At 45.6% G+C, this 115,343-nt stretch carries 93 protein-coding genes, 3 tRNA genes, 4 pseudogenes and 2 riboswitches (2 of these 102 cut by a window edge); of the genes and pseudogenes, 64 read left to right on the top strand and 36 right to left on the bottom strand.

Annotated elements, in window-relative coordinates:
- Both carB and RJD38_RS03550 read left to right on the top strand, forming a co-directional pair.
- Positions 1–2,184, top strand: partial view of a carbamoyl-phosphate synthase large subunit gene (carB, locus tag RJD38_RS03555; protein ID WP_005594087.1) — the 3' portion only. It extends 1,047 nt beyond the left edge of the window; only the last 2,184 of its 3,231 coding nucleotides appear in the window; the start codon falls outside the window, past its left edge; its stop codon occupies positions 2,182–2,184.
- Positions 2,185–2,378: 194 nt separating this feature from the next.
- Positions 2,379–3,158 (top strand): TSUP family transporter, encoded by a 780-nt coding sequence (locus RJD38_RS03550; RefSeq protein WP_005594088.1) that lies wholly within the window; start codon positions 2,379–2,381, stop codon positions 3,156–3,158.
- Here the strand turns inward: RJD38_RS03550 and RJD38_RS03545 are convergent.
- From RJD38_RS03545 to grcA, 3 genes are all read right to left on the bottom strand, one after another.
- Positions 3,088–3,954: a LysR family transcriptional regulator gene (locus tag RJD38_RS03545; RefSeq protein ID WP_065545053.1), complete on the bottom strand. Its 867-nt coding sequence runs from the start codon at positions 3,952–3,954 to the stop codon at positions 3,088–3,090. The genes RJD38_RS03550 and RJD38_RS03545 overlap by 71 nt on opposite strands.
- A 128-nt stretch (positions 3,955–4,082) precedes the next feature.
- Positions 4,083–5,540, bottom strand: a complete 1,458-nt coding sequence (gene gbpA, locus RJD38_RS03540; RefSeq protein WP_065545054.1) for an N-acetylglucosamine-binding protein GbpA — start codon at positions 5,538–5,540, stop codon at positions 4,083–4,085.
- An 88-nt stretch (positions 5,541–5,628) separates the two neighbouring features.
- A riboswitch (cyclic di-GMP riboswitch) is annotated at positions 5,629–5,716 on the bottom strand.
- Positions 5,717–6,012: 296 nt separating this feature from the next.
- Positions 6,013–6,390 carry an autonomous glycyl radical cofactor GrcA gene (gene grcA, locus RJD38_RS03535; protein ID WP_005594091.1) on the bottom strand — a complete coding sequence of 126 codons (378 nt, stop codon included), beginning with the start codon at positions 6,388–6,390 and terminating at the stop codon, positions 6,013–6,015.
- Between the two features lie 336 nt (positions 6,391–6,726).
- Between grcA and nfo the strand changes: the two genes are divergently transcribed.
- The 3 genes from nfo to RJD38_RS03520 all read left to right on the top strand — a co-directional run bounded on the left by nfo (position 6,727) and on the right by RJD38_RS03520 (position 9,094).
- Complete coding sequence (nfo, locus tag RJD38_RS03530; protein ID WP_065545055.1) at positions 6,727–7,593, top strand: deoxyribonuclease IV; 867 nt, start codon at positions 6,727–6,729, stop codon at positions 7,591–7,593.
- 87 nt (positions 7,594–7,680) lie between these two features.
- Entirely contained in the window at positions 7,681–8,364 is a 684-nt protein-coding gene (ung, locus tag RJD38_RS03525; protein ID WP_065545056.1) for a uracil-DNA glycosylase, read from the top strand.
- A gap of 178 nt (positions 8,365–8,542) precedes the next feature.
- Positions 8,543–9,094, top strand: a complete 552-nt coding sequence (locus tag RJD38_RS03520) for a hemerythrin domain-containing protein (protein ID WP_009387948.1) — start codon at positions 8,543–8,545, stop codon at positions 9,092–9,094.
- Between the two features lie 54 nt (positions 9,095–9,148).
- Here the strand turns inward: RJD38_RS03520 and RJD38_RS03515 are convergent, their stop codons facing one another.
- Positions 9,149–9,331, bottom strand: a complete 183-nt coding sequence (locus tag RJD38_RS03515) for a DUF3545 family protein (RefSeq protein ID WP_005594097.1) — start codon at positions 9,329–9,331, stop codon at positions 9,149–9,151.
- Positions 9,332–10,022: 691 nt separating this feature from the next.
- Here RJD38_RS03515 and RJD38_RS03510 point away from each other — a divergent pair.
- The 9 genes from RJD38_RS03510 (at position 10,023) to deoD (ending at position 19,703) form a co-directional block, all read left to right on the top strand.
- The gene (locus RJD38_RS03510; protein WP_005594100.1) at positions 10,023–11,456 is read left to right on the top strand and encodes an alanine/glycine:cation symporter family protein; all 1,434 of its coding nucleotides are present in this window, start codon (positions 10,023–10,025) and stop codon (positions 11,454–11,456) included.
- Positions 11,457–11,563: 107 nt separating this feature from the next.
- Positions 11,564–12,337: a peroxide stress protein YaaA gene (gene yaaA, locus RJD38_RS03505; protein WP_065545057.1), complete on the top strand. Its 774-nt coding sequence runs from the start codon at positions 11,564–11,566 to the stop codon at positions 12,335–12,337.
- 12 nt (positions 12,338–12,349) lie between these two features.
- The gene (locus tag RJD38_RS03500; protein ID WP_005594104.1) at positions 12,350–12,502 is read left to right on the top strand and encodes a DUF5363 family protein; all 153 of its coding nucleotides are present in this window, start codon (positions 12,350–12,352) and stop codon (positions 12,500–12,502) included.
- A complete protein-coding gene (locus tag RJD38_RS03495; protein WP_065545058.1) occupies positions 12,502–13,275 on the top strand; it encodes a TatD family hydrolase in 774 nt (257 codons plus the stop codon). The genes RJD38_RS03500 and RJD38_RS03495 overlap by 1 nt, the downstream gene beginning before the upstream one ends.
- Positions 13,276–13,479: 204 nt before the next feature.
- On the top strand, positions 13,480–14,784 hold the full coding sequence (locus RJD38_RS03490; protein WP_005594108.1) for a NupC/NupG family nucleoside CNT transporter: 1,305 nt from the start codon (positions 13,480–13,482) through the stop codon (positions 14,782–14,784).
- A gap of 525 nt (positions 14,785–15,309) precedes the next feature.
- Entirely contained in the window at positions 15,310–16,086 is a 777-nt protein-coding gene (gene deoC / locus RJD38_RS03485; RefSeq protein WP_005594109.1) for a deoxyribose-phosphate aldolase, read from the top strand.
- 227 nt (positions 16,087–16,313) lie between these two features.
- The gene (deoA, locus tag RJD38_RS03480) at positions 16,314–17,642 is read left to right on the top strand and encodes a thymidine phosphorylase (RefSeq protein WP_005594110.1); all 1,329 of its coding nucleotides are present in this window, start codon (positions 16,314–16,316) and stop codon (positions 17,640–17,642) included.
- A gap of 57 nt (positions 17,643–17,699) precedes the next feature.
- Entirely contained in the window at positions 17,700–18,920 is a 1,221-nt protein-coding gene (gene deoB / locus RJD38_RS03475; RefSeq protein WP_065545059.1) for a phosphopentomutase, read from the top strand.
- A 63-nt stretch (positions 18,921–18,983) separates the two neighbouring features.
- The gene (gene deoD / locus RJD38_RS03470) at positions 18,984–19,703 is read left to right on the top strand and encodes a purine-nucleoside phosphorylase (RefSeq protein WP_005594112.1); all 720 of its coding nucleotides are present in this window, start codon (positions 18,984–18,986) and stop codon (positions 19,701–19,703) included.
- A 198-nt stretch (positions 19,704–19,901) separates the two neighbouring features.
- Here the strand turns inward: deoD and RJD38_RS03465 are convergent, their stop codons facing one another.
- Entirely contained in the window at positions 19,902–20,504 is a 603-nt protein-coding gene (locus tag RJD38_RS03465) for a YtjB family periplasmic protein (protein ID WP_065545060.1), read from the bottom strand.
- 151 nt (positions 20,505–20,655) lie between these two features.
- On the opposite strand from RJD38_RS03465, the gene serB reads away from it, so the two are divergent.
- Positions 20,656–21,636, top strand: a complete 981-nt coding sequence (gene serB / locus RJD38_RS03460) for a phosphoserine phosphatase (RefSeq protein ID WP_065545061.1) — start codon at positions 20,656–20,658, stop codon at positions 21,634–21,636.
- Between the two features lie 78 nt (positions 21,637–21,714).
- On the opposite strand, the gene RJD38_RS03455 is transcribed toward serB, so the two are convergent.
- Positions 21,715–24,057 (bottom strand): PilZ domain-containing protein, encoded by a 2,343-nt coding sequence (locus RJD38_RS03455; protein WP_065545062.1) that lies wholly within the window; start codon positions 24,055–24,057, stop codon positions 21,715–21,717.
- 133 nt (positions 24,058–24,190) lie between these two features.
- Between RJD38_RS03455 and radA the strand changes: the two genes are divergently transcribed.
- Together radA and fusA are read left to right on the top strand one after the other, a co-directional pair.
- Entirely contained in the window at positions 24,191–25,570 is a 1,380-nt protein-coding gene (gene radA, locus RJD38_RS03450) for a DNA repair protein RadA (RefSeq protein ID WP_005594116.1), read from the top strand.
- A gap of 560 nt (positions 25,571–26,130) precedes the next feature.
- Positions 26,131–28,218, top strand: a complete 2,088-nt coding sequence (fusA, locus tag RJD38_RS03445; RefSeq protein WP_005594117.1) for an elongation factor G — start codon at positions 26,131–26,133, stop codon at positions 28,216–28,218.
- 135 nt (positions 28,219–28,353) lie between these two features.
- On the opposite strand, the gene RJD38_RS03440 is transcribed toward fusA, so the two are convergent.
- From RJD38_RS03440 to RJD38_RS03430, 3 genes are all read right to left on the bottom strand, one after another.
- Positions 28,354–29,247 carry a LysR substrate-binding domain-containing protein gene (locus RJD38_RS03440; RefSeq protein WP_065545063.1) on the bottom strand — a complete coding sequence of 298 codons (894 nt, stop codon included), beginning with the start codon at positions 29,245–29,247 and terminating at the stop codon, positions 28,354–28,356.
- A gap of 270 nt (positions 29,248–29,517) precedes the next feature.
- Positions 29,518–31,203 carry an AMP-binding protein gene (locus tag RJD38_RS03435; RefSeq protein WP_065545064.1) on the bottom strand — a complete coding sequence of 562 codons (1,686 nt, stop codon included), beginning with the start codon at positions 31,201–31,203 and terminating at the stop codon, positions 29,518–29,520.
- Positions 31,204–31,384: 181 nt separating this feature from the next.
- Positions 31,385–32,098: a helix-turn-helix domain-containing protein gene (locus tag RJD38_RS03430; RefSeq protein WP_005594121.1), complete on the bottom strand. Its 714-nt coding sequence runs from the start codon at positions 32,096–32,098 to the stop codon at positions 31,385–31,387.
- 322 nt (positions 32,099–32,420) lie between these two features.
- Between RJD38_RS03430 and RJD38_RS03425 the strand changes: the two genes are divergently transcribed.
- The 17 genes and pseudogenes from RJD38_RS03425 (at position 32,421) to RJD38_RS03345 (ending at position 47,575) form a co-directional block, all read left to right on the top strand.
- The gene (locus RJD38_RS03425; protein ID WP_005594122.1) at positions 32,421–32,600 is read left to right on the top strand and encodes a hypothetical protein; all 180 of its coding nucleotides are present in this window, start codon (positions 32,421–32,423) and stop codon (positions 32,598–32,600) included.
- 16 nt (positions 32,601–32,616) lie between these two features.
- Positions 32,617–33,108: an A24 family peptidase gene (locus RJD38_RS03420; protein WP_065545065.1), complete on the top strand. Its 492-nt coding sequence runs from the start codon at positions 32,617–32,619 to the stop codon at positions 33,106–33,108.
- 25 nt (positions 33,109–33,133) lie between these two features.
- Entirely contained in the window at positions 33,134–34,444 is a 1,311-nt protein-coding gene (locus tag RJD38_RS03415) for an AAA family ATPase (protein WP_065545066.1), read from the top strand.
- A 17-nt stretch (positions 34,445–34,461) separates the two neighbouring features.
- Positions 34,462–35,217: a Flp pilus assembly protein CpaB gene (gene cpaB / locus RJD38_RS03410; RefSeq protein WP_005594125.1), complete on the top strand. Its 756-nt coding sequence runs from the start codon at positions 34,462–34,464 to the stop codon at positions 35,215–35,217.
- Positions 35,218–35,224: 7 nt separating this feature from the next.
- Positions 35,225–36,691: a type II and III secretion system protein family protein gene (locus tag RJD38_RS03405; RefSeq protein ID WP_040757854.1), complete on the top strand. Its 1,467-nt coding sequence runs from the start codon at positions 35,225–35,227 to the stop codon at positions 36,689–36,691.
- A 10-nt stretch (positions 36,692–36,701) separates the two neighbouring features.
- Positions 36,702–36,929, top strand: a complete 228-nt coding sequence (locus RJD38_RS03400) for a hypothetical protein (RefSeq protein ID WP_005594127.1) — start codon at positions 36,702–36,704, stop codon at positions 36,927–36,929.
- Between the two features lie 21 nt (positions 36,930–36,950).
- Positions 36,951–38,231 carry a TadE/TadG family type IV pilus assembly protein gene (locus tag RJD38_RS03395; RefSeq protein ID WP_065545067.1) on the top strand — a complete coding sequence of 427 codons (1,281 nt, stop codon included), beginning with the start codon at positions 36,951–36,953 and terminating at the stop codon, positions 38,229–38,231.
- Positions 38,232–38,340: 109 nt separating this feature from the next.
- Positions 38,341–38,724, top strand: a complete 384-nt coding sequence (locus RJD38_RS03390; RefSeq protein ID WP_231893164.1) for a TadE/TadG family type IV pilus assembly protein — start codon at positions 38,341–38,343, stop codon at positions 38,722–38,724.
- Entirely contained in the window at positions 38,721–39,251 is a 531-nt protein-coding gene (locus RJD38_RS03385; RefSeq protein ID WP_065545068.1) for a TadE/TadG family type IV pilus assembly protein, read from the top strand. The genes RJD38_RS03390 and RJD38_RS03385 overlap by 4 nt, the downstream gene beginning before the upstream one ends.
- 19 nt (positions 39,252–39,270) lie before the next feature.
- Positions 39,271–40,482, top strand: coding sequence for an AAA family ATPase (locus tag RJD38_RS03380; protein ID WP_065545955.1), 1,212 nt, complete (start codon positions 39,271–39,273; stop codon positions 40,480–40,482).
- A 12-nt stretch (positions 40,483–40,494) separates the two neighbouring features.
- Positions 40,495–41,406, top strand: a pseudogene (locus tag RJD38_RS03375) (CpaF family protein); the annotation flags it as partial.
- A 107-nt stretch (positions 41,407–41,513) separates the two neighbouring features.
- Complete coding sequence (locus RJD38_RS03370) at positions 41,514–42,722, top strand: IS4 family transposase (RefSeq protein ID WP_032073033.1); 1,209 nt, start codon at positions 41,514–41,516, stop codon at positions 42,720–42,722.
- 129 nt (positions 42,723–42,851) lie between these two features.
- Positions 42,852–44,060, top strand: coding sequence for an IS4 family transposase (locus RJD38_RS03365; RefSeq protein WP_032073033.1), 1,209 nt, complete (start codon positions 42,852–42,854; stop codon positions 44,058–44,060).
- A 13-nt stretch (positions 44,061–44,073) separates the two neighbouring features.
- A pseudogene (locus RJD38_RS03360) lies at positions 44,074–44,598 on the top strand (ATPase, T2SS/T4P/T4SS family); the annotation flags it as partial.
- Between the two features lie 12 nt (positions 44,599–44,610).
- Complete coding sequence (locus RJD38_RS03355) at positions 44,611–45,579, top strand: type II secretion system F family protein (protein WP_005594133.1); 969 nt, start codon at positions 44,611–44,613, stop codon at positions 45,577–45,579.
- 2 nt (positions 45,580–45,581) lie between these two features.
- Positions 45,582–46,529, top strand: coding sequence for a type II secretion system F family protein (locus RJD38_RS03350; RefSeq protein WP_005594134.1), 948 nt, complete (start codon positions 45,582–45,584; stop codon positions 46,527–46,529).
- A 32-nt stretch (positions 46,530–46,561) separates the two neighbouring features.
- Positions 46,562–47,575, top strand: coding sequence for a tetratricopeptide repeat protein (locus RJD38_RS03345; RefSeq protein WP_065545070.1), 1,014 nt, complete (start codon positions 46,562–46,564; stop codon positions 47,573–47,575).
- Between the two features lie 90 nt (positions 47,576–47,665).
- On the opposite strand, the gene chrA is transcribed toward RJD38_RS03345, so the two are convergent.
- A complete protein-coding gene (gene chrA, locus RJD38_RS03340) occupies positions 47,666–48,811 on the bottom strand; it encodes a chromate efflux transporter (RefSeq protein ID WP_065545071.1) in 1,146 nt (381 codons plus the stop codon).
- 104 nt (positions 48,812–48,915) lie between these two features.
- Here chrA and RJD38_RS03335 point away from each other — a divergent pair, with 104 nt between their 5' ends.
- Positions 48,916–49,854: a LysR family transcriptional regulator gene (locus RJD38_RS03335; protein ID WP_065545072.1), complete on the top strand. Its 939-nt coding sequence runs from the start codon at positions 48,916–48,918 to the stop codon at positions 49,852–49,854.
- A 67-nt stretch (positions 49,855–49,921) separates the two neighbouring features.
- On the opposite strand, the gene RJD38_RS03330 is transcribed toward RJD38_RS03335, so the two are convergent.
- The 3 genes from RJD38_RS03330 to RJD38_RS03320 form a co-directional block, all read right to left on the bottom strand.
- Positions 49,922–50,590, bottom strand: a complete 669-nt coding sequence (locus RJD38_RS03330; RefSeq protein ID WP_065545073.1) for a hypothetical protein — start codon at positions 50,588–50,590, stop codon at positions 49,922–49,924.
- A gap of 221 nt (positions 50,591–50,811) precedes the next feature.
- Positions 50,812–52,155: an MATE family efflux transporter gene (locus RJD38_RS03325; RefSeq protein ID WP_005594142.1), complete on the bottom strand. Its 1,344-nt coding sequence runs from the start codon at positions 52,153–52,155 to the stop codon at positions 50,812–50,814.
- A 102-nt stretch (positions 52,156–52,257) separates the two neighbouring features.
- Positions 52,258–52,842 carry a gamma-glutamylcyclotransferase family protein gene (locus tag RJD38_RS03320; protein WP_065545074.1) on the bottom strand — a complete coding sequence of 195 codons (585 nt, stop codon included), beginning with the start codon at positions 52,840–52,842 and terminating at the stop codon, positions 52,258–52,260.
- A gap of 281 nt (positions 52,843–53,123) precedes the next feature.
- Here RJD38_RS03320 and RJD38_RS03315 point away from each other — a divergent pair.
- From RJD38_RS03315 to RJD38_RS03305, 3 genes and pseudogenes are all read left to right on the top strand, one after another.
- Positions 53,124–53,669 (top strand): annotated as a pseudogene (locus tag RJD38_RS03315) (NnrS family protein); the annotation flags it as partial.
- A 108-nt stretch (positions 53,670–53,777) separates the two neighbouring features.
- A complete protein-coding gene (locus tag RJD38_RS03310; protein WP_032073033.1) occupies positions 53,778–54,986 on the top strand; it encodes an IS4 family transposase in 1,209 nt (402 codons plus the stop codon).
- A 9-nt stretch (positions 54,987–54,995) separates the two neighbouring features.
- Positions 54,996–55,646 (top strand): annotated as a pseudogene (locus RJD38_RS03305) (NnrS family protein); the annotation flags it as partial.
- Between the two features lie 64 nt (positions 55,647–55,710).
- Here RJD38_RS03305 and mltC read toward each other — a convergent pair.
- The 5 genes from mltC to RJD38_RS03280 form a co-directional block, all read right to left on the bottom strand.
- Positions 55,711–56,832: a membrane-bound lytic murein transglycosylase MltC gene (gene mltC, locus RJD38_RS03300; protein ID WP_005594147.1), complete on the bottom strand. Its 1,122-nt coding sequence runs from the start codon at positions 56,830–56,832 to the stop codon at positions 55,711–55,713.
- Positions 56,833–56,979: 147 nt separating this feature from the next.
- Complete coding sequence (dapD, locus tag RJD38_RS03295; RefSeq protein ID WP_005594148.1) at positions 56,980–58,011, bottom strand: 2,3,4,5-tetrahydropyridine-2,6-dicarboxylate N-succinyltransferase; 1,032 nt, start codon at positions 58,009–58,011, stop codon at positions 56,980–56,982.
- 397 nt (positions 58,012–58,408) lie between these two features.
- Complete coding sequence (locus RJD38_RS03290) at positions 58,409–59,401, bottom strand: GGGtGRT protein (protein WP_065545076.1); 993 nt, start codon at positions 59,399–59,401, stop codon at positions 58,409–58,411.
- A 39-nt stretch (positions 59,402–59,440) separates the two neighbouring features.
- A complete protein-coding gene (locus RJD38_RS03285) occupies positions 59,441–60,133 on the bottom strand; it encodes an iron-sulfur cluster assembly scaffold protein (RefSeq protein ID WP_005594152.1) in 693 nt (230 codons plus the stop codon).
- Between the two features lie 197 nt (positions 60,134–60,330).
- Positions 60,331–60,404, bottom strand: a riboswitch (Fluoride riboswitch).
- A 265-nt stretch (positions 60,405–60,669) separates the two neighbouring features.
- Positions 60,670–61,278, bottom strand: coding sequence for a peroxiredoxin C (locus RJD38_RS03280; RefSeq protein WP_005594153.1), 609 nt, complete (start codon positions 61,276–61,278; stop codon positions 60,670–60,672).
- A gap of 199 nt (positions 61,279–61,477) precedes the next feature.
- Between RJD38_RS03280 and RJD38_RS03275 the strand changes: the two genes are divergently transcribed.
- The 3 genes from RJD38_RS03275 (at position 61,478) to aceA (ending at position 66,088) form a co-directional block, all read left to right on the top strand.
- Complete coding sequence (locus RJD38_RS03275; RefSeq protein WP_005594154.1) at positions 61,478–62,383, top strand: hydrogen peroxide-inducible genes activator; 906 nt, start codon at positions 61,478–61,480, stop codon at positions 62,381–62,383.
- A 596-nt stretch (positions 62,384–62,979) separates the two neighbouring features.
- Positions 62,980–64,617: a malate synthase A gene (gene aceB / locus RJD38_RS03270; RefSeq protein ID WP_065545077.1), complete on the top strand. Its 1,638-nt coding sequence runs from the start codon at positions 62,980–62,982 to the stop codon at positions 64,615–64,617.
- 160 nt (positions 64,618–64,777) lie between these two features.
- Positions 64,778–66,088 (top strand): isocitrate lyase, encoded by a 1,311-nt coding sequence (gene aceA, locus RJD38_RS03265; protein WP_005594157.1) that lies wholly within the window; start codon positions 64,778–64,780, stop codon positions 66,086–66,088.
- Between the two features lie 231 nt (positions 66,089–66,319).
- Here aceA and RJD38_RS03260 read toward each other — a convergent pair whose 3' ends face one another.
- On the bottom strand, positions 66,320–66,763 hold the full coding sequence (locus RJD38_RS03260; RefSeq protein ID WP_005594158.1) for a CBS domain-containing protein: 444 nt from the start codon (positions 66,761–66,763) through the stop codon (positions 66,320–66,322).
- 266 nt (positions 66,764–67,029) lie between these two features.
- Complete coding sequence (locus tag RJD38_RS03255) at positions 67,030–68,970, bottom strand: methyl-accepting chemotaxis protein (RefSeq protein ID WP_065545079.1); 1,941 nt, start codon at positions 68,968–68,970, stop codon at positions 67,030–67,032.
- A 275-nt stretch (positions 68,971–69,245) separates the two neighbouring features.
- Between RJD38_RS03255 and queA the strand changes: the two genes are divergently transcribed.
- The 8 genes from queA to RJD38_RS03215 all read left to right on the top strand — a co-directional run bounded on the left by queA (position 69,246) and on the right by RJD38_RS03215 (position 77,015).
- On the top strand, positions 69,246–70,298 hold the full coding sequence (gene queA / locus RJD38_RS03250; protein WP_065545080.1) for a tRNA preQ1(34) S-adenosylmethionine ribosyltransferase-isomerase QueA: 1,053 nt from the start codon (positions 69,246–69,248) through the stop codon (positions 70,296–70,298).
- 272 nt (positions 70,299–70,570) lie between these two features.
- Entirely contained in the window at positions 70,571–71,704 is a 1,134-nt protein-coding gene (gene tgt / locus RJD38_RS03245) for a tRNA guanosine(34) transglycosylase Tgt (RefSeq protein WP_065545081.1), read from the top strand.
- 202 nt (positions 71,705–71,906) lie between these two features.
- Positions 71,907–72,236, top strand: coding sequence for a preprotein translocase subunit YajC (gene yajC / locus RJD38_RS03240; RefSeq protein WP_005594162.1), 330 nt, complete (start codon positions 71,907–71,909; stop codon positions 72,234–72,236).
- A gap of 20 nt (positions 72,237–72,256) precedes the next feature.
- A complete protein-coding gene (secD, locus tag RJD38_RS03235; protein ID WP_005594163.1) occupies positions 72,257–74,113 on the top strand; it encodes a protein translocase subunit SecD in 1,857 nt (618 codons plus the stop codon).
- 14 nt (positions 74,114–74,127) lie between these two features.
- Positions 74,128–75,075, top strand: coding sequence for a protein translocase subunit SecF (gene secF, locus RJD38_RS03230; protein ID WP_005594164.1), 948 nt, complete (start codon positions 74,128–74,130; stop codon positions 75,073–75,075).
- A 146-nt stretch (positions 75,076–75,221) separates the two neighbouring features.
- Entirely contained in the window at positions 75,222–75,554 is a 333-nt protein-coding gene (locus RJD38_RS03225) for a DUF1904 domain-containing protein (RefSeq protein WP_005594165.1), read from the top strand.
- 39 nt (positions 75,555–75,593) lie between these two features.
- A complete protein-coding gene (gene mepA / locus RJD38_RS03220; RefSeq protein ID WP_005594166.1) occupies positions 75,594–76,469 on the top strand; it encodes a penicillin-insensitive murein endopeptidase in 876 nt (291 codons plus the stop codon).
- A 237-nt stretch (positions 76,470–76,706) separates the two neighbouring features.
- Positions 76,707–77,015 carry a hypothetical protein gene (locus tag RJD38_RS03215; protein WP_005594168.1) on the top strand — a complete coding sequence of 103 codons (309 nt, stop codon included), beginning with the start codon at positions 76,707–76,709 and terminating at the stop codon, positions 77,013–77,015.
- A 90-nt stretch (positions 77,016–77,105) separates the two neighbouring features.
- Here RJD38_RS03215 and RJD38_RS03210 read toward each other — a convergent pair whose 3' ends face one another.
- The 3 genes from RJD38_RS03210 to rdgC all read right to left on the bottom strand — a co-directional run bounded on the left by RJD38_RS03210 (position 77,106) and on the right by rdgC (position 79,850).
- Complete coding sequence (locus tag RJD38_RS03210) at positions 77,106–77,360, bottom strand: YfhL family 4Fe-4S dicluster ferredoxin (protein WP_009387900.1); 255 nt, start codon at positions 77,358–77,360, stop codon at positions 77,106–77,108.
- 20 nt (positions 77,361–77,380) lie between these two features.
- Positions 77,381–78,781 carry a tRNA 5-hydroxyuridine modification protein YegQ gene (yegQ, locus tag RJD38_RS03205; protein ID WP_005594172.1) on the bottom strand — a complete coding sequence of 467 codons (1,401 nt, stop codon included), beginning with the start codon at positions 78,779–78,781 and terminating at the stop codon, positions 77,381–77,383.
- 154 nt (positions 78,782–78,935) lie between these two features.
- On the bottom strand, positions 78,936–79,850 hold the full coding sequence (rdgC, locus tag RJD38_RS03200; RefSeq protein WP_005594174.1) for a recombination-associated protein RdgC: 915 nt from the start codon (positions 79,848–79,850) through the stop codon (positions 78,936–78,938).
- 257 nt (positions 79,851–80,107) lie between these two features.
- Here rdgC and phoB point away from each other — a divergent pair, with 257 nt between their 5' ends.
- The 3 genes from phoB to RJD38_RS03185 are packed head-to-tail and all read left to right on the top strand — an operon-like array spanning position 80,108 to position 83,096.
- Positions 80,108–80,797, top strand: coding sequence for a phosphate regulon transcriptional regulator PhoB (gene phoB, locus RJD38_RS03195; RefSeq protein ID WP_005594175.1), 690 nt, complete (start codon positions 80,108–80,110; stop codon positions 80,795–80,797).
- Between the two features lie 5 nt (positions 80,798–80,802).
- Complete coding sequence (gene phoR / locus RJD38_RS03190) at positions 80,803–82,098, top strand: phosphate regulon sensor histidine kinase PhoR (RefSeq protein WP_005594176.1); 1,296 nt, start codon at positions 80,803–80,805, stop codon at positions 82,096–82,098.
- Between the two features lie 50 nt (positions 82,099–82,148).
- The gene (locus tag RJD38_RS03185; protein ID WP_223296366.1) at positions 82,149–83,096 is read left to right on the top strand and encodes a PstS family phosphate ABC transporter substrate-binding protein; all 948 of its coding nucleotides are present in this window, start codon (positions 82,149–82,151) and stop codon (positions 83,094–83,096) included.
- Positions 83,097–83,177: 81 nt separating this feature from the next.
- Here the strand turns inward: RJD38_RS03185 and ppx are convergent, their stop codons facing one another.
- A complete protein-coding gene (gene ppx, locus RJD38_RS03180) occupies positions 83,178–84,683 on the bottom strand; it encodes an exopolyphosphatase (RefSeq protein WP_065545082.1) in 1,506 nt (501 codons plus the stop codon).
- Positions 84,684–84,995: 312 nt separating this feature from the next.
- On the opposite strand from ppx, the gene RJD38_RS03175 reads away from it, so the two are divergent.
- From RJD38_RS03175 to phoU, 4 genes are all read left to right on the top strand, one after another.
- On the top strand, positions 84,996–87,182 hold the full coding sequence (locus tag RJD38_RS03175; protein WP_065545083.1) for an ABC transporter permease subunit: 2,187 nt from the start codon (positions 84,996–84,998) through the stop codon (positions 87,180–87,182).
- Between the two features lie 26 nt (positions 87,183–87,208).
- Positions 87,209–88,867: a phosphate ABC transporter permease PstA gene (gene pstA / locus RJD38_RS03170; RefSeq protein ID WP_065545084.1), complete on the top strand. Its 1,659-nt coding sequence runs from the start codon at positions 87,209–87,211 to the stop codon at positions 88,865–88,867.
- 2 nt (positions 88,868–88,869) lie between these two features.
- Entirely contained in the window at positions 88,870–89,688 is an 819-nt protein-coding gene (gene pstB, locus RJD38_RS03165; protein ID WP_005594181.1) for a phosphate ABC transporter ATP-binding protein PstB, read from the top strand.
- A gap of 101 nt (positions 89,689–89,789) precedes the next feature.
- Complete coding sequence (gene phoU, locus RJD38_RS03160) at positions 89,790–90,488, top strand: phosphate signaling complex protein PhoU (RefSeq protein ID WP_005594183.1); 699 nt, start codon at positions 89,790–89,792, stop codon at positions 90,486–90,488.
- Here phoU and RJD38_RS03155 read toward each other — a convergent pair.
- From RJD38_RS03155 to RJD38_RS03120, 8 genes are all read right to left on the bottom strand, one after another.
- The gene (locus RJD38_RS03155; RefSeq protein WP_065545085.1) at positions 90,485–90,991 is read right to left on the bottom strand and encodes a hypothetical protein; all 507 of its coding nucleotides are present in this window, start codon (positions 90,989–90,991) and stop codon (positions 90,485–90,487) included. The two genes, phoU and RJD38_RS03155, sit on opposite strands and share 4 nt — an antisense overlap.
- 9 nt (positions 90,992–91,000) lie before the next feature.
- A complete protein-coding gene (locus tag RJD38_RS03150) occupies positions 91,001–91,675 on the bottom strand; it encodes a hypothetical protein (RefSeq protein WP_065545086.1) in 675 nt (224 codons plus the stop codon).
- A gap of 48 nt (positions 91,676–91,723) precedes the next feature.
- Positions 91,724–92,317, bottom strand: coding sequence for a hypothetical protein (locus tag RJD38_RS03145; RefSeq protein WP_065545087.1), 594 nt, complete (start codon positions 92,315–92,317; stop codon positions 91,724–91,726).
- Between the two features lie 214 nt (positions 92,318–92,531).
- Positions 92,532–93,461, bottom strand: a complete 930-nt coding sequence (locus tag RJD38_RS03140; protein ID WP_065545088.1) for a LysR family transcriptional regulator — start codon at positions 93,459–93,461, stop codon at positions 92,532–92,534.
- A gap of 58 nt (positions 93,462–93,519) precedes the next feature.
- Positions 93,520–94,266 carry a copper homeostasis protein CutC gene (locus tag RJD38_RS03135; protein ID WP_065545089.1) on the bottom strand — a complete coding sequence of 249 codons (747 nt, stop codon included), beginning with the start codon at positions 94,264–94,266 and terminating at the stop codon, positions 93,520–93,522.
- Positions 94,267–94,472: 206 nt separating this feature from the next.
- A tRNA-Tyr gene (locus RJD38_RS03130) sits at positions 94,473–94,557 on the bottom strand.
- A 96-nt stretch (positions 94,558–94,653) separates the two neighbouring features.
- Positions 94,654–94,738: transfer RNA gene (locus RJD38_RS03125), tRNA-Tyr, on the bottom strand.
- A 104-nt stretch (positions 94,739–94,842) separates the two neighbouring features.
- Positions 94,843–94,927, bottom strand: a tRNA-Tyr gene (locus RJD38_RS03120).
- A 272-nt stretch (positions 94,928–95,199) separates the two neighbouring features.
- Here RJD38_RS03120 and RJD38_RS03115 point away from each other — a divergent pair.
- Positions 95,200–96,276: an efflux RND transporter periplasmic adaptor subunit gene (locus RJD38_RS03115; protein ID WP_065545090.1), complete on the top strand. Its 1,077-nt coding sequence runs from the start codon at positions 95,200–95,202 to the stop codon at positions 96,274–96,276.
- Positions 96,276–99,413: a vibriobactin export RND transporter permease subunit VexH gene (gene vexH / locus RJD38_RS03110; RefSeq protein WP_005594190.1), complete on the top strand. Its 3,138-nt coding sequence runs from the start codon at positions 96,276–96,278 to the stop codon at positions 99,411–99,413. Before RJD38_RS03115 ends, vexH begins: the two co-directional genes overlap by 1 nt.
- A gap of 93 nt (positions 99,414–99,506) precedes the next feature.
- Here vexH and RJD38_RS03105 read toward each other — a convergent pair whose 3' ends face one another.
- Positions 99,507–99,815, bottom strand: a complete 309-nt coding sequence (locus RJD38_RS03105; RefSeq protein ID WP_005594192.1) for a YebG family protein — start codon at positions 99,813–99,815, stop codon at positions 99,507–99,509.
- Between the two features lie 170 nt (positions 99,816–99,985).
- Positions 99,986–100,885: a LysR substrate-binding domain-containing protein gene (locus RJD38_RS03100; protein ID WP_065545091.1), complete on the bottom strand. Its 900-nt coding sequence runs from the start codon at positions 100,883–100,885 to the stop codon at positions 99,986–99,988.
- A gap of 156 nt (positions 100,886–101,041) precedes the next feature.
- Here RJD38_RS03100 and RJD38_RS03095 point away from each other — a divergent pair, with 156 nt between their 5' ends.
- The 4 genes from RJD38_RS03095 (at position 101,042) to recD (ending at position 111,809) form a co-directional block, all read left to right on the top strand.
- Positions 101,042–102,016, top strand: coding sequence for a TDT family transporter (locus tag RJD38_RS03095; RefSeq protein WP_065545092.1), 975 nt, complete (start codon positions 101,042–101,044; stop codon positions 102,014–102,016).
- 186 nt (positions 102,017–102,202) lie between these two features.
- On the top strand, positions 102,203–105,724 hold the full coding sequence (gene recC, locus RJD38_RS03090) for an exodeoxyribonuclease V subunit gamma (RefSeq protein ID WP_065545093.1): 3,522 nt from the start codon (positions 102,203–102,205) through the stop codon (positions 105,722–105,724).
- A 353-nt stretch (positions 105,725–106,077) separates the two neighbouring features.
- Positions 106,078–109,698: an exodeoxyribonuclease V subunit beta gene (gene recB / locus RJD38_RS03085; protein ID WP_065431120.1), complete on the top strand. Its 3,621-nt coding sequence runs from the start codon at positions 106,078–106,080 to the stop codon at positions 109,696–109,698.
- Entirely contained in the window at positions 109,695–111,809 is a 2,115-nt protein-coding gene (recD, locus tag RJD38_RS03080) for an exodeoxyribonuclease V subunit alpha (RefSeq protein WP_005594200.1), read from the top strand. The genes recB and recD overlap by 4 nt, the downstream gene beginning before the upstream one ends.
- Before the next feature lie 45 nt (positions 111,810–111,854).
- Here recD and RJD38_RS03075 read toward each other — a convergent pair whose 3' ends face one another.
- The gene (locus tag RJD38_RS03075; protein WP_005594202.1) at positions 111,855–112,043 is read right to left on the bottom strand and encodes a hypothetical protein; all 189 of its coding nucleotides are present in this window, start codon (positions 112,041–112,043) and stop codon (positions 111,855–111,857) included.
- Between the two features lie 245 nt (positions 112,044–112,288).
- The gene (gene argA / locus RJD38_RS03070) at positions 112,289–113,626 is read right to left on the bottom strand and encodes an amino-acid N-acetyltransferase (RefSeq protein WP_065430785.1); all 1,338 of its coding nucleotides are present in this window, start codon (positions 113,624–113,626) and stop codon (positions 112,289–112,291) included.
- A 160-nt stretch (positions 113,627–113,786) separates the two neighbouring features.
- Here argA and RJD38_RS03065 point away from each other — a divergent pair, with 160 nt between their 5' ends.
- On the top strand, positions 113,787–114,209 hold the full coding sequence (locus RJD38_RS03065) for a DUF2850 domain-containing protein (protein WP_009386279.1): 423 nt from the start codon (positions 113,787–113,789) through the stop codon (positions 114,207–114,209).
- An 89-nt stretch (positions 114,210–114,298) separates the two neighbouring features.
- Positions 114,299–115,343, top strand: the 5' portion of a protein-coding gene (gene mltA / locus RJD38_RS03060; RefSeq protein WP_005594206.1) for a murein transglycosylase A. Its footprint extends 56 nt past the window's final position; 1,045 of the gene's 1,101 nt are visible here — the first part of the coding sequence; its start codon is at positions 114,299–114,301; its stop codon lies beyond the right edge, outside the window.

The following is a 115,343-nucleotide window of genomic DNA, read 5'->3' as shown; positions in this document are numbered from 1 at the left end:
CCAACTATCGACTACGTTGTGACTAAGATTCCTCGTTTTAACTTCGAGAAATTTGCCGGCGCGAACGACCGTCTGACGACGCAAATGAAGTCAGTGGGCGAAGTGATGGCGATTGGTCGTAACCAACAAGAGTCACTACAAAAAGCATTGCGTGGCCTAGAAGTGGGCGCAAGTGGTTTTGACGAAATGGTTGACCTTGAGTCACCAGACGCACTATCAAAAATTCGCCATGAGCTAAAAGAAGCTGGCGCAGAGCGTATTTGGTACATCGCCGATGCATTCCGTGCAGGCTTATCTGTTGATGGCGTGTTCAACCTAACGCAAATTGACCGTTGGTTCCTCGTTCAAATTGAAGATCTAGTCAAAATGGAAGAGTCAGTTAAAGCCGGTGGCTTTGCTGGTTTGACCGAAGATGTACTGCGTAAGCTGAAACGCAAAGGCTTTGCGGATGCGCGTCTATCGAAACTGCTGGGGGTTGCGGAAAGTGAAATCCGTCGCCTGCGTGACCAATTCGATATCCACCCGGTTTATAAGCGTGTTGATACTTGTGCGGCAGAATTTTCTTCAGATACTGCATACATGTACTCATCTTACGATGACGAGTGTGAAGCAAATCCAACCGATAAAGACAAAATCATGATTTTGGGTGGCGGTCCAAACCGTATCGGCCAAGGTATTGAATTTGACTACTGTTGTGTGCACGCATCACTGGCGCTACGTGAAGACGGTTACGAAACCATTATGGTCAACTGTAACCCTGAGACGGTATCAACCGACTACGACACGTCAGACCGTTTGTACTTTGAACCAGTAACACTGGAAGATGTATTAGCGATTGCCCGCGTTGAAAAGCCAAAAGGCGTTATCGTTCAGTACGGTGGCCAAACGCCACTGAAACTGGCACGTGCGCTAGAGGCGGCAGGTGTGCCAATCATTGGTACTAGCCCTGATGCGATTGACCGAGCAGAAGACCGTGAGCGTTTCCAAGTCGCGGTTGACCGTTTAGGCCTGCTACAACCACAAAACGCAACGGTAACGACCATGGAGCAAGCGATTGAAAAATCGCGTGAAATCGGCTTCCCATTGGTGGTTCGTCCTTCGTATGTACTGGGTGGTCGTGCGATGGAAATCGTTTACGACGAGCAAGACCTACGTCGTTACTTCAACGAAGCGGTGAGCGTATCTAACGAATCACCAGTATTACTTGATAGTTTCCTTGATGACGCTGTTGAAGTTGACGTTGATGCGATTTGTGACGGTGAGCGCGTAGTGATTGGCGGTATCATGGAGCATATCGAGCAAGCGGGTGTTCACTCTGGTGACTCTGCATGTTCGCTACCTGCATACACGTTAAGCCAAGAAATCCAAGATGTGATGCGTGAGCAAGTTGAAAAGCTGGCGTTTGAGTTGGGTGTTCGTGGCCTAATGAATACACAGTTTGCGGTAAAAGATAATCAAGTTTACCTAATCGAAGTAAACCCACGTGCGGCACGTACCGTACCGTTTGTTTCGAAAGCAACTGGTGCGCCACTAGCGAAAATCGCTGCACGTGTCATGGCGGGTCAATCTTTAGAAGCTCAAGGCTTTACTAAAGAGATCATCCCACCTTACTACTCAGTAAAAGAAGTGGTATTGCCATTTAACAAGTTCCCTGGTGTTGACCCACTGTTAGGCCCAGAAATGCGCTCGACAGGTGAGGTGATGGGTGTTGGCGCTACGTTTGCAGAAGCGTACGCAAAAGCAGAACTTGGCTGTGGCAGCGTTTACCCTGAAGGTGGCCGTGCGCTACTGTCAGTACGTGAAGGCGATAAGCAACGCGTAGTGGATTTGGCCTCTAAGCTGGTTAAGCTTGGTTACCAACTGGATGCAACGCACGGTACTGCGGTTATCCTTGGCGAAGCGGGCATTAACCCTCGCTTGGTAAACAAGGTTCACGAAGGTCGTCCTCATATTCTTGACCGTATCAAGAACAATGAATACACCTACATTGTGAACACGGCTGCTGGTCGTCAAGCGATTGAGGACTCTAAAGTTCTTCGTCGTGGCGCTCTGGCTGAGAAGGTGAACTACACCACAACGCTAAACGCTGCGTTTGCGACCTGTATGGCGCATACTGCTGATGCGAAGAGTACAGTGACGTCAGTACAAGAGTTGCACGCGAAAGTGAAAGCCTCTCAAGCATAAACCCAGTTATTGGTCATATTAAGCCCGCTCATTCGAGCGGGTTTTTTTATGCCTTGGTAATCGGCATTGACGGCTTTTCTACCGACATTGGAATTGATGAATAATGGGAATGAGTGATAATCGAATCTTTCGTTAACTGAATTGATTGAGTAGTGATAACTTAACCCTATTGGATTTACTACCGTGACGAACAAATGGAACTTTCATTCGAAATACTCACACTGCTGTTTTTGGTGGCAAGCTTGGCTGGCTTTATTGATGCGATGGCTGGTGGTGGTGGTTTATTAACACTTCCTGCATTGCTTGCGGCGGGTGTTCCGCCAACTCAAGCGCTGGCGACCAATAAACTGCAAAGCTCATTTGGCAGCTTTTCTGCTACTTGGTATTTTGTCCGTAATGGCATTGTCAGCATTAAAGAGATGCGACTGGCGATTGCGTGTACCTTTATTGGTTCAGCAGTTGGTGCAGAATCGGTGCAGCATATTGATGCTGGGGTGTTGACCAGTTTGATCCCACTATTGCTGGTGGCCATTTCTCTCTACTTCTTATTAATGCCAAAAACTCGCGAGCAGCAAGGTAAAGCAAAAATTTCTGAGGCTATGTTTGCTTTTTGTGTTGGTGGCGGTGTTGGTTTTTATGATGGTTTTTTTGGTCCAGGAACCGGTTCAATTTTTACTGTTTGTTTTGTCGCGTTAGGGCATTTTTCGCTGGTGGATGCGACGGCGCGTACTAAGGTGTTGAACTTTACCTCGAATATTGCGGCGTTATTGTTCTTTATTCTCGCGGGCTTACCAGTATGGGAGCTTGGCTTAGTGATGGCGGTGGGTGGTTTTCTCGGCGCTCAACTTGGCGCGCGAGTGGTGGTGACTAAAGGTCAAAAATGGATAAGACCTTTAGTGATCATTATGTCGATGTTGATGGCAGGAAAGTTACTTTGGCAACAGCATCACCAATGGTTGCTATCAATGTTTTAATGCGGCTATTACGATAGGACGCCGGACGCACACAGATGTGAATGGGGCGTGAAAGCGGTTGCAGTGAGGAAAAATAGTGGCACTGTTTTTCCTCAATATTGAGTGTTTTTATCACCGATAACGGCACGAGTGCCGGGGCAATACCTGCCAGTGCTAGCCTTGCGGCCGCCACGTAAGAGTCCATCTGCATGATGGGCAACATATTGAGTTGGCTTAGAATTGCTTGTTGGTATGAGTTGGCAGGGTTGGAGAGATCATTGGTGATGATTATCTCTGGCAGCGTACTGATTGGGCGATTAAAGACAATGTAGAAGGGTTCATCAAAGAGATGGAAAACCATTAGTTGGTGGTGCGTGGGGAGGTTACCAGCACAAATCCCAAGATGTGCTTTTCCGGATTGAACATGCTCAATAATTCTTGGCGTATGATTGGTCGTGATGCTTAGGTAAGGATCATGAGTAAAATACTCGCCTAATATTTCCGCTAAGTAACCGGCAACCAGTGTTTCAGAACAGTCCAGCTTTAGAGGGCTGTTCTCAATGATGTTTTGCTGTTCATAAATAAGCCCACGTAACTCATTAAAAGTGGGACCGATACTCTCAATAAGATTGAGCGCTTCACGTGTTAGCTGCACGTTTCTGCCGTCGGGAACAATCAGCTTCTTGCCCAGTTTCTTTTCTAAGTTAGCAATGCGTTTACTCACTGCCGATTGGCTAATATAGAGCAAGCTACCCGTGCGACTCATGGTTTTAGCTTTGCTTAACGTCAGAAGTGTTTCAATACCTTCAAGCAACATAGAGTGACTTATGAAAAATCGGAATGAATACCTCACTGTAGCGCAACGCCATTGGCAACGCACATAAAAACGGCACTTAATAAAGTGCCGTTACTGTTTCTTCTCTAAAAATTGTGATCGCTAGGAACTTAGTTCACTTTATCCCATGCCATTGTCCAGTGAGAACCGGTTGCTGGTTGGTATTGGGTTGCGTTTTCAGTCCACTGTGAGCAGTAGCCTGAGTATGGGAAAGGTTTACATTGATAAACTTGACCATCGCTCGCTAACACTTTTGTGCCAGCAGTGTAGTTATCAAGGCCGTTAGGGAAGACAAAATCATAGTCACCCGCTGGTGGTGTTACCTCAGCTACAAGATGGAAATCTAACGTTTCTTGATTGATCAAGTTGCCAGCCTGATCTTTGATTCGGCTGATCAGCATATGGTGGCCCGCTTGAGATTTAGCCAGCGTGAGATCGACCGCTTTAGATTGCCCATCTACCAGTTCGCCACTCCAACTCGCCAGCGCTTCACGGCCATGATTATAAACCGTTAACTCCGCGTGCAGATCACCGCTAGCATTTAGCGTCAATGCCAGTTCAGTCGGTTGTTCTGTGACAGTATATTCAGATTGTAAGCCTGCAATGTTAAGTGCGTAATCGGGAACAACCGTGTCAATCTCATAGCCAATTTCTACACGAGTGAGTTGGCTATCGTTTTGTAAATAGATCGGATTGGTACCGTAAACAGGGGTGAAAGTGCCTTGTTGTAGTTGGCCTGCTTTGATCGCTGTTTGCTCTTGGTTTACCTTGCTTGCTAGAGCATAAGACCAGTTTTTAGCTTGAGTTAGGGCAGGGCTATCGATCGCTAATTCAGTACGATAAGCTTGGTTTTCACCAGCGTGATCAAATACGCGGGTAAAGACGCGATCGCCGATATTAAGATCGATAGTTGGTGAAATCTGGCCAGCTTGATTCCATTCTGGAAGCACAGGGCCTTGACCATCAAATTGCACATCAATCACATTGTAGAATGCTGCTGCCGTATCGCCCACATCCCAAACTGCAAGAATGACATGGTAGCCTTGACGTTCAGGCACGTTACACGCATGGCTAACTTGCTTTGGCGGTTGAACCATATTGCCTTCGATGACACAGAACGGATTCAGATCAAACGACGCTCGTGATAGTTGCGCATTTGGATTCCAATCCGCTTTAGTGATGTAGTATTTCCAATCTCGAGTGACGTGGTTGGCAGTAAAGGTCCACTCAAAGTTTTGCTGTCCAGCCGTGATTGGGCGCTTAACCCAACGATCCGCAGTTTGTTCATCTAATGCTGTGGCCAGTGCTGATTGTGCACTGGCAATTTTGCCATCAGCGGGGCCAGCTTCAGGGAAGCCTTCAGGGCCTTCCACACTTTGTGGTTCATATTGAATGGCACCACAGTTGCTGTTTTTCTCATTAGTATCAGAGGTTGGGAATTTACATAGCGCAACACGGCTTGCTGCGATGCCATCATTGAACGCAGAGATGTAGCCATGTGCGGCGACTTGCCCACTTAGAGCGGTAAGAGCGAGTGCCAATAAGGTTTTATTTGGACGTGATTTCATCACATGTTCCTTTTTAGGTTGACAAAAAATTGCCACACCTCGGCATGTGAAAAGGGCGATAAACCCTCAACACTTGATTGAGCGATCAAGTGGCGGCTCCGCTATCGTGGATAAATTTTATCGTTAGACCGGAAGCTTTGCGTCCCATTTTTTCAAATGGTTTGCCGACAGTGTGTTTGTACCAATCAAAACAAGTCTTTGCTTGTTCTACTTGTTATGAGCTGGAGAAATTTAGCTTAGAAAGTGAAAAGAGCGCGACAGAATCCAACACGAGATGGAATCAACATCTCCTTTGGTATTGCCTCTTTTTGTTTTTCTTTCTTTTGCGCTACCGGGATAGATTCTTTAGGCTTCTATTTGCGGTGTTTTTTGAAATGTTTCGTCTGTTTTAGATGGCGAAGAAAAGAAAAGCAGGCCAAGGCCTGCTTTTCAAATGTGTGTCTAAATTTACCTTCGTCAGAGACGAGCTAAATTATAGAGATTCAGTGAACGTACGTGCGATAACGTCGCGTTGCTGCTCAGTCGTTAGAGAGTTGAAACGTACAGCGTAGCCCGATACACGGATGGTTAGCTGTGGGTAGTTCTCTGGGTGAGCAACCGCGTCTTCAAGAGTTTCGCGACGTAGAACGTTAACGTTTAGGTGTTGACCACCTTCAATGCGTGGTGCAGTTTCGATTGCCACTTCACGGCTTTCGTATTCGCCTAGATCGTTAATAGCAATAACTTGGTCAGCTTGGTAGCCAGCAGATGCCGCAACACAACGTGCTTCGTTCTTTTCGCTGTCTAGTAGCCAGATAGAGTTTAGTAGATCGTCGTTAGCTGCTTTAGTAATCTGAATACCTTGAATCATTACTGTCTCCTAATCCACATTTTCTGTGGTGTTATTGGTGTTAATTTTCAATATTTTTGTTGAGCTAAGTATTATATAGCTAATATCCATTATAATAATATTGATTTAGGTCAAAAAACAACTAAAAACCTTATTTTTTTGAAGGTGATTTTATTGCGTTAAATCAATAAAAGTCTTTAAAAACTGCAAATTACAATTTATTTTATAATATAAAAAATAGTTACAACGGTCATTTTGTCGTAATTTTACTACAAAATGACCGTTTTTAAGTCAACTATGCGGACTAACTACTTGTTAGGTGGTGGTCAAACTGAAAGAGTAAAGTGATTAAATAACATGAACAAAAATTTCGGAACTAAGTATATCGGTGCGCATGTTTCTGCCGCTGGTGGGGTTGATCAAGCGCCGATGCGAGCACGTGAAATTGGCGCCAATGCTTTTGCGCTTTTCACTAAAAATCAGCGTCAATGGGTCGCAAAACCGCTTGAAGCCAAAACCATTAGCGCTTTTAAAGCTAACTGTAAAATGCTGGGCTTTAGCGCCGAGCACATTTTGCCTCATGACTCTTACTTGATTAACTTAGGTGCGCCAGAAGAAGAGAAATTAGAAAAATCGCGCGCCGCTTTTATTGATGAAATGGAACGGTGTCATCAATTGGGGTTAACGCTGCTCAATTTTCATCCCGGCAGTCACCTTAACAAGATCTCTGAAGCTGAGTGTTTGGCGAAAATCGCTCATTCAATAAACTTAGCGCACCAAGCTGTACCAGATGTAATAGCCGTAATCGAAAATACTGCAGGGCAAGGCTCAAACCTTGGTTGGCGTTTTGAACATCTCGCGGCGATCATCGATCAAGTAGAAGATAAATCTCGTGTTGGCGTATGCCTTGATACCTGCCATACCTTTGCAGCAGGTTATGATCTCTCTAGCCATGAAGCGTGTGAAGTAACGTTTGCCGAGTTTGATCAAGTAGTGGGCATGCATTACTTGCGTGCAATGCACATTAATGATTCCAAATCGACATTGGGTAGCAAGGTTGATAGACACCATGCGCTGGGTAAAGGAGCCATTGGTTGGGACTGTTTTGAGTACATAGCGAAAGACAGCCGGTTTGATGCGATCCCTCTTATTCTTGAAACCATAGAACCAGAACTGTGGCCAGCGGAAATCAAGCAGTTGCGTGAGTGGCATCGCCAAGCGTAATTTCATGCCCATCGCCGATCATCTTGTTGATTCGTTTTTGCGTGGTTTTTTGCGACAATAGCGGTATCTATATAGAGGACAATCATAATGGCTAAGTTATTGACTTGGGATGATGTGATCGGCGACGAGCAGCAGCAACCTTATTTTCAGCAAACACTGAGTTATGTCGCTGAGCAGCGCGCAGAGGGTAAGGTGGTTTTTCCTCCTGAAGCCGATGTTTTTAACGCCTTTGATGCTACGCCATTTGCCGACGTAAAAGTGGTTGTTTTGGGTCAAGATCCTTACCACGGACCCGATCAAGCACATGGCTTATGCTTCTCGGTTCTACCTGGAGTAAAAACACCCCCTTCTTTAGTCAATATGTACAAAGAGCTCGCGCAAGATGTGGAGGGGTTTACAATTCCTCAGCATGGCTATTTGCAATCTTGGGCTGAACAAGGGGTGCTATTACTCAATACTGTGCTAACAGTGGAGCAGGGCAAAGCGCACTCTCATGCAAAAACAACCGGATGGGAAACCTATACCGATAAAGTGATTGCAGCACTTGACCAATATGGTAGTGGCATTGTGTTTCTACTGTGGGGAGCGCATGCGCAGAAAAAAGGACGCTTTATTGATCGCTCAAAGCACCATGTACTAGAAGCTCCCCACCCATCACCGCTGTCGGCTCACCGTGGTTTCTTTGGTTGCCATCACTTTTCTTTGGCTAACCAGCACTTAACCGCACAAGGCTTGAAGCCGATTGATTGGAGACTGCCTGAGCGGGTTTAACTGAGTTAGCTCAACGACTCAACGAATATTGCGAGAGAAGCCTGATGGGCTTCTCTTTATTTTTCAATTACTCGTATTGATTTTAGTTACTAATCTGGTCTTTTTTTGAACAGTCTCTAAACCTTTATTGGCGTTTTCTTATACACTTACAAAGATTGTGTGTTTAAGGAGAAACGCTATGATGATTGAACAAATCAGGCGTGAACATGGCTATATGGTGCGTCTACTCGCTATCCTTGCCAATAAAGTGGAATTGCTAAAGCAAGAACAGCCAGTCAATTACAGTTTGATTAAAGAGGTGGTCGATTACTTGTCTGAATATTCAGAGAAATATCATCATCCGAAAGAGGATATTCTTTATCACTATTACCGTGAACATTACGGTGCGCATGATGATATGGACAACTTAGAATTTGAGCACAAGTTGTTGGAATGTAAAACGCATGCGTTTATGAATATTGTCGAGATGATCTTGCAAGATGCTGTGGTACCGCATCATCTGTTTATTGAGCAATTAGAAGCGTTCATGAATGCGCAGAAGTCACACTTGGAGCTGGAAGAGAAAAATATTTTGCCGATGATTTGTGACCGATTTAGTGTCGAAGATTGGCAACACGTGGAAACGCTCTATAGTGGTTCAGATGACGATCCTGTCTTTGGGGACACGATTGCTGAGCAATATGCGCAACTGGCGAAACGCGTGCGCGCGACAGACAAAGAGTGTATTTAACGTTTATCATACGAGCGGTAAAATAAAGAGGCGCCTTGGCGCCTCCTTTATTGACTAAAATTCTAAATTTTCCAACTTATCTAATCCGATATCCATATCAAGCAGCTCTTTTTCTAAGCGACGACGATCTTGAATTGCCTCTATTTCTCGCCATTTACGTTTAACAGGTTTTGATTTTGCTGAGCGACCTCGTGAAAAGTCCATCTCCATCATCTCATCAAAGTTCAAGCCATCCATATGCCACCTCTGTTGTACGTTGTTATTGGTTAGATTAAATACCATTGAGATTGAAGGGTATCTATGATTGATTTCTCATTTGTTGCGATCCAATGAAATTTTTATGGCTTTTTGTGCTCGATGTACCTTTTTAGAAGAGCGTGCTGTATAAAAAACGTTCAGTTGTCAGTGTGAAAACGATTAATTTTAGCTATTTTTGATGTTAACTGGCTGTTTTAAGTTGGCGCTAAAATGCTAATCAACCTTGCTCTTGCCCCCTCATCCGATAGGTAACATACAAAATGGGGGGTAAATCACACAAATTTGCTGGTAAAACCAGTAGAGACAAGGTGTTAGCCTACTTTTATCGGATGGCGTTTTTATTGCTATTGATAGATTTGGCTTGTTGTTAATAGTTGATGTTGTTGTGCTGATTTTGTGGTTGATTTGTTCTTTTTTGTGTTAACTATTAGTGAGTTTATAGTGAAAAATAACATTGTAATGCGTGTGTTTGCATATTGATTTTTGCTATTCTTCACTGCATTATCCGCCCGTCAAAAATTACGTCGGTACGTGAAACGGAAGCATGAAGCGAGTTTTACAGATCTCAGCTGCCAAAAATAAAACATACACTACCAAGAATTGACACTTGGTGACGCAGCTAGATGGATGGCAAGGATGCAAAATCGACGAAACTCACTATGAGGATGTTATGACAGACTTAATTAATTTAATGAATGACCTGCTTTGGGGGTCGATTCTTGTTTATCTTTTGGTCGGCGTGGGCGTCTACTTTACTATCCGTCTAGGATTCATTCAGTTCCGCCATTTTGGCCATATGTTCTCAGTGTTGAAGAACAGTCGTAAAGCAGACAAAGCTGGTATTTCTTCTTTCCAAGCTCTTTGTACCAGTCTCGCAGCACGTGTCGGTACCGGTAACATGGCCGGTGTTGCTGTTGCACTAACCGCTGGTGGCCCTGGCGCTATCTTCTGGATGTGGTTGATTGCCATGCTGGGTATGGCAACTTCATTTGCCGAAAGTACACTCGCACAGCTTTACAAAACCAAAGATGATGATGGCAACTACCGTGGTGGCCCTGCTTACTACATGGAAAAAGGGTTGGGCATGCGCTGGATGGGCATCCTGTTCTCTATTTTCCTGATTATCGCTTTTGGTCTGGTTTTCAACGCGGTTCAAGCGAACTCGATTGCCAACGCAATGCACAATGCATTTGGTTGGGATGATCAGTACGTGGGTGTTGTCGTGGTTGCGCTATCGGCGATTGTAATTTTTGGTGGTATCAAGCGTATTGCACGCGTGGCAGAGTTGGTTGTGCCAATCATGGCAACAGCTTATTTAGCGCTTGCACTGTTTGTGATGATCGCCAATATCGAAAAATTGCCAGCAATCCTAACCTTGATTGTGAAGAGTGCTTTTGGCCTGCAAGAAGCCGCTGCTGGTGGTGTGGGTTATGCGATTGCTCAAGCGATGATTAACGGTGTGAAACGCGGCCTATTCTCAAACGAAGCGGGTATGGGTTCTGCGCCAAACGCGGCTGCTTCTGCAACACCATATCCACCACACCCTGCTTCGCAAGGTTATGTGCAAATGTTGGGTGTTTTTGTCGATACGATTGTGATCTGTTCGGCGACAGTATCGATCATCTTGATGTCAGGTGAGTTTGTACCAGGTGGTCAAGTGACGGGTATCGAACTGACTCAAGCTGCGTTGAGCTCTCAAGTGGGCAATTGGGGTAGCATTTTTGTTGCGGTGGCGATTTTCTTCTTCGCTTTCACCTCTATCATTGCGAACTACTCGTATGCTGAAACGAACTTAATCTTCTTAGAGCATAATCATAAAGCGGGTCTTGGCCTGTTCCGTATTATTGTTCTTGGTATGGTGATGTTTGGCGCGCTAGCTTCACTGCCAGTGGTATGGGCATTAGCTGATGTCTCCATGGGTCTAATGGCGATTGTGAACTTGGTCGCGATCATCTTACTTTCTGGTACGGTGATTAAGCTGGCGAAAGACTACAACCGTCAGTTAAAAGAAGGCAAATTGCCGACGTTTGATGCCAATGAGTACCCAGAGCTGAAATCTCAGCTTGAAGAAGGCATCTGGTATACCGACGAGAAGAAAAAATAGTCGTTGCCAATAGATAGAAACGATTAAATCGATACATAAAGCCATGCAGACATTGCATGGCTTTTTTTGTACTCTAATCATCTGATGATAAATGGAAGAGTAAAGTCATGCTGATAGTTGTATCCCCTGCGAAGACCTTGGATTATGAGTCGCCATTGGCGACAGAAAAGTTCACTCAACCGGAGTTGGTTGAGTATTCTAAGCAGCTGATTGACGTGTGTCGCCAGTTGACGCCTGCTGATGTGGCGAGTTTGATGAAGGTCAGCGACAAAATTGCTGATTTGAATGTTGGTCGCTTCCAAGAGTGGAGTGAGACGTTTACGCCGCAGAACGCCCGTCAGGCGATCTTAGCCTTTAAAGGTGACGTCTATACCGGTTTAGACGCTGAAACGCTGTCAGAGGACGATTTCGACTATGCACAGCAGCATCTGCGCATGTTGTCGGGCTTATATGGCCTGCTCAAGCCGCTCGACCTTATGCAACCCTACCGTCTTGAGATGGGCACTAAGTTAGCCAATACAAACGGAAGTAACTTGTATCAGTTCTGGGGCAACGTGATCACCGATAAGTTGAACCAAGCGATCAGCGAACAAGGCGACAATGTGCTGATCAATCTAGCATCGAATGAGTACTTTAAAGCGGTGAAACCAAAAGCACTCGATGCGCAGGTGATTACGCCGATCTTCAAAGATTGCAAAAAAGGTCAGTACAAGGTGATCAGTTTCTATGCGAAAAAAGCACGTGGCATGATGGCGCGCTATATTATTGAGAATCGCATCTCAAGCGTCGCTGATTTGACCCAGTTTGATGTGGCGGGCTATTACTTTGTCGAAGAAGAGTCGACCCCGACAGATCTCGTGTTTAAACGCGAAGAGCAGTAAAAGGAACGGCTTATGTGGGCTTGGTTTACACGTTGGTTAAAAAAATACGATCAATGGTGTCAGTCGATGGGGCTAACCCCAGAGCAAAAACGCAGTTGCGTTGCTTATCGTGCAGAACCAACTTTGCAAGAGCAACCCAAACCCTCTTCTAAGGCGCAGCAGTGATGCGCCTTTTTGATACCCACTGTCATTTGGATTTTGCGCCATTTGCAGCGAATATTGAACAACAGCTACAAAGTGCTCAGCAAGTTGGAGTTGAGCGTGTGCTACTGCCTGCTACTGGGCCTGAAAACTGGTCACGCTTAGCCTCACTAAGTGAGCAGTTTCCGGCACTCTATTATGCGTTGGGTTTCCATCCTTATTTTCTTACTCAGCAGTCTCTCAATGATGTGGTGCTTTTAGACGTTCAAATGACTGAGCGCGTCTCGCGCTGTGTTGCGATTGGTGAGTGTGGTTTAGATGCGATGGTTGATGTCCCTATGGCACAGCAGGAAGCCATTTTTATTGCTCAAATTGAGTTGGCCAAACAGCATCGTTTGCCACTTATTCTCCATGGGCGAAAAACGCACAATCGGCTGATTCAATTGCTTAAACAAGCGCGCTTTGAATATGGTGGCATACTGCATGGGTTTTCGGGCAGTTATCAGCAAGCAATGCAATTTATCGATTTAGGTTTCTATCTCGGCATTGGTGGCGTGATCACTTACCCGCGTGCAAATAAAACTCGTCAAGCCGTCGCGCAATTACCTCTTTCTGCTTTAGTGTTGGAGACGGATGCCCCAGATATGCCGTTAATGGGTTATCAAGGTGAGCCCAATCATCCCAAACGTTTGCCTCTGGTTTTACAGCATTTGGCACAATTGCAGAATAAAGATAGGCAAACGGTTGCTGATAACGTTTGGCGTAATAGCAATTTGGCCCTAAATATTTGTGAATAAATTCTAAAATGTTTGTACGCTTTGTGAATTTGAAGAGTGATTTTATTGATCGTGATCACATTTGTGATTGAACAATGCGTGAATCGTATCAGAAAGTGTGAAGGGCACATTACTTTATCATAGGTGGGATGAGTATAATTGCCCCGCTTTTTGAGCTCCATTTTGTAACACGCCAACAAATAACTTATAAGGAAGTCATAAACTATGAGCCTGTTTATGAGCCTAGTCGGTATGGTAGTGCTTCTTGCTATTGCATTTGCATTTTCATCTAACCGCAAAGCTATCAATTTTAGAACTGTGGGTGGCGCTTTCGCTATCCAATTTATCCTTGGTGCATTCGTTTTATACGTACCATGGGGCCGTGATCTATTAAACGGTTTTTCACAAGGGGTTTCTAACGTTATCAACTATGGTAACGCAGGTACCGACTTCCTATTCGGCGGTCTTGTTTCTGGCAAGATGTTCGAACTATTCGGTGGCGGCGGTTTCATCTTCGCATTCCGCGTACTTCCAACGCTAATTTTCTTCTCTGCACTGATTTCGGTTCTTTACTACATCGGCGTTATGCAGTGGGTTATCCGCATTCTTGGTGGCGCACTACAAAAAGCGCTTGGCACTTCTCGTGCGGAATCAATGTCTGCAGCAGCTAACATTTTCGTAGGTCAAACTGAAGCACCACTAGTGGTTCGTCCGTTTGTACCTAAGATGACACAATCTGAGCTATTTGCAGTAATGTGTGGTGGTCTTGCATCTGTTGCTGGTGGTGTACTAGCAGGTTACGCGCAAATGGGTGTGCCACTAGAGTACCTAGTAGCAGCATCATTCATGGCAGCACCTGGTGGTCTACTGTTCGCTAAGATTCTGTACCCAGAAGTTGATAAGCCTCAAGAAGACATCCAAGAAGCAATGGATGGCGGCGACGACAAACCTGCAAACGTGATTGACGCAGCAGCAGGCGGCGCAGCAGCAGGTCTACAACTAGCGCTAAACGTTGGTGCAATGCTAATCGCATTCGTAGGTCTAATCGCGCTAATCAACGGTATGCTTGGTGGCATCGGTGGTTGGTTCGGTATGCCTGAACTGACCCTAGAACTGATTCTAGGTTACGCGTTCTCTCCACTAGCATTCCTAATCGGTGTGCCAATGGACGAAGCAATCTTTGCTGGTTCATTCATCGGTCAAAAACTGGTTGTGAACGAATTCGTTGCTTACCTAAACTTCACTCCATACATTCCTCACCTTGTTGATGGTGTATTGGTTGCTGATGCGGTAGTTCCTGCGACTGGCGAAATCATGTCGCCGAAGACAATGGCTATCATCTCATTTGCACTTTGTGGTTTCGCGAACCTTTCATCTATCGCGATTCTACTAGGTGGCCTAGGTTCTCTAGCACCAAGCCGTCGCAGCGACATCGCACGTATGGGTGTTAAAGCGGTACTTGCGGGTACGCTATCTAACCTAATGGCAGCAACAATTGCAGGTTTCTGTCTAACACTATCAAGCATGTAATAAGCGCTCGATAATATAGACGTCACTTGACACTATGCCCTGTAGCAAGAGATTGCTGCGGGGTATTTTTTTGCTTGAATGTTCGTGGCCATGTTTTGCTGTGCTTTTCACTTCGGATATGCACGAAAGTTCGAGCTAACTTTTTTGAGATACAAACCGTTTGCGTTCTTTTTGTTACTACAGTTTTGCGGTGAATGTCGATAATGTAGAGCCATCAATGCAATTTGGGTTGGAATGGATTCGACTCAGCAATGAATTTTAACTGGTTAGCAAATCAATGCTCTCCAGAGGCATATAGCGCAAGCGTTTTTGCGCACTATATGATATTAAAGACACCGCAATCATAGATTGTTGTGCCATAGGCCAAACTGGTACTGTGCGGTGACAAGGATAGCAATTGGGGCAGATTCGCTATTTGCCACGAGTCTTCAAGGAACCAAGTCCGTTCATCAATAACTGCGTTCTCAACCTATACTATTTAAGGCCAGAAGCAGTCACATTTTTGAATACTTATCGGAGATAGAAATGAGCGATTTAAAAGCAGCAGCGTTACGTGCACTTCAACTAATGGATCTAACGACGCTAAATGATGACGACACAGATGCAAAAGTAATTTCACTTTGTCATGACGCAAAAACAGCCGTTGGCAATACTGCTGCGATCTGTATCTACCCTCGCTTTATTCCTATTGCTAAGAAGACACTTCGCGAACAAGGTACACCAAATGTACGTATCGCAACGGTAACTAACTTCCCTCACGGTAACGACGATATCGAGATTGCTGTTGCGGAAACCAAAGCAGCCGTTGCCTACGGTGCGGATGAAGTTGACGTTGTATTCCCATACCGTGCTCTTATTGCGGGTAATGCGGAAGTGGGCGCTGAGCTAGTTAAGCAATGTAAAGCAGCGTGTGGCGATATCCTTCTTAAAGTGATCATCGAAACGGGTGAGCTAAAAGAAGAAGCGCTAATCAAGCAAGCTTCGCAAATCTGTATCGAAGCGGGCGCTGACTTCATTAAAACCTCAACAGGTAAAGTGCCAGTAAACGCGACGCCGGAATACGCGCGTATGATGCTAGAAGTGATTCGTGATATGGGCGTTGCTGAGACCGTTGGTTTCAAACCTGCGGGCGGCGTACGTACTGCTGAAGATGCAGCGGCATACTTAGCAATGGCTGATGAAATCCTAGGTGATAACTGGGTTGATGCTCGCCACTACCGTTTTGGTGCGTCAAGCCTGCTAACAAGCCTACTAAATACATTAGAAGTGACAGACGAAACTGCAGATCCTGCTGCGTACTAATCTCTTCGTCATATTTGAAGCTGCAGCGTTGTTTGCTGCATAAATTCGCCCTAATCACATAGTTATCTATGCTCATAGAGCGAATTTACTGGCTGCCTAGCTGCCGCTCCAACTATTTAGAAGATGGTGTAAAAATTCTGTCTGTTTGATGAAGTGGTGCTGGCCATCACTTCAATCTCTACCTCTATTCCCTACAACCATAACTCGCACGAGTATGGGAGGATCTAATGTACTTACCTCAAGAGATCATTCGTAAAAAACGTGACGGCGAAGTGCTGACCAGCGACGAGATCAACTTCTTTATTCAAGGCGTAGCAAACAATACTGTTTCTGAAGGTCAGATTGCTGCGTTTGCTATGACGATTTTCTTCAATGAAATGACGATGCCAGAGCGTATTGCCCTAACGTGCGCAATGCGTGATTCAGGCATGGTCATCGATTGGAGCCACATGAACTTCGGTGGTCCGATTGTTGACAAACATTCAACCGGTGGCGTGGGTGACGTAACGTCCTTAATGCTTGGCCCTATGGTGGCAGCATGTGGTGGTTTCGTTCCGATGATCTCTGGTCGTGGTTTAGGCCACACAGGTGGTACGCTCGATAAACTTGAAGCGATCCCTGGCTACAACATTACTCCAAGCAATGAGGTCTTTGGTCAAGTGACTAAAGACGCCGGTGTGGCGATCATCGGTCAGACGGGCGATCTTGCGCCAGCGGATAAGCGTGTATACGCAACGCGTGATATTACCGCAACTGTGGATAACATCTCACTGATCACCGCGTCAATTCTGTCTAAGAAACTGGCTGCGGGTCTTGAGTCACTGGTGATGGATGTCAAAGTAGGTTCAGGTGCCTTTATGCCAACTTACGAAGCATCAGAAGAGCTGGCAAAATCAATCGTGGCCGTTGCCAATGGCGCAGGTACCAAAACCACCGCCATCCTGACTGATATGAACCAAGTACTGGCATCGTCAGCAGGTAACGCTGTTGAAGTGCGCGAAGCTGTGCGCTTTTTAACTGGCGAATACCGTAACCCTCGCTTACTAGAAGTGACGCTAGCGTCTTGTGCGGAAATGTTGGTGTTGGCTAAGCTGGCGAAAGACAGCGAAGAAGCGAACGCTAAACTGATGGAAGTGTTGGATAACGGTAAAGCAGCAGAGTGTTTTGGCAAGATGGTCGCAGGCCTTGGCGGCCCGGCAGACTTTATTGCGAACTACGATAACTATTTAGAAAAAGCGCAGATCATCAAGCCAGTGTTTGCTGAGCAAAATGGTGTGGTTTCTGCGATGGATACCCGTGCGATTGGTATGGCAGTGGTTTCTATGGGTGGTGGTCGCCGTGTGGCGACGGATGAAATTGACTACGCAGTTGGTTTTGACCAGTTCATTCGCTTAGGTGAAGTGGCTGACGAGAATAAACCATTGGCACTGATTCATGCCCGCTCTGAAGAGCAGTGGCAAGAAGCGGCCAAAGCACTGCGTAACGCAATTCAAATTGGCGGTGAGTACACCCCAACGCCAAACGTATATTGTCAAATTCGCGCTGAAGACGTTTAAACTTAATTAAGGCCTACTTAATAATAACGAATTCCAAGTGGGCCTGAGGAACGAGCAATGAAAAGAGCATTTATTTTAGTCCTAGACTCATTTGGTATTGGTGAAACAGCAGATGCTGCACAATTTGGTGATGTTGGTGCTGACACCATGGGCCACATTGCAGAGCAGTGTGCGAAAGGTTTAGCCGATAACGATCAGCGCAGCGGCGCACTGAAACTGCCAAATTTATCTAAGCTTGGTTTGGCGATGGCGCACAAAGAATCAACCGGTCACTTTGCTGCTGGCCTTGAGAGTGATGTTGAGATCATTGGTGCTTACGGTCATGCGGCGGAGCTCTCTTCTGGTAAAGATACTCCGTCAGGTCACTGGGAAATTGCCGGTGTACCGGTATTATTCGACTGGGGCTACTTTACCGATAAGAGCAATAGCTTCCCTAAAGAGCTGACTGATCGCATTCTTGCGCGTGCGGGCCTAGAAGACTATTTAGGCAACTGCCATGCGTCAGGCACACAAGTGCTTGATGATTTGGGCGAAGAGCACATGAAAACGGGTTTGCCAATTTTCTACACTTCGGCTGATTCTGTATTCCAGATAGCGTGTCATGAAGAGACCTTCGGCCTTGAGCGTCTATTGGATCTTTGCCAAATCGCTCGTGAAGAGTTGGCAGACTACAACATTGGCCGTGTTATCGCTCGTCCATTCATTGGCCCAGGTAAAGGTCAGTTTGAACGTACTGGTAACCGTCGCGATTTATCGGTTGAGCCGCCAGCAACCACCGTCTTGCAAAAGCTGGTTGAAGAGAAGCAAGGTCATGTGGTTTCAATCGGTAAGATTGCTGATATCTATGCGAACTGCGGTATTACTAAGAAAGTAAAAGCGACCGGCATCCCAGCGCTATTTGATGCAACGCTAGAGCAGATTAAGCAAGCGGGTGACAACACGATTGTCTTCACTAACTTTGTTGATTTTGACTCTGCTTACGGTCACCGTCGTGACGTCGCGGGTTACGCAGCAGCGCTAGAATATTTCGATGGTCGCATCAATGAAGTTCTAGAATTGATGCAAGAAGATGACATCCTGATCCTAACCGCCGATCACGGTTGTGATCCGACATGGCAAGGAACCGATCATACACGTGAGCATATCCCAGTGATTGTTTACGGTCAGAAGGTGCCTGCTGGCTCGTTAGGCCTGCGTGATACGTTTGCGGATATCGGCCAGACGCTAGCAGGTTATTTTGCTACATCTCCGATGGATTATGGCAAAGGCTTCTTGTAAATTACTTAATGGCGTTACGGATAGTCGTAGCGCCTTACTTATATTTTGAAAAGGAATACACAAATGGCAACTCCACATATTAATGCTGAAATGGGTGCTTTTGCAGACGTAGTTCTAATGCCGGGCGACCCGCTACGCGCTAAATACATTGCAGAAACGTTCCTAGAAGACGTAGTTCAAGTATGTGATGTTCGTAATATGTTCGGTTACACCGGTACTTACAAAGGTCGTAAGATCTCGGTTATGGGCCACGGCATGGGTATTCCTTCATGCTCAATCTATGTTACAGAGCTAATTAAAGACTTTGGTGTGAAGAAAGTGATCCGTGTTGGTAGCTGTGGCGCGGTTAACGAAGACATTAAAGTACGTGATGTGGTTATCGGTATGGGTGCTTGTACTGACTCAAAAGTAAACCGTATTCGTTTTAAAGATCACGACTTTGCTGCGATTGCAGATTACAAAATGGTTCGTGCAGCTGAAGATGCAGCAAAAGCTCGTGGTATCGACGTAAAAGTCGGTAACCTATTCTCTGCTGAACTGTTCTACACGCCAGATCCAGAAATGTTCGACGTAATGGACAAATACGGCATCGTGGGTGTTGAAATGGAAGCGGCGGGTATCTACGGTGTTGCAGCTGAATACGGCGCGAAAGCACTGACTATCTGTACTGTTTCAGATCATATTAAAACAGGTGAACAAACCTCTTCTGAAGAGCGTCAAAACACCTTTAACGACATGATGTTGATTGCCCTAGATTCAGTTCTACTTGGCGACGCAGACTAATAACGTCGATTAGAGTGCTCACTTTGAGAGTTGGAGATGTTGCGCTTTAGATATCAAGATAACCTTTATGCGTTGTCTTGAAGCAAAATAAAAGGGTTGAAGTATGACTACTTCAACCCTTTAAAATATCTCGCTTCTCGCTTCTCGCTTCTCGCTTCTCGCTTCTCGCTTCTCGCTTCTCGCTTCTCGCTTCTCGCTCTACATCTCTCTCAGCAACAAGTTTTCACCCTTGTTCTTTGGCTTACGGCGAATAATGAAGGCCAATAAGAAACCAGCCACAAAACTCACCCCGACCATCGAGTACATGTAGCGATCACTCTTGCGGTAATAGTGATCGGAAAAGGCGGTCAACTTACCGGTTTCAAAGGTCATGCGAATAAAACCGACGATGCTATTGTCATGCATGATGGGTTCAACCAACTGCTGACGGCCGATTCGCGCCGTTTCCAATGGGGTATCTAAGCCCAGGATTTCACGTACTGATTTGGCTTTATCGCTAGAAGCAAGGCGAATACCTTCCGCATTATAGATTGTGGCATCAAACACCAATTTGTCTTGCGACAATTGATTGGTGAGGCGTAACAAGCGCTCTTGGTCACCTTCAGAGATCATGGTGCCAGCCGACAGAGAGGCTTGAGAAATGAGTACTTTCGTAAATGTTTCGAGCTGGTTTGCTTGGATCTGTTCGTTACCTTTGGTGATTTTCACGCTATTAACCGCAATCATCGCACCGCCAGCAATCAAAAACAGAATGACCAGCACTCTTATCGCCATACGAAATGAAAACAAAGAAGAGTCCATTAGTTACCTTCCATTACCTTAGAGTCGTATAGCAGTGAGCTGTGACTCGCGGGCTAAAACATAAAATATCGTATACACTGCGCATATTGAGACTTGCGTTACCAAATTGCAATAGGGTAACGTGGAAGCAATTTTAACAGGAATTTTTGACATGGATATGTTTAATACCTTATCAATACGTCGTCATACGACGCTACTTAATCGCTTACCTGAAACCCAGCAGTCTACTAATTTCGATCGCAAAAAGGCCGGTTGGATTGTGTTTGCTCACTATCTCAATGGGCAACAGTTCGATGACATCGATTTTTTCACTGGTGAATATAACCCGATCGTCGATGTTTGGAAGGTCGGGCAATATGAAGTTGCTTTGATGGCCGGTGAGCTGACCGCTGAATTGGAAGAGATTTTACAGGCTCTAGAGCTAGACTATGCACAACTGCGCGATATTCCCGATCTGACTAAGCCGGGTTTGATTGTGATGGACATGGACTCGACGGCGATTCAAATTGAGTGCATTGATGAGATTGCGAAGTTGGCTGGTGTCGGCGAGGAAGTCTCGGCGATCACTGAGCGTGCGATGCAAGGTGAACTCGATTTTGAACAAAGCTTACGTCAACGTGTTGCTAAGCTCGAAGGCGCTGACGAAGGTATTTTGAGCCAAGTGCGTCAGTCATTGCCGTTAATGCCCGATTTAGGTGAGCTGGTGAGTACGCTACACAGGTTTGGTTGGAAGAGTGCGATCGCTTCTGGTGGCTTCACCTATTTCTCTGATCACTTACAGCAGATGCTTGGCCTTGATCATGCCCAATCAAATGTATTGGAAATTGTGGATGGTAAGCTGACGGGGAAAGTGTTGGGGGAGGTGGTCTCTGCGCAGACCAAAGCGGATATTTTGCTGCAACTGGCAGAGCAATATCAGATAGAAGTGCATAATACGATTGCTGTCGGTGATGGCGCGAATGATCTCACTATGATGGGTGTTGCCGGTTTAGGTATTGCTTATCATGCTAAACCGAAGGTTGAACAACAAGCGCAGAGTGCGGTGCGCTACAGTGGTTTAGGTGGTGTGCTGTGTATTTTATCTGCGCAGCTGATTCAGCAACAGAAAATCAGTTTTAAGCCACTACCTTAAGTGACTTGATACGAATCGAGTAAAAAAGCGAGCCGAAGCTCGCTTTTTTTGTTTCTACACGACGCATTGTGAGAGGTGCTATTGTGTTAGCTCAAGGCGAATCAACACTTCTTCAGTAATATCGATATATTCGCTGTAACCGACAATCGAACAGATCTCTTTCTCGAGCGTACGCGCTTGGTGCATGCTGATGTTGCTTAGATCTTCCAGATCTTTGCGCAGTAAAGCGGTAATTGGGTCAAACACAGGCGTTGCGCAGATCCTCAAAGCATAAAAATCACCCATTAATTGGGTCTTTTTAATGAATTCGATACGTTCATGTGTCGATTCAAAGTCACTTGAGAGCATGGTTTCGAGCGATTGAATACGTGAGCCAAATTTGATTGCCGATATATACAACTCTTGATATTGCGGGGTTGCCCCCTCGATGCGTTTCATCGGCGCCGCTAATAATGTGGTGGTACGCCCCTTATAGACTGCTTCTAAAGAGTATTTATCATTGTGTCCTAACTTGGCAAATAGCGTTAAGTGAGGCAGCAGCGGATAGTTCACGCCAATCACTTTCGGCTTTAGGCTATTGCCTTTTTTTTCCACGAATAGCGGCGTACTGATCATCTTGTCGAGCAAAACATTATGCAGGCTTTCTAGTAACTCTTGGCTTGGCAAGTTCTCTTGTTTGGCGACTAACTTTTCGTGATTGTGTTCAATCAGGCGGCCAAAGAAGGTCATGGTACGGCGGTTTTTACTGTTGTTATCCATCACCAGTTGCACCCGTTTTCCACCCGGACTAATGCGAATAACGGTATAAGGCACTTTGCTTAATTGCAAAGAACGGTCATAGAGCTGCAACTCACTGAAGTTGATGTCGCATTGATCGCCCGCTTTGAGCTCTATCGGGGTGTTCAAAGCAACGTATAGACCACGACGAGAAATATCTAAGGTCACGCCGGAAGCTTGCTGCCCTCTGGCTGACAAAAATAGCGGTGAGCGGAACTGATAACGAGGTTCTCTGCGACGGCTTTGTGCATCAAAGTAGAGACTGATTGGGGTATCGACACAATTACGTTTGTGACAGAAACGGTTCAGCTCGCTGGTGGCTAAACGCGGCTTTTCCGTCAGCAAATAATCTTTGCCAGAATGATGATCCGCGATCTCTTGTAAAATACCAAAGTGAGTCAGTTCTCGGGTTAGATCTAAAGAGTCAGGTGGTAAATTCACCAGATGTTCGCGCTCGTGTTCCGAAAGTTCAAATACCGAAAGGCGAAACACTTTCCAGCTCTCTTTTTTTGCGCCCACATGCCAAAACAGTTGGCGCTGTTCACGCGTAGCCTCAGGCATCATCATTGAGAAGAAACGTTCTTTATCGCCTTGTTGATGCTTGAAGGAGTAGAGCACATTATTGCTGCCACGTACGCCGGGTTTGGTGAGCAGCCCCATCCGTTCTTGGCTAAATAGGTTGGAGAGCGTTAATTGGTTGCGCTCATCATTCCAATATTGCCAAATAGCTTGGTTGTTTTCGGTCATCAAGACCATTTTCAACTCATTGCCACTAAAGAACACCGGCAGGTTGCATGTGTGTTTGAGATAGTTGTGTTCATAGCCACGTGAGCGGGCTCGGATCACTTTATCTTGATTATCGTGACGCGCTTTGAGTGAATGGGTGTGGAGAAATTGGGTGATGATTTCATCCACCACTGGGGTTTCATCGAGTTTGATTACGCGTAAAAATCGAACGGCGTCATTTTCATGTGATTCATCAATGCCAACAATGCGATACTGGATCGCCTCTTCGATATTAACAATCTTGTTGCTACGAGCCACTTCGGTATAAACAACCGAGATCACTTCCCCCAATTTATAATCAAAAGCAGAAGGGGCTTTAAGTCGACCACCAGAAGGGGAAATGTCCACTGTAACGCCATGAACCAGTTGATCATTGGCGAGGTGGATTTCAATCTGGGTTGAGATCTTGAGTCGGTTTTCTTTTCGTTTCAGATCGTAGCCCATCACGATGGGTTCGGCGTGGAAGCTGATGGCTGTGTTAGTGAGATCAGAGCCTTGCGGCTTACCTTTCTGGTTCATCACTTTAAAACTGTTACGTGTGTTACTGAGTGAGTCAAAGACTCCTTCGGTATAACCACTGAATTTACGTACGTTTTTGTGATAGATATTAAAAGCCACATCATCGAGCCAATGAGTGATGCCATCTAACTCGTATTCTCGACATTCTCCTTTCACTCTGCCGCGCAAATCGATAGAACGATAGCAGGGGGTAGTCAGGCGTTTGAGTTCCATCTTGACCAGAATTTTTAACGACGGCGGTTCGCCATCTGTCAATTGTGACAGAAGGTATTCAAAGTCCTCCGTTTTATATACGGGAATCAGTCGTTCTGAGATAGAGAGTATTGCCTGCTTCTGCATGTTTTTTTAAGCCCGTCCTTGTCTAAACTGATATCGGCCTTGATTATTAGATCTTTAGTGATATGTTACGGCGAATCAAGTCTATAAGCTGGCTATTTAGGCTGCCAACATCACAAAAACACATTGAGGTCACATGGCAAAAGCAAAACGAGCATACGTTTGTAATGATTGCGGGGCAGATTTTCCTCGTTGGCAAGGTCAATGCAGTGCCTGTGGCGCTTGGAATACCATCAGCGAAGTGCGCCTTGCTGCATCTCCTGCGGTTGCACGTAATGAACGATTGACCGGTTATGCTGGCTCTGGCGATGAAAGCCAAGTGCAAACCTTGGCGGAAATTAATCTGCAAGAGGTGCCTCGCTTTAGCAGTGGCTTTAAAGAGCTCGACCGAGTGCTTGGTGGCGGTATCGTACCTGGTGCGGCGATTTTGATCGGTGGTAATCCAGGTGCGGGTAAATCAACATTACTACTGCAAACCATGTGTCTTTTGTCCGCACAAATGCCCACCTTGTATGTCACGGGTGAAGAATCATTGCAGCAAGTGGCCATGCGCGCTTCACGTTTAGGCTTGCCAAAAGAGCATCTAAAAATGCTCTCAGAAACCAATGTCGATCGTATTTGCCAAGTGGCTGAGAAAGAGCAGCCAAGAATTATGGTGATCGATTCGATCCAAGTCATGCACGTTGCTGATGTGCAATCATCACCGGGTACGGTTGCGCAGGTGCGTGAGTCAGCCACGGCGCTGACGCGTTATGCTAAGCAAAATAATGTCGCCGTGTTTATGGTTGGACATGTCACCAAAGATGGCACATTGGCAGGCCCGAAAGTCCTTGAGCATATTATTGACTGCTCAGTATTACTGGATGGTGGCACCGATACCCGTTTTCGTACCTTACGCAGCCATAAAAACCGTTTCGGTGCGGTGAATGAGTTAGGCGTATTTGCTATGACAGGGCAAGGCTTACGTGAAGTCAGTAATCCGTCGGCGATTTTCCTTTCTCGCGGTGAAGAGGAAACCTCTGGCAGTTCCGTGATGGTGGTTTGGGAAGGGACGCGTCCACTCTTGGTTGAAATTCAAGCCTTGGTCGATTATTCACAACTGGGCAATCCACGCCGTGTGGCAGTGGGCTTAGAGCAAAACCGTTTATCGTTGCTGCTGGCTGTATTACACAAGCATGGTGGACTGCAGATGGCGGACCAAGATGTATTCGTTAACGTCGTTGGTGGTGTGAAGGTGACCGAAACCAGTGCTGACCTTGCTTTGGTTATGGCATTGTTGTCGAGCTTTAGAGATCGTCCACTACCAAAAGATGTGGTGGTGTTTGGTGAAGTCGGCTTAGCGGGAGAAATTCGTCCTGTGCCAAGTGGCCAAGAACGTCTCAATGAAGCATTTAAACACGGTTTTAAACGCGCGATAGTTCCCGCGGCCAATATGCCTAAAGGCGGTATTGAAGGCATGCAGATCCACGGAGTTAAAAAACTTTCGGAGGCAATTCAGGCGTTCGACGAGCTTTGAATTTCTATCGGGTCGATTGAGTTGCAGTATTGAATTTATCTTGGTGCTGCATTGAGGGGAATTGCGCGAGTGCAAATCTAATTTGATGACGCTGCGGCGTCTATAATTGATACTATTCCGTTGATGCAAGAACCATTTGGTTGAAATGCAACCGCTTTTCATCTTGCTAGCACTGAACAAAATCGGTAGGCTTAGCGCAAATTGAACGCTTAAAGATACCCCTGACTCAGATATAACGACTTTCGTGTACCGCATGGCAGAAAACATGCAGTGTTTTCGGTGTTATGTTGCTCTTCTTTTTTCCATCACACAGTCTTAATGCTGCTGGTTCTTTGCTCTGAAAGCAGCGCATTGATGTGGCAATTTTTGAGGTAAGAATGGAAACAGAAAGAGACGAAAAGAGGGGACTTTAGGACGAATTGTGAAAAGTTGGCTATCCTTTCTCTGAGTGGAAAATGGGCCAAATATTTTTTTCAATCCAACTGCATGCAAAGGTATCAGTCTTGACAGAATATGATATACTCTGCGCGCACTTTATACCTTATTAACAGAGTAAGACAATGACTGATTTATCAAAATACAGAAACATTGGTATTTTTGCTCACGTAGACGCAGGTAAAACTACTTCTACAGAGCGTATCCTTAAGCTAACTGGTAAAATCCACAAGATCGGTGATACACACGACGGTTCAACTACTACTGACTTCATGGAGCAGGAAGCTGAACGTGGTATTACAATCCAGTCTGCAGCTACTACTTGTTTCTGGAACGATCACCGCCTAAACATCATCGATACTCCTGGACACGTTGACTTCACAATCGAAGTTTACCGTTCTCTTAAAGTACTTGATGGTGGTATCGGTGTATTCTGTGGTTCTGGCGGTGTTGAGCCTCAGTCAGAAACTAACTGGCGTTACGCTGACGAATCTCACGTATCACGTATCATTTTCGTTAACAAACTAGACCGTATGGGCGCTGACTTCTACAAAGTTTGTGACCAAGTACAAAACGTACTAGGTGCTACGCCACTAATCATGACTCTACCTATCGGTATCGAAGACGATTTCGTAGGTGTTGTTGACGTACTAAGCCAAAAAGCTTACGTATGGGATGAGTCTGGTCAGCCAGAAAACTACGAAGTTCAAGATATCCCTGCTGATATGGTTGAGCAAGCGGCTGAATACCGTGAAATGCTAATCGAAACTGCAGTAGAGCAAGACGACGAGCTAATGATGGCTTACATGGAAGGTGAAGAGCCTTCAGTTGAAGACATCAAACGTTGTATCCGTAAAGGTACTCGTGATCTAGCGTTCTTCCCTACTTACTGTGGTTCAGCGTACAAGAACAAAGGCATGCAGCTTATTCTTGACGCAGTAGTTGATTACCTACCTTCTCCAACAGAAGTAGATCCTCAACCTCTAACTGACCCAGATACTGGTGAAGCGACTGGCGAATTCGCAGTTGTATCAGTAGATGAGCCACTAAAAGCGCTAGCGTTCAAAATCATGGACGACCGCTTTGGTGCACTTACGTTCATCCGTATCTACGCTGGTAAACTGAAGAAGGGTGACACTATCCTTAACTCAGCAACTGGTAAAACTGAGCGTATCGGCCGTATGGTTGAGATGCACGCGAACGACCGTAACGAGATCGATTCAGCACAAGCTGGTGACATCATCGCAGTTGTTGGTATGAAGAACGTGAAGACTGGTCACACTCTATGTGATCCTAAACACGAAGTAACTCTTGAGCCAATGATCTTCCCAGAACCAGTAATCTCTATCGCTGTTAAGCCTAAAGATAAAAACGGTTCTGAGAAAATGGGTATCGCGATTGGTAAAATGGTTTCTGAAGATCCATCTTTCCAAGTTGAAACTGACGAAGATTCAGGCGAAACCATCCTTAAAGGTATGGGCGAACTTCACCTAGACATCAAAGTGGACATCCTTAAGCGTACTTACGGCGTTGAGCTAGAAGTAGGCGCTCCACAAGTAGCTTACCGTGAAACTATCACTCAAGCAGTTGAAGATAGCTACACGCATAAGAAACAGTCTGGTGGTTCAGGTCAGTTCGGTAAGATCGACTACCGTATCAAACCAGGTGAGCCAAACTCAGGCTTCACGTTCCGCTCTGTAGTAGTTGGTGGTAACGTACCTAAAGAATTCTGGCCTGCAGTAGAGAAAGGCTTCGCTAGCATGATGGACAACGGTGTTCTAGCTGGCTTCCCAACTCTAGACGTAGAAGTTGAACTATTCGACGGTGGCTTCCACGCAGTTGACTCTTCAGCTATCGCTTACGAAATCGCTGCTAAAGGCGCATTCCGTCAGTCTATGCCTAAAGCTGGCGCGCAACTTCTTGAGCCAATCATGAAAGTTGACGTGTTCACTCCAGACGACCACGTTGGTGACGTAATCGGTGACCTTAACCGTCGCCGCGGTATGATCAAAGATCAAATGGCTGGTACTACTGGCGTACGTATCAAGGGTGATGTTCCACTTTCAGAAATGTTTGGTTACATCGGTACTCTACGTACTATGACTTCTGGCCGTGGTCAGTTCTCTATGGAATTCTCTCACTACTCACCATGTCCAAACAACGTGGCAGAGCAAGTGATTGCAGAAGTTAAAGAGCGTAACGCTAAGAAGTAATTCTTAAGTTAACTCTATAATTTCAAAGCCCCTTGAGCGTAAGCTCAAGGGGCTTTTTCTTTATTCGCTAGTCTAGTTTTTGTCGACAGATGCCGGCGCATTTACCTGCCTTAGCTCAGGTATTTTGAGGCATATCTATTGGCTGATCTCCTCATGTAGCCAAGAGGTGAAGGCTTTTATTCGCTCCCTACGTGGTGATTCTTGCGCGGTAAATAGGTTGAACTGGATGCCGGGTGTTAAGCCGGTATTAAAAGGTTTAACCAGTAAACCTCGCTCAACAAAGTCACTGGCTAAACAATCGCTGGCTAGGCAAGCCCCATGTCCGGCAACAACGGCGCTCATTGCCATATCGAAGGTGTCTACCTCCATCCAATGCACGGCATTGTCATTCATCTTTAAGCCATTACATTCGAACCATTGATGCCACTGAAAAGAGGGTGAGTCAAAGTGGATCAACCAGCAATCGAGCAGTTGTTTAGGATCATCAAAGGTGGTCGATTCCGCCAGTGATGGCGAACAAAAAGGATAAATCGGCTCTTCAAATAGTAACTCTTTCTCTAGTGATTCTTCACCAATGAGGCTTTCGCCTTGCCAAATGGCGACATCGACTTCGCCATGTAGCACATCCATCGCTTCACACGTAGTAATGATGCGAATGGAAATGTCAGGATGCTCGAGGGTGAACTTCCATAAGCGAGGTAACAACCAGCGTGAAGCAAACGAAGGGGGAGCACTGACTTTAAGTAAGCCATCTAACGGTTCATTCTGGATCTTATTGAGACCACAAATTACTTGTTCAAAGCCAAGAGCAACATGCTCTAGTAGCGTTTGACCTTTGGAGGTCAGTGCCATACCACGCCCTTTACGCTGAAAGAGCTTACAGTCTAGATCATCTTCTAAACGTCGGATGGTTTGACTAACAGCCGCTTGGCTGACAAACAATTCATCGGCGGCTTTGCTGTAGCTTTGTAATCGAGCAGCCGCTTCAAAGTAACGTAAGCTGGAAAGAGTTCTAAGTCGCTTGTCCATAAGCCTCTACTATATTGGTTTCTTTAAGAAGAAAAAAAGAAGTGTTCAAAAGCATCGCATTGAACAAATGATCTTCATCATACAAACCTAGCGAGGAGAGGCAAGCGGTGATGGTCGATAGGATGGAGCGGAGTGCGGAATATGACGATTGGGTTTCAGTTTTGCCTAATCGCTCGGCCCCGAGCCCAAGAAACAGAGAGGAAAAATCTGCTGGCGAAGAACCGCTGAAGAGTTCAAACCAAAAGGAGCGCCACGCGCTCCTTTCTATGATTATTTCTCCCACACCACCAATTGGTCTTTCGGCCAGTTGGCACCGACATCATGGTACTTTTTCTCTAGAATATGTCGTTTAATTTTAAGCGTTGGTGTTAGCACGCCATTTTCGATGCTCCAAGGTTCTTTGATCATCAGCACACCTTTGATCTTCTCGTGGGAGGCCAATGTGGTGTTCATGCGCTCAATCACTTTTTGCGTACTACGCTCATAACGCTGCGGATCAAAGTTGGGGAAGTCATGCGGCACGACCAACAATATAGGTCCTGGCAGACCAAGGCCAATCAAACACATCATCTCAACACGAGTGTATTCAAAGAGTTTTTTCTCGATCGGCACGGGTGCCACAAATTTCCCTTTGGCTGTTTTGAAGGTGTCCTTTTTACGGCCTTGAATGGTGAGGTAACCCTCACTATCGATTGAGCCGATATCGCCAGTGTGCAACCAGCCGTCACTATCAAAGGATTCTTGAGTGGCGATATCATTTTTGTAGTAACCCGAAAATAGGCCCTTACCGCGTACCATGATCTCTTCATCGTCGGCGATTTTTAACTCGATCCCCGGCCCTGCATTCCCCACGCTGCCAATTTTATCGGCGCGAAATGGGAAGTTAAGCGTGCTGTAAGCGAAGGATTCGGTCATCCCCCATGCTTCAGTAATATTCAGACCGACACGGTGATACCAATCAAGCAGTGCAGGAGAGACAGGGGCAGAGCCACATCCTAAAACTCGGGCTTGATCTAATCCCAAGCCATCGGCTAATTTTTTCTTAATCAGCGTATTCACAAATGGGATTTTCAGCAGAATATTGAGTTTCTTTTGCGGCAGTTTGTCTTGGATTCGTTGTTGGAATAACGTCCATAGCCGCGGCACGGAAATGAACAAAGTTGGCCGCTGCATTTTTACATCATCGATAAAGGTATCCAGTGATTCAGGAAATGCGGTTTCGATACCGCCCATAATTGAAGATCCAAAAATGTAGACTCGCTCAGTGATGTGCGCCAAAGGTAAATAAGAAAACAGTCGATCGCCACGTTCAATTTGAATGTGATTAATCAACTGCTGAACAGACCAAGCAAACGCGCCGTAGGTCAGCATTGCCCCTTTAGGCAATCCAGAAGTTCCTGAAGTATAGACAATCGACATCAGTTTATCGTCGTGATGCTGAGGCCTTGCTTCACTTGGCTTTGACTGTTCAATTAATGCGGTGAATTGATGCTGGCAGCGTGGCGCGGTGTCATAGGCAAGACTAATGGTGATTAGTTCAGGCATAGCATCAATCACTTGCTGAGTTGCGGCAGGATCATCAAGCTTACCGCCAATCAACACTTTGCTCTCACTGTGAGTGAGACAGTATTCGATGGTATCTGCGCCGGCGGTTGGAAAAATAGGCACACTGACAAAATCGCCTAACATCATGGCTAAATCACAAATAAACCACTCGGCACAATTTTTCGAAACGAGTGCTACTCGATCGCCGGGGCGAATCCCTAGCTCGTTGAGTGCACTGACTAACCTCAGAGCTTTATCGGCAACATCAGCGTAACTGTATTCGACAAATTGGCGATTAATAATCTGCTTGAGATAAATTTCATCTGGGCGTTCTTGAGCCCATTTAAGAATCATGTCACTGGCAGGGGGAAGCGTGCAATTTGTATTGCTCAATTGGTCTGGCTGAATCATTGTCTAACTCCATGTTATTGGCAAAGATTCCCTTCGTTCTATGGTGGGTATGGCTTAGCACTTGGGAGAGCAAGAACGGCGCTAAGCGTTACTTTCCTGATGAAGGATTATTATTGTTAATTATTTGTTAATATTAGCATGTTAATCAAAATGTCGATAACGAATCGTTCAAAAGTGTGAATCAGTAACTCTGTCGATAGGCCGCAGGCGTGGTTCCGGTTTTCTTTTTGAATATCCGAGAAAAATAAGAGACATCGTGGTAGCCACATTGATAGGCGATATAGGCGATCTTAGTATTGTCATTGTGAGTCAGCATCCGCTTCGCGAGGCTAATCCTTTGATGAGTGACGTAGTCTCTAAAGCACATGCCCACTTTTTTACGAAAGACTTTAGAGAAATAAGTGACTGAGTAGTGACAAAGGTTAGCTGCGTTCTCTTCTTTAATTTCTGTTTTGATGTTTTCAGAAACGTACAGCAGGGCGGGCGCGAGTTCTAAGTCGATATTCCCTTGATATTTTCGCAGGCTAGGGTGCTGAGCTAGGTCGAGAAAGTATTTTATTTCAACTTGGTCCAGCCATTCCTTAGCGGTTCGTGGACTAAGTTGATAGCAATCTGCAATGGCACTATTAACAAAGTTGCTGTCCATGTCATTGGCATGAATAACAATCAAATGCTTGTCTAAATTCTGGCACATCATTAAGGCGCTATTAAGGCATTGAACATACTGCGGGCGGAAAAAGAAAAAGCAGTATCGAACCTCTTTATCACTCAAAATCGCAGTGTCTTGCTGGCAATCGATGATGCGAAAGCGCTTTTCGAGCATGGTTGCGAAATAGGGCGGGCAGTGATTCAGTGGTGCTCCCAGCCAGCAAACCGTCGCTAAATTATCCATCATTCCTTTGCTCCAATTGTTCCTAATTAAAACCTCCTAGTTCAACGATGACGTTGTGAATCTTTTGTTTTATTAGAATTGTTAGGTGACTGGTTGAGTAGTGAAATTGCGACCCATGTTTAGTTATCTTAGTAAACTTGATGGAAATTGTGACTTTATTTCGCTCTGTAGGAAATTTAGAGGTAGACAAAAATGTGCAATGAGTTGGCAAAAAAGTCCTAACAATAGAATTTCTTGGTGACCTACTGTTAAGTGACAGCGACGCCGTTGACGACGTAAAAACGCTGTTTATTTAATTAAAGTCGAGCTTAGTGAGGACAAGGATATGAAATCTATTCGCAATGAAATTAAACAGTTTATGCAAGACGAAGAAGGCCTAACACTTTTGGAATACATTTTAGGTGCAGCGCTTATTGTTGCGGCGTTACTCGCAATTGACTTCTGGGGCACGCTTGCAGGCAAATTTGAAGATGTCGGTACCGAGATAGACACAATTGGTGATTAATTGTTAAGGCGAAACTATGCACATTACTGACCTTTTGTTTTGGGTGTTGTTGTTTGCAATCGGTGTTTCAGATGCTCAGAAGCACCGTATTCCAAACAAGCTAGTCTTGGCACTATTGCTCGTTACTACGCTTCATATTTTAGTTTACGAGCAAGCGGCATGGTTAGATCACCTGGTAGCAGGAATTATTTCATTCAGTGTGTGCTTAGGCCTTTATGTGCTTCGGATCATGGCCGGAGGCGATGTTAAGTTGTTATTTGTCATCGGGTTATGGTTAGGCGTTGATCAACTCGCAGGTGGTTTGATTGCCATTATTCTTGCCGGCGGGGTTGTTGGTGGGTTTTATCTACTGCAATACCTTGCACGATCGTCGTTTAGCATTATGTATAACACCCGTGGTTACTATTTAGAAAAGGCCAGTTTTGGTTTGCGTAAACAGACAAAACTTGTCATCCCATTTGCCCCTGTTGTGGTGATTGGTCTTGCGAGCTTTTACTACATTCATTAGCCACATTAACTGACAGGAGGTCAGTATGGGTTCTTCTCTGCACAATGAGCTGGTACCTCAGATAACACCTCCAAAAGTGCCGTCTAATAGTAAAGCATTAGGTATTCCGGCTGCTGTGGTAGAGAACCTTTTGTTAAAACATCTCTCCGCTTATCCCAAAAGCGATTTGTTGGAGTTAACTCAGCGACTTGGGGTTGTTTCTCATATCGTTGAAGATGCTTTAGTGCAATTACGCAGTCGAAATTGGGTCGTGGTTTATCAACCGAGCAGCGATTTTGCTAACAGTGTTTACTCTGATATTCGGTATGGGCTGACCGAACTTGGTCTGGCTGAGGCGGAGTTAGCTTATCGTAAAGACGCCTATTTAGGACCGTTACCGGTGTCATTAGAAGAGTATATTGAGGTGGTTAAAGCTCAAGATATTCGAATTAATCCCATTACACGTAAAGATGTTGAGCATGCATTGTTCGATGTGTTTGGCTCGGAGCATCTTGTGCCTGTGTTGGGGCCAGCGATAAATTCTGGTCGAGCACTATTGCTTTATGGACATGCCGGTACGGGGAAAAGTTTCGTCGCATCAAAAGTGCTTAATGCTTTGAATACCTCAGTATTTATTCCCTATGCCATTTATGCCGATGGCAACATTATTCGTGTTTTTTCCGCGCAGCATCATCGCCGTTTAGATGATAACCACTCACAAAGTTTTGTCAGTTTAGAGCATCACTATGATAAACGCTGGGTGTTGTGTGAGCGACCGAATATTCAGGTTGGTGGTGAGCTGACGATGGATATGTTGGAAGTGAACCACAATGAGCACAATCGTGTTTGGAATGCCCCTCTGCAAATGATGGCGAATAACGGCATCTTAGTGATTGATGACTTGGGGCGCCAAGCGATGCCCGTTGAAGCATTGCTTAATCGTTGGATTGTACCCATGGAATATCTGGTCGATCACCTTGGCCTACCGAATGGTCAACAGCTCACTGCACCATTTCATCTTACACTCGCATTTTCGTCGAATTTATCGCCAAGTTCTATTGCAGATCCGGCATTTTTACGTCGAATTGGCTACAAGATTGAGTTCTCACCATTAGAGAGATCTGACTATATCGAACTGTGGCATAGCGTAGCCGAAGAAAAATCACTTGAGCTATGTGATGGCTTCTTTGAGCAATTATTTGCATTACATCAAAACAACAAAACAGAATTCTACCCTTGCTTACCTAAAGATTTGCTGGGGATAAGCAGAGATATTCTAGTGTTTGATGAACAACCAAAACGAGTCTCTCCAACGATATTAAGCAGTGCTTGGGGATTGTATTTCACCATTGATTGACAAGGAGATTTCGTCTTATGAGCCGAAGTCAAATTTTAATGTTATTGCTCCTCTCAGTGGTTCTAGGTTTAGGGGCGGTATTTGTCGCGAAACGCTGGATTGATACACAATCTCAGCCAACGGTTGAGTTGGAGCAAGTTGAGCGCCATCCCGTACTGATTGCTGCCAATGAACTTGCCCCCGGTGTTGTTTTAGAAGATAAGCACCTAACCACCAAGCTCATCGAAGTGGATTGGATTACCGATGAGATGCTGAAAACGCCAGAACAGGCGGTTGGTAAGATTGTAACCAATACCATTTACGCTGGTGAGTTGGTTAACCCTGCGCGGTTATCACTACCAGGTGAAGGAGCAACGCTAGCGGCGCTCATTCCTGAGAACAAACGTGCGGTAACGATACGAGTGAATGACGTTATCGGTGTCGCAGGTTTCCTACTACCGGGTAACCGAGTTGATGTCCTCAATACGGTCAGTAATAGCCGGGGTAATTATGCCAATACCCGAACGGTATTAAAGAACATCAAAGTGTTGGCGGTGGACCAAACCGCTAAGACCAACGATAGCAAGCCGGTAATCGTTCGTGCGGTGACGTTAGAAGTGAGCCCGAAGGAAGCGGAAAAGCTACTCACAGAGAACAGCAAAGGTGACATACAACTGGCGTTGAGAAATCCACATGAAGTTGATAAGCCAGTGGTTGCGAAGCGAAAAACCTATGCACCCAGTGTGACCGTCATTAAAGGATCTCAGGCTTCGAAAGTCCGAGTAAGCGATTAGGTGAGTTATGAAAATAATAATAGTGTTCTTATTTCAAATGCTTTTAGTCAGCTTTTCAGCCGGAGCAGTGACAGGCCAAACTGGCAAGGTAATCAGTGTCCCTCATCATCAATCGACACAGGTGGTGATTTCTGGAAAAGCGAAGAAAGTGACGTTAGGTGATCCTGAAGTGGTGGACATGCTAATGCTTCGTTCCAATGAAATGTTGTTGATTGGTAAGCGTTTAGGTACCACCAATATTTCTGTATGGGATTCTCGTGGCCGCATTGTGGAGTCGTTTAATGTTGAGGTGACCCACGATATCAACACGCTAAAAGCTAAGTTGCATCAGTTTCTACCCAATGAGCGTATTGAAGTGCATAGCTCACAAGAGAAGATCGTATTGAAAGGTTTAGTGACCAGTCAGCAGAATATGGATACTGCGATCAAACTGGCTGAAACCTTTTCAATTGGTGAGGCGGCAGATGAAAATAATGACAATAAAGATGAGCAAATTGAAGAGAGCTCAGTCATTAACTTATTGACCATCGGTGGCGCCCAGCAAGTCACACTGGAAGTGACGGTTGCCGAGGTTCAACGTTCACTGGTTCGCCGTTTCGATTCTAACTTCCACTTTTTCCAACGTAGTGGTGATTTTACTTGGGGGGCAACAAGTGCTGGTGGCGGTATTACTGATATCGGTCCAATCCTCAACATACCCGCGGTGGAAGACTTTGGCTTTTTAGGCTCATTTGTTGATAGCAATACACTGTTTACTTTCGCATTGGACATCGCCAAGCAAAATGGGGTCGCTAAAGTGCTGGCCGAACCAAGTCTTACGGCACTCAGTGGTACCAAAGCTGAGTTTTTAGCCGGTGGTGAATTTCCCATTCCGGTGCCCGATGAAAATGGCATCACCATTGATTACAAAGAATACGGTGTTTCCTTAGACTTTGTTCCCTATGTTCTTAGCGACCAAAAAATCAATTTAAAAATGATGGTTGATGTGAGTGAAATCGCGAACTCGGGTGTATTGGCCTATAACCCCAATGAGATCAATGCCACTTTTCTCGTGCCACCGATTACCAAGCGTAGTGCGGGGAGCACGTTGGAGTTGGCTGATGGCCAAACCATCGGGATTGCCGGTTTGCTGAGTGAAAATGCGCGTAATGTGGCGAATGGTATTCCGGGTATTTCAGATGTCCCTGTTCTTGGGCAGTTATTTAAGTCAGAAGAGTTTACTTCTGGTGAAACGGAGCTGGTTATTTTGGTGACGCCAAGATTAGCCAAACCGATCGATAGACGCAGAATAACATTACCAACCGATGGTTTTGTTAATCCTAATGATGTTGAATTTTACTTGCTTGGCCAAGGGGCTCGATTGGACTTCGATAAATATCGATTGCCAACCAATACGCAAGTAAATGAGCAAGACACAATGGAATTCAGTTCGGCTGATGGTGGTTCTGAGGGCAAATTCGGGCACAGTTTGTAAGGAGGCGACAATGAAAAACACAATCGCAATGAGCATGGTTTTCATCGCATTTGGCCTTGCAGGCTGCGCGAATGACCCTGAACTAGGTATTACTGTATCTCAATTAAAAGCAGAGCAAACGTACAACCCCAATGCATGGCAAGAAAATTTAGGTTATGTGCCGGATGGTAATGGGCAGCGCTCTCAAGTGAGTTTAGAGACATACAACAATAACGGGGTCACCAAGGAACAAAAGTGAGCGATCGCTTAGGAGGAACTTATGGTGGTTCTCAATAAAGGCGTACTGAAGAGAAAGCAGCAAGGCATCACATTAGTGCTGATAAGCCTAGTTATGTTGTTTTTGCTCGGTATGGCTGCATTTAGCATCGATTTAAATCATCAGGTGTTAAATAAAACCAGATTACAAAATGCGGTCGATTCTGCCGCTTTAGCGGGCGCGGTCGTCGTTGATGAAACAGGAGATGTGGCTTTAGCCGAGACGGCAGCCCGTGAAACGCTAACCAATTTTATTGGTGAAGATGGCAATAGTGAACTGGGTGTTCTAGATGGTAATACCGTGGTGACATTCTCTTCTGATCTTGAAACCTTCGTAGCCGCGGGTGCATTTTCGCCCTCAGCAGGTGAGGATGATATCTATGTCCGAGTGGCAACAATCGATATCGAACTGAATCAGTTTCTAAGTTACATCTTCGGGATTGATAAAAATGTTTCAGCCAGTGCGGTTGCCGGTCGCAGTGCCTCGATCTCTGAGGTGTGTAATTTAACCCCAATTGCCATGTGTGGCGATCCGTTGGGCAGTGCGACGGATGCTTGGGGTTATCAACAACCGGGTGTCGATATTCTTAACGCGGCAGATAACTCCCCCGATCAGATTCACGAATTAAAAATTGGTTCACAAGGTAGTACCGATATGGGGCCGGGTAATTTTCACTTGCTCGATTTTAGCCAGCCTGGCGGTAATGGACAAGGCGGGGCTGCCTTGGTACGTGAAGCGCTTGCTGGTGGGTATGATGGCTGCGCGATTATCGGTAATACGGTGACGACTAAACCCGGTAATAGTATCGGCCCTGTCGCTCAAGGCTTGAATACACGCCTGAATAATTTTAAAGGGCCGATGAAGGATGATGGCACCTATTTACCCGATAAATATGTGAAGGAACCGGATATTCCTGCTGAGCCGGGAGAAGAGTATACCGATGATTTTTACTACAGCAATTATGTCCAAGAGCTGGCAAGTTGTGCGAGCGGTGGTAGTTGTGATGGTAATAATTATTTGGGTGATGCTGGGTCTAACGGGCGCCGAATTCTACGCATTCCGATTGTCGATTGTACCGACGCTGGTGGTAAAACAAATTATGACGTGTTGGGCTTCGGTTGTTTTTTCTTGCTGCAAAGTGTTGAGCAAACCGGTAATGCCTCTGTGTTTGGTCAGTTTTTATACGACTGCATGATCAATAACGGTTCGACAGGGTTAGACCCTGACGATGCCGGTTTGTATCGAATCCAATTGTATAAAGACCCATTTAGTGGGGCATCGTGATATGAAAACAATTAATCGATGTACCTATGGTGTCGTCACGGGCGAGACAATATCGACAAGAAACAAGCAACAGGGCTTGGCTGCGCTGGAGTTTATTATCGCGCTACCCATGTTATTGATGCTGGCGGTTCTGGTGATTGATGTCGGCCGAGCTTTGATTCAATACACTCAAGTGAACAAAGCACTGCAAAATGGAGTTCGCTATGCGGTGGTGGATACGTATGGCACGCTCGATTTTGGCTCGATAGCCGATGAAGCCAACATTAAAAATGTTGTTGTGTATGGAACGCCTACCACGACCGGGACTTCAGAGCCTTTACTGGATCATTTAGGCCTTGATGATGTTGCCTTAACGGCCCCAACGGGAGCAAGTAAAGAGGTGACGTTGTCTGCTTCTTATACCTATGTGCCTTTCTTTTCGGAACTGCCTTTTTCCGATGTATCACTAGCGTTTACCTTTGATGCAGCAACGAAAATGAGGACAGCACCATGATAACTCTACATAAAAAGGTACGGCAAAAAGGGGTCACCCAAGTCGAGTTTATTCTTATTGCCACGACGGTATTACTGCTGCTGTTCGCTATTTTGGAATTTGCCGCGTACTTCTTTTCAGTGCAGATGGTCAATGAAGTGACGCGTCGGGCGGCGCGTTTAGCAACGGTTTGTTATATCAGTGATCGAGACGATATTAAGCAGCTTGATTCACTGACTAATTTATACCCGGCTGATTTTACGAGCGATAACTTGGAAATTACGTATCTGGGTTCTGATGGGGCTGAAATCGATGTGTCTGGTTTTGTCTCATCACCACCTGCCGATGATGCGACGCTAGAAGATCAGTTTAGGCAAATACGTTATGTACGAGCGCGCTCGATTAATTATACCTACAACTTTGTTGTGCTCTCGCTTTTGATTGATTTGATCGGTAACACACCTGCGTTTGAAACGATTTTACCTGCAGAAAGCTTAGGTATTTTACGACAATCCAGCTCATCTGGTGAAGACAGGACAGACTGCTAAGAGCTAAGGAAGCTGCATGATGTTAAAAACAGTGAATATTGACCACGATAAAAATTATAAAACGCTGAAAACGAATCTCACACTCTGGGTTGTACACGCTAGCTCGACGTTTAAGCTGCATATCGAAAAAGTGCTTATGGAGTGTATGAACCTCAATATTGAATGGATTGAGTTATCACACTTTAATCCTGACATGCTCGATACCAAAGCAAAGCCTGATCTTGTTTATATTGAGGTCGGTGATGGCTGGGCGCAAAAAGTCGCGCATGTTTTCTCCTCAAACCGACATTTGGCAGGGGAAAACAGCAGTTTGATTGTTTTCGGTGCAGAAAATGATACCGCCTCATTGAAAATGGCATTGCGCTTAGGGGCGTCGGATTACTTTTCTCAAGAGGTTGACCTGGGTGAGCTCTACCCAATGTTGAAAGTAACAGCGGAAGAGAAAGTCGCAGCAAGAAATATGGGGAGTTTAACGCTCTTTGTTAACACCAAAGGTGGCTCTGGCGCAACGACGCTGGCCACCAATACGGCGATAGAGCTGGCAACTTATGCGAAAGGCAATGTGCTGCTAGTGGATCTCGATACACAGTTTAGTGATGTTTCGGATTATCTTAATAGTCGGCCAAAATACAGCATGAATGACGTGATTAATTCGATCAGTGATTTAGATGAGTTGTCATTAGAAGGATTGGTTTATAAACATTCATCAGGGCTTAATTGCCTGAGTTTTAGCCCGGATACGCGCCAAGAGAATTATAAATTGGCCAATCAAGTGAGTAAGTTATTACCAATATTACGTCAATTCTACGCGCATATTGTGGTTGATATGTCGCACGGTATTGAGCCGGTATTTCAGCAGATTATTTCACCAGCGACACACATTTACTTAGTCTTACAGCAAAATATTACCTCCGTTAAACATGCAACGAATTTAGTACGTAGTTTGGAATTCGACTATGGTTTAAAAAGCGAGCAAATTGAGTTAGTGGTGAATCGATTTGAAAAAAATGCCCCTATCTCTATGAAAGATATCGAAGAAACACTAAAGAATAGCTCGGTTGTACTGGTGCCGAATAATTATCAATTAGCGGTAGAGTGCGCCAACTTAGGCAGTCCTATTGTGCAAGCGAAGCGACATAGTGCAATAAAAAGCGCGCTAGAAGACTTGTCACATAAGATTGAACAGCCGAAAGAGAAGAAACAAGGCTGGTTCGGTAAGCTATTTTCTTAACGGGGGATTATTATGTTTTTTAAGCGTAAAAACGTCAGTCAGTCACTGCAAGATGTCCAATCACCCCAATCTCATTCAGAGGCTATACATGAGGTTAGTGAAGGGGATTCCAGTGAGAAACTTACCGCAATGGACGCCAAATTGAAGTTGATGGATGAGCAAAAACGTCAACTCGAACAAGAGCAAGAAGTGAAGCATTATTATCACAAAAAATTGCTCGATACTTTAGATTTAGGTGTGCTCTCTCAACTGCAAGAGGAGCGGGGACGAGAAGAGCTACGCGAAGCAATCATTCGCCTTATCGGTGACGATAAGACGCACCCGTTGAGCTCTGAAGCGCGAGTTCGCGTTATTAAACAAATCGAAGATGAGGTGTTTGGTTTAGGCCCCTTGGAGCCGCTACTCGATGATAATACCATCTCTGATATTTTGGTTAATGGACCCAAAAATATCTTTGTCGAACGTTTTGGTAAATTAGAAAAAACCCCTCATACCTTTTTAGATGATCGTCACTTACGTAATATCATTGATCGTATTGTTAGCCAAGTTGGTCGCCGTATTGATGAAGCTTCACCTATGGTGGATGCTCGTTTAAAAGATGGCTCGCGCTTTAACGCCATTATTCCCCCATTGGCGATTGATGGCCCATCAGTCTCTATTCGTCGATTCTCTGTTGAACGACTCAACATGAACAATTTGCTTGAGCTCGATTCTCTCTCTGATCCTATGGCGCGTTTTCTCAATGCCGCAGTTGTCGGTGAGCTTAATATTCTGATTTCAGGTGGTACGGGTTCAGGTAAAACCACGACGTTGAACATCCTGTCGGGTTTTATTCCTAAAGATCAACGCATTGTCACCATTGAAGATTCAGCCGAATTGCAACTGCAGCAACCTCATATTATTCGCCTTGAAACACGCCCAGCCCTGAGGAATCCCCTAATGATTTTGATAAAAATCATAAATTTAAGGTAGATGCACATCTTGTCATGTGATCAAATGGTTCTGAGAAAAATCAATAACCAGACAACAAGATGTGCGAACTCGATATTTTACACGACTCTCTTTACCAATTCTGCCCTGAATTGCACTTAAAACGACTCAACAGTTTAACGCTGGCTTGCCACGCATTACTTGAATGTAAAACGCTCACTCTTACCGAACTTGGTCGTAACCTGCCAACGAAAGCCAGAACAAAACATAACATCAAACGAATCGACAGATTGTTAGGTAATCGTCACTTGCACAAAGAGCGACTCGCTGTATACCGTTGGCATGCCAGCTTTATCTGTTCAGGTAATTCGATGCCCATTGTTCTTGTTGACTGGTCTGATATTCGTGAGCAAAAACGGCTTATGGTATTGCGGGCTTCGGTGGCACTACATGGTCGTTCTATTACTCTTTATGAGAAAGCCTTTCCGCTTTCAGAGCAATGTTCAAAGAAGGCTCATGACCAATTTCTAGCCGACCTTGCAAGCATTCTACCGAGTAACACTACACCGCTCATTGTCAGTGATGCTGGCTTTAAAGTGCCATGGTATAAATCCGTTGAAAAGCTAGGTTGGTACTGGTTAAGTCGAGTCAGAGGGAAAGTGCAATATGCAGATTTAGGTGCGGAAAACTGGCAACCTATCAGCAACTTACATAGCATATCCTCAAGTCGCTCAAAGACTTTAGGCTATAAGAGGTTGACTAAGAGCAACCCAATTTCATGTCAAATTGCACTGTATAAATCACGTCCTAAAGGCCGAAAAAATCAGCGTTCGACACGGACTAATTGTCATCATCCGTCACCTAAAATCTACTCCGCTTCGACAAAAGAACCATGGGTTTTAGCGACTAACTTGCCCGTTGAAATCCGAACACCAAAGCAACTTGTTAGGCTCTACTCGAAGCGTATGCAAATTGAAGAAACCTTCCGAGACTTGAAAAGCCCAGCCTACGGTTTAGGCCTCCGTCATAGCCGAACTAGCAGCTCAGAGCGCTTTGATATCATGCTGCTAATCGCCCTAATGCTTCAACTGACATTTTGGCTTGCTGGAGTTCATGGTCAGAAACAAGGTTGGGATAAGCACTTCCAAGCTAACACTGTCAAAAATCGAAATGTACTCTCAACAGTGCGCTTAGGGATGGAAGTTTTGCGGCATTCTGGCTACACAATAACGAGGGAAGACTTGCTCGCGGCTGCAACCCTGCTTGCTCAAAATCTATTCAAACATGGTTGTGCTTTGGGGAAATTATGAGGGGATCCCTCAGGATTTAGTACTGAGGAATCCCCTAATGATTTTGATAAAAATCATAAATTTAAGGTAGATGCACATCTTGTCATGTGATCAAATGGTTCTGAGAAAAATCAATAACCAGACAACAAGATGTGCGAACTCGATATTTTACACGACTCTCTTTACCAATTCTGCCCTGAATTGCACTTAAAACGACTCAACAGTTTAACGCTGGCTTGCCACGCATTACTTGAATGTAAAACGCTCACTCTTACCGAACTTGGTCGTAACCTGCCAACGAAAGCCAGAACAAAACATAACATCAAACGAATCGACAGATTGTTAGGTAATCGTCACTTGCACAAAGAGCGACTCGCTGTATACCGTTGGCATGCCAGCTTTATCTGTTCAGGTAATTCGATGCCCATTGTTCTTGTTGACTGGTCTGATATTCGTGAGCAAAAACGGCTTATGGTATTGCGGGCTTCGGTGGCACTACATGGTCGTTCTATTACTCTTTATGAGAAAGCCTTTCCGCTTTCAGAGCAATGTTCAAAGAAGGCTCATGACCAATTTCTAGCCGACCTTGCAAGCATTCTACCGAGTAACACTACACCGCTCATTGTCAGTGATGCTGGCTTTAAAGTGCCATGGTATAAATCCGTTGAAAAGCTAGGTTGGTACTGGTTAAGTCGAGTCAGAGGGAAAGTGCAATATGCAGATTTAGGTGCGGAAAACTGGCAACCTATCAGCAACTTACATAGCATATCCTCAAGTCGCTCAAAGACTTTAGGCTATAAGAGGTTGACTAAGAGCAACCCAATTTCATGTCAAATTGCACTGTATAAATCACGTCCTAAAGGCCGAAAAAATCAGCGTTCGACACGGACTAATTGTCATCATCCGTCACCTAAAATCTACTCCGCTTCGACAAAAGAACCATGGGTTTTAGCGACTAACTTGCCCGTTGAAATCCGAACACCAAAGCAACTTGTTAGGCTCTACTCGAAGCGTATGCAAATTGAAGAAACCTTCCGAGACTTGAAAAGCCCAGCCTACGGTTTAGGCCTCCGTCATAGCCGAACTAGCAGCTCAGAGCGCTTTGATATCATGCTGCTAATCGCCCTAATGCTTCAACTGACATTTTGGCTTGCTGGAGTTCATGGTCAGAAACAAGGTTGGGATAAGCACTTCCAAGCTAACACTGTCAAAAATCGAAATGTACTCTCAACAGTGCGCTTAGGGATGGAAGTTTTGCGGCATTCTGGCTACACAATAACGAGGGAAGACTTGCTCGCGGCTGCAACCCTGCTTGCTCAAAATCTATTCAAACATGGTTGTGCTTTGGGGAAATTATGAGGGGATCCCTCAGCGCCCAGCCAATATTGAAGGAAAAGGGGAGATCTCCCAACGAGAACTGGTAAAAAACTCGCTGCGTATGCGCCCAGATCGAATTGTGATTGGTGAGGTGCGTGGCAGTGAAGCGGTCGATATGTTGTCAGCCATGAATACCGGCCACGATGGTTCTTTAGCCACGATTCACGCCAACACGCCTCGTGATGCGTTGAGTCGAGTTGAGAATATGTTTTCGATGGCGGGTTGGAGTGTTTCAACCAAGAACTTGCGGGCGCAAATTGCGTCAGCGATTCACTTAGTCGTACAGATGGATCGTCAAGAAGATGGTAAGCGCCGTATGGTGAGCATTCAGGAAATCAATGGTATGGAAGGCGAGATCATTACCATGTCAGAGATCTTTGCTTTTAAACGTCAAGGCGTCGATAAAGACGGCAATGTGCTCGGTAATTATGTTGCGACCGGCATTGTGCCAAGTTGTCATGATCAATTGGTGAAACGCGGATTAGACATACCGTTTGAGCTCTTTAACGAAAAATCATAAAAGGAGGCAGGGATGCAAAGTCAAATGCCGCTCTTCTTTATTCTACTTTTCTTGTCGGTTTTTTTGATAAGTCAGGCACTCATCTTACCATCAGTGGGTAAGAAGGTTCGTCATAAGCAGCTGATTAAGCGCCTAAAAGATGGTCACAATACGATTGATGCGGAAAGCGTCAATCTACTGCGAGAAAATGCTTTAAAAGATCTCAATGCGTTAGAGAAGTGGCTGATTCGCTTCCCTCTGTTCGAAAGCATTAAAAAGAAACTCGAACTGGCGGGGATTACGGTCAGTTTCAGTAAGTTTCTCTTTCTCTCATTTTTAGCCGGTTTAGTGTTTTTATTGGTGTTATTGCTACTCAACCAAATCTGGTACTTCAGTGTTGGTGCGATGTTTGCGATTTGGGTGGTGGAGTACATCATTGTCCAAAAGATGATTAATGATAGGTTGCAAAAGTTTGAGGAGCAATTGCCCGAGGCGCTCGATATTATCAAGCGGGTTTTGCAAGCTGGCCAGCCATTAAACAAAGCTTTTTATGAGGTTGGTATTGAGATGCCAGGCCCATTGGGACCTGAATTTCTCAACACTTACAACTTGTTGAATTATGGCTATGACTTACGTTTGGCTATTTTACAGATGTCAGAGCGTACGCCTACAATCTCGATGTTGGCCTTTTCCAGTGCCGTCTTATTGCAGAAAGAGACCGGTGGTAATCTCACCGAAAATCTCGATAAGTTATCGCGTCTATTACGTGCTCGTTTTAAGCTATCACGAAAAATTCGCACCATTTCAGCTGAATCTCGCATGTCGGCTTGGGTTTTAGTGCTTGCTCCCTTTGGCCTATACGCCATGATTTACCTGATTAATCCTGAATATATCCAAATCCTCCATTCCGATCCACGCGGATTACGCATGGTTGGGGCCGGAATGATCGCCTTACTATTAGGTACATTGTGGATTCGAAAAATCGTCAACATTGAGGTGTAGCTATGAATATGCAAACGGTTTTCGATTGGATAAATAGCAGCAGTGTTGACCAAGAGTTGCTCTTTATGGCGTTTATCTTGGTGACCACGATTCTCATCGTCATGACTCTGGGCTTTGCTGTTATGGGTATCAATTCTCCGTTGCGCCGTAAATTGGCGGAGTTATCGGGCAATAAAAACGCTCAACCGAAAAACAGCAACAAGATGGTGGATACGCTTGAGTCGTTAGCACCAATTATGTCGCCGAAAAGTGAGAAAGAGCGTCAAACGACGAGAGATAAATTGATGCATGCGGGCTTTCATCAGGGCAATTCATTGTCGCTATTTTATTCAATCAAGTTCGTCACCTCTATCTTCGGCATGATGGCTGCCACGGCAATTTACATCTATTTTCCAGACAATAAATACCTGTATGCCTATATGGCGCTGGTGGTTGGTGTCGGATTATTTTTTCCCGACTACATTCTCGGAAGAATGGTCAATAAACGTCAGCATCTTATTCGTGCTGGAGTGGCCGATATGCTCGATTTATTGGTGGTTTGTACCGAGTCAGGGCTGGGTTTTAACGCGTCATTACGCCGAGTTGCCGATGAACTCGTTATCTCTCACACCGAGTTGGCGGATGAGTTAGATACGGTATGTGTAAAAATTCAAGCGGGTAAAACTATGCCGGAAGCGTTGCGAGAGCTAGTGGTACGTACCGGTATTGAAGAGATTAGTGGTTTGGTGAGTATGTTGAGTCATGCATCTAGAATCGGCGGAAGCTTGGTGCATTCTTTGCGTGAATATACCGAGGATTATCGCGATAAACGTCATCAAGCAGCAGAAGAAAAAGCGGCCAAAATTCCAGTAAAAATGATGTTTCCAATGGTGATGTTTATCTGGCCGTGTTTTTTCATTGTCGCAATTGGTCCGGCACTTATTTCATTGATGGATGCATTTGCTCAGTAACGCACAACCCAAAGCGTAAGGTAGGGAAGATTATGTGGATAAAAATACAAACAATAGCGTTAGCACTGGTCGTCATGTCGGGGTGCTCCTCATCGGATCCAGCGGATAATTTTGATTCATCACTTTATGCCGGTAAACCGATTGAAAGTCTCTCTAATGCGGAGCCGCCAAAAACGGAAAAAGAAGCATTGGCGAGAGGTGATATGGCACTGGCGAATAAGGATATCGACTTAGCCTTGTATGAATATTTACGTTCGTTAAGTTTTCCCAATGCTGAGTACAAAGATAAGACTCTTTATACTGTGGGTAAAATTCATTTAACCGCGCCAAATCTAGAACTCGCGGAACGCGCGTTTAAAGCATCGCTGCAAGAAAACCCCAATAATGTTGGAGCGTTAGAAGAGCTGGGTTCTCTGTACAGCCGTAATGGGCGAACGGATGAAGGGATGAGTTATTACATTAAAGCGGTTAATGCTGATTTGCTTCGTCTGGGTGAGAACCCTACCATTACCGCGGATAACTTGTCAGTAGAGTCGGTGGCAGAGTTAAAGCATGACGCTCAGTCTCCGGATGGTGCCTACAATGGCTTAGGTGTTTTATTAGATGTCAAAGGGGAGCACGACTTAGCTCAGTCGCTATTCGTCAGTGCGATCGAAATTGATGACAAAAATTTAGATGCCATCATTAATTTGGGTTACTCCTATTATATGTCGGGTGATTACCCTAAAGCGGCGGTGTACACCAAAGCTGCCGTTATGCGTGATGAAAACAATGAAAAGGCGCTTAATAATTTGGCCTTAGTTTACCTCGCGCAAGATAAAGTAAGACAAGCACTGAATGTGTTCAGCCGTCATTTAACTACACCGGAAGCGCTCAACAATGTCGGGTATTTTCTGATTCTGCAAGGCAAGGCAGAGCAAGCAATTCCTTACTTGCAGCAAGCGATTGATAAAAATCCGAGTTACTATGAAGTCGCCAATCGAAATTTGGAGCGAGCACTATCGATTGTGCGAGAGCAAAGCTCTTCATTAGTGACGATTCAATAGTTCAATCTGAGCCGTTATTACTCAGCAAGCAAAAAACAGCGCAATTGCGCTGTTTTTTTGGCTAAATGAGAAAATATCTAGGTTTTGATGTTATGACATTAAACCGCTCAGAAAACCCGCTACGATAAAGGCAATAACCATCCAGATGATTGGTAGTTTCAACTGTTTTAGCAGGAAGAAACCGGCCAGTATCAATGCGACATCTAATGGGGCATTGACCGCACTGGTAAATACAGGTTGATAGAGCGCTGAAACCAGTAAGCCGACTACGGCCGCATTGACGCCGCTGACTGCGCCAGCCACTTGTGGCTTTTGCGCCAATGATTGCCAGTTTTTCAATACCCCGAGCAGCAATAAGAAGCCCGGAAGAAAGACCGCAACGGTTGCCACTAGAGCACCGACAATTGGCGCATTTGGTTGTAGCTCATACCCAATGTAAGTGGCAAAGGTAAACATTGGCCCAGGCACGGCTTGTGCGGCAGCATAGCCGGTTAAAAAGGCATCTTGGCTGAGTTGGTCGCCGACAATATTTTGCAGTAGTGGCAGGACGACATGACCGCCACCAAAGACTAAGCTACCCGCTTGGAAGAAGTCATTAAATAGGCCAAGGGTTGGTGTTAAGTGTGTGAACAGTGGCAACCCGAGTAGCAGCACAACAAAAAGCGCTAAAGGCGCAATGCTCGGTTTAAAGGGGCGTGGTTCGCAAGGCGTTTCACCTTTAAGATACTTTGTGCCAATCAGTGCCGCAATTACCAAGACAATCATTTGTGTGGCGATGCTTGGCATGATGAGCAGTGCAATGGCTGTCATCAGACATAAACTCACCGACAGTGTGCCTTTGCAAAAATTCTTATACATCCCCCAGGTTGCATCGGCAACGACGACCACAGCCAGTAATTTTAGACCATGTACGATGCTTTGAAAGGCCGTCGTTTCGGTGACTTGGCTTGAAACGACAGCCAGCAATACCATGATCAATACCGATGGAAGGGTAAAGCCAATAAATGCCGCACAAGCGCCTAATAGTCCACCCCGCTTGTAGCCGATAGCAAAGCCAACTTGGCTTGACCCTGGGCCTGGTAGGAATTGGCTGAGCGCCACGATTTGCGCGTACTCACTGTCATCGAGCCAGTTAAGTTTTTCGACGAAGGTTTGGCGAAAGTAGCCAATATGGGCAGCAGGGCCGCCGAAGCTGATCCAGCCAAGCCAGAAAAAGATTTTAAATATGGAGAGCATCAGTGCTTATCCTATCAATCAAGACTGCCTCTACTTTAAAAAAAACGCTATGATGATTCAAATTGATAGTTTTAATTTTATGTATGAATGAAATGGGATGAGCAATGGCGTTATTAGATGATATTGCATGGCGAAATATTGACTTAAATCTATTGGTGACTTTCTCCTATCTCTATCGTTACCGTAGTGTCAGTGTTGCGGCGAAAAAGAGTTTTGTTAGTCAGTCAGCGATGAGCCATAGTTTGTCGCGATTGAGAGTGCTGTTGGATGACCCACTGTTTGTTCGTAAAGGGCATAAAATGGAACCAACGGATCATGCTCACCATATTGCGCCAACTCTGCATCAACTGCTCAATAGTATTGCGAAAGATTTGTTGACGAAATCAGCCTTTGATCCCTTCAAATATTCAGGGGTGTGCCGGATTGGTTTAACGGACTATGCGGAGTTTATTTTTGCCCCTGCGCTGTACGATGAGATCCTAACTAATGCACCTGATGCACAAATCAGTTTTATCAACGTTAATCGCAGTAATTACGTTGCTCTGGTTGAGCAAGAAAAGCTGGATATCGTGATTGGCAGCATGCCAGTGTTGGATGATGACTTTGAGAGCCATTATTTATACACCGAGAAACATGTTTGCTTAGCTGATAAACAAGCTCTGAATTTAAGTGGTGAGTTGACTCTAGAAGCCTTTGCTCAGATAGAGCAGGCATTGGTCAGCCCTGATGGGAGTCTATCAACCCAAGTGGATAAGAAGTTAGCTGAACACGGATTAACTCGCCGAGTGACAGTGGCATCTCGTAACTTTCTCACCATTCGAAGCTTGCTTAAAAAGCGTCGATTGATCGCGATTGTACCGGAAAAAATGGCTAATGCTGAGGGATTTGATGATCAGCTGACTACGTTCCGCCCACCTGTTGCGGTGGCTGATTTTGATATTGCGATGCTATGGCATAGTAGTCGCAGCAGTGAAGACAAAAACATTTGGTTACGAACTTTGGTTGAGCGAGTGGTTTCGCCCAAGTCTGTTTCAAGTGAGTAAGTGGTGCTTTAGGTACGAGAGCATTGAATGTCGTGTTAGATATCTAACACGACATCATGGAGAAAGCTTAAGCTTTCTTTAGGGCGCGCTGAATTTTGACGGAAGCATAGGCAATAATGCAATAAGCAAGCAATTCACTGCCTTCTTCCACTATTGTCTTAACATCTCGTACATAGTGGGCACTCATTACGCCTTTCCAGAAATCGCCCATACCCATTAGACGTGAATAAACCAATAAAAGTATTAAGCCTAGAACCAGTAGGTTAGCGTACGAAGTATCCAAGATAACGGCTAGCTGAGTAATGGTTTGTTTGCCATTTCGTGCCGCATAAATCAGTGCAGAAATAGTGGTAAAAAGTGCAGGGTAAACCCAAAAACCATGAGAAATATGATCGAGCCAGCCATCGTTTTCACGAATAAACATCACTAAGAAAAATGCGCCAATTAACACCGCGGCATGCTTTAGCGTTGGGCGTTGTTTGGCGATGAAAAAGAATGAGGCACTTGAAATCGCCAGCATAACGAGTTCGAGCGTTTCAGTTACAGAGGCTTCACCAACTTTATTGCCTAAAAAGACATAGTCCATGCGCAGCGCGACGTTAACCAGTAGACAGATAGCGACAGCAATTAAGGCATTTTGAAAGCGTTTTAAAATGATTTTCGAACTTGATTTATCCAGAGCAAACTCCTCTCTAAGAGTCGTGTCACTGGTATGAGTATAGATGTCAGTTTTCATAATGATAAAAATGGGGGGAATGAGAATTCGGTTTAAAGGATAGGGTTTGGCGCACTTCTTTTGTCAGAAAAATGTAAAGAAACGAACGCTGTACAATTGAAGCGCATAATAATCAATCACTTAATTATTTATGATATTTTGTCATCATTAAATGACAAATGCATCAATTAATAAGCAGCTTGTATCATAAGGTGAGAAAGATTCACTGTGATGATGGGTTGCTATGTCAATTGATAGCGAGTCCACACTTTACTGCGCCAGCGCTGAGCCATAATCAGCCCTCTAAACCATTCATCAAGTGCAATCGCCATCCATGCGCCGATAACGCCGTATCCCCAGTGCACGCCAAGTAGATAGCTAAACAGCACACCAAGTCCCCACATGCTAAAAATGCCCATTTGCACCGGAAACTTAATATCACCGGCGGCTTTAAGTGCTGAGATGAAAATCAGGTTAAATACGCGCCCGGATTCGAGCAAGATAGAGCCCGCGATCAGAGTGGCCGTAAGCGCCGCAATTTCGGCTTGGTCGGTAAACCATGCAATGATGATGTCACTGCAAAAGTAAGTCGTGATGGTGACAATATTTGTCACGATAAAGCCGACCAAAAAGTACTTTTGTACGCGAATGAGAATGCTGTCAATTAGCCCTCGGCCAATAAAGTAACCCGCTTGAATTTGGCTTGCTTGGCCTAAAGCAAGCGCAAAAGCAAACGAAATACGAGCAATGTTTTGTGCATAGGTGAATGCCGCTAAGGATGCCGTACCCATTTGAACAACAAAGTAAATGATGGTGATTTGGGCCAAGTTGTAGGCAAGCACTTCGCCCGCATTCATTGAGCCAATCCGTACAATCCGACGGTAAATGTCTCGTGGAATGGCGCGCCATTGAGCAAAAGGCAATTCAATATCAGAATTTCGTACCTTATAACAAAGCATGACGGTACTCAGTATTTGAGCAAAAACGGTCGAGATTGCCACACCTTGTACGCCGTAGACCGGTAAACCGAAAGGTTGGTAAAGCGCGATATAGTTACCAACAATATTAATGACACCTGCGATTAAGTTCACCACCATCGGTGAGCGAGAGTAGCCATGACTGCGCAAGATTGTGGTGAGAACGATACCCATCGTGACATTAAAAGTCATCGCGCCACTGATTAGTAAATATTCTTGTGCGTAATGCTCAACTTGAGCCTCTAATCCATAGTAAGGCAATAGAGAGTAGGCTGCGCAGACGGCGAAAAGGCTGAGAAATATGCCGACAAAAGCAGACATAATGACACTGGCAACCCCGACGTATGCGGAATCTTGTTGACGATTAGAGCCATTGTATTGCGCGATTAAAATACCCGTGCCACTACTGACCATAGAGGAAATGATGATCAGAAAGAAAGAGATCTGTGCAATTACTCCAACCGCTGACACCGCTTTATCTGAATAGCCGCTAAGCATAAATACATCGCTGGTATTGAGTGCGGTGCGAAGCATGATTTCGATAAACAACGGCCACGTAAGGGCGATTATGCTCATGCGTTTATCGATGGTGTTGGGCGCAGATGACATTGGGGTGCTCGATCAGTCGGAAGTTAGCCACAATAAATGGCGGGCTATTATATCGGCGACTTTTTGAACGTATAATGCACTTTCTCACTTAATGAGAAAGCGCTAATTAGTGTTAGAACTAACAATAGAGATTAACGGGTGAGCTAATAGGCGATCGATTTTTTGCATCACTTCCTGGGTTACGCCCGCAAGGTTGCCATATTTTGGATCGTGACGATCATCTTCGCGTGGATGATGCCAGCCAATGGTATGTTCAATAAATTGCTCGGCGAAGCTTTCTGAGATCTCTAAACAACCGGCTAAAACGGTATCAACATAGGTTTGCATTATAGGGCTGATAATGCAGGGCGGAATAGCTTGTTCTGTAATGTAGATCCAGACGTTATCGCGCTCACTGAGTTCGAGTGCACTTACCAATGCGCTAGGATGTAATTTGATCCTCTTATAGCCACGTTCACGGTGGTCAAACTCACTCAGTTGGCCACTATCGAGTTGCAGTAAGACGCCGTTCACCATGCCTTCTCCTTTGGTGACAACCAAGGGGGCGAGTAAATAACTCTCATCAACTTTTCCCCAGTAGCGACATAAACCATGAGCAATCGCCGGTGTGGCAGTGGATGTTTGGCCGGTCAGTTGACGTGACGCTGAGTTCATTAAGCTGCCATAACCAAAAATATAATCACTCATATTACTTCCATTTGATAAAGAGACATTTGCTCAAGAGATAAGTTAAATCATAGCGAGAATGAGCACCGCCCAAAAGTGCAATCTGTTTGATGTTATCGCTACTCGTTATAAGTCACTTTGACTTCTTGTTGTGTTATGGACTTACTTTTGTAAGTGTCATAATGACTTATATTATAAACTTATTTATTTAAGTGGCTGATAAATAAACAAATAAAAAGTGGTATAAAAGATGCAAATCAAACAGTGCAATTGTAAAGAGTTACTGTTTTCGGAGTTCCATTTTGCTCAATATTACTGATAAGCGGGTTGAAGATAAAATCCCCGCTGTGTTACGCCTCGGTTTTCGTCCCTTTTTTCTGTTGGGAAGCGTTTATGCACTGATCGCCATTCCTCTTTGGGTATGGATGTTTCGTACCGGTCAACCATCAGCTCTGCAAGTTCCCGCGTTGTGGTGGCATGTGCACGAGATGCTGTTTGGTTTTGCTATGGCCATTGTGGTCGGTTTCGTTTTGACGGCAGTGCAAAACTGGACGGGGGTTAATGGAACCAAAAGTTATCGTCTTTTAGCCATTGTGGCGCTGTGGTTGACACCTCGCTTGCTACTCTGGACACCTACGCCACTTTGGCTAATCTCGATAATTGATGCGCTCTTTCTTGCTTTTGCCGCGTATGAAGTGGCGTGGAGAGTCTTCCAAGCTAAAGGTTGGCGCAATCTGTTTTTTGTACCGTTATTTATCTTGGCTATCGTCGCCAACTTCGCCAGTTATGCCTGTGTGAAAGGGATGCCACCGTTTTCAGCATCGGCAGTTTGGCAAGCGATGCTTTGGTCTGAGGAATCCCCTAATGATTTTGATAAAAATCATAAATTTAAGGTAGATGCACATCTTGTCATGTGATCAAATGGTTCTGAGAAAAATCAATAACCAGACAACAAGATGTGCGAACTCGATATTTTACACGACTCTCTTTACCAATTCTGCCCTGAATTGCACTTAAAACGACTCAACAGTTTAACGCTGGCTTGCCACGCATTACTTGAATGTAAAACGCTCACTCTTACCGAACTTGGTCGTAACCTGCCAACGAAAGCCAGAACAAAACATAACATCAAACGAATCGACAGATTGTTAGGTAATCGTCACTTGCACAAAGAGCGACTCGCTGTATACCGTTGGCATGCCAGCTTTATCTGTTCAGGTAATTCGATGCCCATTGTTCTTGTTGACTGGTCTGATATTCGTGAGCAAAAACGGCTTATGGTATTGCGGGCTTCGGTGGCACTACATGGTCGTTCTATTACTCTTTATGAGAAAGCCTTTCCGCTTTCAGAGCAATGTTCAAAGAAGGCTCATGACCAATTTCTAGCCGACCTTGCAAGCATTCTACCGAGTAACACTACACCGCTCATTGTCAGTGATGCTGGCTTTAAAGTGCCATGGTATAAATCCGTTGAAAAGCTAGGTTGGTACTGGTTAAGTCGAGTCAGAGGGAAAGTGCAATATGCAGATTTAGGTGCGGAAAACTGGCAACCTATCAGCAACTTACATAGCATATCCTCAAGTCGCTCAAAGACTTTAGGCTATAAGAGGTTGACTAAGAGCAACCCAATTTCATGTCAAATTGCACTGTATAAATCACGTCCTAAAGGCCGAAAAAATCAGCGTTCGACACGGACTAATTGTCATCATCCGTCACCTAAAATCTACTCCGCTTCGACAAAAGAACCATGGGTTTTAGCGACTAACTTGCCCGTTGAAATCCGAACACCAAAGCAACTTGTTAGGCTCTACTCGAAGCGTATGCAAATTGAAGAAACCTTCCGAGACTTGAAAAGCCCAGCCTACGGTTTAGGCCTCCGTCATAGCCGAACTAGCAGCTCAGAGCGCTTTGATATCATGCTGCTAATCGCCCTAATGCTTCAACTGACATTTTGGCTTGCTGGAGTTCATGGTCAGAAACAAGGTTGGGATAAGCACTTCCAAGCTAACACTGTCAAAAATCGAAATGTACTCTCAACAGTGCGCTTAGGGATGGAAGTTTTGCGGCATTCTGGCTACACAATAACGAGGGAAGACTTGCTCGCGGCTGCAACCCTGCTTGCTCAAAATCTATTCAAACATGGTTGTGCTTTGGGGAAATTATGAGGGGATCCCTCAGTGCTTTGGTGGTTCACCCTATTACTGGCGGTTATGGGCGGACGGGTTATTCCTTTCTTTACTGCACGTCGTTTTAATTTTGACAAGCCACAACCTTTACTATGGCTTGAGTGGCTGGGCAACCTTCCATTACTGGCTTTATTTGTGTTGAGCTTCTTCCCATTAACCTTTGCTGAACTCAGCCAGCCGTTGATGGTGATTGCGGGGGTTGCTCAGTTGATCAAAGTACTGCGTTGGAAGCCGTGGCGAACGCTGAAAGAGCCTTTGGTTTGGTCGCTGCATTTGGCTTATTTGTGTATTCCGTTGAGCTTGCTGGCGCGCGGTTTATGGCAGAATGCCTTTGCCCAACACAATATGATTCATCTGTTTGCAATTGGTGCACTGGCTGGGCTTATCTTAGCCATGGTCACTCGTGTCACCATGGGCCATACGGGACGCGCAATTTATCAAGGGCCGAAAATGGCATGGGCATTTGCATTGCTGTTTATTGCTGCCTTAGTGCGTAGTTTTGGTGTGGCATTGTTGCCTGCGCAAATGCTGGTGATGATAGATGTTAGTGCGACTTTGTGGGCGATCGCTTTTACTTTGTTTATCGTCAAGTTTGGTTTCATGCTGGTGACGCCACGTGTTGATGGTCATCCGGGTTGATGCGTGACTTAAACTTCGCACCATAGAAAAGAAAAAGGCTTAGCGAGTGCTAAGCCTTTTTTGATCAAATAACGTTCTCATTGAAATCTTTCTGGAAATAGAGCACTTTTTGCAAGTAGCGACGCGCTTCTGCTTTTGGGTGTTTGGTGGTCAGCGTGTCGTAGACTTGTTTTGGCGATGAGTTATTCAACTTCACCATCGCTCGCTTACGGTCGCTGCTATCAAAGGCTGAGAGCACACCACCAGTGCCGCCGTTATAAGCGGAAATCATACTAAAGTGCATCGAAGTTGGGTGTTTGACATCACGTAGGTAGCGGTTTTTTAGAATATAGAAATAGGCCGCACCAGTATCAATATTATTGGCGGGATCAAACAAGTATTCCTTGGTTGGAATGCCCGGTTTTTTCTTCACTAAATTAAATACGTCAGCACCGGCCGTTTTCGGGATCACCTGCATGAGGCCATACGCGCCAGCATGACTGACCGCATAAGGGTTAAAGCTACTTTCAGTTTTGATGATTGAATAGATCAAATCTTCAGGAATATCATAGCGATTTGATGCTTCGCGAATAAGGCCGGCATATTGATACTCACGCTGCTCTAAATGATCTTTCACCATGTTGATTTCAACGTAGTAAGCATTACCACGCTTGATTGGTTTACTTTGTAACTTGTTCGCCATCAAATAGTCCGCATAGCGGTTAGCGCGCCATTCCCATTCGATCGGTTTACCTTCGTGATCAACTACTTGTCCAAGTAAGAAAGGTTTGCCGCGTAGAATGGCTTCTTTATCGCTAAATAGTTCGGCATGTGCCGGATCAGCAGGCATCAATAGCGTTTGCGTGATCGCTTTTTGCAGTTTTTGCTGTGGTTGGTTTTGTGCAATGGTGGAGACGTAAATCTTACCTTGGTCGAAATCGATATGAGCACGAGTATTGTAGCCATCAAGGTATTTTACGTAGCGATGCTTTCCGGCCTCAACAAACTCATCTTCTCCCCAGCGGTCTTTGGCAAGTTTTGCTACATAAGCCAGTAATTGATTGATATTTTGCTGTTGATTAGCACCAGGCTGATAAATTGGTGGATAGACTGATGGCGGTGCTTCACAGGCACAATTTTGTGGCTCGTCGGGCGTAAAAGAACAGCCGGTTAACAATACGAGCGATAGATAAACGATTTTTTTCATTAGAATAATTAAGCTTCGAACACTGCAGGGCGAGTTTGATAATAAGGAGCGGAGCTTAATAGCTACAATTGAATATTTCTATGGTTATAATAAAAATCCCCGCAATTAATTGCAGGGATTGATGATTTCAATGTTTGAGCAACGTAATTAGTTGTTCTTATGTAGCTCTGCGTTGAGTTCAACTGCGCTCTTGTTTGCCAAACATTCGATTTGACCGGTTACCGAGTTGCGGCGGAATAGCAGATCAGAAACACCAGCAAGATCACGTGCTTTGGCCATTTCCACTTCTTTACCTGCAGAATCTAGCATGCGCACTTTCGAGCCTGCGGTTACGTACAGGCCAGATTCGATAGTACAACGGTCACCCATAGGGAAGCCTAGGCCAGCGTTCGCGCCAAGTAGTGAGTTTTCACCGATAGAAACCACCACTTTGCCACCGCCAGATAGCGTACCCATGATTGATGCGCCGCCGCCGATATCAGAGCCGTTACCAACCACAACACCCGCAGAAATACGACCTTCAACCATGCTTACGCCAGTGGTACCCGCATTGAAGTTGATAAAGCCTTCGTGCATGACAGTGGTGCCTTCACCCACGTGTGCGCCCAGACGTACGCGAGAAGTATCCGCAATACGAACGCCAGTTGGTACCACGTAGTCCACCATTTTAGGGAACTTGTCGACACAATCGACGCTTAGCGCGCGACCAGCTAGGCGAGCTTCAATTTGACGCTCAGCCAATTCAGGAAGATCGATAGGGCCTTCGTTAGTCCATGCGATGTTGTGCAGTAGACCAAAGATACCATCTAGTACCGTGCCGTGCGGTTTCACTAGACGGTTAGAGATCAGTTGCAGTTTCAGGAAGCCTTCAGCAACAGATTGAGGCTGTTCATCTGTTGCCAACACAACCAGTACAAGTGGTTGTGCAGATTCAGCGGCTTTCGCGGCGAAAGATGCATTCGCAGCGTCACCATGAGCGGTAAAGGCCGCAGCAAGTTCTGCACTTTGTGCTGCAGAGATTTCGATAGCTTGGTTGCCTTGCTCATAACCTGCGATGGCTGCTAGTGCGTTAACCAGTGCATCATTTGGGTTAAGTAGAGGGTGTGGAAAAAACGCTTCGATGATTTTACCGTCACGGTTTTTTGTCGCGCTACCAAAGGCAACAGAAAAGAAAGCCATAGTTAATCTCCATGTGTTGAGTCTTTTTATCTCGCCGATTCAATGGCAAGAGATTGAAATAGTGTTATAGCAATAATGTTGTAGCCATAATAAAGAGACTCTTGAGCAGTGGAAAGAGGATTGGTACAGAAAGTCTATCAACGGATATGCTTTGTCGTTTTAGCGACACTTTCGTCTGATTGGAAAGAAAGAGAATCGAGAGGCGAGAGACGAGAAGTAGAAAAAAGAAGAGAAGCGAAAAGCAGAAGCAAAAGCAAAAGCAGAAACAAAAGCGATAAAGAGTTGGGAAGGGCGAGAGAAGTTAAATGAAAAGATAACCTCGAAGATAGAGACGTGGAGAGTGATACAGAGTAGAGCAGCGAAAGGCTGCTCTACCTTTTAGGGGGGGAGTCGTAGACTAAGCGGCTTGCAGTTTTAATTCGCTTACTGCGACAGCAAGAGCGACAGTGGCTCCAACCATTGGGTTATTACCCATACCGATGAAGCCCATCATAGCGACGTGCGCTGGTACAGAAGAGCTACCCGCAAATTGCGCATCTGCGTGCATGCGGCCCATGGTATCAGTCATGCCGTAAGAAGCCGGACCTGCTGCAACGTTATCAGGGTGCAAAGTGCGCCCTGTACCACCACCGGATGCGACCGAGAAATAGGCTAATCCCTCACGGTTACGCTCTGTTTTGTAGATACCGGCAACGGGGTGTTGGAAGCGCGTTGGGTTGGTCGAGTTACCAGTAATGCTAACGTCGACTTGTTCTTTGTGCATGATGGCAACACCTTCACGTACATCATCAGCGCCGTAGCATAAGATCTCGCCACGCGCGCCTTGAGAAAAACGACGACGTTCAACTTCGTGTAATTGACCTGTTTGATAATCAAACAGGGTTCGAACATAAGTAAAACCATTAATGCGCGAGATGAGATAAGCGGCATCTTTACCTAAACCATTTAGAATCACTTTCAATGGCGATTGACGAGATTTATTGACGTTTAGAGCAATTTTTATCGCCCCTTCCGCCGCGGCAAAAGATTCATGACCAGCAAGAAAAGCAAAACAGCCACTTTCTTCATTCAATAAACGTGCGGCGAGTGCGCCATGACCAATTCCGACTTGGCGCTGTTCTGCGACGCTGCCAGCCTTAGTAAATGCCTGTAAGCCTTCACCAATGATATTTGCCGCTTGTTCTGCATTTGCTGCCTGACGGTAAATCGCGAGAGCAGTACCTAAAGCATAGGCGTCTGCCGCACTTTCAAAAGCGATAGGTTGGGTATCAAGTACCAGAGCTTTGGCATCAATGCCATGCTCACGACAATATTGATGAGCTTGCTCAATCGAAGCCAAGTTCATTTCACTTAGTACACGATGGGCTGATGGGGTTAGTTGGGTGGTCATAATCTTGTTCCTCTATGTAAGGCGAAGTTAACTGGGCAATTATTGCTGACGTGGATTGATGGTTTTGATGGCTTCATCAAAACGACCATAGGTCCCACTTGCGGCTTTTGCGGCTTCTTCGGCCGGAATGCCTTCACTGATTGCTTTCATCATTTTGCCGAGGTTGAGATATTGATAGCCGATGACCTCACTGTTTTCATCTAATGCAAGGTGAGTGACATAACCCTCTGCTAACTCCATATAGCGCACTCCTTTCGCCATGGTGGCGTAGCTTGTACCGACTTGGCTGCGTTGAGTTTGACCAAGGTCTTCTAATGCAGCACCAATTTCTAAGCCACCTTCCGAAAAGGCAGATTGGGTACGGCCGTAAACAAACTGGAGGAAAATTTCGCGCATGGCGACGTTGATAGCATCGCAGACTAAGTCAGTATTGAGGGCCTCAAGAATGGTTTTGCCGGTCAGGATTTCAGCCGCCATCGCCGCTGACTGTGTCATACCTGAACAGCCAATCGTTTCAATTAATGCTTCCTCGATGATGCCATTTTTAACATTCAAAGTGAGCTTTGCCGCGCCTTGTTGTGGCGCGCAAGCACCAACACCATGACTGAGGCCTGAAATTGCAATGACATCTTTAGGGCTGATCATTGTGCCTTCAACAGGAATCGGTGCTGAAGGGTGCAGATCGCCCCGTTGAATTGGACACATGGATTGAATTTCGTGTGAATATTGCATGGTGTTTTCCCAGTATGACATCCAACAAGCAACTGATACGACAGCAAAGCGTTTATCGCTCAGCAATAGCAGCGCGGATATCTATTAAATTCGATTGAGAAAACAGGTGGGGTTGGAGAAAGAGTTAGCATGCTCACTACAGAACTCATATGGCGTATCTCGAATAGACACCATATCCAACAGGCAGACCTGTTTTCGTTTCTGTAGGAGTCATCAGCATCGTGCGGTTTTGACCGAAAGGCCACGGTGGAACCCCATCACCGTGTAGGCATCATAGTCCTAACTCGCGCGATGTCACAACCGCTTTTTTAGATCGAGTTACGCTATAAAAAGTAATGGTTATATGAAATTGACTATATAGATATGACAGATACAAAAAAGCCCGAAGCGATGCTTCGGGCTTTTCATTAAGACTTTACTATTACTGATTGGCGCTGCGCTTTTTCGCGCTTATGCTTTATTTGTCCAACCGATTACCCGTTGAGCGGGGGTAATAGCGAGTTAATGGTTTAACTCGTTTTGCGTCTCAGGCTAAATTATTTAGCTAGGTCTGCAGAGTGCTCAGATAGGAACGCTGCTACACCTTTAGGTGATGCGTCCATACCTGCTTTACCTTCTTCCCATTGTGCAGGACATACTTCACCGTGCTTCTGGTGGAAGTTTAGTGCGTCAACCATGCGTAGCATTTCGTCGATGTTACGGCCTAGTGGGAGGTCGTTCACTACTTGGTGACGTACAAGACCGTCTTCGTCGATTAGGAAAGAACCACGGAAAGCAACGCCAGCTTCTGGGTGCTCTACGTCGTATGCTTTACAGATTTCGTGTTTCACATCAGCAACTAGAGGGTATTTAACTTGGCCGATACCGCCATCAGCGATAGCAGTGTTACGCCATGCGTTGTGAGAAAACTGAGAATCGATAGATACGCCGATTACTTCAACACCTTTAGCTTGGAAATCAGCTAGACGGTTATCAAAAGCGATTAGCTCAGATGGGCAAACGAAAGTGAAATCTAGTGGGTAGAAGAAAACAACCGCTTTCTTACCTTTAGTGAATTCTGCAAAGTTGAAGTTATCAACGATCTCACCGTTACCTAGAACAGCTGCTGCAGTAAAGTCAGGGGCTTGACGACCTACTAGTACCATTTTTTTGCTCCTAAAAATTTTGGTATGTTCCAAACCAGATTATTGATTTTGGTTTGGTCCTTGTTTGTACGGGACAAACTATAGTACAGATTGTACTATTGAAAAAAGCGAATTAAATAGATTAAGTTAATCGAAAAAAGCGATAAAACCTTGATTCATTAACTTGGTCACTAGAAAGGTAGCTGTTAGCGATAGAATTATGAATAAATGGCCTAGTCTCAAGCAATTACACTATCTCGTTACTCTCCATGAAACGCGCCACTTTAGTGATGCGGCGGAAAAATGTTTCGTCAGCCAGTCAACATTAAGTAAAGGCATTCAAAATCTTGAAGAGTTAATTGGTTGCCCTTTATACGAAAAGAAAGATAAAAAAAGCCCGTTGGTTTTCACTCAAGCGGGCGAGTTAGTGGTACAGCAAGGGCGTGAGCTACTGGCGAAAGGGCAAGATCTCATTGAACTTGGCCGAGTATGCCAAGGGGGGGAAATGGAAGGACAGTTACGTGTTGGTTGTATTCCTACTATTGCGCCTTTCTTGCTGTGTAATCTCGTGCAGGAAGTTAACCAGCGTTTTCCTCGCCTCAATATGCTGTTACGTGAAGACACCACCACTAATTTATTAGCAGCATTACGCCATGGCGATTTGGATGTATTGATCTTAGCACTACCGGTTGATATTGATGGAATGCATAGCCGTATTGTCGGCAGCGATCCGTTTCGCATGATCATTAGTCGTAATCAAGCCGAAACCATCAAGGTGCCGATCCGCTACGATGATCTGCCTAATGAGTTTGTGTTTTTGTTGGAGCGTGAACACTGTTTGACAGAGCATGCCGTTTCCGCTTGCCAACTCACCGCCAAAGAGAAGATAAATCCATTTTCTGCCACCAGTTTACATACCTTAGTACAGATGGTGGCGAACGGACTGGGCACGACCTTTATCCCCCAAATGGCGATTGATCATGGTCTGATCGAGAATCAAAACTTGCTGGTGGTTGATCCTCCTGGCCAACAAGCTCATCGTCATATTGGCTTAGTTTGGCGACCAAGTTCATCTCGCGTTAGCACTTTTAATCAATTAGCAGATGTTGTTTCAGAGCTACTATAGCGGTTGGTATTAGCCGAAAACCGCATTAATGACTATATGAACGCGCTGATAATGGCGCGTTTTTTAGTGTTTAATTCTGTTGGTGTGATTTGACTTGTAAAATTTTACAGATAATTATTTTTGAAGCTTTCATTAAATAGTGAAATTACACATTGTTAATTTTACAAAGCCCACAGGGCTTACCGTTTGAACTCCAGTCGTTACTGTGTATCAACCTATTGTTTATCAAAAACAAAAGTATCCTTTTTTATATTCAAACGTCCGTTTGAATTTACTTCACAGCGTCTTTTTTACTGTAAATTAATTACGTAACTACATACATCTTGTGGTCATAATTCAATGAGTTAAAGCCAACCGAATAAAACTTCAAACTTCATTTTTGGGGTTTTGCTTACCCTAGCGGTGATGTAAGTTAAATAAAGGTTTTATAAGACCTATGTCTAGATTGTTATCGAGCAAAAATTAGTGGAAAGTAATTTCGAACAGCACGATAAAGGCATTGTCGACATCGGAAGTGATGAATAAAAATGTAGTCTGATAATTACAAATGAAAGTTGGGTTATAAACCTTACTCTCAAGATTTAAAGGAAGAAATCATGCTTGCTCAAACGCCTGAACAGACAAAATCCGTATTGGAAGCCCAAGAGTTTTTATCATTACTCTCCACAACGGGTGAGGTTAATTCGCAGCATCAAGCGATCTATCCTCAAGAAGCACAAACCTTTCTTGCTTTGCTGTGTCATCAGTTTGCTGGTCGAATTGACCACTTACTTTCTGCCAGAGAGCAGCAACAAGCGCGGATCGATAGTGGTGAACTACCGGATTTTTTATCCGAGACACAAGATATTCGCGAGGGAAGCTGGAAGATCCTCGGTATCCCGGCTGACTTGCAAGATCGTCGGGTTGAAATCACGGGTCCAACGGATCGAAAAATGGTGATTAACGCCCTTAATGCCAATGTGAAGGTGTTTATGGCGGACTTTGAAGATTCAATGTCGCCAGCGTGGAGCAAGGTATTGGATGGTCAAGTGAATCTGCGTGATGCCAACTTAGGTGACATTAGTTACACCAATCAAAGTAACGGCAAGCAGTATGATTTAAACCCCGATCCTGCAGTGTTGATTTGCCGCGTGCGAGGCTTACACCTCAAAGAAAAGCACGTGACTTTTAATGACAAAATTATTCCGGGAGCCTTGTTTGATTTTGCTCTCTACTTCTACAACAACTATCAGACCTTATTGAAAAAAGGCAGTGGTCCTTACTTCTATCTACCAAAGCTGCAATCGCACCATGAAGCGAAGTGGTGGAGTGATGTGTTTCATTTCACCGAAGCGTATTTTGGCCTTCACACCGGCACGATTAAAGCGACGGTATTAATCGAAACCTTACCTGCCGTATTTGAGATGGATGAGATTCTGTTTTCTCTCAAAGAGCATATCGTCGGCCTTAACTGTGGTCGCTGGGACTATATCTTTAGCTACATTAAAACATTGAAAAATCACCCCGACCGCGTGTTACCCGATCGACAGGTTGTGACAATGGACAAGCCATTTCTCAACGCTTATTCACGCCTTCTGGTTCGTACTTGTCATAAACGCGGTGCGTTTGCGATGGGGGGGATGGCTGCCTTCATTCCGGCAAAAGATCCGGTAGAGAATCAGCAAGTGCTCGACAAAATTCATAACGATAAATCGCTGGAAGCCAACAATGGCCATGATGGGACGTGGGTGGCTCATCCAGGTCTTGCCGATACGGCTATGGACGTATTTAGCAAGGTACTGGGAGAGCGTCACAACCAATTGGACGTGAGTCGCAGTGACGATGCTCCGATTACGGCTGAGCTGTTACTTGCCCCGTGTGATGGCGAGCGAACAGAGCAAGGGATGCGTCACAACATCCGTGTGGCACTGCAATACATCGAAGCGTGGATCTCGGGCAATGGTTGTGTACCGATATACGGCCTAATGGAAGATGCCGCGACTGCCGAAATCTCGCGTGCTTCAATTTGGCAGTGGATCCAACATGGTAAAGAGCTCGACAACGAAAAGGTTGTCACCAACGCACTGTTTGAGCAGTACCTCAATGAAGAAATCGAGGTGGTGAAACAAGAAGTGGGCGAAGCGCGTTATCAAGCGGGGCGCTTTACTGAAGCGGCGCAATTGATGGCTAAGCTCACCACCAGTGATGAATTAACCAATTTCTTAACCATTCCCGGTTATGACTATCTTGACTAATTTGTTACGGCGTTAAGCGAAGGCGGCGCCAAATAACGATGAAAAGTAATAAAGAATTTTAGTAGTAGAAACAATTCAATAACGTGAAGGAATACTGGCGGAGCAGGATGTACTGCCGGCAAAGATAATAGCGCACCGCGCACTAAATGAGGGATAGAACATGACATTAACTCGACAGCAACAAATCGAAGCGCTTGAACAAGATTGGGCAAGTAATCCACGCTGGAAACAAGTGAAGCGTCCTTACTCTGCAGAAGAGGTTGTTAATCTACGTGGCTCTATCGTGCCAGCCAATACCATCGCTCAACGCGGTGCAGACAAACTGTGGTCATTGGTTAATGGTGATGCCAAAAAAGGCTATGTGAATTGTTTAGGCGCTCTGACGGGGGGGCAAGCTGTTCAGCAAGCCAAAGCAGGTATTGAAGCGATCTACCTTTCAGGTTGGCAAGTGGCGGCGGATAACAATACGGCTTCGACCATGTATCCTGATCAGTCACTCTATCCAGTAGACTCGGTGCCATCGGTTGTGAAGCGAATTAATAACTCGTTCCGCCGAGCAGACCAAATTCAGTGGACCAATGGTAAAAGCCCACAGGATGAGGGTGGTTTAGATTACTTCCTGCCAATTGTTGCCGATGCAGAAGCTGGCTTTGGTGGTGTGTTGAATGCGTATGAGTTAATGAAGTCAATGATTGAAGCGGGCGCTGCTGGGGTGCACTTCGAAGACCAGTTAGCATCGGTGAAAAAATGTGGTCACATGGGCGGGAAAGTGCTCGTGCCAACCCAAGAAGCTGTGCAGAAGTTAGTGGCGGCTCGTTTGGCTGCTGATGTGGCGGGAACAACCACACTAGTGATTGCGCGCACTGATGCCAATGCGGCAGATTTGCTGACTTCGGATTGTGATCCGTACGATAAAGACTTTATTGAAGGCGACCGCACCGCAGAAGGTTTCTACCGTGTGCGTGCGGGGATCGACCAAGCCATTTCGCGTGGTTTAGCTTACGCCCCTTACGCGGATCTGATTTGGTGTGAAACCGCAAAACCGTGCCTTGAAGAAGCGCGTAAATTTGCCGAAGCGATTCATGCTGAGTACCCAGACCAACTCTTGGCCTACAACTGTTCGCCATCGTTTAACTGGGAGAAAAACCTCGATTCAGAAACCATTGCTAAGTTCCAACAAGCGTTGTCTGACATGGGTTACAAATATCAATTTATTACGCTGGCAGGTATTCACAATATGTGGTTCAACATGTTTGAACTGGCACACGCTTACGCTCAAGGTGAAGGTATGCGCCACTATGTTGAAAAGGTACAGCGCCCAGAATTCGAAGCGGCAGACAAGGGGTACACCTTTGTGGCACACCAACAAGAGGTGGGCACAGGCTACTTTGATAAGATGACCAACACCATTCAAGGTGGTAACTCATCAGTGACGGCCTTAACCGGGTCAACGGAAGAAGATCAGTTTTAAGCTGCATAACCTTAAAGCTTTTGCCTTAAGTCATCCTCCAGATAATGGCTTAAGGCACAGCAACGTTAACAGCCATACTGCTCCATCTAGCCTTCTTTGGAAGGCTGTTGGAATGGTTCAATGTTCCTTGCAGAACACCCCCTATTAACAACTGAAGCTACAACTTAGGCATAAATTTTTGATGTTCTTTGAGCGGCGCGGGCCGCTCTTTTTTGCCCGCGAGGCTATTCGCTATTCGTCGACCTCTTCTGGTTCTGCCTCTTCTTGCAATTCCAATAAATTGATCGCAATGCCAACAAAATCACTGTCGGTAATAATGCCGACCAACTGACCTTTTTCTATCACCGGTAAACAGCCGACTTTATGCTTTTGCATGTAGATGGCCGTTTCTTTTAGACCGGCTTTCGGTGTGACGGTCATAACGTTAGTACGCATTACTTCATACAAAGGGGTACTTAACGTGAAGGATTGATTTTCAGGGATCTCTTGCAAGCTTGACTCTTGTGCTGCGAGTAAGTCGCGCTGAGAAATAATGCCAAGTAAACGACGATCAGCATCCACCACCGGAACATGACGAATATCCAACGCTTCCATGATGTGTTTTGCATCCACCAACTGATGAGAGCGTAACAAGGTGTGTGGGCTACGAGTCATCATCTCTTCGACTTTTATCATAGTGGCCTCCTTAAAGATTTACGCAGATGATTACCCTAAGGTAATTATTCCTATTGTTACTATAGGAATAAATGGCGGATTTTTTTGGGAGCGGGCGCGGCTTTCACAGTAAAATATCCAGATTAATAGTAAGGAAATTTGTACAGCCAAAAGTGAATAGTGGTGAGGTGAATCTTTGTCACTCAATGGTAGGTGTGATCTATAAGTGCAAACTCAAAACACCCATCAGAAGATGGGTGTTGAATGAGAATAGCAAGAGTGGCGCGTTACAGTTTAAAGAATCCCAATAGATCTTTTTGTTGTGCGGCAAGGCGTGACAGTTCTTCACTGGCTTTTTGACTCTCTTGCACGCCAGACACGTTTTGATTGACGATCTCAAAAGTCATGCTGACATTTTGTGAGATATCTTGTGTCACGCTCGATTGTTCTTCGGATGCGGTGGCAACATGAGTGTTCATATCTGAAATTTGGGTCACTGATTCGGCAATCGCAACGAATGAATCCCCCAACTGAAGGCTGATTGCACGTGAATCTTCAACCAGTGCCATGTTGGTGCCCATAAACTTATTGGCTTGTTCAGCCTGAGTTTGTAAGCGTGAGATGATCTCTTGTATATCGACTGTCGATTGCTGTGTTTTCGCAGCCAATGAGCGCACTTCATCAGCTACAACCGCAAAACCTCGCCCTTGCTCACCGGCGCGAGCGGCTTCAATCGCGGCATTAAGTGCCAGTAGGTTGGTTTGCTCAGAAATCGTATTAATCACTTCGACCACAGTGCCGATTTCAATCGAATAATCACGTAGTTGGTTAACGATTGTTGTCGTCTCTTCAATCGAATGCTCGACTTTGCGCGATACTTCATCGGACGAACGTAATGCTGCTTGTCCGCTCTGTACGTTGTCTGTGGCACCAGAAGCGGCGTGTTCCGCGGATGCTGCATTGTGGCTAACTTCTGCTGAGGTACTGGAGAGCTCATTGATCGCAGTGGCAATTTGCTCTACTTGGCTAAGCTCTTGCTGCGCATTCACTTCCGTTTGTGTCATTACTGCGGCAAGCTCAACGGAAGCGGAAGAAACACTGTCGGAAATAGTATGGAAACCATCGATGATGCGGCGCAGCTCGGCGCGCATTTCAAGAATATTGGCGTAAATACCGCTCTCTTTGCCCGTGGTTGTGATGTGACTAGAGAGATCGCCTTTAGAAACGTCCAGCACCAATTGACCAATTTCTGTTGGTTCACCGCCAACCACACGGTTGATATTACGGTAGATAAAATAGGCGACGGTGAGTGCGATTAAGGTTGAAAGCGCTGCTAACCAAAGGGTAATGGTTTCGGCGCTGGCAAGTGATGCGACCATATTGGGGCCGACATTATCTTGCTCTTTTTTAGTAGCCAGTTTGATGTTCTCTACTGACTGAGCTGATTGCGCGCCAATGGTATTGAGCTGATTGCTAACGATTTGGTTGCGTTGGTTAATAGTGGTGACGATGTTGGCAAAAGCGCTGGTGTAAGCCTTAAACGCTTGTTGGTATTGCTTGAATTGCGCTTGCTGTTGTGAAGTGTCTAGGTAGCCTTGCAGCACGCGCTGACGATTTTCAATAATGGTAAATTGCTGTTTAGCTAAGTCGGCATCTTGTGCGCTGTTATTAACTAAAAATTTTGCGGCATAAAGACGTGCCATCAACACGCTTTCTTGCAGTTCACTTGCGTAGCGGGCGAGGGTCTCATCACCATTCTGATGGGCCGTTTCGACCATCTGTTTTAATTGATGGCGCATCGCGAGGCCGTTGGGATCAAGCGTTTCATTAACTAAGCGGTTGCGTTGCTTAATCAAGGTGACAACGCGATCAAATTCATTTTGATACTGATGCATCTGAGATTTAATCGCGTTGAATTCACCCATATGGGCGTCTTTCAGTTTCAGATGTGTGGTTTGGTCGATTAAGTTCAGCGTTGATTGCACGCGTTGCTGGAATTGCTTTAAGCTGTTGTTGTCTTGCTCTTTGATGTAGTTGTCGACGGCAAGGCGGGCTTCCAGTAAGTTGGCTTGTATGCGGCCGCTATTTACACTAGCTAGCGCCAAATTTCGGTAAGTGCTAAAGCCTTGGCTTGTATCACTAAAGCGATAAAGTGAAAGTGAAGAAGTAATCAAAAGCAAAAGAATAATGCTTCCAAATCCATATGTGAGTTGCTGCTTTAATGTCATTTTTACCACCTGTTTAAATCTTTGACTGCAAGTATTTAATGTTGATCTCATCGTTACTTTTATGATTTGAGAAATATTTTGTTACATCTATAGGTGGAACGCCATCTATTCTATAAATTAATCACTTAGAGTGAGTGTGGTACTGTCCATAAATCTTTACTCAGGTGATGAGATTGCAACATCTCTCCTTGCTATTAAACCTTCTCCGCATATACTAGTCGGCTGCGAAAAAACCTTCGCAACATCTCCTTGTTCAACCGATTAAGACAAAGCACATGCAAGTATCTGATTTCCATTTTGACCTTCCTGATGAACTGATTGCCCGTTACCCTCAACCGGAACGTACTTCGAGCCGTTTGCTGCAATTAAATGGCAATAGTGGCGAACTCGTCGATGGTATCTTTACCGATGTGCTAGGCCATATTGAAGCTGGCGATCTTGTGGTATTCAACAATACCCGAGTGATCCCTGCACGTATGTTTGGCCGTAAAGCGTCAGGCGGTAAATTGGAAGTGTTGGTTGAGCGAATGATTGATACCAAAAGTATCCTTGCTCATGTTCGCTGCTCAAAATCACCGAAGCCAGGAACGGTGATTCTATTAGGTGAAAACGATGAGTTTTCTGCTGAAATGGTGGCACGACACGATGCCTTGTTTGAGTTGAAATTTAATTCAGACCAAACGGTGTTAGAAATTCTTGAGCAAATTGGCCACATGCCTTTGCCGCCTTACATTGACCGCCCTGATGAAGATGCGGATAAAGAGCGCTACCAAACGGTTTACAACCAAAAACCGGGTGCGGTGGCTGCGCCAACGGCAGGTTTGCACTTCGATGAAGTGTTGCTAGAAAAAATCAAAGCTAAAGGGGCGGATCTTGCTTACGTCACTTTGCATGTTGGTGCGGGCACATTCCAGCCAGTTAAAGTGGATAACATCCACGATCACCACATGCATGCCGAGTATGTTGAAGTAACCCAAGACGTGGTGGATGCGATTAACGCGACTAAAGCGCGCGGTGGTCGAGTGATCGCTGTTGGTACAACCTCGGTTCGTTCTTTAGAAAGTGCGGCGCAAGATGCATTGAAAAACGGCACAGAGTTGGTGCCATTCTTTGGTGATACTGAAATCTTCATCTTCCCTGGTTATGAATATCAATTGGTGGATTGCTTGATCACCAACTTCCACTTGCCAGAGTCAACCTTGATTATGTTGGTGAGTGCGTTTGCCGGTTACGAAAATACCATGAATGCTTATCAGCATGCGGTAGACAATCACTATCGCTTCTTTAGCTATGGTGATTCGATGTTTATCGAGAAAAAAACGGCATAAATTACGTTAAGAGATTCCTGATCTCTCGTGTCTCGATTCAGGAATGAAAAATGTTTGTTTCGAACACTCAATCTGTCATCCCTAGAGTGAATGACGAACGAGTAGGAATCTCTTATCTTCAGCGATGGGCTGAAAACAATTTACGAGTGCTAGCAGTACGCTAGGAAGCAGACCAGAAGGCTGGATTGCATCTCGCATGGAAAGCGACCGCTCCCTTAATGGGGACTACCCCGAAAATCTTGTCAGACTGTTTCTCTGACATTGGAGGCTTCGTGAAATTAAAATTTGATCTTAAGAAGAAAGATGGCGTGGCGCGTCGTGGTCAATTGATCTTCGAACGCGGTACAGTTCAAACCCCTGCATTCATGCCTGTTGGTACCTACGGTACGGTTAAAGGTATGACGCCAGAAGAAGTAAAAGAGACCGGCGCAGAAATCCTGCTAGGCAATACTTTCCACCTATGGCTACGCCCTGGTCAAGAAGTGATGAAAATGCACGGTGACTTGCACGATTTTATGAACTGGCAAGGTCCTATCTTGACCGATTCAGGCGGTTTCCAAGTATTCAGCCTAGGCAAGATGCGTAAAATCACTGAAGAGGGTGTGCACTTCCGTAGCCCGGTAAACGGTGACAAGATTTTCATGGACGCTGAAAAGTCGATGGAAATCCAAAAAGATTTAGGTTCAGACATCGTGATGATCTTTGACGAGTGTACGCCATACCCTGCGACACACGATGAAGCGAAAAAATCGATGGAAATGTCGCTACGTTGGGCACAGCGCTCACGCGATCACTTCGACAAGCTAGAAAACCCGAACAGCCTATTTGGTATTGTTCAAGGTGGCGTGTACGAAGATCTACGTGATGTGTCAGTTAAAGGTCTAACGGAAATTGGTTACGACGGCTATGCCGTAGGGGGTCTAGCCGTAGGCGAACCAAAAGAAGATATGCACCGTATCCTTGAGCACACGTGTCCGCAACTTCCTGAAGACAAACCTCGTTACTTAATGGGTGTTGGCAAACCGGAAGATTTAGTAGAAGGTGTACGTCGTGGTATCGACATGTTTGACTGTGTAATGCCAACGCGTAACGCTCGCAATGGTCACCTATTTGTGACTGGCGGTGTGATCAAGATCCGTAATGCGACACATAAAACAGATACAACACCATTAGATCCACAGTGTGACTGTTACACTTGTAAGAACTACTCTAAGGCGTACTTACACCACTTAGATCGTTGTAATGAAATTCTGGGTGCGCGTTTGAATACGATCCACAACTTACGCTACTACCAGCGTTTGATGGAAAGCATTCGCACTGCGATTGACGAAGATCGCTTCGACCAATTTGTTGAAGAGTTTTACGCTCGTCGCAATCGTGAAGTGCCGCCGATTGGCAAACAGTAATCAATACAAGCCTTAGGATATAATCCTGAGGCTTTTATTAATGGCCGACATATCCAGACTCAAATGGTGTGTCAGCCTAACAAATGAGCAAAAGCACGTTATTTTTGAGAGTACGATCTCTATTACTGACTCGCACGCTTGAATATATAAGGCCTTAGCCCAATTTGTTGGATAATCAAAAAAAATAATAGAGGATTTTTTCATGTTTATTTCTCAAGCTCATGCAGCAGCTGAAGGCGCACCAGCAGGTGGCGGTTTTGAAATGATTATCATGCTTGCGATGTTCGCGGTGATCTTTTACTTCATGATCTACCGCCCACAATCTAAGCGTGTTAAAGAGCACAAAAACCTAATGTCTTCCATGGGCAAAGGTGATGAAGTTCTAACTAGCGGTGGCCTAGTGGGTAAAATCACTAAAATCGCTGAAGACAACGATTTCATCACAATCGAGCTTAATGCGAACAACGAAGTTGTTATCAAGAAAGACTTCGTATCAGCAGTGCTACCAAAGGGTACACTGAAATCTCTATAGACAGCTAAAGGATCCTCGCTGTGCTAAACCGTTATCCGTTATGGAAGTACTTGTTGGTGATGTTTACCATCGCTATCGCAGCATTGTATGCACTTCCTAATATCTACGGTGAAGATCCGGCAATTCAAGTTACAGGGGCGCGCGGCGCCTCTGTAGATATGGCAACGCTGGATTCTGTCACCCAAGCTCTGGATAAACAGAGCCTCTCCTTTAAATCCATTGCTCTAGAGAATGGTTCGATTCTTGTTCGTTTCAATGACACTGATACACAAATCAGTGCTCGTGACGTGATCAGTGAAAGCCTCGGTAAAGATAAAATTGTTGCACTTAACCTTGCTCCGGCGACCCCGAGTTGGTTAGAAGCGATTGGTGCTTCTCCAATGAAATTGGGTCTCGACTTGCGTGGTGGTGTTCACTTCTTAATGGAAGTAGACATGGATGCAGCAATGGACAAATTGATCGGTCAACAGGAAGAAGGCTTCCGCAGTGAACTGCGTGAAGAGAAAATCCGTTACCGCGCGATTCGTACCTCAGGCAAAGATGCGGTTGAAGTATTGCTGCGCGATGAAGAGCAGCTTGCAGATGCGAAACGCGTTTTAGAAAAGAACCACCCAGACATGGTATTTACTGAGTCTGAAGGTAATGGCCGTTACGCTTTGATTGCTACTTTTACTGAGCAACGTTTACAAGAGATCCGTAACTACGCCGTTGAGCAAAACATCACCATTCTACGTAACCGTGTGAACGAACTGGGCGTTGCCGAACCATTGGTTCAGCGTCAAGGTGCTAGCCGTATCGTAGTGGAACTTCCTGGTGTTCAAGATACCGCGCGCGCGAAAGAAATTTTGGGTGCAACGGCAACGCTTGAGTTCCGTGAAGTGGATTCGAAAGCCGATCTTGCTGCTGCAGCAAGTGGTCGCGCCCCTGCGGGCAGTGAAATCAAGTACGATCCAGATGGTCGCCCTGTGGTTCTAGAGAAACGTATTATTCTTAGCGGTGCAAGCATCACGGATGCAAGTTCAAGCGTTGATGAATACGGTCGTCCACAAGTTAACATCACGCTTGATAGCGAAGGTGGTAACAAAATGGCGGCGTTCTCGAAAAAGAACATCGGTAAACTTATGGCAACAGTATTCACAGAATACAAAGACAGTGGCCGTAAGACTCCTGAAGGCAAAGTTATTTTATCTAAGCATGAAGAAGTGATTAACCAAGCAACGATTCAATCGGCGCTGGGTCGTAACTTCCGCATCACAGGTATTGACTCTGCCGCTGAAGCGCAAAACCTTGCATTGTTACTTCGTGCAGGCGCGTTGATTGCACCGATTTCAATTGTTGAAGAACGTACCATTGGTCCATCAATGGGTCAGCAGAACATCGATATGGGTATTCAAGCGTGTATTTGGGGTATGGTGGCAGTAATGCTATTCACACTGCTTTACTACCGTAAATTTGGCATGATCGCGAATATGGCGCTGATGGCAAACTTGGTACTTATCATTGGTATTATGTCAATGATCCCAGGCGCAACGATGACCTTACCGGGTATTGCAGGTATCGTTCTAACAGTTGGTATGGCAGTCGATGCCAACGTACTGATCTTCGAACGTATCCGTGAAGAGCTGCGTGATGGCCGCTCGCCACAACAAGCGATTCACCAAGGTTACGCGAACGCATTTAGCACCATCGCGGATGCCAACATCACCACCCTAATGACAGCAATCATTTTGTTTGCCGTTGGTACCGGTGCGGTGAAAGGTTTTGCGGTAACGTTATCTATCGGTATCTTGACTTCAATGTTTACAGCCATCATAGGCACACGTTGTGTGGTTAACCTATTGTATGGTGGTAAGCGCGTCGATAAATTGTCGATCTAAGGCTAGGAATTATTATGTTTCAGATTCTTAAAGCAGAAAATACGATCGACTTTTTACGTTGGTCAAAGTTTGCTTTTGTGTTCTCGCTTTTGATGATTGGTGCGTCAATCTTCACTCTATCAACCAAGTCGTTGAACTGGGGCCTTGATTTTACCGGTGGTACGCTGATTGAAGTGGGTTTTGAACAACCTGCTCATCTCGAAAGCATTCGTGCTGCGCTCGATGAAAAAGGCTTTGGCGATGCAATCGTACAGAACTTTGGTAGCGCACGTGAAGTGATGGTACGTCTTAGCCCGCGTGAGGATATCTCAGGTGAAACGCTAGGCAACCAGATCATCGCTGCAATCAAAGACGGTACTGGTGAAGCGGTTGAGATGCGTCGTATCGAGTTTGTTGGCCCTAACGTGGGCGATGAACTGACCGAAGCGGGTGGCTTGGCTATCTTGGTTTCGCTACTGTGTATCTTGGCTTATGTTTCAATGCGTTTTGAATGGCGTCTTGCGGCGGGTGCGGTATTAGCACTGGCGCACGATATCATCATTACTTTGGGTATTTTCTCCTTCATGCAAATTGAAGTGGATTTGACCATTGTTGCGGCATTGCTAACGGTAGTGGGTTACTCACTCAACGATACCATTGTTGTATTTGACCGGATTCGTGAAAACTTCCGTCGTATGCGCAAAGGTGGCCCAACAGAAATCATCAACAGCTCAATTACCCAAACATTAAGCCGTACCTTAATTACTTCCGGTACCACACTGTTTGTAGTGATTGCTTTGTTTGCTCAAGGTGGCGCGATGATCCATGGCTTTGCTACGGCACTGCTATTGGGTATCACTGTCGGTACATACTCATCGATCTATGTTGCTTCGGCACTGGCATGGAAACTGGGTATCACCAAAGAACACCTTATGCCTCCACAAGTTGAAAAAGAAGGCGCAGAGTTCGACCAAATGCCGTAACTCTCGTTATATTTTCCTTCTGGAATCGAAAAAGCCGCTGTTATCAGCGGCTTTTTTATTGCTCTGCGATCCTAATAGGAGTTTATATGTGCCCTTTGCGCAACAAACGAGTATCATAAATAAAAACCATAACTAGGAAACAAAAGATGCCTCATTTACGTTTTCGTGCAGTCGAGCCACAAACTGTGCAAACTTTGTCAAAGTCTCTAATTGATGAGTTGCAGCCACATATGAACTGCCCTCGTGAAGACTTCACCTTTGAGTACATTTACACTACTTTTTATCATGAGGGTGAAGTGAACCCTGCTTACCCATTTGTGGAAGTGCTGTGGTTTGACCGTGGCCAAGAGACGCAGGATGCCGTAGCAAAAATCATTACTGATCAGGTGCGTGGTATTACTGGTGAAGACATCAATGTGGCGGTTATTTTTACCGCATTGAACGCGAGTGGTTACTACGACAACGCGCAGCACTACTAAACATTTACCGCTTCGGTTGTAATACTAAGGAAGGATTCGATGAAAGCGATATGGCGAGTATGGACAATCAGTACAGTGTCGCTTTCACTCTTGTCTTTAGCCCACGCTTCTCCGTGGGAATCTCTTTCTGAGCCTAATCGATCCTCTTCAGAGTCGATTGGTGGTTATGCTAATGGTTGTCTGCTAGGGGCCGAGCCGTTGCCTCTCAACGGCCAAGGTTATCAAGTTCTACGTAGCCAAAATAAGCGTTACTACGCCCATCCAGACACTATCGCTTTTGTTACTGAACTGGGTAAAAAAGCGAGCAACGATCTCCGTACCCATCTTCTTATTGGTGATATGTCGCTGCCGCAAGGTGGACGCTTCTCTTCGGGCCACTCAAGCCATCAGACCGGACTCGATATTGATATTTGGTTTCGACTGGCTGATACCAAATTGTCACTTAACTCGCTCAGATTACCGAAGCCGCAAAGTTTGGTTGATATGTCGGCATATAAGTTGAGCAATAAAAATTGGGATAGACGCCATTTCCAACTCGTTAAAATGACGGCGCAAGATCAACAAGTTGCGCGAATTTTCGTTCATCCAGTGATCAAAGAAAAACTGTGTCGTAGTGAAGGGGGAGACCGTGATTGGCTGCGTAAAGTGCGCCCTTGGTGGGGGCACAATTATCATATGCATGTACGACTGAATTGCCCGCTCGACGATGCAAGTTGTGTCAATCAAGCGCCGCCACCTCCAGGGGATGGTTGTGGCAAAGAGGTGGCAAGTTGGCATCCCAAGCACAATGTTAAGAGCTTACGTCCTGCACAAAAACCGTCAGAACAAGTGAAACCCAAGGTGGTCAAAAGCACGCCAAAGGCCAAAAAAGTACTGCCACAGCAGTGCCAGCAGATCGTACGTAACCTCAACTAGTCAGAGCGTTTAGTGATTAGTATTTAATTCTGCTACTGATAGTTTTGACATTCAAAAAGTGGATTAACTTGCTATCCTCGCCTAGATTTAAATGGACATATCTTTTGATATGTATCTTGATGCGCTTGCTGCGCGTTCCGGCAGTGAGAATAATTATGAAAAGTTGGTTAAAACACATTTAAATTATAAATAGGAAGCCGGCTTACTTTCTATTGAAACAAAAGCAAGGACACTCCCATGACCATGGTATGTGCAAAAGATTTTGCCGAGTGGCTAAAGCTAAGATTTGGCAGTGCTACAGATTCAGTAACCATTTCACGTGAAGAAGTGAATCACCTTACTGGTCGGCAAAGGCTGGACCCTAATTTCGTGCATGATGTGCATTATGAGTTAATGCCGCATGGATTAGCATTTGTTACCGATACATTGCGAGAAACCTTTTTCCTTATTCCTATTGGCAAATCGGTAAACTGGCGTGACCAACTTGAATTTAATTATGAGAAGGAGTTGTATTGTAATATCTTCCCCATCATCAAATCAGGTTAATGGCGGCGTTATGGTTCTACGACAATGAAAAAGGCTCATCAATGATGAGCCTTTTTACTATATAGCTTGTCCAATAACGTAAGTGGTTACTTACGCCATACCTTGGATAATAACGAACTTTTCTAGCAGTTCGTCATCACTCTCAATGTGGTTTGGATCGGTGATAATGCACTTTGTTATAGGACAAACAGACTGGCAAGTCGGTTTATCGTAGTGACCTTTACACTCAGTACATAGGTTCGGGTCAATCTCAAAGATTGAATCACCCATGCTGATTGCGCCATTTGGGCATTCAGGGTCACACATATCACAGTTGATGCATTTATCGGTAATTAGCAGTGCCATGTATTCTTACCAAGTAGTGGTTACTTACCCGTTGGGTTACGAGTATCTTGACCATCGTTTAGGTTACGCATTAGTAGGCCGTACTCTAAATCCATATCTTGTGGCACTGGGATAAAGACAAAGTGGCCATTACCTTTCGCATCATCAATCACTTCTGACTTACGGTTTTCCATCGCTTCAAGCGTGAAGTTTACATTACCTTTTGGTGTCATCAGTTCTAAGCTGTCGCCAACAATAAATTTGTTCTTAACTTCAACTTCCGCCAGATCACCACGACGTTTACCAGTGAATTCACCAACAAACTGTTGTGCGTCTGATACAGAGTAACCGTAGTCATAGTTCTGGTAGCTATCATGAGTATGACGACGTAGGAAACCTTCGGTATAGCCACGGTGAGCTAGGCTTTCTAGTGTGCTCATTAGGCTCTCATCGAATGGTTTACCCGCCACTGCATCATCGATCGCTTTACGGTAAACTTGTGCAGTACGAGCACAGTAGTAGAACGATTTAGTACGGCCTTCGATTTTCAGTGAGTGCACACCCATTTGCGTCAAACGTTCTACGTGTTGAATCGCACGCAGATCTTTTGAGTTCATGATGTAAGTGCCGTGCTCATCTTCGAACGCCGCCATCTTTTCTTCAGGACGGTGGCTTTCTGAAAGTAGCACCACATCATCGATAGGCTTACCGCGACCGATAGTCGTCTCTGGACGCTCATCAGCCACTTCAATTGCTTGCGCAGCCGCAGGATCGAATTTTTCAACGATCTGGCCAGCGTCATTTTCTTTTGCTTCTTCTACCTTATATTCCCAACGGCATGCATTAGTGCAAGTGCCTTGGTTAGGGTCACGTTTGTTGATGTAACCAGATAGCAGACAACGACCAGAGTAGGCCATGCATAGAGCGCCGTGAACGAACACTTCAAGTTCAGTTTCAGGACAGTGTTCACGGATCTCTTCAATTTCTTCTAGAGAAAGCTCGCGAGAAACGATAACGCGCTCAACGCCGTAAGCCGCCCAGAATTTAACCGTCGCCCAGTTTACCGCGTTCGCTTGAACCGATAGATGGATCGCCATATCAGGGAATGCTTCACGCACCATCATGATTAGACCAGGATCTGACATGATTAGAGCGTCAGGGCCCATTTCAACCACAGGTTTTAGGTCGCGAATGAAGGTTTTTAGTTTCGAGTTGTGCGGTTGGATGTTGCACACCACGTAAAGCTTCTTGCCTAGAGCATGTGCTTCGTTGATACCAATTTGTAGGTTCTCGTGGTTAAACTCGTTGTTACGTACGCGAAGGCTGTAACGTGGTTGACCTGCGTATACCGCATCAGCGCCGTAGGCGAATGCGTAACGCATGTTTTTAAGGCTGCCCGCTGGTGACAGAAGTTCTGGTACGAATGCTTTGTTAGTCGTCATTGCTCAATTCTCTTTTTATCTGATCTCAAGTCAGGCCAATTCCACCTGATGGAATAGGGGCGCAAATTTTACGTTAAAATGTGATGAGTGACTAGGAAAAACTGGGATCTGGCGGGCAATAAAAAGCCCTCGAAAGAGGGCTTAGAAGTCAGAATTAAGCGTTTGGATTAGGGAGACCACCTAATGCGTCGTACAAATTGGGTAAAAATGCACTTAGCTCGCCACACATTAATGAGAAGTCAGCATCGAAACGTGCCGCTTGATCTTCGCGTGGGATATCTTCGTTTTGATCTTTTAATTCATCTGAGAATTTTAGGCGTTTAATGCTGCCATCTTCAGCCAGAAGGAACTCGATACGATCTTGCCAGTTCACGGCCAATTTCGTCACCATTTTATCGGCTTCAATATGGCTGCGGATTTCGTCTGCGGTCAGCTCTTGTTTCTTACAACGGATCACGCCGCCTTCTTCTAGAACTGATTTTAATTCCGCTTCATCAAGCATAGAGAAGCCCGCTGGTGTGTTGCCTGTCTTCACCCACTCAGTCAGCGTTGTCTCAACCGAGTTCTCTGGAATAGCAGGAACCACAGGCAAGCTGCCCATGGTTTTACGCAATAGCGCCAATACGTCTTCTGCTTTCTTGTAGCTGCTCGCATCAACTAGGATAAACCCTTGTTTTGGTAGGATAAGAACAGAAGTGTAGTTACTGCGGCTAAAGGCGCGCGGTAAAAGATCCATAATGATGTCGTCTTTTAGGTTGTCCTTCTCTTTTTTCTTTAGAGGACGACCTTCCTGCGCTTCAAGCGCATCAACTTTGGCATTCAGTGAATCTTTGATTACTGATGCTGGCAGCATTTTTTCTTCTTTCTTGGCACACACGAGAATGCGGTCTTCTGACAGGTGAGTCATCATGTCACCATGACGGCCCATTGCTGAAACCCAGCCAAATTTTTGCTTATCCTGACTACCACATGGGGTAAAGCGGAATTCAGCCAGTTGCTGTTCTAATTGGTCAGCTTTGAAGTCGACTTCACGGTTTACACGATAAACCAGACAGTTTTTAAACCACATATTGTTTCTCTACTTTAACGACGTTGGCATTAGTGGCCTCATGATAGGAAATTTTTTCTCGCTTGTCCTATTGGATCTGAAAATTCGCAACCGCTAGCGCGAATTGATGAAAGTTAAAAGGTTTGATTAAGAAGCTTCCATGAAAATTTGTTTTCAAAGGTCACAAAAGTGTCATAATTACTAGCAATAATGCTTATGCATCGAGAGGCGCTTGCGTCTCAATTTCAATTAGCTCAATACCATAAGGTTATTCAATTATGTCTAGAAGGATTCTTGTTGTTGAAGATGAAGCGCCGATTCGCGAGATGCTGTGCTTTGTACTTGAACAGAAAGGTTACCAAGCCGTCGAAGCGGAAGATTACGACACCGCGGTGACGAAATTGGCGGAACCCTTCCCAGATCTTGTGCTACTTGATTGGATGCTACCGGGTGGTAGCGGTATTAACTTCATCAAACATATGAAGCGCGAAGAGCTGACACGCAACATTCCAGTCGTGATGCTGACGGCACGTGGTGAAGAAGAAGATAAAGTGCGTGGCCTAGAGGTTGGCGCCGATGATTACATCACCAAACCATTCTCACCAAAAGAATTGGTTGCGCGTTTAAAAGCAGTGATTCGCCGTGTTACACCAACTGCACTTGAAGATGTGATTGATGTACAAGGCCTTAAACTGGATCCTGTTTCACACCGTGTGACCACCAATGATCAAGCATTGGATATGGGCCCAACTGAATTCAAAATGCTGCATTTCTTTATGACGCATCAAGAGCGCGTTTACAGCCGTGAACAGCTACTTAATAACGTTTGGGGTACCAACGTTTATGTTGAAGACCGTACGGTTGATGTCCATATTCGTCGCCTACGTAAAGCACTGGAAGCGGAAGGGCACGATAAGTTGATTCAAACCGTTCGCGGTGCGGGTTATCGCTTCTCAACCAAGGCTTAATATTCGTGGAACGATTAAGTTGGAAGAAACTGCTCCGTGAGCTGGTTTTTTTTTACACCCCTTGGATCATTGTGGGGTGGATGTTCGGTTACATGCCGTGGTTGCTGCTAGCAGCCACGGTTTTGCAGCTTGTGTGGCATCTGCATAATCAGATGCGTTTGTCAGCATGGCTGTGGGATGAGAAGCGTCTTACTCCGCCATCAGGAACCGGCAATTGGGAGCACCTGTTTAACGGCATTTATCGTTTACAGCAGCGCCAGCGCAGAAAGCGTAAAGAGCTGACCAATCTTATTCGCCGTTTCCGTAACGGTGCGGAATCGTTGCCCGATGCCGTGGTGGTTTTTCGCAGTGAAGGCAATATCGTTTGGTGCAACAAACTCGCGCAGCATTTGTTGGGTTTTCGTTGGCCTGATGATTCTGGTCAGCCAATTTCCAATTTGATCCGCACGCCGGATTTCATCAAATACCTCACCAAACAAGATTTTTCAGAACCGCTTGAGATGCGCTCGCCACTTAATGTCGAACGCATGTTGGAACTGCGTATCGTGCCGTATACCGAAGGTGAACACTTGATGGTGGTCCGTGACGTTACTCAGGTGAAGCAGCTAGAAGGTATGCGTCGTAATTTCTTTGCCAACGTTTCTCATGAATTGCGTACGCCAATGACGGTACTGCAAGGTTACCTTGAGATGACCGAAGATCCTGAAATGCTGGTTGGGCCTATGTGGCCAAAAGCGCATGGCGTCATGACCGAGCAGCTCAATCGTATGAATAGCTTAGTAAATCAATTACTCACCTTATCGAAAATTGAAGCTGCGCCAATGCATGAGCTGGATGAAGTGGTTAATGTGCCAGTGATGCTGGAAGTATTGGAAAAAGAAGCGATCAGTTTAAGTGGCGATCAGCAGCATAAATTACGGTTTGATGTTGACCAATCTTTATTAGTTTTGGGTGATGAAGATCAGCTACGCAGTGCGATATCCAACTTGGTTTACAATGCGGTTAAGTACACGCCAGCCGGTGCCGATGTGCATGTGCGTTGGTATAAAACCAGCCAAGGTGCTTGCTTAGAAGTGTCTGACAGCGGCGAAGGGATCGAACCGCAGCACATTCATCGTTTAACTGAGCGTTTTTACCGTGTCGACAAAGCGCGTTCGCGTGATACTGGCGGCAGTGGGTTAGGGTTGGCAATTGTCAAACACGCACTTTCTCACCATGACTCCCATTTAGATATCTGGAGCAAAGTTGGCGTGGGCAGTAAGTTTTCTTTTGTTCTACCGACTCGTTTGGTGGTGAAGTAATGGCATATTTAACGAAACCTCGTTTGTCGCATTGGTTTACTTGTATGGTGATGAGTGCAGGTATCGTTAGCGGCGCAACGAGCTTTTCTGCCCATGCAGAGCAGCCACTACGGGAATACCATAAAGTGCCTGGCATTAGTGGTGCACTCACCAGTGTTGGGTCTGATACGTTGGCCGGAATGACGACCTTATGGGTAGAGGAGTTCCAACAGCTCTATCCGGGGGTGAATGGTCAAGTTCAAGCGTCAGGCTCTGCCACGGCTCCCCCTGCTTTAACCGAACAGACGGCACAGTTTGGCCCTATGAGCCGGCCAATGCGTAATCGAGAGATAGAAGCCTTTGAGCGTGAGTTTGGTTATAAGCCGACCGAGCTGAGAGTGGCGATTGATGCGATTGGCATTTTTGTCCATCGAGATAACCCAATCGAAGGGCTTAACTTTGTTCAGCTCGACAGTATTTTTTCGGCCACGATGCGCTGTGGTGGAACAGAACCGATTCAAACCTGGCAACAGCTTGGGTTGAATTACCAGTGGGCTGAGCGAGCGATTCAAAAATTTGGGCGTAACTCTGTTTCTGGAACTTATGGCTATTTTAAGAAAAACGCACTGTGTGGTGGGGATTTTTTAAATAATGTTAATGAGCAGCCAGGTTCCGCTTCGGTCGTGCAATCTGTCGCTTCGGCGATTAACACCATTGGCTATTCTGGTGTTGGGTATAAGGTCTCTGGGGTAAAACGTCTGCGTATCGCCCAAGAGGGTGATCAATACGTCGATGCTACAAGAGCGAATATCTTATCAGGTAAGTACCCACTCTCTCGTTACCTCTATGTGTATGTAAATAAACACCCACATAAAGAACTGTCACCGATTGAGCGTGAGTTTATTCGTTTTATCTATTCGCAACAGGGGCAGAAGCTGGTGGAGCAAGATGGTTATGTGGCGATCTCTCCAGAAATTGCGCAGCAAGAGCTGGAAAAAGTCGGCATTAACTATCAATAACCGATCAACGATTTAAACATCATATCGTGCAAGGCGTGTTCGAATGCTGACTTGCCTTCGTCGTGGCTTGCACTACTTGGCCTAATGAATCTCTAATTGCCATCCGAGTTGATGCCAGTAAGCTTGCTCTGCGAGTAGATTAGCGTTGAGTAGCTTATGTCTTGTTAGCCAGTTAAATTCAGAGCAACTTAGCTGCCATTGATCTTGTGTGGTTATCGTGAGCTCAAATGGAGGCAGTGGAGAGTCGCTGCGTTGGCTATTGAGTAAAATAGCTAAACGTAATACTCGAATTAAACTCAGCAGCTGTGGTTTTTGATAGAGAGAGAAGTTTTCTATTTCATTTAAGTTCATTGATTTGCGTTGAAAACGAGCTAGGGTGGCGAGCACGCGTTGTTGCTCAATATTGAAGCCCGGCATGTTGCTATGCTGAAGTAGGTAAGCGGAGTGGCGATGATAATCGCTTAAGCTAATGCTTAAACCAACCTCATGCAATAAAGCGCTCCATTCGAGTAAATCAAATAATTCGGAGTGCTGTTTTATGGCTAATGGCTCGTGAATTTGCTGCAGAAACTCACGCGCTTGTCCTTTTACTCGTGCAGCATGTTCTAAGTCGACAAGGTGTTTAATCGCTAAATTTTCGGTGGTACGCATACGAATGTCACTACGTTTCAAACGAGCTTCCATTTCATAGAGTAAACCTTCACGTAACGCACCTTCAGTGTAAAACATTTCGCGGATTTTCAGACCAACAAACACCGCATACATAATCGCAATGCCTGCGGCAAATACGGGCTTACGTGCATCGGTAAGGCCAGTCAATTCGATATCATTAATGTTCCCTTTTTCGGATAGGAGCGCGATTAATTGCAGCAGCCGTTTAGCGGTAATCACGCCATCTTGATAGCCAAGGCCACACAGTACATCTCGGATCGCTTTCACCGTACCAGAAGAACCAAAGGCACTTGACCACCCTTTGAGACGATAATGGTGAGCTAAAGATTCTAACTTTTGCTCTGCAGCTAGAATGGCATTGGTAAAGTTGGTGTGGGATAGCTTTCCGTTGGCAAAAAATTGCTGCGTAACGGTAATACAGCCAATCGGTTTACTGTTTAATAGTTCTGGCTCAAAACCCGAACCGTAAATGATTTCGGTACTGCCGCCACCAATATCAACAATCAGCTTACTGTCTGATTGCGATTGAGTGTGGGAGACTCCTTGATAGATCAAACGCGCTTCTTCGGCGCCAGAGATAATCTCAATCGGATACGGTAAGATTCGTCGGGCTCGCTGGATAAATTCATCAGCATTGATGGCTTGGCGTAAAGTATATGTCGCAGCAATACGCACATCGGCTTGTTTAAAACCTTGGATACGTTCGGCAAACATCGCTAAGCAATCTAAGCCGCGTTCGATAGCAGCATTATCTAACTCGCCTTGTTCATTGAGACCATTGGCCAACTGAACGTGTTGCTTGTGACGACTAACCAGTTGTAGCTCTTGGCCAACTATTTTAGCTACTACCATATGAAAGCTATTGGAGCCTAAATCAATGGCGGCAATATAACGAGTCTGCGAAATTGGATTCATGGGTTATCTTTGCCTACATATGTGGTTAGTAAAGTTAACTGAAGCCGCGATGGATGAAAGCCGACTTTTTCCGTAGTGCTGCACCAAATCTTCATTCAGTACTCAACAATAATAGAAGGTGTTTTTATTTATGAAGTAGCTGTTGTTGCAATATTTTTACAAAGGTAGCAAAAATAATATGTGATTAGTGTGACAGTCGAGGAAGAAACGGCGTCAGGATAGTTGATTCTTTTCAGTTGTTTATTTTCAACTGTAATATAATTGTCATCTTGGCGAAATACTCTATCGTCGGGCAATATTAGGTAGGTTGAGATGGCAAAGGCCGAATTTTCATTACGCGAAAAAGATAGAAAGCGGCTAGTCAAAGATCGTTTAGTGCGTTTAGCGGTGACGTTTGGCGGTGTTGGCGTGCTTGCGGCATTGGTCTTAATCTTCATTTATCTAGCGATGATGGTACTGCCTCTCTTTTCGGATGCCAAATTTACGCCTAATGTAGCAAGTCAAACTATCACCACTCCAGCTCCGGTTGCGGCGGGTATTGATGATTATGGTGAACACGCTTTTGTTATCTCCCAGCAAGGACAGTTGGACTTTTGGCCATTGTCTCAGCCTTCAGAGCAGCCACAGTTATCGGTTAATTTCGGTCAACAATATAGCTTGTTTTCTCAAATGCCCAGAGCACAAGGCTGGTATGCGTTTGCGGCTAAAAATGGTGACGTTGCCCTTTTTCAGCCACAAATGGCAAGTACTCTGGAAAATGAAGGGCGTCTTTTTACCCCCAAAGTGACGCGTTGGCAGCCAGTTTTCGACCTCTCTTATCCTGATGTTGAGTTGCAAAATTTCACCTTCGCTAAGGGTGAACAAGTGATATTAGCGGGCTACTTTAGCGATCAACGAGTGCGAATCCGTTGGCAAAATAAAGATGCCAGCATTAGCGACTTTCAGTTTGAAACCCCAATAGCCGATGTGCAACAACTGCTATTAACCCCAGATGGCAAAACGCTTTATTTACGTGCTGGCTCTGAGCTCTATGTGGCGAAAAAGCATGGTGATGCATTTATTATTCGAGAAATCGTCGATCTTAGCCAAGGCAAAGAGCAGCACGCGGTGAGCGATATTGACTTGCTATCAGGGGCTTATTCATTGCTCGTGACCCACCAAGATGGCTTAGTGTCACAATGGTTTGATGTCCTGAAAGATGGTCAGCGTCATCTCACTCATATCCGTGAATTTAAACTGGCCGCAGAGCTGCAATTTTTACTGCCAGATACTTACCGCAAAGGTTTTTATAGCTTTTACATTAATGGCACCGTGCAAAGCCACTATACCACGAGCGAAAAGCTGGTGATGTTCAAGCGTGCTTACGAAAAAGTGCCGCAACTTGCGGGCATGGCGAATAACGAGCAATATTTAGTGGCTTTGTCAGGCAATCAATTGAGTGTGGCGCACATTGATAACCCATATCCAGAGATCTCACTCTCTTCGATGTGGCAGAAAGTGTGGTATGAAGGTTACCCAGAAGCGCAATATGTTTGGCAAACGACCTCGGCGAGTGATGAATTTGAAGCCAAGTTTAGTTTAGTACCAATTGCCTTTGGTACTTTAAAAGCCGCGGCTTTTGCCATGATGTTTGCAATTCCAATTGCAGTACTAGGCGCTATATATACCGCTTATTTTATGACAGCCAAGATGCGCCGAGTGGTGAAACCATCAATTGAATTGATGGAAGCGTTGCCAACCGTCATCATCGGTTTCTTAGCCGGTTTATGGTTCGCCCCAATTGTTGAAACGCACCTTGCCGCAGTGGCGGCGTTATTGTTGCTGTTGCCGTTTACCATCGTGGCGATTGGCGCAATGTGGCATTTACTACCAAGTCGCTGGACGCGTCGTTTGCCTAATGGTTGGCATGCGGCGATATTAATGCCGGTGATTGTATTACTAACCGTGGTAATTTTGCAGCAGAGTAGTAACGTAGAAATGTGGCTGTTTGATGGTGATGTGCGTGCTTTTCTCGATCTACAAGGTATCGATTTTGACCAACGTAATGCACTTGTTGTCGGCTTTGCGATGGGGTTTGCGGTAATACCGACCATCTTTACCATTGCTGAAGACGCGATTTTTTCTGTACCTAAGCACTTGTCGGACGGTTCATTGGCTTTGGGTGCGACACCTTGGCAAACCTTAATTTATGTGGTGCTACTCACCGCCAGCCCCGGTATTTTTTCTGCCATTATGATGGGGCTAGGTCGAGCGGTGGGTGAAACCATGATTGTCTTGATGGCAACCGGTAATACGCCCATTCTTGATTGGAATATTTTAGAAGGCATGCGCACCCTTTCCGCGACGATTGCGGTTGAGATGCCAGAGTCAGAAGTCGGTAGTTCTCATTTCCGCTTACTGTTCCTCGCAGCGCTGATCTTGCTTATCTTTACCTTTGCTGTGAACTCGTTAGCCGAATGGGTTCGTCAGCGTTTACGTGAAAAATACCGTGCTTTGTAATGGGCAATTAATAGGAATCAACCAACGTGTTTAAGTGGCTAAAATCAGGCGCACCATGGATCTGGTTAACGGGCGGAGCGGTCAGCATTAGTTTGCTGTCAGTGCTTGGCTTGTTGCTGCTTATTGGCTGGAAAGGGCTCTCGTATTTTTGGCCTGCGCCACTTTACCAATGGACAACCGATGAAGGTCAGATTTTGGTTGGCCAGCTCTATGCTGAAGAATACGTTCCTATCAGTCATTTGAAAGAGATGGACATTAGTTTGCCCCCTCACGTAGAGCAAAGTGGCAAGGTGAAACGCTTACGGATTAAGGTCGCAAATCGTGATATCTATCCGGCTGATTTTATTTCTATTTTAGAAATTGATGTACTAAAGCGTAGCGAACCACAAGGTTGGGCGGTGATAGAGCGAACTCGAGGTGGTGACTTCTATGGGCTACCTATCGCTTATCAACTTGCAGATGGAACCAAGCTAGAACAATATCAATCCGAGCTCAAGCGAGCTCTAAATTACAGCCATTCAGTGCGCGAGCAGATTAATCAGATCATTACGCAAGAGATCCGCGTGATCAGTGCGCAAGCGAATGATTTACGACTTGAAAAGCGTAAATATGAACTTAATCATCCGCAAAACAGCCTTAAAAACGAAGAGTTTATTAATCGCTATACGGCTCAGTCGAATCTCTATAGCCAACGGTTGGCTGAAGCGGAGGCTAAGCTTGATGATTTACGTGCCAAATTAGCCAAACAAGGTTTGTTAGTACAAGATATGACGGGGAAGACGATGTTAATCCCACTGAGTCATATTTTGGATATGTGGTACCCAAATCAAATGACGTTTATGGAAAAAGGCGTCCATTGGGGCAAGCAAGTATGGAAGTTTTTAGCCGATAATCCACGAGAATCAAACTCGGAAGGCGGGGTATTTCCTGCCATGTTTGGTACGGTACTTCTGGTTTTGATTATGTCGGTGATCGTTATGCCTTTAGGGGTGGTTGCCGCGATTTACTTACATGAATATGCCAAGAATAACCTCTTTACGCGGATTATCCGTGTAGCGGTCATTAACTTAGCAGGTGTGCCATCGATCGTTTACGGTGTATTTGGTTTAGGCTTCTTTGTTTATATTTTAGGGGCTTCGATTGATAACGTTTTTTATGCTGAGCAATTACCAGCGCCAACGTTTGGTACGCCGGGGCTATTATGGTCGGCATTGACCCTAGCAGTATTAACCTTGCCGGTAGTAATTGTTGCCACAGAAGAGGGTTTAACACGTATTCCTAACTCAGTGCGTCATGGTTCATTAGCGCTGGGGGCAACTCAGTTTGAGACTATGTGGCGTATCGTTTTACCGATGGCCAGTCCGGCTATTATCACTGGGCTAATTTTAGCGGTTGCCCGTGCCGCCGGTGAAGTAGCACCACTGATGCTGGTGGGGGCGGTAAAATTTGCTTCAAGCCTACCCGTTGATGCACAGTTCCCGTATTTACATTTGGAGCGCAAGTTCATGCACTTAGGTTTTCATATCTATGATGTAGGCTTCCAGACCACCAATATTGAAAGTGCGAGACCTCTGGTTTATGCCACTTCCTTTTTGTTGGTTACGGTGATCATCGGGCTTAACTTAACGGCGATCAGCATCCGTAACAATTTGCGTGAAAAATACCGAACTTTAGGACAAGACTAAACATGTTTTCAGTCAATCAAGCGCTAGGGTACCCAACCCCATTAGATGTGAACAATCTCAGTGATGAGCAAACCGCGATTTCGATCGAAGGGCTTAACTTGTTCTATCAAAATACGCAGGCGTTGAGTGATATTTCGATGCGTATTCCTAAAGGTCAGGTGACGGCGTTTATCGGTCCATCAGGTTGCGGAAAATCGACCTTATTACGCTGCATTAACCGTATGAATGATTTAGTCGAAGGTTGCCGCGTTAATGGCCGTGTGACACTGCATGGTAAAAACGTCTACGAACCAGATGTGGATGTGGCGACGTTGCGTCGTCGTGTGGGGATGGTGTTTCAAAGGCCAAACCCATTCCCTAAATCGATCTATGAAAACGTGGTTTATGGACTTCGTTTACAAGGTATTAAGAAAAGCCGAGTATTAGACGATGCGGTTGAGCGAGCGCTACGAGCAGCGGCACTATGGGATGAAGTCAAAGATCGCTTACATGAAAATGCTTTTGGATTATCAGGTGGTCAGCAGCAGCGATTGGTGATTGCACGTTCGATAGCGATAGAACCTGAAGTATTACTCTTAGATGAGCCGACCTCCGCTTTGGATCCTATTTCGACATTAACCATTGAAGAGCTGATTAACGATCTCAAAACCAAATATACCGTGGTGATCGTGACCCATAACATGCAACAGGCGGCGCGAGTGAGCGACCATACTGCCTTTATTCATATGGGAAAGTTGATCGAGTACTCAGACACGGATTCTATTTTCACTTCGCCATTGAAAAAGCAGACAGAAGACTACATTACTGGTCGGTATGGCTAACATTAGCACCAATGTTGAGTGCTAATAAGCCACTATCACGGCTATGATTGAGAAATACCTACGATCTCTGTTTTTATCTTACAAGGAACTACACTTTATTCATGAACTTTGGACGCCACATTTCAGGTCAATTTAATGTCGAACTAGAGTCGATTCGAACCCATGTTCTTACCATGGGAGGCCTCGTTGAGCAGCAGCTCTCTTTTGCGATGCAAGCATTGCTTAAAGAGGATATGGAACTGGCGAAAAAAGTGGTGCGTGATGATCATAAAGTGAATGCGATGGAAGTGTCGATCGATGAGGCATGCACGCGAATTATTGCCAAGCGTCAGCCCACGGCAAAAGATCTGCGCTTGATTATGGCGATCATCAAAACCATCACGGATCTTGAGCGTATTGGTGATGTTGCGACCAGCATTGCCAAAGTCGCGATGGAAAACCCTTCAACTCGCGAGCATCAATTTAATGTCTCGCTTGAACCATTGTGCCGTCAGGCAGTGAGTATGTTACATCAAGTGTTGGATGCCTTTGCTCGTATGGATGTTGGTGCAGCCGCTGCGGTGTATAAGCTCGATGACCGTTTGGACGCTGAGTATGAAGCGCTGGTGCGCCAGCTGATGGCTTACATGATGGAGGATCCGAAAAATATCCCCCATATCTTACAAGTTATGTGGTCGGCTCGTGCGATTGAGCGTGTTGGTGATCGTTGCCAAAACATCTGCGAGTACATTATTTACTTCGTTAAAGGTAAGGATGTTCGCCATCTTGGTGATCAAAGTATCGATGATGCGCTGCGTTAAAAACGCAGCGTGATACCGGTGCTGAAGGTGGTCGAAAAGTTACTGTTCAAGTAAGTATCTTTCTTATCGACAAAGTTAATGTCAATGCCGGCGCGAAAACCCAGATTGTCGTTCACTTGTAGTACCCAAGCGCCCGCAGTGCTGATCCCCGTGCCGTCTCTGTATTCTCTTGGCGAGAAGAAATAGTGGCGGCTACCTTCATATTCCACTCCACCAATCTCTAATTGAAATCCAACCATAGGTGCTTTGGGTAAGTTATATTGTGCGCCAACACGATAGGTTTTAAGCCGATCTTTGTCAGTTAGAATCTTGGCCGAAGTATGGCTATAACTCACATATAACGCGTCTAACCCAAGCACGTCAGTTATGCCGACTTGTAAACCTCCGCCTAAATTCCCCGAACCCACATATGGGCCTAATTTTAGTTCTGGTGAAATATGCAGCCCTGAAGCAAAGGAGCCAAAACTTGCCAATAGTGTGGTGGCGAATAGTATTTTTTTCATTGTCATACCTTAAAAAGAAAATGCACCACCAATAGTCCAAGTAACTTCAGAATTCGTCATTCCGTAGTAGCTTCCATTGGGTGAAAATAATCCGACCTTGGCATACGGGTAAAAGTGCCAAATTGGTTTCATTGTGCCGATTGAAACTTCCCATTCATTGGCATGGCCTTGATTAAAGTCGATCATGTCTGATTCATCCGTGGCATAGTGGTGTTCATAGCGACCGGATAAATAGATGTGTTGAAAATAACGCGCAATACCCGCATAAGCTGAGTACTTATTGGCATCATCTACCGTAATCCAAGTGAAACCATTGCGTACTCTTTCAGCGGTAACGCCCGCTTTTAGTGAATATTGTTGCCAGTATCGGGTGGCGGATAAATCAACAAGGTGACTTTTGGTTTTTACACCATCAATGTCGGCCATATCATTGAGAAGCCAGTCATCGTATAAGCCATATTCGTAATAAGCGTGGAGTCGCCAATGTGGATTTGGTTGATACTTGTAACCAATACCGACCCCCAACCAGTCATCACTATCAGCGCCAACAAACAGATAGCTTCTTTCTGTTAAAGCAGCGCTTAAGCCAATTTCAACAAAATCCTTTTCAAGAGAAAAATTGACTGCAGCTGAAACGCTACCGGCAAGCCCTAGGCAAGCAATGGCGAGTGAAATCTTGTTCATGCAGCAAGTCCAAAATATGCCCCTAACTCGTTGTTAGGGGCGAAAGGATTATTTATTTAGACGTGAGCGAATCGAATCGCGAATTGACTGACGATCAATACGATCCGCTTCAGGGATTGGACGGTCTGGTACCCCAACACCTGGTTTTGGAGGTAAAGCTCCACAGTTCGCGCCACCATCAGGAGAGCCGCATTCTCCGCCCCATGTTGGCATGTCTTCGCCAAAATCAGGACTTGGACGATCAGGTGTTTGGTCAGTTGGCTTACCAAAATCAGGGTCTACGTTACCATCTACGCCTCCCCAAGTTGGTGGCAGACGGTCCGGCGTCATGTTGTCGTCATTGACCGGAGGCTGTACTGGGGCGAGAGGGATACCAAAGTCAGGATCTATAAGCCCAAAATCTGGGTCAGGTTCATCCGTCATTGGTGGTTGTACTGGCTCCATAGGTATCCCAAAATCGGGATCAACTCCTTCTATTGGAGTATCTGGATGATCTGGAACTACTGGCTCATTCCATACTGGAGGCAAACGGTCAGGAGTTAATTCTGTATCGGTACCAGAACCATTAGTTGAACCAGATGATGAGCAGCCAGCCATCACTAACGAGCTTAGAAGGGTTGCTGCAATAAGCGTCTTTTTCATAGTCATAACCTAAAGTCAGTAAAAATTGGTCACCTTGCCTCGTCCTAAGGCGGTGGAAACTGGCTGACAAACAGGTCAATAAAAATGAACCCTTATCGGTTACTCTTCAGCCTTTCCTTATTCGCCATCCATAACGAAGCAGTGGGAACACGGGCCATGATAGTGATAAGTAATTCATCGCTCTAATGGTTGTGACTTATTGGGGTGATAAGCTTTAGTTATTAGCTATTTGTTCGTTGAGAACATGTAGAACTTGGTCATAGAGCCAGTTTATCAGGGGGTTATGACGATATTTACGATGGTAATAAGCGTAGACAGGGTAATGAAATGGTTGGCCTTTGACGTGTGCCGTCATACTGCGTAACTGCGGGAAGTTATGAATTGGAAATAGGTTCGAATGAGGAAGAAAGAGATCGCTATGAGTGACTACATCGACGGCAGCCATGACAAATTCAGAGCGAAATTTCACGTTGACCTCAATGCCCTCACGTCTCATCACCTCAGCGGCAAGGCTAAAACTCTCATTCCAACCGGGGATGATGATCGAAGCGATGTCATACCCTTGCATATCGTGGGCATCAACGCTGGGTTGATTAACCGGGTGGCCTTGTCGAACAAGAATTTTTGAGGTCAGTTCAACTAGGAGTCGAGAGTAAATGTGCTGAGGGAAATCATTGTCGTAGTTAATCCCAAACAGTACTTCTCCATTTTTGATCTCATCGAAGGTGGTTTTACTCCAACTGATCAATTCGATACTGCAGTTTGGTGCCACTTCCTGCAGACGTTGAAAAAGTGTACCAGATAAACAAGTGAGAACGATGGGGGCAACGGCAATACGCAACGGCATGTCGATGTTTTTTGGGTCGAACTCTTGATTGCGATTTAGACTTGCGGCAAGACCATCGAGATGAGGTGTGATGGCATCAGCCAGATCTTGAGCAAATGGGGTAGGCTCTAAACCGCCATGCACTTTGACAAATAATTCATCGGCAAAGTGATGACGCAGCTTTTGCAGCGCTTGGCTGATCGCCGGCTGTGAGACAAACAGGCGTTTGGAGGCTTTGCGCATATTGCGCTCTTGTGAGAGGACAAGAAACGTTCTCAGTAGGTTTAGGTCTAAACTGTAAAACAGATCTTTGTTCATGCCACTCTCCTTATGTGCCTCCTCATGCTAACACCTGTTTGCGGGCGATTAAATGGGGTTATTGGTTTAACTGGCGGGCAACGGCGGCGATCTTGTTACCATCCGTAACGGGAATGATGAAATCATCAATGGAATTATTACCCATTTTTACCTCATCAGAGAGGGTCTCCATTACGCTAGGGCGAGTCGATTTTCCAGACAGATGCACCTGAGTCACTCCCGTTTGTGTGGTAATCGCAACCACATTGTCCGCAGTTAAACCGGCTCCGGCCATGACCGAAAAACGACCATTGGCTTGTGTGACCATTTGTTTGAGTACAGCGACACCTTGTTCAACATTCGCGGCTAAACCAGAGGTTAAAATACGTTCACAGCCGAGTTGTGCAATTTGCTCAATGGCTTGTTCAATATCGCTACATTGGTCGATAGCGCGATGGAAAGTCACCCCCAAATTGCATTCTGTTGCCGTTGCCACTAAGCGTTCAGCTTGAGGCATGTTGATATGGCCTTGCGCGGTTAAGACACCAAAAACAACGCCTTGCAATCCAGCTTGTGCCGCCGCTTTGATATCCAGTAGCATGGCATCGATATCATCTTGATCGTAAATAAAATCGCCTTGGCGAGGGCGAATCATGGCGTAGACTGGAATCGTAGATAGTGCGGCTGCACGTTGCATAAAGCCAAAGCTTGGGGTTAGGCCACCTAGTGCCAGAGATGAGCAAAGTTCGATGCGATCAGCGCCACCAGCAATTGCGTGATGAAGAGATTCTAAATTATCAATACATACTTCAATTTGGTAAGTCATCAAAGGGACACTCAGGTAGTTAAGATTGAACTATTTTAGCTCAGTGCCGTAGCTTGAATAGGGTAAAAATTTCAGCCTAACATTTCCCATTTCTCGTCGTGTTGAATAGGGGGGATGAAAACAGTACAGGGCGGTAAGATGAGGTCGGTATAAGATCGAGCAGAAATGAAAAAAGCCAACTCAAAGAGCTGGCTTTTTAAACAATATGGTGGAGGGGGACGGATTCGAACCATCGAAGGCGGAGCCGGCAGATTTACAGTCTGCTCCCTTTGGCCACTCGGGAACCCCTCCAGGGTGTTTTCTTACTCTTCGCAAAGTAAGCTTAAATGAGGTTTTCCCAACACATCATTCAAGTTGTTCTCATACTTTAATAAAGCAGAGAGAATATGGTGGAGGGGGACGGATTCGAACCATCGAAGGCGGAGCCGGCAGATTTACAGTCTGCTCCCTTTGGCCACTCGGGAACCCCTCCAGGGTGTTTTCTTACTCTTCACAAAGTAAGCTTAATTGCTGTTTTCCCAACACGACAATCAAGTGGTTTCTCACGATATCTCTTAGAGTATCACAAGAAGAATATGGTGGAGGGGGACGGATTCGAACCATCGAAGGCGGAGCCGGCAGATTTACAGTCTGCTCCCTTTGGCCACTCGGGAACCCCTCCAGGGTATTTTTATACTTAAAAGAAGTTTTCCCAACGCATCTCTCAAGTTCGGAGCGCATCATAGCAAACTCATAAACACTGTAAAGCGTTTTTCTTCTGATTTTGAGTTGAATGATGCCTTTTTGGACAAAGATGCCTGTAATTGAACGTTTTGCTACCAATTGGGGCGAATTTTAATTGCGATGAAGGTTATAGGATTTACATTCCTTGACGTTTCAAGCACGAAATTACGAGTAAAATAAGCTTAGATATTTCTGGATGAATACATAGTAATGAAAAACAAACTGATCTTAACTTTGCTAACGGCTTCTATTTTAAGCTCTTCCCCAACTGTTTTTGCGCGTGGTCCTCAAGGCCCACAAACGATCACAGTGGTGACTGAGCAAGTCCAAACCCATCAAGTTTCTCAATCACTTTCGTTAGTGGGTAAATTGGCAGCAGCGCAATCGGTCATGGTCTCGCCAGAAACCACTGGAAAGGTAGAAACGATCGCTGTGAAAGCCAACCAAGAGGTCAAGAAAGGTCAATTACTGATCCAACTAAATGATGACAAAGCGCGCGCTGCAGTAAAAGAAGCACAGGCTTATCTGAAAGATGAACAGCGTAAGCTGAAAGAATTTCAGCGTTTGGTGAAGCGTAACGCGATTACTCAAACCGAAATTGACGCACAAAAAACCAATGTAGAGATTGCTCAGGCACGTTTAGATGCAGCGAATGCCAATTTAAAAGATCTGCATATCAGCGCCCCGTTCTCGGGCACCATCGGTTTTATCGATTTTAGTCGCGGTAAAATGGTTTCTGCCGGCACTGAGTTATTGTCGTTGGACGATCTTTCCGTGATGCAACTAGATCTACAAGTGCCTGAGCGTTATTTGGCTAAGATAGTGCAAGGTATGCAAGTCACCGCCACCACCAGTGCATGGGGCACTCAAGTATTTCAAGGTGAAGTGGTTGGGATTGATTCACGTATTAATCAAGAAACGCTTAATTTGCGTGTACGGATTCACTTCAACAATAACGATTTGAAATTGAAGCCGGGTATGTTGGTTTCTGCCAATATGGCCTTTCCTGCGATCAATGCCCCGATCATTCCAGTGCAAGCATTGGAATATTCAGGCACTAAACGTTATGTCTACGTGATTGGTGATGACAACCAAGCCAAACGAACTCAAGTCTTGTTAGGTGCGCGCATTGAGAACCAAGTGGTGATCACTGAAGGACTGAATATTGGCGAAAAAATTGTCGTGCAAGGCATTGTCAACATGCGTGATGGCGCGACAGTGAAAGAGCTCGGTAGCGCTGCTAAGCCTGCTGCAGAGCAACAATCGCCAGCAAAAGGTGACAAGTAATGTGGTTGTCTGATGTTTCAGTGAAACGACCAGTCTCAGCACTGGTTCTCAGTTTGCTTTTGTGCGTGTTCGGTATTGTTTCTTTCTCTAAGCTTGCTGTACGAGAAATGCCGGATATCGAAAACCCTGTGGTCTCGGTGAGCACTCGTTATGACGGTGCATCGGCAACCATTATCGAAAGCCAGATCACCTCAAACTTAGAAGAGCAGTTATCGGGTATTAGTGGTATCGATGAAATTTCATCGACCACCCGTAATGGTATGTCACGCATCACCATTACGTTTAACCTTGGTTATGATCTTAATACCGGTGTCAGTGATGTGCGTGATGCGGTTGCTCGTGCCCAGCGTTCACTACCTGAAGAAGCCGACGACCCAATTGTGTACAAGAACAACGGGTCTGGCGAAGCATCGCTGTATATTAATTTGAGTTCATCTGAATTAGACCGTACTCAGCTAACCGATTATGTTGAGCGCGTGTTGATGGACCGCTTTAGCCTGATTTCCGGTGTTAGCTCGGTTGATATCTCCGGTGGCCTGTACAAAGTTATGTACGTTAAGCTCAAGCCTGAGTTGATGGCAGGACGCGGCGTCACCACTTCCGATATTACTCAAGCTCTGCGCAGTGAAAACTTAGAAAGCCCGGGCGGTGAAGTTCGCAACGACCAAACCGTCATGTCAGTGCGCACCGCGCGTACCTATAAAGATGTTGAAGATTTTGAGTATCTGGTTGTACGTCGCGCCAGTGATAACACGCCGATTTATCTAAAAGATGTCGCAGATGTTTACATTGGTGCTGAAAACGAAAACTCGACCTTCAAAAGTGATGGTGTGGTAAACGTTAGCTTAGGCGTTGTACCGCAATCGGATGCCAACCCTCTTGAGGTGGCTCAACTGGTTCATCAAGAAGTAGAGAAGGTACAACAATTTTTGCCAAGCGGAACCCGCCTAGCGATTGACTACGATTCAACGGTCTTTATTGAACGATCAATTGAAGAGGTCTACAGCACGTTATTTGTAACGGGTGGTCTGGTTATTTTAGTGCTGTATATTTTTATTGGTCAGGCTCGTGCAACCTTGATCCCAGCGGTCACGGTGCCGGTTTCATTGATTTCCTCATTTATTGCCGCTTACTTTTTTGGCTTTTCGATCAACTTAATCACGCTTATGGCGCTGATCCTCTCCATCGGTTTAGTGGTGGATGATGCCATTGTGGTGGTGGAGAATATCTTCCACCATATTGAACGCGGTGAAAAACCGTTGTTGGCCGCTTACAAAGGAACGCGTGAAGTTGGCTTTGCGGTTATCGCGACCACCTTGGTATTGGTGATGGTATTTCTACCGATCTCCTTTATGGATGGTATGGTGGGTTTGCTGTTCACTGAATTCTCGGTGTTGTTGGCGATGTCGGTGATCTTCTCTTCATTGATTGCCTTAACATTAACACCTGTATTAGGCAGTAAAATCCTGAAAGCCAATGTCAAACCGAGTCGTTTTAATCTGTTTATTGAACGTATGTTTGCACGACTAGAACAGGGTTATCGCAACCTTCTCACCGCAGCACTAAAAGCGAAATGGGCAGCGCCTGTGGTCATTCTCGCTTGTATGGGCGGCAGTTACGGTTTGATGCAGCAAGTACCTTCGCAATTAACACCTAGCGAAGATCGCGGAGTTATCTTTGCTTTTGTTCGTGGTGCAGATGCAACCAGTTACAACCGCATGTCGGCGAATATGGACATCGTTGAAGATCGTTTGATGCCTTTACTTGGTAAAGGTTTCCTCAAATCCTTTAGTATTCAAACCCCAGCTTTTGGCGGTATGGCAGGTGACCAAACTGGCTTTGTGATCATGATTTTGGACGATTGGAATGATCGTTCTGTCACTGCGCAGCAAGCATTGGGAGAAGTCCGCAAAGCACTATCAGGTATTGCTGATGTACGTGTTTTCCCATTTACACCGGGTTTTAGAGGGGGCTCAAGTGAGCCTGTGCAGTTCGTTTTGGGCGGTGCTGATTATGAAGAGCTTAGAGATTGGTCGGAAAAACTGAAGTTGTTAGCTGAAGAATCACCATTCATGGAAGGGGCTGAAATTAACTACTCAGAGAAAACCCCTGAGCTACTCGTGACGGTTGATAAGCAGCGTGCCGCTGAGTTAGGCATCAGCGTTTCGGAGATATCTGATACGTTAGAAGTGATGTTAGGCGGCAAGCGTGAAACCACCTTTGTTGAGCGTGGTGAAGAGTACGATGTTTATTTACGTGGTGATGAAAACAGTTTTGGTAACGCAACCGATCTGACGCAAATATACATGCGCACCGCTTCTGGTGAATTGGTTACGCTTGATGCTGTGACGAAGATTGAAGAAGTAGCTTCGTCAGTGCGTCTATCTCACTACAACAAGCAAAAAGCGGTGACGATTTCAGCTAACCTTTCTGATGGTTATACCTTAGGTGATGCACTGAATTACTTGGATCAACAAGCCATCGAACTGTTACCAAACGACATTAGTATTAGCTACTCAGGTGAGTCGAAAGATTTCAAAGAAAACCAATCCAGCGTGATGGTGGTGTTCGCGTTAGCACTGTTGGTTGCTTACCTTGTTCTTGCGGCACAATTTGAGAGCTTTATAAACCCGTTGGTGGTGATGTTTACCGTTCCTATGGGGGTATTTGGTGGCTTCTTTGGTCTATTTGTTATGGATCAAGGCTTCAACATCTATAGTCAAATCGGCATGATCATGTTGATTGGTATGGTAACCAAGAATGGTATTTTGATTGTTGAGTTTGCCAACCAACTACGTGATCGTGGTTTGGAGTTTGAAAAAGCGATTATTGATGCATCTGCGCGTCGTTTACGCCCAATCTTGATGACGGCATTTACTACCTTGGCAGGCGCGATTCCACTCATTCTGTCAACCGGAGCTGGTTATGAAAGCCGTGTCGCAGTGGGTACTGTGATCTTCTTTGGTATGGCCTTTGCCACCTTGATTACCCTGTTTGTGATTCCGGCGATGTACCGTCTGATTTCTGGCAGCACTCAAGCGCCAGGTCATGTTGAAGCAGAGTTGAATAAAGAGCTTAACCATGACTTCAAAGGGCGCACTTCACATGGTGAGCTAGGGGATCTTAGTGAACACTAACGTGGCAATTTGAAGATAATAAAAAACCGAGGCGCTGGCCTCGGTTTTTTTAATTAAAGCTTTGTCTCAATCGACGAAAAGAAAACAGGCGAGTTACGCTGCGTCTTCTTCTTGCTCGTCTTGCTCAATATCAGCAACGGCTTCGATTTTTTTCGCTTTCTTTGGTGCAGGACGACGTTTCGCACCAATCGCGTAAAGCAACTCATCTTTGTTTTGCGCTAGGAACATCGCTAAGTCTTCTTGCTTAGCTTCGTCTTCTAAAATGTCACTTTTACCTAGTAGTGCAAACAGCTCGTCTGCTGTATCCAGCATTTTGTCATAAGCATCCGCTTCCGCTTTAGAGGCAAAAGTCATTTTCTCTTCTCCGTTGCGTTCTACTACGTATTTTACGATTACAGCCATGGTTGTTCCTCTAGCTCTAATGAATGTTCAATTACTGGCTGTTTATACAGTTTTTAACCAAGTAAGTCTAGGTGACAGCTCAAAAGTGCGACTTAGATGCTCACCATTTGCGCGTGTCTTCGTTACGGTGCTTTTTGGGGCATCGCCTGTGGTTAGCCTTAATGGCATACCTATGAGGAGGCTTGATCCCATTGGTAGCAAAACTCGATAAAGCGTTTTAGGAGTGGGTTTTGATACTTTTCTTTATGCACCAATAGCCAAAAGCGACGTTTCATATCGAGTGGTAACTCAATCGTGATAACTCGACCATCTTTTATCGCTGGTTCGGCAGCGAGGCGTGAAAGGCAGGCAAGGCCAAGGCCTGCAGAAACACAGTTGATCAGCGCTTCGGTGGTATTGAGCTGAAATGCTTCTTGCCAATGCTCGATGCGCGGAGCGACAGCGCGTAGGAAAAATTCGCGAGAGCCAGAACCTGGCTCACGTAAGATCCAAGCGCTGTTTTCCAAATCGCTCACCGCAGGTACGGTAATGTTCGCCAATGCCGAACTTGGACTACAAATGATGCACATCTCGTCTTGGCTAAACTGGGTTGAGATCAGTTCTGGATGCAGTGTTTTGCCTTCAATGAGCGCAAGATCGAGCTCATAGTCCACCAACTTTTCGCAGATAAGTGCCGAGTTGGAGATAAACAGGCTTTGGGCCTGATGCGTAGTTTGCTGGCGAAAAGCGCTGAGCAAATAAGGCGCGACTTGGTTACCGATGGTATCACTGGCGCCAATGCGCAATTGGCCGGTTAAAGTGGAGTCATCTTCGAGTAACTGTTCGATATCTTGCGCGCGATGCAACAGTTCATCGACCAAAGGCAGTAATTTTTGCCCCTCTTGATTAAGCACCAAGCGTTTATTAACCCGATCAAATAGTGAATGGCCCAGCTGTTTTTCTAGCTCAGCGAGCGCCATACTTACCGCAGCTTTAGAGAGAAACAGCGCTTGTGCCGCTTCGGTTAACGTATCGCAGTGGTTAATGGTCGAAAAAACCTTGAGCTGCTTTAATGAGATATTAACGGCCATAGAGAATTCAACTTCTGAGTTAATGTGGTTGGGGTATGGATTAGTTGAAGTGTCGTTTAGTTTATCTGAACACGTGTTTTGAATAATTAGATATATCTTAACAAAGTGCAAGCGTAGAATGGCGCCATAACAAAGAGATTGAGCGGAGTGTGAGCCATGATCACAGCAACAAAAGCAAAAGTATTCGGTGCGCCAACACCAATGGCAGGATTGGCATTAGGTATTGCAAGCCTTGGTTGGTGTTGGGAGAACGCCGCTGATTTGAATGGCATCGGTCAATTAATCGGTGCCGCGATCGCTTCACTTTTGCTTGTCATTTTAGCGGTGAAATTCCTGCTCCATCGTCATCTTTTATCTGAGGATCTTGCTCACCCTGTAGTGGGTAGCGTGGTGCCTACTTTTGCGATGGCAACCATGGTGGTGTCAAATGCGCTTGGTCATTTTTCTCCTTGGGCGGGGGATGCCCTGTGGTTATTTGCGGTCGCGCTGCATGTGGCGTTTTTAGCCAGCTTTATTTACCACCGCTCACAAGCATTTGAACTGCACCATATGGTACCAAGCTGGTTTGTTCCACCTGTGGGTATTGTGGTGGCGGATGTCTCTTTTTCGGGCAATCCTCATCTGGCTTTTATCGCACAAAGCACATTGATCTTCGGCCTTGTTGCTTATGCCATCATGCTGCCAGCAATGATCTACCGTTTGATCTTCGCGCAAGAAATTCCAGATGCGGCGAAACCAACCTTAGCCATCATGGCTGCACCAGCGAGTCTTTCATTGGCGGGGTATTTAAGCGTAACGAGTGATCCATCACCAGTGATTATCGGCGTGCTGTTTGGTATCGCAGTTTTGATGACCGTAGTGATCTACTTAGCTTTCATTAAATTACTGCGTTTACCTTTTAGTGCTGGTTTTGCGGCGTTCACCTTCCCAATGGTGATTGGTTCTACTGCTCTATTTAAATTGAGTGCTTGGATGAAAAACATCCATGTCGCGGATCATTACATCGCGCAAGTACATGGTTTGGCCGTGGCTGAGTTATGGATTGCAACCATAGTGGTGGGTTATGTTGCCGCGCGTTACTTCCATTTTTATCAGCCACACAAAGTGATGATGCGTCGCGATAAAAAATAATTTATAGCATCAAGTTGGCAGGCAATAAGGCTTTCTCAGTAAGCAACCATAAAGAGCGAAACGCACGGTTTCGCTCTTTGCACAATTAAGCGGCAATACCACGCAATCCCACCTAAAATCGGCAGTAAATACAGGGCAGTTATGCTACGCTCAGGTCAGTTTTGCTAACCATTTTGAGCGTCTATTTTGTTTACTGTTTATCACTCCAATCAAGTCGATGTGCTTAAATCTTTGCTGGTTGAGCTAGTCAAAATCGACCCGCTTGAAAACCCATTTGAAAAAGAACAAATTCTGGTGCAGAGCCCGGGTATGTCACAGTGGCTCAAAATGGCATTAGCGAAAGAGTTTGGTGTAGCTGCCAATATCGATTTTCCTCTGCCTGCGACCTTTATTTGGAATATGTTCACTCACGTGTTGGCCGATGTGCCCCAGCGCAGTGCCTTCAATAAAGAGTCGATGAGCTGGAAGTTGATGCAGATCTTACCAAGCTTGTTGGATCAGCCTGAATTTACCCCTTTGCAACGTTATTTAGAAGATGACAGTGACAGTTCAAAGCTCTATCAATTAGCGGAAAAAATTGCCGATATCTTCGATGGTTATTTGGTGTACCGCCCAGAATGGATTGCCGCTTGGGAGTCTGGTCAAGTAGTGGCTGAAATTGGTGATGAGCATCCGTGGCAGCCAATCTTGTGGCAAGCGCTCTATGATCACACCCTAGCACTTGGTCAATCGCCGTATCACCGTGCCAACTTGTATGAGCATTTTATTGATAGCTTAGCCAACTACCAAGGCCGCTTTGAGAATCTACCCAAGCGTCTGTTTGTATTCGGTATTACTTCTTTGCCACCGCGTTACATGGACGCGCTAAAAGCACTTGGTGAGCATATTGATGTGCACCTAATGTTTACCAACCCGTGTCGCTATTACTGGGGGGAAGTGCGCGATAGAAAATTTCTCGCCAAGTTAGCAGCAAAACAGCGTAAACATCTGGTGTGGCGCGACGATCATTCTGAAATTGAGGGAGAAAGTGAGCAGCTTAAAGGCACGATTGAAGAGAACCTCGCTTATGACGACGCCGCTTATCATGAGATGGTGGATGGCGAGAGTATCGACCTACTGCACACCGATGTGGTAGGTAACAGCTTATTGGCATCAATGGGCAAATTGGGCCGCGATAACATGTATCTGCTATCACAACTCGAATCGAATGAGATTGAAGCGTTTGTTGATTTGGGCCGAGACTCCTTGTTGCAGCAATTGCAGGCCGATATCCTCAATCTTGAAGAGCATCAAGACGATCAACAATTAACCACAAGTCAGCATAAGCAAGTGGTGCGTGGTGATGACTACTCATTAACTCTGCACGCTTGCCATAGTCCAATGCGCGAGGTGGAAGTGCTGCATGATCAGTTGCTCAATATGTTTGATGCAGATCCAAGCTTAAAACCGCGCGATATTATCGTGATGGTCGCCGATATCAATGCTTATAGTCCTGCGATTCAAGCGGTGTTTGGTAATGCGCCAGGCGAGCGATTTATCCCATACTCGATTTCTGACCGTAGCGCCGATCAAGAAAGCCCAATCCTTGCGGCGTTTATGCAGCTACTCAATTTAGCCAATACTCGTTGCTTAGCCTCCGAGCTATTAGAGCTGTTGGAAATTCCGGCCATCCTTAATCGTTTTGGTTTGAGTGAGGATGAATTCCTACAAGCCAAAATTTGGGTGGAAGAGTCGGGTATTCGCTGGGGATTAAATCCTGCTACGGGTACTGAGTTTGATCTGCCAGCCACAGCGCAAAACACTTGGCAATTTGGCATAGAACGTATGCTACTTGGTTATGCGATGCCGGAATCTGCTGGATTGTTTAATGATGGTCAACAGTCGTTATCCCCTTACAACGAAGTTCAGGGGATGGGGGCGGAGCTTGCTGGTAAGCTGGCGCACTTTATTGAGACGGTCAGTGACTATCGTCAAGCGCTTGCGCATACCCACAGTATTGATGGTTGGCGTCAATTATTAACTGCGATGCTGGATGATTTCTTCCAAGTAGAATTAGAAGGTGAAGTGGCACTAAAATCGATTCGCGACACGCTCACTTCGCTCAAAGAACAGTTAGAAGATGCCGCTTATCAGGCCGAACTTGCGCCAAGTATTATTTCTCAATACCTACAAAACAAACTCTCTGGTACCCGGGTTAGCCAGCGTTTCTTAGCTGGACAAGTGAACTTCTGTACCTTGATGCCAATGCGCTCTATCCCATTTAGAGCGGTATGTTTGCTGGGGATGAACGACGGCGTTTACCCGCGTTCGATGCCGCCTGAAGGTTTTGATTTGATGAATGGGCGCACTCGTGCGGGAGATCGTTCTCGCCGTGATGATGACCGTTATCTGTTCTTAGAGGCGCTCTTATCGGCGCAGCAAACTTTATATATCAGCTACGTTGGTCGTTCGATTCAAGATAACACTGAGCGCGTGCCATCGGTACTGGTGTCTGAATTGATGGAATATTGCCACCAAAACTACCGTTTGGCGGAAGATGCGGATCTGAGCTGTGATGAATCTGGCGATAAGCTGCTAGCGAACTTACATCGCCAACATGCGATGGTGCCATTTAGTCCTGCTGCGTTTAGTGATTCATCGAGTGACTTTTCTAGCTACAGCAGTTATGCCAAAGAGTGGTTGCCTGCGGCGAACCGTCAAGGTCAGCGCAGTGGTGAGTTCAATCGTCAATTGAGTGATTATCTGGCCGATGTCAGCTACCCACTGGATCTTGATTTGGTTGAACTGCAGCGTTTTTGGCGCTTACCAGTGCAGTATTTCTTCAACCGTCGCTTAAAAGTAATGTTTGAACCGCCTTTGCCAATTATGCCCGATGAAGAGCCGTTTATTCTCGATGGTTTAGAGAGTTTCCAGATCCGTGATGCGCTGCTAAACCAACTGCTGAGCGATCAATTGCAAGCCAATAGTAATCCAGATCAAACGGTGCAAAACTTTGTCGATCAGCAACGCGCCCAAGGCAAGTTACCGGTGGGGGCATTTGGCGATATTGAGTTTGATACCAACCGAGTGCAAGCTGAGCAATTGGTAGAAGCACTGCGTTTTGTCACTAGTGCGCCGGTGGATGATGTTGAGATTAATCTTAATTTTGACCTGCTGGGTGAAGGCAAACCGATCGTTTTACAAGGTTGGCTCACCCAAGCTTACCAATCTGGTTTAGTACGTTATCGTAGTGGCAAAATTCGCCCGCAAGATTATTTGGCTGCGTGGATTGACCATTTGGCGATGTCGGCGATGGGCGTGGCAAAACGTACTCACATGATTGGTTATGATCGTAAAGAGGGCGTCGTACATCTTATTTACCCGCCGATCGAAGATGGTGATTATGCCAAGAATCTGTTGGCCGAACTGGTGCGATTATTCTATCAAGGTATGACTCAGCCGTTGGCGTACTTCCCTAAAACATCGTTGGCAGCGATTGAAGCAGGCTTTAGTCGCGGCGGCGCTTGGGCAGATGATGAAGAAAAGTCGCTCAAAAAAATGGCCGAAGCGTTTAACGACGGCTTTATGAGTAGCGGTGAAGGCAACAATGCTTACATTGGTCGTATTTGGCCACAGTGGAATGATGCTTTAGCGCAAGAAGTTCGGACCTTGGCGGCGTTAGTGATTCAAGCACCAAGATTATTGGTCAAAGACGCGCATGATGAATAACGACGCGTTGGCGGTCGCAATCCTTTCGTTTGGTGAGAGCCATTTACCTGAGGGTTGTTTGATGAAATCACAGAGAAGTGGTTGGCCGCCAGTAAATCGTTATTAATGTGTAGGGCGTTCGCTGTGCGGCCAGTGGTCAGAGGGACCATTATTCGGTGGGTTGCAGCGAAGTTGATAACTTGCTCAACACGTGGCGCGGATAGTAAAGCTTAACTGGGGGAGGTTCTGTGAGAGCGCTCCCATTAAATCTGCCACTTTAGATTTAGCGGCAGTTAAACACTCAATATCAAGGCTAGGTCACACTCGAAGGTGTGAATGAATTGATTCAGAAGTTACATAAAGGTTTGATTGTTATGACATCGTGTTCAGTTGTCACCTCACTAGATACCATGACATTTCCGTTGCATGGTGCGCGACTTATCGAAGCTTCGGCGGGGACGGGGAAAACCTTCACCATTGCCGGGCTCTATTTGCGTTTATTGTTAGGGCACGGAAGTGGCGAGAGTCGTCATCAAACGCCATTAACGGTCGATCAAATTTTGGTGGTGACCTTTACTGAAGCAGCAACCGCTGAGTTGCGCGATCGTATTCGCGCGCGTATTCATGATGCGCGATTAGCCTTTGCTCGCGGTGAAAGCAGTGATCCCGTGATCAAACCTTTACTCGCAGAGATTGATGACCATAAACAAGCGGCGATGATCTTGCTGCAAGCTGAACGACAAATGGACGAAGCGGCGGTGTATACCATTCACGGTTTCTGTCAGCGCATGCTCACGCAAAATGCCTTTGAATCAGGCAGTCGTTTTAACAACGAATTTGTCACCGATGAAAGCCATCTTAAAGCGCAAGTCGTTGCGGACTATTGGCGTCGTAACTTCTACCCATTGCCACTAAAACTGGCGGGTGAAGTACGTTCAATTTGGAGTTCGCCAGCCGCTTTGTTAGGTGATGTTTCTCGTTACTTAACGGGGGCGCCCCTGCAACTCTCGGTGGCGGCGATGCAAGGTGACTTGAGTGAATTACATCAGCAGAATCTGGCTAAAATTGATCAGCTAAAAGCGCAATGGCGAGAAAGTAGCGATGACTTCCTAGCGTTGATTAGTGAGTCTGATATCAACAAACGCAGCTACACCAAAAAGTCCCTGCCAACTTGGTTAGAGGCCGTCGGCGCTTGGGCAAGTAGTGAGACCAACGGTTACGAGTTTCCTGAGCAGCTAGAGCGCTTTGCGCAAAATGTGTTGATTGAGAAAACTCCCAAAGGCAAAGCGCCTGAGCATGTTGTCTTTGCTCAAGTTGAAGCTTTTATTAGCCAGCCGATCAGCTTAAAAGCGCCACTATTGGCCCATGCGATTGAGCATTGTCGTGTTAGCTTAGCGAAAGCGAAACAGCAAAAGCAGTGGTTATCGTTTGATGATCTGCTGACCAACTTATCTGCCGCGATGGACGCTGATGAACTCGGTGCATTAGCTGAGCGTATTCGTAGTTTATATCCGGTGGCGATGATCGATGAATTCCAAGATACCGATCCTCTGCAATACAGCATTTTCAGCCGAATTTATCTCTCTCATCCTGAGTGCGGTTTATTTATGATCGGCGATCCTAAGCAGGCGATTTACGGCTTCCGTGGTGCGGATATTTTTACCTACATCAAAGCGCGTAATCAGGTTTCCTCGCATTTCACTCTGGGTACTAACTGGCGTTCGAGTGCTGATATGGTCGCGGCAGTAAACCAAGTGTTTGCCTTGCCAGATAGCGCCTTTATCTACGATCAAGACATTCCTTTTCTTCCCGTTGCGGCTAGTCCAAGTGCTGATAAACGTGCGTGGTCACTAAGCGGAAAAACTCAACCCGCGTTGACCTATTGGTTACAAGAAGCGGAAGAAAAGCCACTGGCTAAAGGTGAATATCTTAAAGCGATGTCGCAAGCCACAGCCGATCAAATTCAGACCATTTTAAGCGCTTCACAGCAGCAACAAGCGCATTTTAGCAGTGATAAAGGTGATAAGGCGATTCAAGCCGGCGATATTGCTGTATTGGTGCGCACCGGTAATGAAGGCCGCATGGTTAAAGAGGCGCTTGCTAAACAAGGCATTGCCAGCGTTTATCTCTCTAACCGTGACAGCGTATTTAGTTCGGCGGTAGCGCAAGATGTACAGCGCCTGCTGCAAGCGGTCTTAACCCCAGAAAACGATCGTGCACTGCGCGCCAGCTTGGCGTCAGAATTGTTCGCTCTCGATGCGGGCAGTTTAGATGCGCTCAACAACGATGAAACCGCTTGGGAAAACGCGGTGAATGAATACAAAGAGTACCGCAAGTTATGGTTACAACGTGGCGTGTTACCGATGCTGCGCGCGGTCATGAGTAAGCGTCATGTCGCTGAGCGTTTACTAGAAGAGGAAAGTGGCGAGCGTAACCTGACTGATTTGATGCATTTAGGTGAGTTATTACAGCAAGCCAGTGGTGAACTCGACAGTGATCATGGTTTGCTGCGTTGGCTCGCACAAGCGATTAGCGATGCGCAAAATGGCCTTGGTGGTAGCGAAGACCAAATTCAGCGTTTGGAATCTGAGCGTAATTTGGTGCAGATCGTCACTATCCATAAATCGAAAGGTTTGGAATATGACTTGGTCTTTTTGCCGTTTGTATTGAGCTATCGCGAAGCGAGTGAAGCCAAATATTACGACGCCGAAAGCGATCGCACCATTTTGGATATCAACCAAGATAAAGCCGCGTTAGCGCAAGCGGATAAAGAGCGTCTCGCGGAAGACTTGCGTTTGATCTACGTAGCGTTAACCCGTGCCGTTTACGGCTGTTTTATTGGTGCTGCGCCGCTACGTAATGGCCGTTCAACCAAAGAACCAACGGGTGTGCATCACAGTGCCATGGGCTATTTATTGCAAAATGGCCAAGCAGGTGGCGTGAATGATCTTACCCAAGCGATTGAGCTGCAAACCAAAGGATTATCGTGCGTTGCACTGCAAGGATTACCCGAATCGCATCAGCAAACCTTTGTGACTGATGATGAAATTGAACATACCTTACATGCCAAAACACTCAGCCAAGCGATTGATCGTGCTTGGCGCATCACCAGTTACTCTGGTTTAGTAAAACAAGGCTCTCACCACCATGATGACACCTCTAGTGAGCTATTAAGACTCGATGTTGACTCCTCCGGTGAGCAAGATGAACAAGAGTTAGTTGAACCTGAACGTTCAATCTTTACCTTCCCTCGCGGTGCACGTCCGGGCACATTTTTGCACACGCTGTTTGAAGAGGTGGAGTTTACTTTGCCTGCGAACAGTGAAGAGAACCAAGCCAAAATAATGGCACTGATGGAGAGTGAACAGCTCGAATTAGAGTGGCTGCCAATCTTGCAACAACTGGCTGATACCGTATTAGCGACCCCATTGGACGGTAAAGATCTGCGCCTCAATCAAAAAGGACCCGCGCAGCGTTTGGTGGAAATGGAATTCTTACTGCCGATTGAAGTATTGGCTTCGGCAGAACTCAACCGGGTGATTCAACGTAACGATCCATTGTCAGCTAAAGCGGGCGATCTCGGCTTCCAAACCGTGCAGGGGATGTTGAAAGGTTTTATCGACTTAGTGTTTGAGCACCAAGGTAAATACTACGTACTGGACTGGAAATCGAACCATTTAGGCGATGAGATTGCCGATTATCATGGTGATGCTTTACGCCAAGCGATGGCGGATCACCGTTACGATCTGCAATACCAAATTTACGCGTTGGCACTGCATCGTTTTTTACGTAGTCGAGTAGCGGATTATGATTATCAGCGCCATTTTGGTGGTGTCTATTATCTGTTTTTGCGTGGTATGGATGGCGAAGGTCAACACGGCATTTTCTCCGCAAAACCAAGTTTTGAATTTTTAACTGAGTTAGATAAATTGATTGATGGCGAGATAGTGGAAAGACGCGACAACGCGGCAGGGCAAATGGAGTTAGGTCTATGAGTGGATTAATGCTAACTCTCAAGCGCTTAGCCGAAAAGGGCTCAATTCGTCAGCTTGATTATCAATTTGCGCGCTTTATTGCGGCCAAATCTCAGCATGTTGAACTTGCGTTTATCGCGGGTGTGCTCAGCAGTGAGCTAGGCAAAGGCCACATCTGTTTGCCACTGCATGATATGCAAGGGCAAGCGGTCGATCTTGCCGCTAAAATAGGCTTATATGGCGAGGCGGCATTAGCATTAAACCAACAACTCTTATCCATTGATTGGGCAGCGTTGCTGCAACAGTCGCCATGGGTGAGCAAGCCAGTCGCACACAATGCTGATCCATTGCCTTTGGTGTTTGATGGTGAAAGGTTATATCTACACCGTTATTGGCACTATGAAGTGACGTTGGCAGAGAAGCTAACCAGCTTTGGGGTTGCCATGATCCTAAAGCCTACCGAAGTACAAAAACTCGCCAAATTGCTCGATCACTTGTTTGCGCGCAGTGACCATTTCTTGTTTTCCGCCTTATCGCGTTCGAGTGGATTAAATCAGGTGCAGCGCCAGCAAATGGTGTGCGATCACCTTGATGTGGTCGATGAAAGCCAACTGGATTGGAGCGCAATTGATCAAGTGTTGTTGCAAGCCACACGTGCCGAACAGCTTGCGCCACTAGAGCAACTTGTTCCTCAGGCGGCGTGTGTTAACTGGCAGAAAGTGGCGGCGGCGATTGCACTCACTAAGCGTTTTGCGGTGATATCGGGAGGCCCTGGTACTGGTAAAACGACCACGGTAACTAAACTGCTGGCAGCCCTGATTGAGCAGGCTGAACAGAGTGGTCACACCCCAACGATTAAGCTGGTGGCACCGACGGGTAAAGCAGCGGCGCGCTTGACCGAATCAATTGGTAAAGCGGTCGACCAACTGCCGGTTAGCCCAGAGCTGAAAGCCGCGATCCCAACCGAATCCAGCACCTTACATCGATTGTTGGGCGCATTGCCAAACAGCGCTGAATTTCGTCACAACCAAGCGAACCCGTTACATCTTGATATCTTAGTGGTGGATGAAGCCTCGATGGTCGATTTACCGATGATGTACAAGGTAGTGGATGCTTTGCCAAAACATGCCCGTTTGATTTTATTGGGCGATAAAGATCAGCTTGCCTCAGTCGAAGCGGGGGCGGTACTCGGCGATATCTGTTCTTTCTATCATTCTGGTTACAGCAGTGCACAAGGTGAATTGATCGCACAATTATCCGGTTATACGACCTTAGCGACAGCCAATCAAAATAACAAAGGCAGTCGAGTTGGGGATAGCTTGTGTATGCTACAAAAAAGCTATCGCTTCGATGCGCGTTCAGGCATTGGTCAGTTGGCAAAAGCGGTCAACTCCGGATCGGCCTATCAATTAGATGCGGTATGGCAGCGCGGTTTTGACGATATCGAACAGTTCCCGCTTGATATGCAGCACTACAATCAGCTAATCCAAACCATGGTGGCGGAATACAGCCACTATCTTAAACGTATTGCCCAACGCTTAGTTCATCCTGACAGTGGTGAAATAGAAAGTATTACCCAACAAGCCAAAGCAGGGTTAGATGCTTTTGCGCGCTGTCGCTTATTGTGTGCGATGCGTGAAGGGGACTTTGGCGTGAGTGGTTTAAATCACCGTGTTGAGCGCGCGCTGGTGGCGCGAAAACGCATCCAAACTCAAGATGAACTTTGGTATCACGGTCGTCCGGTGATGATCACTCGTAATGATCATGCACTAGGCTTGTATAACGGTGATATTGGCATCTGTATGCTGGATGATTCACTTGCAGAACCGCGCTTAAAAGTGTTTTTTGAATTACCAGATGGCAGCGTCAAATCGGTGTTGCCAAGCCGCGTACCAGAGCATCAAACCGCTTATGCGATGACGGTACATAAGTCACAAGGCAGCGAATTTGAATTTACCGTAATGATTCTGCCAAAAGATTTTAGCCCTATTTTAACTCGTGAGTTGATTTATACCGGCATTACTCGCGCCAAAAAACGATTGGCATTGTATGCACAGCCAGAGGTGGTTAAACGAGGGATTAAAGTGATGACAGAGCGTGCAAGTGGTTTGGTGATGAGATTAAAAGGTTAATGAGCGGAGATTTCGTCACCATCCTTGGTGTCGCAGTGAATAAAGTTAGTTAACCGAGCTAAAAGCGGCGGTAAAAGAGATACTGCGTATTTGGTACTTTTGTTGATAGTCGAGAATAAATTTCTTTAGTCGATCTGAGGTGGGAAACACACAGTGCACATCAAGGCCGATCAGCAGTTCGTTTTCTGCCATGTCCCAGAAGCTCTGTAGAGAATTACAAATTATAGTTTTCATATTGATGCTCTTAGTTGACGTTGATATCTACCAAAGCAATCCGTGCGGTCTAGCAAGCTAGTTGAAATTGAATCCAATCAATAGTGCGAAGTAATGTGATACGGGCAAATAGTAACCAACAAAGAATATGAAATAAAGCTTATATTTGAGACAAAAAACCAACAATGGACACGGAAAGTGGCCATTTTTATTAAATATTGAACTGTTTTTGCTTAATTTTTAATAAGTTAGTTCAGAGTTTAATTCTAGGTACGAGTGGCCAATATTTTTGAGTTTCTTTGGTAGTTATAGAGGTTTTGCTTTTGTGATGGCAATTGCTCCACCCCGACCTCATAGAAACCTTGCTCCCTAAACCAATGCAGACTGTGTGTGGTTAACACAAACAACTGATTAATCCCTTCTTGGCGGCACTGCTGCTTCATATAATTGAGTAAAATCAAGCCACGGTTACCATCGCGATAATCTTTATGGATTGCCACACAAGCCATTTCTGCCATGCTGTCATCAAGATAAGGATACAGGGCAGCACAGCCGATAATCAGGCCATCTTTTTCAATGATGGTGAATTGATGAATTTCTTGCTCCAACTGCTCACGCGAACGGCGCACGAGAATGCCTTGCTCTTCCAGTGGGCGAATTAAATCGAGGATGCCGCCGATATCATCAATGTTGGCAACGCGCACGCGTTCAGAGCTGGCATAAACAACCTGAGTACCAATACCATCAATAGAGAACAGTTCTTGGATTAACGCGCCATCTTCTTTGTAGCTAACAAGGTGGCTACGTGGCACACCGGCTCGGCAGGCGGTAATGGCTGCGCGAAGAAAACGCAGTGTCCCTGAGGCGCTGTCGTGAGAATAGTCAACATCGGTTTCTAATTTCGCTAACACACTTTCTGCTTCTCGCGGCACAAGCTCTGCCACGACAGAACCATTTTCATCGATGATGCCTTGCTCAGAACAAAAGCCAATCAGCTTGTCAGCATTTAAACGGATCGCGACTTGGGTGGCGACTTCTTCAGAAAGTAGATTGAATGACTCGCCAGTCACAGAGCTAGCGATAGGTCCAAGCAGTACAATCGAACCTTGATCGAGCATACGGTTGATGCCCTGAATATCGATACGACGAATGCGACCACTGTGGCAGTAATCGACGCCATCATCCACGCCAAGAGGTTGAGCGATAACAAAGTTTCCGCTAACCACATTGAGTTGTGTCCCGGCCATCGGCGTGTTGCTCAAGCTCATCGAGAGCTGGGCGGTAATCGCAAGCTGTAATTGCCCCGCAGCCTGCATAACTAGCGACAAACTGGTTTCATCAGTGATGCGAACGCCTTTATGGTAGTCGTTGGTGATTTGATTTTTGGCTAAAATAGCGTTGATTTGTGGTCGCGCACCATGCACCAAAACGATCTTAACTCCCAAACTGTGGAGTAAGGCTAAGTCACTGATAATATTTTTAAAGTTATCATCAGCAAACGCTTCACCACCCAGCATGACCACCATGGTTTTCCCTCGGTGAGCATTGACATAAGGTGTTGATTGGCGAAATCCTTTAACTAATGCGGTGCTACGTATTTTCACATTACAATCCATCTGTGAATTTATATGTGATTATAGTGCAAATTTATTCTCAATTAGGCAAGCGGTTTTTTGGAATAGAGACCCAATAAACACTTTTGTGAGATTGTGAGCATGAAAAGAGCATGCTATAGAATAATTTTCCCCATTAGGTCATTGGTTTATGAATATTAGCGTCAAAAATAATATAACAGCTAAACAAGCTCAAAGTGGCCGTTTCTTTCCTCGTAAATGGATGAATGTCGCAGCTTTGGTGGTTGCATTGATATGTGCCTATGGGATTGTTCAAGGTGGCTTGTGGCTCAATAACAAATATCAGCAAGTATCGCACCCCCCTACGCTTATTTATGGCACCTGGGTAGAAGATAACGTCGCTCCGTACCTAGCTGAGAATATCGTGATTAATCAGTCAGGCGTGACCGTGAACGGGGGCGTCGTAAGCACAAAATTCAGTTTTGATGGCGAGACATTCCGCTATCAACATGGCACTGAGGAGCGGGTTTTTCGCTTTGGCCTTGGTAACTTTAGTTCAATGAAGCTGGACACCAAGGTGGCTTATCAGCCGGTTTATGTCAAAACTCTTTAAAATTCACACTCATTAACGATCCTTGCGTTGACTCAGCTAGTAAGAGTTTGTCATGCTCAGGACTTGGCGTTAATGGACTCTTATTCGTAATGAAAAAATACCTTTTCTTAGCAACGGCCTCGTTGCTATTTGGCTGCGCTCAGCCAACCGAACTTGCTCAGCAATACCGCGATGGCGAATTTAAAACCACGCTTAATCGCGTTGATTCAGTGCAGTCAAACAGTAGCCGTGATTTTACTGAATTTCATAAGCAAGCGGAGCAAGTAGTCGAAAAATCACCGTCAATGGCCAAGATTTATCAACCGCTGTATGAAAAGCTCAATGAGTGGGTATTAGAAAGTGGTAACCCGAATGAGTTGGCCAATTTTGATATTCAAACCGCGCAATTAGGCGGTGGTGACAAAAAGGGCAACGTGCTGTTTACCGGTTACTTTTCACCAGTGATGGAACTGCGCCATCAAGCGAATGAACAATTCAAATTCCCTGTTTATGCCAAACCAGCCTGTGCCGCTGATTGCCCAACTCGTGCGGAAATTAACGCCGGTGCGCTCGATGGTCAGGGGTTAGAGCTTGGCTATGCCGCTAACCGAATCGACCCATTTTTAATGGAAGTACAAGGCAGTGGCTTTGTTCACTTTGAAGACGACGATTCATTGGAATACTTCGCTTATGGTGGCAAAAACAACAAAGCCTACGTCAGTATTGGCCGTGTTCTCATTGAGCGCGGCGAAGTATCGCGTGAAAAAATGTCGATGAAAGCGATCAAAGATTGGGTGCTTGCCAATGATGAAGCGACCGTACGTGAACTGTTAGAGCAAAACCCATCGTATGTCTTTTTTGCTCCGCGAGCAGATGCTCCAGTAACGGGGTCTGCCGGTATTCCACTACTACCAATGGCGTCGGTAGCGGGTGACCGCTCTATTTTGCCAATGGGTACGCCGCTGCTGGCTGAAGTACCACTGTTAAATGCTGATGGAACGTGGAGTGGGGCACATCAACTTCGTTTGCTCATCGTATTAGACACTGGTGGTGCGGTGAAACAAAACCATCTTGATTTGTACCATGGTATGGGGGCTCGTGCTGGCACAGAAGCGGGTCATTACAAACACTTTGGTCGTGTTTGGAAGTTGGGTT

The organism is Vibrio scophthalmi (assembly GCF_040869025.1).
Taxonomy (GTDB): Bacteria; Pseudomonadota; Gammaproteobacteria; order Enterobacterales; family Vibrionaceae; genus Vibrio; species Vibrio scophthalmi.
The sequence above is the reverse complement of the archived record's forward strand: the minus strand, read 5'-3'. Positions and strand labels throughout refer to the sequence as shown.

Excerpts from the sequence above, each read along its gene's own strand:
- RJD38_RS03550 (WP_005594088.1), top strand. The coding sequence starts at position 2,379 with ATGGAACTTTCATTCGAAATACTCACACTGCTGTTTTTGGTGGCAAGC.
- RJD38_RS03545 (WP_065545053.1), bottom strand. The coding sequence starts at position 3,954 with ATGTTGCTTGAAGGTATTGAAACACTTCTGACGTTAAGCAAAGCTAAA.
- gbpA (WP_065545054.1), bottom strand. The coding sequence starts at position 5,540 with ATGAAATCACGTCCAAATAAAACCTTATTGGCACTCGCTCTTACCGCT.
- grcA (WP_005594091.1), bottom strand. The coding sequence starts at position 6,390 with ATGATTCAAGGTATTCAGATTACTAAAGCAGCTAACGACGATCTACTA.
- nfo (WP_065545055.1), top strand. The coding sequence starts at position 6,727 with ATGAACAAAAATTTCGGAACTAAGTATATCGGTGCGCATGTTTCTGCC.
- ung (WP_065545056.1), top strand. The coding sequence starts at position 7,681 with ATGGCTAAGTTATTGACTTGGGATGATGTGATCGGCGACGAGCAGCAG.
- RJD38_RS03520 (WP_009387948.1), top strand. The coding sequence starts at position 8,543 with ATGATGATTGAACAAATCAGGCGTGAACATGGCTATATGGTGCGTCTA.
- RJD38_RS03515 (WP_005594097.1), bottom strand. The coding sequence starts at position 9,331 with ATGGATGGCTTGAACTTTGATGAGATGATGGAGATGGACTTTTCACGA.
- RJD38_RS03510 (WP_005594100.1), top strand. The coding sequence starts at position 10,023 with ATGACAGACTTAATTAATTTAATGAATGACCTGCTTTGGGGGTCGATT.
- yaaA (WP_065545057.1), top strand. The coding sequence starts at position 11,564 with ATGCTGATAGTTGTATCCCCTGCGAAGACCTTGGATTATGAGTCGCCA.
- RJD38_RS03500 (WP_005594104.1), top strand. The coding sequence starts at position 12,350 with ATGTGGGCTTGGTTTACACGTTGGTTAAAAAAATACGATCAATGGTGT.
- RJD38_RS03495 (WP_065545058.1), top strand. The coding sequence starts at position 12,502 with ATGCGCCTTTTTGATACCCACTGTCATTTGGATTTTGCGCCATTTGCA.
- RJD38_RS03490 (WP_005594108.1), top strand. The coding sequence starts at position 13,480 with ATGAGCCTGTTTATGAGCCTAGTCGGTATGGTAGTGCTTCTTGCTATT.
- deoC (WP_005594109.1), top strand. The coding sequence starts at position 15,310 with ATGAGCGATTTAAAAGCAGCAGCGTTACGTGCACTTCAACTAATGGAT.
- deoA (WP_005594110.1), top strand. The coding sequence starts at position 16,314 with ATGTACTTACCTCAAGAGATCATTCGTAAAAAACGTGACGGCGAAGTG.
- deoB (WP_065545059.1), top strand. The coding sequence starts at position 17,700 with ATGAAAAGAGCATTTATTTTAGTCCTAGACTCATTTGGTATTGGTGAA.
- deoD (WP_005594112.1), top strand. The coding sequence starts at position 18,984 with ATGGCAACTCCACATATTAATGCTGAAATGGGTGCTTTTGCAGACGTA.
- RJD38_RS03465 (WP_065545060.1), bottom strand. The coding sequence starts at position 20,504 with ATGGACTCTTCTTTGTTTTCATTTCGTATGGCGATAAGAGTGCTGGTC.
- serB (WP_065545061.1), top strand. The coding sequence starts at position 20,656 with ATGGATATGTTTAATACCTTATCAATACGTCGTCATACGACGCTACTT.
- RJD38_RS03455 (WP_065545062.1), bottom strand. The coding sequence starts at position 24,057 with ATGCAGAAGCAGGCAATACTCTCTATCTCAGAACGACTGATTCCCGTA.
- radA (WP_005594116.1), top strand. The coding sequence starts at position 24,191 with ATGGCAAAAGCAAAACGAGCATACGTTTGTAATGATTGCGGGGCAGAT.
- fusA (WP_005594117.1), top strand. The coding sequence starts at position 26,131 with ATGACTGATTTATCAAAATACAGAAACATTGGTATTTTTGCTCACGTA.
- RJD38_RS03440 (WP_065545063.1), bottom strand. The coding sequence starts at position 29,247 with ATGGACAAGCGACTTAGAACTCTTTCCAGCTTACGTTACTTTGAAGCG.
- RJD38_RS03435 (WP_065545064.1), bottom strand. The coding sequence starts at position 31,203 with ATGATTCAGCCAGACCAATTGAGCAATACAAATTGCACGCTTCCCCCT.
- RJD38_RS03430 (WP_005594121.1), bottom strand. The coding sequence starts at position 32,098 with ATGATGGATAATTTAGCGACGGTTTGCTGGCTGGGAGCACCACTGAAT.
- RJD38_RS03425 (WP_005594122.1), top strand. The coding sequence starts at position 32,421 with ATGAAATCTATTCGCAATGAAATTAAACAGTTTATGCAAGACGAAGAA.
- RJD38_RS03420 (WP_065545065.1), top strand. The coding sequence starts at position 32,617 with ATGCACATTACTGACCTTTTGTTTTGGGTGTTGTTGTTTGCAATCGGT.
- RJD38_RS03415 (WP_065545066.1), top strand. The coding sequence starts at position 33,134 with ATGGGTTCTTCTCTGCACAATGAGCTGGTACCTCAGATAACACCTCCA.
- cpaB (WP_005594125.1), top strand. The coding sequence starts at position 34,462 with ATGAGCCGAAGTCAAATTTTAATGTTATTGCTCCTCTCAGTGGTTCTA.
- RJD38_RS03405 (WP_040757854.1), top strand. The coding sequence starts at position 35,225 with ATGAAAATAATAATAGTGTTCTTATTTCAAATGCTTTTAGTCAGCTTT.
- RJD38_RS03400 (WP_005594127.1), top strand. The coding sequence starts at position 36,702 with ATGAAAAACACAATCGCAATGAGCATGGTTTTCATCGCATTTGGCCTT.
- RJD38_RS03395 (WP_065545067.1), top strand. The coding sequence starts at position 36,951 with ATGGTGGTTCTCAATAAAGGCGTACTGAAGAGAAAGCAGCAAGGCATC.
- RJD38_RS03390 (WP_231893164.1), top strand. The coding sequence starts at position 38,341 with ATGTTATTGATGCTGGCGGTTCTGGTGATTGATGTCGGCCGAGCTTTG.
- RJD38_RS03385 (WP_065545068.1), top strand. The coding sequence starts at position 38,721 with ATGATAACTCTACATAAAAAGGTACGGCAAAAAGGGGTCACCCAAGTC.
- RJD38_RS03380 (WP_065545955.1), top strand. The coding sequence starts at position 39,271 with ATGTTAAAAACAGTGAATATTGACCACGATAAAAATTATAAAACGCTG.
- RJD38_RS03370 (WP_032073033.1), top strand. The coding sequence starts at position 41,514 with ATGTGCGAACTCGATATTTTACACGACTCTCTTTACCAATTCTGCCCT.
- RJD38_RS03365 (WP_032073033.1), top strand. The coding sequence starts at position 42,852 with ATGTGCGAACTCGATATTTTACACGACTCTCTTTACCAATTCTGCCCT.
- RJD38_RS03355 (WP_005594133.1), top strand. The coding sequence starts at position 44,611 with ATGCAAAGTCAAATGCCGCTCTTCTTTATTCTACTTTTCTTGTCGGTT.
- RJD38_RS03350 (WP_005594134.1), top strand. The coding sequence starts at position 45,582 with ATGAATATGCAAACGGTTTTCGATTGGATAAATAGCAGCAGTGTTGAC.
- RJD38_RS03345 (WP_065545070.1), top strand. The coding sequence starts at position 46,562 with ATGTGGATAAAAATACAAACAATAGCGTTAGCACTGGTCGTCATGTCG.
- chrA (WP_065545071.1), bottom strand. The coding sequence starts at position 48,811 with ATGCTCTCCATATTTAAAATCTTTTTCTGGCTTGGCTGGATCAGCTTC.
- RJD38_RS03335 (WP_065545072.1), top strand. The coding sequence starts at position 48,916 with ATGGCGTTATTAGATGATATTGCATGGCGAAATATTGACTTAAATCTA.
- RJD38_RS03330 (WP_065545073.1), bottom strand. The coding sequence starts at position 50,590 with ATGAAAACTGACATCTATACTCATACCAGTGACACGACTCTTAGAGAG.
- RJD38_RS03325 (WP_005594142.1), bottom strand. The coding sequence starts at position 52,155 with ATGTCATCTGCGCCCAACACCATCGATAAACGCATGAGCATAATCGCC.
- RJD38_RS03320 (WP_065545074.1), bottom strand. The coding sequence starts at position 52,842 with ATGAGTGATTATATTTTTGGTTATGGCAGCTTAATGAACTCAGCGTCA.
- RJD38_RS03310 (WP_032073033.1), top strand. The coding sequence starts at position 53,778 with ATGTGCGAACTCGATATTTTACACGACTCTCTTTACCAATTCTGCCCT.
- mltC (WP_005594147.1), bottom strand. The coding sequence starts at position 56,832 with ATGAAAAAAATCGTTTATCTATCGCTCGTATTGTTAACCGGCTGTTCT.
- dapD (WP_005594148.1), bottom strand. The coding sequence starts at position 58,011 with ATGGCTTTCTTTTCTGTTGCCTTTGGTAGCGCGACAAAAAACCGTGAC.
- RJD38_RS03290 (WP_065545076.1), bottom strand. The coding sequence starts at position 59,401 with ATGACCACCCAACTAACCCCATCAGCCCATCGTGTACTAAGTGAAATG.
- RJD38_RS03285 (WP_005594152.1), bottom strand. The coding sequence starts at position 60,133 with ATGCAATATTCACACGAAATTCAATCCATGTGTCCAATTCAACGGGGC.
- RJD38_RS03280 (WP_005594153.1), bottom strand. The coding sequence starts at position 61,278 with ATGGTACTAGTAGGTCGTCAAGCCCCTGACTTTACTGCAGCAGCTGTT.
- RJD38_RS03275 (WP_005594154.1), top strand. The coding sequence starts at position 61,478 with ATGAATAAATGGCCTAGTCTCAAGCAATTACACTATCTCGTTACTCTC.
- aceB (WP_065545077.1), top strand. The coding sequence starts at position 62,980 with ATGCTTGCTCAAACGCCTGAACAGACAAAATCCGTATTGGAAGCCCAA.
- aceA (WP_005594157.1), top strand. The coding sequence starts at position 64,778 with ATGACATTAACTCGACAGCAACAAATCGAAGCGCTTGAACAAGATTGG.
- RJD38_RS03260 (WP_005594158.1), bottom strand. The coding sequence starts at position 66,763 with ATGATAAAAGTCGAAGAGATGATGACTCGTAGCCCACACACCTTGTTA.
- RJD38_RS03255 (WP_065545079.1), bottom strand. The coding sequence starts at position 68,970 with ATGACATTAAAGCAGCAACTCACATATGGATTTGGAAGCATTATTCTT.
- queA (WP_065545080.1), top strand. The coding sequence starts at position 69,246 with ATGCAAGTATCTGATTTCCATTTTGACCTTCCTGATGAACTGATTGCC.
- yajC (WP_005594162.1), top strand. The coding sequence starts at position 71,907 with ATGTTTATTTCTCAAGCTCATGCAGCAGCTGAAGGCGCACCAGCAGGT.
- secF (WP_005594164.1), top strand. The coding sequence starts at position 74,128 with ATGTTTCAGATTCTTAAAGCAGAAAATACGATCGACTTTTTACGTTGG.
- RJD38_RS03225 (WP_005594165.1), top strand. The coding sequence starts at position 75,222 with ATGCCTCATTTACGTTTTCGTGCAGTCGAGCCACAAACTGTGCAAACT.
- mepA (WP_005594166.1), top strand. The coding sequence starts at position 75,594 with ATGAAAGCGATATGGCGAGTATGGACAATCAGTACAGTGTCGCTTTCA.
- RJD38_RS03215 (WP_005594168.1), top strand. The coding sequence starts at position 76,707 with ATGACCATGGTATGTGCAAAAGATTTTGCCGAGTGGCTAAAGCTAAGA.
- RJD38_RS03210 (WP_009387900.1), bottom strand. The coding sequence starts at position 77,360 with ATGGCACTGCTAATTACCGATAAATGCATCAACTGTGATATGTGTGAC.
- yegQ (WP_005594172.1), bottom strand. The coding sequence starts at position 78,781 with ATGACGACTAACAAAGCATTCGTACCAGAACTTCTGTCACCAGCGGGC.
- rdgC (WP_005594174.1), bottom strand. The coding sequence starts at position 79,850 with ATGTGGTTTAAAAACTGTCTGGTTTATCGTGTAAACCGTGAAGTCGAC.
- phoB (WP_005594175.1), top strand. The coding sequence starts at position 80,108 with ATGTCTAGAAGGATTCTTGTTGTTGAAGATGAAGCGCCGATTCGCGAG.
- RJD38_RS03185 (WP_223296366.1), top strand. The coding sequence starts at position 82,149 with ATGAGTGCAGGTATCGTTAGCGGCGCAACGAGCTTTTCTGCCCATGCA.
- ppx (WP_065545082.1), bottom strand. The coding sequence starts at position 84,683 with ATGAATCCAATTTCGCAGACTCGTTATATTGCCGCCATTGATTTAGGC.
- RJD38_RS03175 (WP_065545083.1), top strand. The coding sequence starts at position 84,996 with ATGGCAAAGGCCGAATTTTCATTACGCGAAAAAGATAGAAAGCGGCTA.
- pstB (WP_005594181.1), top strand. The coding sequence starts at position 88,870 with ATGTTTTCAGTCAATCAAGCGCTAGGGTACCCAACCCCATTAGATGTG.
- phoU (WP_005594183.1), top strand. The coding sequence starts at position 89,790 with ATGAACTTTGGACGCCACATTTCAGGTCAATTTAATGTCGAACTAGAG.
- RJD38_RS03155 (WP_065545085.1), bottom strand. The coding sequence starts at position 90,991 with ATGAAAAAAATACTATTCGCCACCACACTATTGGCAAGTTTTGGCTCC.
- RJD38_RS03150 (WP_065545086.1), bottom strand. The coding sequence starts at position 91,675 with ATGAACAAGATTTCACTCGCCATTGCTTGCCTAGGGCTTGCCGGTAGC.
- RJD38_RS03145 (WP_065545087.1), bottom strand. The coding sequence starts at position 92,317 with ATGAAAAAGACGCTTATTGCAGCAACCCTTCTAAGCTCGTTAGTGATG.
- RJD38_RS03140 (WP_065545088.1), bottom strand. The coding sequence starts at position 93,461 with ATGAACAAAGATCTGTTTTACAGTTTAGACCTAAACCTACTGAGAACG.
- RJD38_RS03135 (WP_065545089.1), bottom strand. The coding sequence starts at position 94,266 with ATGACTTACCAAATTGAAGTATGTATTGATAATTTAGAATCTCTTCAT.
- RJD38_RS03115 (WP_065545090.1), top strand. The coding sequence starts at position 95,200 with ATGAAAAACAAACTGATCTTAACTTTGCTAACGGCTTCTATTTTAAGC.
- vexH (WP_005594190.1), top strand. The coding sequence starts at position 96,276 with ATGTGGTTGTCTGATGTTTCAGTGAAACGACCAGTCTCAGCACTGGTT.
- RJD38_RS03105 (WP_005594192.1), bottom strand. The coding sequence starts at position 99,815 with ATGGCTGTAATCGTAAAATACGTAGTAGAACGCAACGGAGAAGAGAAA.
- RJD38_RS03100 (WP_065545091.1), bottom strand. The coding sequence starts at position 100,885 with ATGGCCGTTAATATCTCATTAAAGCAGCTCAAGGTTTTTTCGACCATT.
- RJD38_RS03095 (WP_065545092.1), top strand. The coding sequence starts at position 101,042 with ATGATCACAGCAACAAAAGCAAAAGTATTCGGTGCGCCAACACCAATG.
- recB (WP_065431120.1), top strand. The coding sequence starts at position 106,078 with ATGACATCGTGTTCAGTTGTCACCTCACTAGATACCATGACATTTCCG.
- recD (WP_005594200.1), top strand. The coding sequence starts at position 109,695 with ATGAGTGGATTAATGCTAACTCTCAAGCGCTTAGCCGAAAAGGGCTCA.
- RJD38_RS03075 (WP_005594202.1), bottom strand. The coding sequence starts at position 112,043 with ATGAAAACTATAATTTGTAATTCTCTACAGAGCTTCTGGGACATGGCA.
- RJD38_RS03065 (WP_009386279.1), top strand. The coding sequence starts at position 113,787 with ATGAATATTAGCGTCAAAAATAATATAACAGCTAAACAAGCTCAAAGT.